Annotated in this window: 107 protein-coding genes (1 of these 107 cut by a window edge); 47 read left to right on the top strand and 60 right to left on the bottom strand. The window is 65.6% G+C overall.

The window, feature by feature from the left end; translation table 11 throughout:
- Together nudC and EYB42_RS03375 are read left to right on the top strand one after the other, a co-directional pair.
- A protein-coding gene (gene nudC / locus EYB42_RS03380; protein ID WP_135448206.1) for an NAD(+) diphosphatase crosses the window boundary here: on the top strand, positions 1–498 show its 3' portion. The gene continues 456 nt to the left of window position 1, outside the view; 498 of the gene's 954 nt are visible here — the last part of the coding sequence; its start codon lies beyond the left edge, outside the window; it ends in the stop codon at positions 496–498.
- Positions 499–543: 45 nt separating this feature from the next.
- Complete coding sequence (locus EYB42_RS03375; RefSeq protein ID WP_135448204.1) at positions 544–1029, top strand: SRPBCC family protein; 486 nt, start codon at positions 544–546, stop codon at positions 1027–1029.
- A gap of 6 nt (positions 1030–1035) precedes the next feature.
- Here the strand turns inward: EYB42_RS03375 and EYB42_RS03370 are convergent, their stop codons facing one another.
- Positions 1036–1869, bottom strand: a complete 834-nt coding sequence (locus EYB42_RS03370) for a prephenate dehydratase (protein WP_135448202.1) — start codon at positions 1867–1869, stop codon at positions 1036–1038.
- Positions 1870–1992: 123 nt separating this feature from the next.
- On the opposite strand from EYB42_RS03370, the gene EYB42_RS03365 reads away from it, so the two are divergent.
- The 6 genes from EYB42_RS03365 (at position 1993) to EYB42_RS03340 (ending at position 9726) form a co-directional block, all read left to right on the top strand.
- Positions 1993–2520 (top strand): c-type cytochrome, encoded by a 528-nt coding sequence (locus EYB42_RS03365; protein WP_135448200.1) that lies wholly within the window; start codon positions 1993–1995, stop codon positions 2518–2520.
- Positions 2521–2694: 174 nt separating this feature from the next.
- On the top strand, positions 2695–4602 hold the full coding sequence (locus EYB42_RS03360) for an extracellular solute-binding protein (protein WP_135448198.1): 1908 nt from the start codon (positions 2695–2697) through the stop codon (positions 4600–4602).
- 18 nt (positions 4603–4620) lie between these two features.
- Positions 4621–5766: a microcin C ABC transporter permease YejB gene (locus tag EYB42_RS03355; protein WP_135448196.1), complete on the top strand. Its 1146-nt coding sequence runs from the start codon at positions 4621–4623 to the stop codon at positions 5764–5766.
- The gene (locus EYB42_RS03350) at positions 5766–6875 is read left to right on the top strand and encodes an ABC transporter permease (protein WP_135448194.1); all 1110 of its coding nucleotides are present in this window, start codon (positions 5766–5768) and stop codon (positions 6873–6875) included. The genes EYB42_RS03355 and EYB42_RS03350 overlap by 1 nt, the downstream gene beginning before the upstream one ends.
- Positions 6872–8455, top strand: a complete 1584-nt coding sequence (locus EYB42_RS03345; protein ID WP_135448192.1) for an ABC transporter ATP-binding protein — start codon at positions 6872–6874, stop codon at positions 8453–8455. The genes EYB42_RS03350 and EYB42_RS03345 overlap by 4 nt, the downstream gene beginning before the upstream one ends.
- Positions 8456–8457: 2 nt before the next feature.
- Complete coding sequence (locus tag EYB42_RS03340; RefSeq protein WP_135448190.1) at positions 8458–9726, top strand: glycosyltransferase; 1269 nt, start codon at positions 8458–8460, stop codon at positions 9724–9726.
- Positions 9727–9824: 98 nt separating this feature from the next.
- On the opposite strand, the gene EYB42_RS03335 is transcribed toward EYB42_RS03340, so the two are convergent.
- The 6 genes from EYB42_RS03335 to EYB42_RS03310 all read right to left on the bottom strand — a co-directional run bounded on the left by EYB42_RS03335 (position 9825) and on the right by EYB42_RS03310 (position 16211).
- On the bottom strand, positions 9825–10817 hold the full coding sequence (locus EYB42_RS03335) for a YcjF family protein (protein ID WP_135448188.1): 993 nt from the start codon (positions 10815–10817) through the stop codon (positions 9825–9827).
- The gene (locus EYB42_RS03330; protein WP_135448186.1) at positions 10814–12229 is read right to left on the bottom strand and encodes a YcjX family GTP-binding protein; all 1416 of its coding nucleotides are present in this window, start codon (positions 12227–12229) and stop codon (positions 10814–10816) included. Before EYB42_RS03330 ends, EYB42_RS03335 begins: the two co-directional genes overlap by 4 nt.
- A 120-nt stretch (positions 12230–12349) precedes the next feature.
- Positions 12350–13396, bottom strand: a complete 1047-nt coding sequence (locus EYB42_RS03325) for a HesA/MoeB/ThiF family protein (RefSeq protein ID WP_394346481.1) — start codon at positions 13394–13396, stop codon at positions 12350–12352.
- Entirely contained in the window at positions 13396–13887 is a 492-nt protein-coding gene (gene dut, locus EYB42_RS03320; protein WP_135448182.1) for a dUTP diphosphatase, read from the bottom strand. The genes EYB42_RS03325 and dut overlap by 1 nt, the downstream gene beginning before the upstream one ends.
- 80 nt (positions 13888–13967) lie before the next feature.
- Positions 13968–15161 (bottom strand): bifunctional phosphopantothenoylcysteine decarboxylase/phosphopantothenate--cysteine ligase CoaBC, encoded by a 1194-nt coding sequence (gene coaBC / locus EYB42_RS03315; RefSeq protein WP_135448450.1) that lies wholly within the window; start codon positions 15159–15161, stop codon positions 13968–13970.
- 171 nt (positions 15162–15332) lie between these two features.
- Positions 15333–16211 carry an RNA polymerase factor sigma-32 gene (locus tag EYB42_RS03310; protein ID WP_135448180.1) on the bottom strand — a complete coding sequence of 293 codons (879 nt, stop codon included), beginning with the start codon at positions 16209–16211 and terminating at the stop codon, positions 15333–15335.
- A 109-nt stretch (positions 16212–16320) separates the two neighbouring features.
- Here EYB42_RS03310 and cobU point away from each other — a divergent pair, with 109 nt between their 5' ends.
- The 4 genes from cobU to EYB42_RS03290 all read left to right on the top strand — a co-directional run bounded on the left by cobU (position 16321) and on the right by EYB42_RS03290 (position 20219).
- Positions 16321–16842, top strand: coding sequence for a bifunctional adenosylcobinamide kinase/adenosylcobinamide-phosphate guanylyltransferase (gene cobU, locus EYB42_RS03305; RefSeq protein WP_135448447.1), 522 nt, complete (start codon positions 16321–16323; stop codon positions 16840–16842).
- 85 nt (positions 16843–16927) lie between these two features.
- Positions 16928–17491: a histidine phosphatase family protein gene (locus EYB42_RS03300; protein ID WP_135448178.1), complete on the top strand. Its 564-nt coding sequence runs from the start codon at positions 16928–16930 to the stop codon at positions 17489–17491.
- 73 nt (positions 17492–17564) lie between these two features.
- Positions 17565–18437, top strand: a complete 873-nt coding sequence (locus tag EYB42_RS03295) for a glutathione S-transferase (RefSeq protein WP_135448176.1) — start codon at positions 17565–17567, stop codon at positions 18435–18437.
- A 264-nt stretch (positions 18438–18701) separates the two neighbouring features.
- Positions 18702–20219, top strand: a complete 1518-nt coding sequence (locus EYB42_RS03290) for a YifB family Mg chelatase-like AAA ATPase (RefSeq protein ID WP_135448174.1) — start codon at positions 18702–18704, stop codon at positions 20217–20219.
- Between the two features lie 72 nt (positions 20220–20291).
- Here the strand turns inward: EYB42_RS03290 and EYB42_RS03285 are convergent.
- The 4 genes from EYB42_RS03285 to rsmI all read right to left on the bottom strand — a co-directional run bounded on the left by EYB42_RS03285 (position 20292) and on the right by rsmI (position 23420).
- Positions 20292–21061, bottom strand: a protein-coding gene (locus tag EYB42_RS03285) for an IS5 family transposase (RefSeq protein ID WP_240783943.1) whose coding sequence is annotated in 2 segments (ribosomal slippage) — positions 20292–20725 and positions 20725–21061 — 771 coding nt in all. Because the reading frame shifts where the segments join, the coding sequence is not laid out codon by codon here.
- Positions 21062–21122: 61 nt separating this feature from the next.
- On the bottom strand, positions 21123–22067 hold the full coding sequence (gene gshB, locus EYB42_RS03280; protein WP_135448172.1) for a glutathione synthase: 945 nt from the start codon (positions 22065–22067) through the stop codon (positions 21123–21125).
- 56 nt (positions 22068–22123) lie between these two features.
- Entirely contained in the window at positions 22124–22522 is a 399-nt protein-coding gene (locus EYB42_RS03275; RefSeq protein ID WP_135448170.1) for a YraN family protein, read from the bottom strand.
- Positions 22523–22529: 7 nt separating this feature from the next.
- Positions 22530–23420, bottom strand: coding sequence for a 16S rRNA (cytidine(1402)-2'-O)-methyltransferase (rsmI, locus tag EYB42_RS03270; protein WP_371685757.1), 891 nt, complete (start codon positions 23418–23420; stop codon positions 22530–22532).
- Positions 23421–23490: 70 nt separating this feature from the next.
- Here rsmI and EYB42_RS03265 point away from each other — a divergent pair, with 70 nt between their 5' ends.
- From EYB42_RS03265 to murJ, 3 genes are all read left to right on the top strand, one after another.
- Positions 23491–24666 carry a penicillin-binding protein activator gene (locus EYB42_RS03265; RefSeq protein WP_135448168.1) on the top strand — a complete coding sequence of 392 codons (1176 nt, stop codon included), beginning with the start codon at positions 23491–23493 and terminating at the stop codon, positions 24664–24666.
- A gap of 64 nt (positions 24667–24730) precedes the next feature.
- Positions 24731–27442 (top strand): [protein-PII] uridylyltransferase, encoded by a 2712-nt coding sequence (locus tag EYB42_RS03260; RefSeq protein WP_240783951.1) that lies wholly within the window; start codon positions 24731–24733, stop codon positions 27440–27442.
- Positions 27443–27485: 43 nt separating this feature from the next.
- Positions 27486–29030: a murein biosynthesis integral membrane protein MurJ gene (gene murJ / locus EYB42_RS03255; RefSeq protein WP_135448163.1), complete on the top strand. Its 1545-nt coding sequence runs from the start codon at positions 27486–27488 to the stop codon at positions 29028–29030.
- Here the strand turns inward: murJ and EYB42_RS03250 are convergent.
- Positions 29021–29710 carry a rhomboid family intramembrane serine protease gene (locus EYB42_RS03250; protein ID WP_135448161.1) on the bottom strand — a complete coding sequence of 230 codons (690 nt, stop codon included), beginning with the start codon at positions 29708–29710 and terminating at the stop codon, positions 29021–29023. The two genes, murJ and EYB42_RS03250, sit on opposite strands and share 10 nt — an antisense overlap.
- A 76-nt stretch (positions 29711–29786) precedes the next feature.
- On the opposite strand from EYB42_RS03250, the gene trpS reads away from it, so the two are divergent.
- The 6 genes from trpS to EYB42_RS03220 all read left to right on the top strand — a co-directional run bounded on the left by trpS (position 29787) and on the right by EYB42_RS03220 (position 34531).
- A complete protein-coding gene (gene trpS / locus EYB42_RS03245) occupies positions 29787–30836 on the top strand; it encodes a tryptophan--tRNA ligase (RefSeq protein ID WP_135448159.1) in 1050 nt (349 codons plus the stop codon).
- Between the two features lie 411 nt (positions 30837–31247).
- Positions 31248–31751, top strand: coding sequence for a type III secretion system chaperone family protein (locus EYB42_RS03240; RefSeq protein WP_167850909.1), 504 nt, complete (start codon positions 31248–31250; stop codon positions 31749–31751).
- Positions 31752–31777: 26 nt separating this feature from the next.
- Positions 31778–32590, top strand: a complete 813-nt coding sequence (gene proC / locus EYB42_RS03235; protein WP_135448154.1) for a pyrroline-5-carboxylate reductase — start codon at positions 31778–31780, stop codon at positions 32588–32590.
- Positions 32587–32922: a tRNA-binding protein gene (locus tag EYB42_RS03230; protein ID WP_135448152.1), complete on the top strand. Its 336-nt coding sequence runs from the start codon at positions 32587–32589 to the stop codon at positions 32920–32922. Before proC ends, EYB42_RS03230 begins: the two co-directional genes overlap by 4 nt.
- Positions 32919–33878 (top strand): 2-hydroxyacid dehydrogenase, encoded by a 960-nt coding sequence (locus tag EYB42_RS03225; RefSeq protein ID WP_135448150.1) that lies wholly within the window; start codon positions 32919–32921, stop codon positions 33876–33878. Before EYB42_RS03230 ends, EYB42_RS03225 begins: the two co-directional genes overlap by 4 nt.
- On the top strand, positions 33875–34531 hold the full coding sequence (locus EYB42_RS03220; RefSeq protein WP_135448147.1) for a sulfotransferase family protein: 657 nt from the start codon (positions 33875–33877) through the stop codon (positions 34529–34531). The genes EYB42_RS03225 and EYB42_RS03220 overlap by 4 nt, the downstream gene beginning before the upstream one ends.
- Before the next feature lie 175 nt (positions 34532–34706).
- Here EYB42_RS03220 and EYB42_RS03215 read toward each other — a convergent pair whose 3' ends face one another.
- From EYB42_RS03215 to ccoN, 20 genes are all read right to left on the bottom strand, one after another.
- On the bottom strand, positions 34707–36896 hold the full coding sequence (locus tag EYB42_RS03215; RefSeq protein WP_135448145.1) for a 3-hydroxyacyl-CoA dehydrogenase NAD-binding domain-containing protein: 2190 nt from the start codon (positions 36894–36896) through the stop codon (positions 34707–34709).
- The gene (locus EYB42_RS03210) at positions 36893–37345 is read right to left on the bottom strand and encodes a hypothetical protein (RefSeq protein ID WP_135448143.1); all 453 of its coding nucleotides are present in this window, start codon (positions 37343–37345) and stop codon (positions 36893–36895) included. Before EYB42_RS03210 ends, EYB42_RS03215 begins: the two co-directional genes overlap by 4 nt.
- Before the next feature lie 188 nt (positions 37346–37533).
- On the bottom strand, positions 37534–38013 hold the full coding sequence (locus EYB42_RS03205; protein WP_135448141.1) for a cupin domain-containing protein: 480 nt from the start codon (positions 38011–38013) through the stop codon (positions 37534–37536).
- Positions 38013–38483: a cupin domain-containing protein gene (locus EYB42_RS03200; RefSeq protein WP_135448140.1), complete on the bottom strand. Its 471-nt coding sequence runs from the start codon at positions 38481–38483 to the stop codon at positions 38013–38015. The genes EYB42_RS03205 and EYB42_RS03200 overlap by 1 nt, the downstream gene beginning before the upstream one ends.
- 49 nt (positions 38484–38532) lie before the next feature.
- On the bottom strand, positions 38533–39075 hold the full coding sequence (locus tag EYB42_RS03195; RefSeq protein ID WP_167850908.1) for a hypothetical protein: 543 nt from the start codon (positions 39073–39075) through the stop codon (positions 38533–38535).
- A gap of 47 nt (positions 39076–39122) precedes the next feature.
- On the bottom strand, positions 39123–40334 hold the full coding sequence (locus EYB42_RS03190) for an acetyl-CoA C-acetyltransferase (RefSeq protein WP_135448138.1): 1212 nt from the start codon (positions 40332–40334) through the stop codon (positions 39123–39125).
- Between the two features lie 10 nt (positions 40335–40344).
- A complete protein-coding gene (locus tag EYB42_RS03185; RefSeq protein WP_135448137.1) occupies positions 40345–40971 on the bottom strand; it encodes a glutathione S-transferase family protein in 627 nt (208 codons plus the stop codon).
- A gap of 19 nt (positions 40972–40990) precedes the next feature.
- Positions 40991–41203: a hypothetical protein gene (locus EYB42_RS03180; protein WP_135448136.1), complete on the bottom strand. Its 213-nt coding sequence runs from the start codon at positions 41201–41203 to the stop codon at positions 40991–40993.
- Positions 41204–41228: 25 nt separating this feature from the next.
- Positions 41229–43001, bottom strand: coding sequence for an acyl-CoA dehydrogenase C-terminal domain-containing protein (locus EYB42_RS03175; protein WP_135448135.1), 1773 nt, complete (start codon positions 42999–43001; stop codon positions 41229–41231).
- A 51-nt stretch (positions 43002–43052) separates the two neighbouring features.
- Positions 43053–43454 (bottom strand): MerR family transcriptional regulator, encoded by a 402-nt coding sequence (locus EYB42_RS03170; protein WP_135448134.1) that lies wholly within the window; start codon positions 43452–43454, stop codon positions 43053–43055.
- Between the two features lie 157 nt (positions 43455–43611).
- Positions 43612–45240 carry a DUF4139 domain-containing protein gene (locus EYB42_RS03165; protein WP_135448133.1) on the bottom strand — a complete coding sequence of 543 codons (1629 nt, stop codon included), beginning with the start codon at positions 45238–45240 and terminating at the stop codon, positions 43612–43614.
- 122 nt (positions 45241–45362) lie between these two features.
- Positions 45363–46418 carry a DUF4424 family protein gene (locus EYB42_RS03160; RefSeq protein WP_167850907.1) on the bottom strand — a complete coding sequence of 352 codons (1056 nt, stop codon included), beginning with the start codon at positions 46416–46418 and terminating at the stop codon, positions 45363–45365.
- Between the two features lie 74 nt (positions 46419–46492).
- A complete protein-coding gene (gene ccoS, locus EYB42_RS03155; protein WP_135448131.1) occupies positions 46493–46651 on the bottom strand; it encodes a cbb3-type cytochrome oxidase assembly protein CcoS in 159 nt (52 codons plus the stop codon).
- Positions 46651–48846, bottom strand: a complete 2196-nt coding sequence (locus tag EYB42_RS03150; RefSeq protein WP_135448130.1) for a heavy metal translocating P-type ATPase — start codon at positions 48844–48846, stop codon at positions 46651–46653. The genes ccoS and EYB42_RS03150 overlap by 1 nt, the downstream gene beginning before the upstream one ends.
- A gap of 125 nt (positions 48847–48971) precedes the next feature.
- Positions 48972–49424, bottom strand: coding sequence for a FixH family protein (locus EYB42_RS03145; RefSeq protein ID WP_135448129.1), 453 nt, complete (start codon positions 49422–49424; stop codon positions 48972–48974).
- A gap of 1 nt (position 49425) precedes the next feature.
- Positions 49426–50841, bottom strand: a complete 1416-nt coding sequence (gene ccoG, locus EYB42_RS03140; RefSeq protein WP_135448127.1) for a cytochrome c oxidase accessory protein CcoG — start codon at positions 50839–50841, stop codon at positions 49426–49428.
- Positions 50842–51076: 235 nt separating this feature from the next.
- Positions 51077–51955, bottom strand: a complete 879-nt coding sequence (gene ccoP / locus EYB42_RS03135) for a cytochrome-c oxidase, cbb3-type subunit III (protein ID WP_135448124.1) — start codon at positions 51953–51955, stop codon at positions 51077–51079.
- Positions 51956–51958: 3 nt separating this feature from the next.
- Positions 51959–52150: a cbb3-type cytochrome oxidase subunit 3 gene (locus tag EYB42_RS03130; RefSeq protein ID WP_135448122.1), complete on the bottom strand. Its 192-nt coding sequence runs from the start codon at positions 52148–52150 to the stop codon at positions 51959–51961.
- 13 nt (positions 52151–52163) lie between these two features.
- The gene (gene ccoO, locus EYB42_RS03125) at positions 52164–52907 is read right to left on the bottom strand and encodes a cytochrome-c oxidase, cbb3-type subunit II (RefSeq protein ID WP_135448120.1); all 744 of its coding nucleotides are present in this window, start codon (positions 52905–52907) and stop codon (positions 52164–52166) included.
- Positions 52908–52922: 15 nt separating this feature from the next.
- Positions 52923–54527, bottom strand: a complete 1605-nt coding sequence (gene ccoN / locus EYB42_RS03120) for a cytochrome-c oxidase, cbb3-type subunit I (protein WP_135448118.1) — start codon at positions 54525–54527, stop codon at positions 52923–52925.
- Between the two features lie 204 nt (positions 54528–54731).
- On the opposite strand from ccoN, the gene EYB42_RS03115 reads away from it, so the two are divergent.
- The 3 genes from EYB42_RS03115 (at position 54732) to EYB42_RS03105 (ending at position 56702) form a co-directional block, all read left to right on the top strand.
- The gene (locus EYB42_RS03115) at positions 54732–55577 is read left to right on the top strand and encodes a universal stress protein (protein WP_135448116.1); all 846 of its coding nucleotides are present in this window, start codon (positions 54732–54734) and stop codon (positions 55575–55577) included.
- A 65-nt stretch (positions 55578–55642) separates the two neighbouring features.
- Positions 55643–56281, top strand: a complete 639-nt coding sequence (locus tag EYB42_RS03110; protein ID WP_135448114.1) for a DUF5671 domain-containing protein — start codon at positions 55643–55645, stop codon at positions 56279–56281.
- On the top strand, positions 56271–56702 hold the full coding sequence (locus tag EYB42_RS03105; protein ID WP_135448112.1) for a hypothetical protein: 432 nt from the start codon (positions 56271–56273) through the stop codon (positions 56700–56702). Before EYB42_RS03110 ends, EYB42_RS03105 begins: the two co-directional genes overlap by 11 nt.
- Before the next feature lie 47 nt (positions 56703–56749).
- Here the strand turns inward: EYB42_RS03105 and EYB42_RS03100 are convergent, their stop codons facing one another.
- Positions 56750–57694 (bottom strand): PhzF family phenazine biosynthesis protein, encoded by a 945-nt coding sequence (locus tag EYB42_RS03100; RefSeq protein WP_240783942.1) that lies wholly within the window; start codon positions 57692–57694, stop codon positions 56750–56752.
- Between the two features lie 2 nt (positions 57695–57696).
- Positions 57697–58434 carry a transcriptional regulator FnrL gene (gene fnrL, locus EYB42_RS03095; protein ID WP_135448110.1) on the bottom strand — a complete coding sequence of 246 codons (738 nt, stop codon included), beginning with the start codon at positions 58432–58434 and terminating at the stop codon, positions 57697–57699.
- A 64-nt stretch (positions 58435–58498) separates the two neighbouring features.
- Here fnrL and hemN point away from each other — a divergent pair, with 64 nt between their 5' ends.
- The gene (gene hemN / locus EYB42_RS03090) at positions 58499–59854 is read left to right on the top strand and encodes an oxygen-independent coproporphyrinogen III oxidase (protein ID WP_135448108.1); all 1356 of its coding nucleotides are present in this window, start codon (positions 58499–58501) and stop codon (positions 59852–59854) included.
- Positions 59855–59891: 37 nt separating this feature from the next.
- On the opposite strand, the gene pth is transcribed toward hemN, so the two are convergent.
- Together pth and EYB42_RS03080 are read right to left on the bottom strand one after the other, a co-directional pair.
- The gene (gene pth, locus EYB42_RS03085; RefSeq protein ID WP_135448106.1) at positions 59892–60566 is read right to left on the bottom strand and encodes an aminoacyl-tRNA hydrolase; all 675 of its coding nucleotides are present in this window, start codon (positions 60564–60566) and stop codon (positions 59892–59894) included.
- A gap of 197 nt (positions 60567–60763) precedes the next feature.
- Complete coding sequence (locus tag EYB42_RS03080) at positions 60764–61369, bottom strand: 50S ribosomal protein L25/general stress protein Ctc (RefSeq protein ID WP_135448104.1); 606 nt, start codon at positions 61367–61369, stop codon at positions 60764–60766.
- A 190-nt stretch (positions 61370–61559) separates the two neighbouring features.
- Here EYB42_RS03080 and EYB42_RS03075 point away from each other — a divergent pair, with 190 nt between their 5' ends.
- Entirely contained in the window at positions 61560–62705 is a 1146-nt protein-coding gene (locus tag EYB42_RS03075; RefSeq protein ID WP_135448102.1) for an MFS transporter, read from the top strand.
- Here EYB42_RS03075 and EYB42_RS03070 read toward each other — a convergent pair.
- The 5 genes from EYB42_RS03070 to EYB42_RS03050 form a co-directional block, all read right to left on the bottom strand.
- Positions 62693–64276, bottom strand: coding sequence for a 5-guanidino-2-oxopentanoate decarboxylase (locus EYB42_RS03070; RefSeq protein WP_135448100.1), 1584 nt, complete (start codon positions 64274–64276; stop codon positions 62693–62695). The genes EYB42_RS03075 and EYB42_RS03070 overlap by 13 nt on opposite strands.
- Complete coding sequence (locus tag EYB42_RS03065; RefSeq protein WP_135448098.1) at positions 64273–65460, bottom strand: pyridoxal phosphate-dependent aminotransferase; 1188 nt, start codon at positions 65458–65460, stop codon at positions 64273–64275. Before EYB42_RS03065 ends, EYB42_RS03070 begins: the two co-directional genes overlap by 4 nt.
- Positions 65457–66116 carry a TetR/AcrR family transcriptional regulator gene (locus tag EYB42_RS03060; RefSeq protein ID WP_135448096.1) on the bottom strand — a complete coding sequence of 220 codons (660 nt, stop codon included), beginning with the start codon at positions 66114–66116 and terminating at the stop codon, positions 65457–65459. The genes EYB42_RS03065 and EYB42_RS03060 overlap by 4 nt, the downstream gene beginning before the upstream one ends.
- Before the next feature lie 90 nt (positions 66117–66206).
- Positions 66207–67103, bottom strand: a complete 897-nt coding sequence (locus tag EYB42_RS03055; RefSeq protein ID WP_135448094.1) for a cation diffusion facilitator family transporter — start codon at positions 67101–67103, stop codon at positions 66207–66209.
- Positions 67087–67659 (bottom strand): SH3 domain-containing protein, encoded by a 573-nt coding sequence (locus EYB42_RS03050; protein WP_135448092.1) that lies wholly within the window; start codon positions 67657–67659, stop codon positions 67087–67089. The genes EYB42_RS03055 and EYB42_RS03050 overlap by 17 nt, the downstream gene beginning before the upstream one ends.
- A gap of 139 nt (positions 67660–67798) precedes the next feature.
- On the opposite strand from EYB42_RS03050, the gene EYB42_RS03045 reads away from it, so the two are divergent.
- The 4 genes from EYB42_RS03045 to EYB42_RS03030 all read left to right on the top strand — a co-directional run bounded on the left by EYB42_RS03045 (position 67799) and on the right by EYB42_RS03030 (position 69952).
- Positions 67799–68785 (top strand): 2-hydroxyacid dehydrogenase, encoded by a 987-nt coding sequence (locus tag EYB42_RS03045; RefSeq protein ID WP_135448090.1) that lies wholly within the window; start codon positions 67799–67801, stop codon positions 68783–68785.
- A 142-nt stretch (positions 68786–68927) separates the two neighbouring features.
- On the top strand, positions 68928–69131 hold the full coding sequence (locus EYB42_RS03040) for a hypothetical protein (RefSeq protein WP_135448088.1): 204 nt from the start codon (positions 68928–68930) through the stop codon (positions 69129–69131).
- 308 nt (positions 69132–69439) lie between these two features.
- Positions 69440–69655, top strand: a complete 216-nt coding sequence (locus EYB42_RS03035; RefSeq protein WP_135448086.1) for a hypothetical protein — start codon at positions 69440–69442, stop codon at positions 69653–69655.
- A gap of 63 nt (positions 69656–69718) precedes the next feature.
- Entirely contained in the window at positions 69719–69952 is a 234-nt protein-coding gene (locus EYB42_RS03030) for a hypothetical protein (RefSeq protein WP_135448084.1), read from the top strand.
- A gap of 70 nt (positions 69953–70022) precedes the next feature.
- Here the strand turns inward: EYB42_RS03030 and EYB42_RS03025 are convergent, their stop codons facing one another.
- The 11 genes from EYB42_RS03025 to EYB42_RS02975 all read right to left on the bottom strand — a co-directional run bounded on the left by EYB42_RS03025 (position 70023) and on the right by EYB42_RS02975 (position 83205).
- Positions 70023–71261, bottom strand: coding sequence for an NAD(P)/FAD-dependent oxidoreductase (locus tag EYB42_RS03025; RefSeq protein WP_135448082.1), 1239 nt, complete (start codon positions 71259–71261; stop codon positions 70023–70025).
- Positions 71262–71309: 48 nt separating this feature from the next.
- Positions 71310–72470 carry an iron-containing alcohol dehydrogenase gene (locus EYB42_RS03020; RefSeq protein WP_135448080.1) on the bottom strand — a complete coding sequence of 387 codons (1161 nt, stop codon included), beginning with the start codon at positions 72468–72470 and terminating at the stop codon, positions 71310–71312.
- Positions 72471–72474: 4 nt separating this feature from the next.
- On the bottom strand, positions 72475–73851 hold the full coding sequence (locus EYB42_RS03015) for an aldehyde dehydrogenase family protein (RefSeq protein WP_135448078.1): 1377 nt from the start codon (positions 73849–73851) through the stop codon (positions 72475–72477).
- Positions 73852–73920: 69 nt separating this feature from the next.
- A complete protein-coding gene (locus EYB42_RS03010; protein ID WP_135448076.1) occupies positions 73921–75288 on the bottom strand; it encodes a glutamine synthetase family protein in 1368 nt (455 codons plus the stop codon).
- Positions 75289–75486: 198 nt separating this feature from the next.
- Positions 75487–76377, bottom strand: a complete 891-nt coding sequence (locus tag EYB42_RS03005; RefSeq protein WP_135448074.1) for a DMT family transporter — start codon at positions 76375–76377, stop codon at positions 75487–75489.
- A gap of 196 nt (positions 76378–76573) precedes the next feature.
- On the bottom strand, positions 76574–77488 hold the full coding sequence (locus tag EYB42_RS03000; protein ID WP_135448072.1) for a 2-hydroxyacid dehydrogenase: 915 nt from the start codon (positions 77486–77488) through the stop codon (positions 76574–76576).
- Between the two features lie 12 nt (positions 77489–77500).
- Positions 77501–78640 carry a rod shape-determining protein RodA gene (rodA, locus tag EYB42_RS02995; RefSeq protein WP_135448070.1) on the bottom strand — a complete coding sequence of 380 codons (1140 nt, stop codon included), beginning with the start codon at positions 78638–78640 and terminating at the stop codon, positions 77501–77503.
- Positions 78641–78650: 10 nt separating this feature from the next.
- A complete protein-coding gene (gene mrdA, locus EYB42_RS02990; RefSeq protein WP_135448068.1) occupies positions 78651–80597 on the bottom strand; it encodes a penicillin-binding protein 2 in 1947 nt (648 codons plus the stop codon).
- Entirely contained in the window at positions 80594–81133 is a 540-nt protein-coding gene (locus EYB42_RS02985; RefSeq protein WP_135448066.1) for a rod shape-determining protein MreD, read from the bottom strand. Before EYB42_RS02985 ends, mrdA begins: the two co-directional genes overlap by 4 nt.
- Positions 81126–82127 (bottom strand): rod shape-determining protein MreC, encoded by a 1002-nt coding sequence (gene mreC / locus EYB42_RS02980; RefSeq protein WP_135448064.1) that lies wholly within the window; start codon positions 82125–82127, stop codon positions 81126–81128. Before mreC ends, EYB42_RS02985 begins: the two co-directional genes overlap by 8 nt.
- A gap of 40 nt (positions 82128–82167) precedes the next feature.
- Positions 82168–83205: a rod shape-determining protein gene (locus tag EYB42_RS02975; protein WP_135448062.1), complete on the bottom strand. Its 1038-nt coding sequence runs from the start codon at positions 83203–83205 to the stop codon at positions 82168–82170.
- Between the two features lie 237 nt (positions 83206–83442).
- On the opposite strand from EYB42_RS02975, the gene EYB42_RS02970 reads away from it, so the two are divergent.
- Positions 83443–84201, top strand: a complete 759-nt coding sequence (locus EYB42_RS02970; protein WP_135448059.1) for an SDR family NAD(P)-dependent oxidoreductase — start codon at positions 83443–83445, stop codon at positions 84199–84201.
- Positions 84202–84345: 144 nt separating this feature from the next.
- On the top strand, positions 84346–84768 hold the full coding sequence (locus tag EYB42_RS02965) for a hypothetical protein (protein ID WP_135448057.1): 423 nt from the start codon (positions 84346–84348) through the stop codon (positions 84766–84768).
- Between the two features lie 186 nt (positions 84769–84954).
- On the opposite strand, the gene EYB42_RS02960 is transcribed toward EYB42_RS02965, so the two are convergent.
- Positions 84955–86529 (bottom strand): 2-isopropylmalate synthase, encoded by a 1575-nt coding sequence (locus EYB42_RS02960; protein ID WP_135448055.1) that lies wholly within the window; start codon positions 86527–86529, stop codon positions 84955–84957.
- Positions 86530–86920: 391 nt separating this feature from the next.
- Here EYB42_RS02960 and EYB42_RS02955 point away from each other — a divergent pair, with 391 nt between their 5' ends.
- The 13 genes from EYB42_RS02955 (at position 86921) to EYB42_RS02895 (ending at position 105002) form a co-directional block, all read left to right on the top strand.
- Positions 86921–87580, top strand: coding sequence for an SDR family NAD(P)-dependent oxidoreductase (locus EYB42_RS02955; protein ID WP_135448053.1), 660 nt, complete (start codon positions 86921–86923; stop codon positions 87578–87580).
- On the top strand, positions 87574–89097 hold the full coding sequence (locus EYB42_RS02950) for a cryptochrome/photolyase family protein (protein ID WP_135448051.1): 1524 nt from the start codon (positions 87574–87576) through the stop codon (positions 89095–89097). Before EYB42_RS02955 ends, EYB42_RS02950 begins: the two co-directional genes overlap by 7 nt.
- Positions 89098–89508: 411 nt before the next feature.
- Positions 89509–89694, top strand: coding sequence for a preprotein translocase subunit SecE (gene secE / locus EYB42_RS02945; protein WP_135448049.1), 186 nt, complete (start codon positions 89509–89511; stop codon positions 89692–89694).
- Between the two features lie 148 nt (positions 89695–89842).
- A complete protein-coding gene (gene nusG, locus EYB42_RS02940; RefSeq protein WP_135448046.1) occupies positions 89843–90376 on the top strand; it encodes a transcription termination/antitermination protein NusG in 534 nt (177 codons plus the stop codon).
- A 91-nt stretch (positions 90377–90467) separates the two neighbouring features.
- Complete coding sequence (gene rplK, locus EYB42_RS02935) at positions 90468–90920, top strand: 50S ribosomal protein L11 (RefSeq protein WP_135448044.1); 453 nt, start codon at positions 90468–90470, stop codon at positions 90918–90920.
- Positions 90921–90925: 5 nt separating this feature from the next.
- A complete protein-coding gene (gene rplA / locus EYB42_RS02930) occupies positions 90926–91624 on the top strand; it encodes a 50S ribosomal protein L1 (protein ID WP_135448042.1) in 699 nt (232 codons plus the stop codon).
- Positions 91625–91846: 222 nt separating this feature from the next.
- A complete protein-coding gene (rplJ, locus tag EYB42_RS02925) occupies positions 91847–92362 on the top strand; it encodes a 50S ribosomal protein L10 (protein ID WP_135448040.1) in 516 nt (171 codons plus the stop codon).
- 63 nt (positions 92363–92425) lie between these two features.
- On the top strand, positions 92426–92809 hold the full coding sequence (rplL, locus tag EYB42_RS02920) for a 50S ribosomal protein L7/L12 (RefSeq protein ID WP_135448038.1): 384 nt from the start codon (positions 92426–92428) through the stop codon (positions 92807–92809).
- Between the two features lie 234 nt (positions 92810–93043).
- Entirely contained in the window at positions 93044–97177 is a 4134-nt protein-coding gene (rpoB, locus tag EYB42_RS02915; protein WP_135448036.1) for a DNA-directed RNA polymerase subunit beta, read from the top strand.
- A gap of 81 nt (positions 97178–97258) precedes the next feature.
- Positions 97259–101509, top strand: coding sequence for a DNA-directed RNA polymerase subunit beta' (rpoC, locus tag EYB42_RS02910; protein WP_135448034.1), 4251 nt, complete (start codon positions 97259–97261; stop codon positions 101507–101509).
- Between the two features lie 342 nt (positions 101510–101851).
- On the top strand, positions 101852–102751 hold the full coding sequence (locus tag EYB42_RS02905) for a DMT family transporter (protein WP_135448032.1): 900 nt from the start codon (positions 101852–101854) through the stop codon (positions 102749–102751).
- A gap of 12 nt (positions 102752–102763) precedes the next feature.
- Positions 102764–103234, top strand: coding sequence for an OsmC family protein (locus tag EYB42_RS02900; protein WP_135448030.1), 471 nt, complete (start codon positions 102764–102766; stop codon positions 103232–103234).
- Positions 103235–103388: 154 nt separating this feature from the next.
- On the top strand, positions 103389–105002 hold the full coding sequence (locus tag EYB42_RS02895) for a GMC family oxidoreductase (protein WP_135448028.1): 1614 nt from the start codon (positions 103389–103391) through the stop codon (positions 105000–105002).
- 67 nt (positions 105003–105069) lie between these two features.
- On the opposite strand, the gene betC is transcribed toward EYB42_RS02895, so the two are convergent.
- From betC to EYB42_RS02860, 7 genes are all read right to left on the bottom strand, one after another.
- On the bottom strand, positions 105070–106575 hold the full coding sequence (betC, locus tag EYB42_RS02890; protein ID WP_135448026.1) for a choline-sulfatase: 1506 nt from the start codon (positions 106573–106575) through the stop codon (positions 105070–105072).
- 181 nt (positions 106576–106756) lie between these two features.
- Complete coding sequence (locus EYB42_RS02885) at positions 106757–107683, bottom strand: electron transfer flavoprotein subunit alpha/FixB family protein (RefSeq protein WP_135448024.1); 927 nt, start codon at positions 107681–107683, stop codon at positions 106757–106759.
- Position 107684: 1 nt separating this feature from the next.
- The gene (locus EYB42_RS02880; protein ID WP_135448022.1) at positions 107685–108446 is read right to left on the bottom strand and encodes an electron transfer flavoprotein subunit beta/FixA family protein; all 762 of its coding nucleotides are present in this window, start codon (positions 108444–108446) and stop codon (positions 107685–107687) included.
- A gap of 222 nt (positions 108447–108668) precedes the next feature.
- A complete protein-coding gene (locus EYB42_RS02875; RefSeq protein WP_135448020.1) occupies positions 108669–109241 on the bottom strand; it encodes a cob(I)yrinic acid a,c-diamide adenosyltransferase in 573 nt (190 codons plus the stop codon).
- Positions 109242–109243: 2 nt separating this feature from the next.
- Positions 109244–109447, bottom strand: coding sequence for a twin transmembrane helix small protein (locus EYB42_RS02870; RefSeq protein WP_135448018.1), 204 nt, complete (start codon positions 109445–109447; stop codon positions 109244–109246).
- A gap of 82 nt (positions 109448–109529) precedes the next feature.
- Entirely contained in the window at positions 109530–110360 is an 831-nt protein-coding gene (locus tag EYB42_RS02865; RefSeq protein WP_135448016.1) for an SDR family oxidoreductase, read from the bottom strand.
- Between the two features lie 4 nt (positions 110361–110364).
- Positions 110365–111003 (bottom strand): SH3 domain-containing protein, encoded by a 639-nt coding sequence (locus EYB42_RS02860; RefSeq protein ID WP_167850905.1) that lies wholly within the window; start codon positions 111001–111003, stop codon positions 110365–110367.
- A 144-nt stretch (positions 111004–111147) separates the two neighbouring features.
- Here EYB42_RS02860 and parC point away from each other — a divergent pair, with 144 nt between their 5' ends.
- Both parC and EYB42_RS02850 read left to right on the top strand, forming a co-directional pair.
- On the top strand, positions 111148–113460 hold the full coding sequence (parC, locus tag EYB42_RS02855; protein ID WP_205909951.1) for a DNA topoisomerase IV subunit A: 2313 nt from the start codon (positions 111148–111150) through the stop codon (positions 113458–113460).
- 192 nt (positions 113461–113652) lie between these two features.
- Positions 113653–113779, top strand: a 127-nt coding sequence (locus EYB42_RS02850) for a GTP-binding protein (RefSeq protein ID WP_231555447.1), incomplete at its 3' end; no start/stop codon positions are given.

Below are 113779 nucleotides of genomic sequence, written 5' to 3'. Positions count from 1 at the left end.
GCCTGCGGCGCGGCCTCCGACATGGCCGAGGGCGGCTGGCAACGCATCTGCCCCGCCTGCGGCGCGCGGCATTTCCCCCGAACCGATCCGGTGGTCATCATGCTGGTGACCCGGGGAAATTCGGTTCTGCTTGGCCGCAGCCCGGGTTGGCCGGAAGGCATGTATTCGCTGTTGGCAGGCTTTGTCGAGCCCGGCGAGACCATCGAGGCCGCCGTCCGCCGCGAAGTCCTTGAAGAGGCAGGGGTGCGCTGCGGCCCCGTGACCTATCTGGCCAGTCAGCCCTGGCCTTTCCCAGCCTCGCTGATGATCGGTGCGCGGACCGAGGCAATTGACAGTGCCCTGACGCCCGATCCCGAGGAACTCGAGGCCGCGCGATGGGTAACGCGCGAGGATCTGGTCGCGGCCTTCGCGGGCCGGCACCCGCAGATCCGGCCGCCGCGTCCCGGCGCGATTGCGGGCTTCCTCCTGCGCAACTGGCTTGCCGACCGGCTGGATTGACGTAATGGTGATGCCTCTCTGCAACAGGGACATCAGGGAAGCCGAATGAAGCTGACGGCCAGGACCGATATCGCGGCACCGATTGGCTTTGCTTACGCAAGCCTTGCGGACCATTCGGCCTGGGAGCGCGAGGCCGTCCGCCGCGGCGCCGATATCGAGCGTCCGGCCGACATGCCGCTGACCGGTGTTGGCGCAGGCTGGCGCGTGCGTTTCCGCTTTCGCGGCAGGCTGCGCAAGGTCGTGTTGCGCATCGATGAACTGGTCCCGGATGAAAGGATCGCGGTCTCATTCGAGGGGCAGGCGATGTCGGGGACATCGGTGATGGAACTGATGGCGCTGTCACCGGGCCGGACCCGCCTGCGCGTCATGCTTGACGTGAAGCCCAAGACCATCACGGCGCGGCTGTTCATCAACACGCTGCGCCTGGCGAAGGGGCGGGTGACGGCCCGGTTGGAGGCCCGGCTTGCCCAGCTCGCTACCCGGATCCAGGATCGCTATATCCGCAGCAGGGCCGCGTCCGCGCGCGACTGATCCCGCCTAACCGCGTTCCCGGTCGGCCGGATAGACACCCAGAATGCGCACCTCGGTGGTGAAATAGCGCAGTTCCTCCAGCGCAAGGGCAACGTTCGGATCCTCCGGGTGGCCCTCTATATCGGCGTAGAATTCCGTCGCGGTGAAGGTGCCCCCGACCATGTAGCTTTCCAGCTTGGTCATGTTCACGCCGTTGGTCGCAAAGCCCCCCAGCGCCTTGTACAGCGCGGCCGGAATGTTGCGCACGCGGAACGTGAAGGTGGTGATCATCTTGCCGTTGCCGCGGCGGCTGTGGTCGGGCGTGCGCGACATTACCAGGAAGCGGGTGGTGTTGTTCGCCTGATCCTCGATATGCCGCGCCAGCACATCCAGGCCGTAGATTTCGGCCGCCAGTTCGCTGGCCAGCGCCGCGCGGGTCCGGTCGCCAGCCTCTGCCACTTCGCGCGCAGCGCGGGCGTTGTCGCTGCTGACGCGGCCCCTGATGCCATGGGCCTTCAGGAAGCCCGCGCATTGCGGCAGGATCACGACATGACCGTAGGCCTCCTTCACGTCCTCCAGCCGCGCTCCCCTTACCCCCAGAAGATTGACATGCACGCGCACGAAGGCCTCGTCCACGATGTGCAGCCCCGCCTTGGGCAGCAGCGAATGCACGTCGGCCACCCGGCCATAGGTGGAATTCTCGACCGCGAGCATGCCAAGATCGACCTCGCCGCGGGCGACCTTTTCCACGACCTCCTCGAAGGTGGTCGAGGGAACGGGCTCCATGTCGGGGCGCGATTGCTGGCAGGCCTGGTGCGAATAGGCCCCGAGTTCGCCCTGAAATGCGATGCGTCCGGTCATCTGCTGGCGTCTCCGTTCCGAAAAACCCGCGGATAGGGGCGTTTCGTCGCGCGTCTACACCTTGAAACCTGCGGGAGGAAGCGGATAGATAGCGCGCAACTTCAGACCCAAGACAGGTGACCCATGTTCGACACGATGACGATGACCAAGGCGGTGGGCGCGGTCTGCGGCTCGCTTCTGGTGCTCATGCTGGCGGGCTGGGCGGGCGATGCGCTTTACACGGTGGGTCATGGTGGCGGCCATGGCGGCGAGGGGCTGACCCAGGCCTACACGATCGACACCGGTGATGCTGGCGGCTCGAATGCGGAGGCCGAGGCTGCGCCGGATCTGGCAACGCTGATGGCTTCGGCGGACCCGGCGGCAGGCGAAGCCGTCTTCCGCAAGTGCGCCGCCTGCCACAAGCTGGACGGCACCGACGGCGTCGGCCCGCATCTGAATGGTGTCGTCGGCCGCAATCATGCCGCCGTGGCAGGTTTTGCCTATTCGGAAGCGATGGCCGCGAAATCGGCCGAGCCCTGGTCGGAAGAAGCCCTGTTCGAGTTCCTGGCGAACCCCAAGGCTGCGATTCCCGGCACCAAGATGGCCTTTGCCGGCCTGCCGAAGCCCGAGGACCGGGCGAACCTGATCGCCTATCTGGCCGCCAATCCCTGAATCCCGCGCACTGCGCGCGCATCGAAGCCGCCCCTCGGGGCGGCTTTGTCGTTTCGGCCGCCCTGTCCCCGGATGCATTCACGCAAAAGCGTGTCGCGATCGCGGCATGTTGCCTCGACAAAGCAGGATTTTGCATAAATGAATTGACAGGGCGCTCAGTCAGGGAGGGTGCGGATGCGGAAGTCTTCGCAGGCGATGGCAAGTGTGGCGGTTCGGCGGATCCTGGGGCCGGTTGCGGCGGCCGGGGCGCTGATCCTGGCACTTGCGGCGCAGACCATTTCCGTCCGTGCAGAGGAGGTAATCGTCAGTCACGGCATCTCTACCTTTGGCGACCTGAAGCTGCCGGCGGATTTCACTCATCTTCCCTATGTCAACCCCGACGCCCCGAAGGGCGGCGAACTCAGCCAGTGGGCGGCCGGCACCTTCGATTCGCTCAATCCCTTTTCCGCCAAGGGCCTTGCCGCGGCGGGGTCTTCGATCATGCTGGAATCGATCCTCATTGGCACGGCTGACGAGATCGGCGCCAGCTACTGCCTGTTGTGTTCGACCCTGGAATACCCGCCCGACCGTTCGTGGGTGATCTTCAACCTGCGGCCCGAGGTGCGCTTCTCGGACGGAACGCCACTTACGGCCGAGGATGTGAAGTTTTCGTATGAAACCTTCGTCAGCAAGGGGCTGACGGATTATCGCACCGTCCTTGCGCAGCAGGTCGAAAGTGTCGAGGTGCTGAACCCCCACCGCGTCAAGTTCACCTTCAAGGACGGCTTCCCCAAGCGCGACCTGCCGCAGGAGGTGGGTGGCCTGCCGATCCTGTCAAAGGCCTACTACACGGCAAAGAACATGGATCTCGAGGAAAGCATGATCACGCCGCACCTCGGGTCTGGCCCCTACATGTTCGACAGAATGGATATCGGCCGATCCATCATCTACCGGCGCAATCCCGATTACTGGGGCAAGGATCTGCCGATCAACGTGGGGCAGAACAACTTTGACACCCTGCGCTACGAATATTTCGCCGACGGCAACGCGGCGTTCGAGGGGTTCAAGGCCGGGGTCTACCGATTCCGCATCGAGAATTCGTCGAAGACCTGGGCCGAGCTTTACAATTTCCCCGCCGTCCAGAACGGGCATGTGGTGAAGGAGACCTTGCCAAGCGGGGCAAAGGCCAATGGCCAGGCCTTCATCTTCAACCTGCGCCGCCCGCACCTGCAGGATCCCAGGGTTCGTCAGGCGATCGCGCTGATGTTCAACTTCGAATGGTCGAACCAGACGCTGTTCTATGGGCTGTACAGCCGGATCAACTCGATCTGGGAAAACACGGAGATGGCCGCCGAAGGGCTGCCGACCCCCGAAGAGGCTGCACTGCTCAAGCCTTTGGTCGACGAAGGGCTGCTGCCCGCCTCGATCCTGACCGAACCCGCGGTGATGGCACCGACCAGCGGCGAGCGCCAGCTTGACCGGGCCAACCTGCGCAAGGCCAGCGCCCTGCTGGACGAAGCCGGATGGATTGTCGGGGAGGATGGCAGGCGTCGCAACGACAAGGGCGAAGTGCTGAAGCTGGAATTCCTGAATGCCAACCCGCAATTCGACAGGGTGATCTCGCCCTATGTCGAGAACCTGATCGCCCTTGGCATCGACGCGAGGCTGGAGAACGTCGATCCGGCACAATACGAGGCCCGCACCCGCAACCCGCAGTACGATTTCGACATCATCACCGACGGGGCGAATTCCACCTACTTCTCGGGGCCGGAGCTGAAGCAGTTCTACGGTTCCGAGACGGCCGATGTGTCGGTGTTCAATACCATGGGCCTGAAGAGCCCGGCGGTGGATCGGTTGATCGATGTGGTCATTTCGGCCCACAGCCGCGAGGAACTGACCGTTGCCACGAAGGCGCTGGACCGCGTGCTGCGGGCGGAACGGTTCTGGGTGCCGCAGTGGTACAAGGCGGAACACTGGGTTGCCTATTTCGACATGTATGGCCACCCGGATGTCATTCCGCCCTACGCGCTTGGCCAGAACTCGCTGTGGTGGTATGACGCCGAAAAGGCCGAGGCGCTGAGGGCAGCAGGCGTCTTGAAATAAGAAGAACGGGCAGGGATCTTGGGCGCCTATATCCTTCGGCGATTGCTTCTGGTGCTTCCCACGCTGTTCGGCGTGATGCTGATCAACTTCGCGCTGACCCAGTTCGTCCCGGGTGGTCCTATCGACCAGATCCAGGCCCGGCTGCAAGGCGAAGGCGATGCGATCCAGGCCCTTGGCGGCACGGGAGACGCGACCTCGGGCCCGGGCGAAGAGCAGGGCTATGTCGGCGCCCGCGGCCTTCCGCCCGAGTTTCTGGCGAAGCTTGAAGTCCAGTTCGGGTTCGCCCGCATCGTCTGCGACGAGGGCTTCACCGGCACGCCCTCGATCAACGCGCCCGAATGCCGCAAGGAACAGATCCCCGCGACGGAACGCTTCCTGATCATGATGGGCAATTACCTGACCTTCGATTTCGGCGAAAGCTACTTCCGGTCAATTTCGGTCGTCGATCTGGTGCTGGAAAAGATGCCCGTCTCCATCACCCTTGGCCTGTGGTCAACCCTGATCGCCTATCTGATCTCTATCCCGCTGGGAATCCGCAAGGCCGTGCGCGACGGGTCAAGCTTCGATACCTGGACCAGCGGGATCATCATCGCGGCCTATGCCATTCCCGGCTTCCTGTTCGCGATCCTTCTGATGGTGGTCTTTGCGGGCGGGTCGTATCTGCAATGGTTTCCGTTGCGCGGGCTGACCAGCGAGGGCTGGGAAACCTTCCCCTGGTACCAGAAGGTGACCGATTACCTGTGGCACATCGTTCTGCCCGTGACGGCGCAACTGATCTCGGCCTTTGCGACGCTGACGCTATTGACCAAGAACAGCTTTCTGGACGAGATCAAGAAGCACTATGTCATGACCGCCCGGGCAAAGGGCCTGTCCGAGGCGCGAGTGCTTTACGGCCATGTCTTCCGCAATGCGATGCTGATCGTCATCGCCGGCTTTCCGGGGCTGTTCCTGGGCATCTTCTTCGGATCCAGCCTGATCATCGAGTTCATCTTCTCGCTGGATGGTCTGGGCCAGCTTGGCTACCGCTCTGCGGTGGAACGTGACTATCCGGTGATCTTCGGTACGCTTTTTGCGTTCGGGCTGATCGGTCTGATTGTCGGCATCCTTTCCGATCTGATGTACGTGCTGGTTGATCCGCGCATCGACTTCGAGAGGCGGGACTGATGCAGCTTTCGCCCCTGAACCAGCGGCGCTGGCGGAATTTCAAGGCGAACCGGCGGGCCTGGTGGTCGCTGTGGATCTTTCTTGTGCTCTACGGAATTTCGCTGTGCGCCGAGCTGATCGCCAACAATCGCCCGATCCTTGTCAGCTACAACGGCGATCTCTATTCCCCCGTGTTCAGGTTCTACCCCGAGACAGCCTTCGGCGGCGATCTTCGGACCGAGGCCAAGTATTCGACGGTGGAAGTGCAATGCCTCATCAAGGCCGGCGGATCCGAGGCCTGCTGGGATGACCCCGAGGGCATCATCACCGAGGTTGAGACGCGCGGCACGGCGGATGGGCAGCCGGTCACGAAGGGCTGGCTGCTCTGGCCGATCATCCCCTACAGCTACAATACCATCGTGGATACCGGTGGCGTGGCGCCCGGGCCGCCGTCGGCGCAGAACTGGCTTGGCACTGACGACACCAGCCGCGATGTGCTGGCCAGGGTGATCTACGGCTTCCGCCTGTCGGTCAGTTTTGCGCTGCTCGTCACGGCGCTGACCTCGATCATCGGCATCATCGCAGGGGCGGTACAGGGGTATTTCGGCGGACTGACCGACCTGATCTTTCAGCGCATCATCGAACTGTGGTCCTCGGTGCCGACGCTTTATGTGATCATCATCGTCACGGCGGTCTGGTCGAAAAGCTTCTGGCTGATGGTCGGGCTGATGGTCCTGTTCGGCTGGACCGGCCTTGTCGGTGTCGTCAGGGCCGAATTCCTGCGGGCCAGGAATTTCGAATATGTGCGCGCGGCCCGCGCACTGGGCGTACCCGATTGGCAGATCATGTTCAGGCATGTGCTGCCGAATGCGATGGTGGCCACTCTGACCTTCCTGCCCTTCATCATCACCGGCACGATCGGCGCACTGGCAACACTTGACTACCTTGGTTTCGGGCTGCCCTCATCCTCGCCCTCGCTGGGGCAGTTGTCGAGACAGGCGCAACAGAACCTTCAGGCGCCGCATCTGGCCTTCACGGCCTTCATCACCTTCGCGGTGATGCTCAGCCTGCTTGTATTCATCTTTGAAGGCGTCCGGGATGCCTTCGATCCGCGGAAGACCTTCAAATGAGCGTTCTGGAGGTCAGAGACCTGAAGGTGACATTCCGCCAGGACGGTCGGCTGATCGAGGCGGTGAAGGGTGTCAGCTTCACTGTCGGCAAGGGTGAAACGGTCGCCCTGGTCGGTGAAAGCGGATCGGGCAAGTCGGTCACGGCGCTGTCGACCGTGGGGCTGCTTGGCGATACCGCCGAGGTGCAGGGTTCGGTCACCTATGCAGGGCGGCAGATGGTCGGCGCATCGGAACACGAGTTGCGCCGGGTGCGGGGAAACGACATCAGCTTCATCTTCCAGGAGCCGATGACCAGCCTCAACCCGCTGCACACGATCGAAAAGCAGATGGCCGAAAGCCTGGCCCTGCACCAGGGTCTTTCGGGGAACGCTGCGCGGGCAAGGATCATCGAGCTGCTGGGCAAGGTCGGCATTCGCGACGCGGAAAGCCGCCTGGGCGCCTACCCGCACCAGCTGTCGGGCGGCCAGCGTCAGCGGGTGATGATCGCCATGGCATTGGCGAACGGGCCGGAACTTCTTGTCGCCGACGAACCGACCACGGCGCTGGACGTGACCATCCAGGCACAGATCCTTGACCTTCTGGCCGACCTGAAGCGGTCGGAAGGCCTCAGCCTTCTGTTCATCACCCATGACCTCGGTATTGTCCGCCGCATCGCCGACCGGGTCTGCGTGATGCAGGGCGGAGAGATCGTCGAACAGGGGGCGACCGCAGACATCTTTGCCGATCCGCGGCATCCCTACACGCGAAAGCTTCTTGCCGCCGAACAGAAGGGCGTTCCCGACCCGGTGCCCCTCGATGCGCCAGAGATCGTGCGGACTGAGGGCCTGCGCATCTGGTTTCCGATCCAGAAGGGTCTGCTGAAGCGCACCGTGGGCCATGTGAAGGCGGTGAACGATGCCAGCCTGACCGTCCGCGCCGGGGAAACCCTGGGGATCGTGGGCGAAAGCGGCTCGGGCAAGACGACTGTGGCGCTGGCGATTCTGCGGCTGATCCCCTCGACCGGGCGGGTGAGCTTTCTGGGGCGCGATCTGCGCGATTGCCGTGGCGCGGCGCTGCGCAGCCTGCGCCGCGAAATGCAGGTCGTGTTCCAGGATCCGTTCGGCAGCCTTTCCCCCCGGATGACGGTGGAACAGATCATCGCCGAAGGGCTGGGGGTTCACGGGGTTGCCCCGGGCCGCAACCGCACCGAGATGGTCGCCGAAATCATGCGCGAGGTCGGCCTTGACCCGGCCATGATGGCGCGGTACCCGCACGAATTCTCGGGCGGCCAGCGCCAGCGCATCGCCATTGCCCGCGCCATGATCTTGCGCCCCAGGCTGGTGGTGCTGGACGAGCCGACCAGTGCGCTGGACATGACGGTGCAGGTCCAGATCGTCGAACTGCTGCGCGCATTGCAGCGCAAATGGGGCCTGGCCTACATCTTCATCAGCCACGATCTGCGGGTGATCCGCGCCATGGCGCACAAGGTCATGGTGATGCGGGCGGGGGATGTGGTGGAAAGCGGCGACTGCCAGGCCGTGTTTACCGAACCGAAATCCGACTATACCAAGGCTCTGATGGCGGCAGCCTTCGGTTCCTGACCTTGAAGCTTCTTTTCGTTCACCAGAACTTTCCCGGCCAGTTCCTGCACCTTGCGCCCGAGATGCAGCGCCGTGGGCATGATGTCCGTGCGGTCTGCGATGCGGTGAACAACTGCCCCCCTCTGGTTCCGTTGTCGCGCTATTCCTTCAGGCCGCAACCGGTGGATCCTGCCGCCACACGGTTGGGGCGCACTTATACCATGACCAGTGACCGGGGCGTGGTCGTTGCGCGTCACTGCCGCAGTCTGCGCGAAAGGGGTTATGTGCCGGATGTGATCCTGGGCCATTCCGGTTGGGGCGAGACCCTGTTCCTGAAGGAAGTCTGGCCGGAAGCCAGGCTGCTTGTCTATTCCGAGTTCTATTACCAGGGCAGGGGGGCCGACGCCGGCTTTGACCCGGAATTCCAGAATGCGGGCTTCGATCAGGTGATGATCGCGCAGGGCAGGGCGGCGTATCAGGCGCAGGCCGTCGTCCATGCCGATTGCGGCCTGACCCCGACCCGCTGGCAGGCCAGCACGCATCCGCCGCTGTTGCGCCAGAACCTTGAGGTGATCTTCGACGGGGTCGACTGCAACCGCCTGACGCCGAACCCCGCCGCCAGCTTTTCCCTGCCGAACGGGCGGGTGCTGAAGGTCGGCGACGAGGTTCTGACCTTCGTCAACCGCAACCTCGAACCCTATCGCGGCTACCACATCTTCATGCGCGCCCTGCCTGCGGTCCTGGCGGCACGCCCTGAAGCGCAGGTGGTGATCGTCGGGGGCGACGAGACCAGCTATGGCCAGCCGCCGAAACAGGGGGGAAAGTGGAAGGACGTGATCCTGAACGAGGTACGGGACCGGCTGGACCTTACCCGTGTGCATTTCACCGGCAAGGTGCCCTACGATTGTCTGGTGAACCTGATCCATGTCAGCCGGGTTCACGCCTATCTTACCTATCCGTTCGTGCTTTCCTGGTCGATGGTCGAGGCAATGGCAGCGGGGGCGCTGGTCATCGGGTCGCGCACGCCACCCGTGCAGGAAATGATCGAGGATGGCGTCACCGGACGGCTTGTCGATTTCTTCGATGTCGATGGCTGGTCGGCGGCCCTGATCGACGCGCTGGCCAGACCCGAAGCCTATCTGTCGATGCGCAAGGCGGCGCGGGCCATGGTGCGCGCAAACTATGACCTGCGCAGCATCTGCCTGCCAAGACAGATCGACCTTCTGACCAGGCTGGAACGCGGCTGGCACACGGCATCGAGGCCTATGGCCCAGGGGGCGCCTGCCACATGAGGGGCAGGGCTGGCCCCCTTGCGGTCGCAAGCGCGGGCCCCGATCAGGCGATATCTCGGGCAAGGTAGACCGCGCGGTGCAGGCTCGGTCCCGGACGTTCAGCCCGTGGTGTCCTTTCCGAACACACCGGTCAGCGCGCGAGAGATCAGCGAAGACACGGCCGGACGTTCTAATGCCTCGAAGGGCATCGGCCGGCAAAGTTCGATCGCTGCCACGCCCACCCTTGCGGTCAGCGCGCCGTTCACCACCCCCTCGCCGAACCGGCGCGAGAGTTTCGACAGCATCCCGCCCCCCGCGACAGAGCCGATCATGTCATCGGTCAGTGCCAGCGCACCTGCCGCCAGCAGCGAGGCGAAGACCCGCCGCAGCAGCCTGAGACTGCCAAGGCTGCCGGAGCGCCCCCCATAGATTTCCGCGATCCGCCGGATCATCCGCAGGTTGGCCATGCCGGCAACCGCCACATCCGCCAGTGCCAGCGGGACCAGTGCCGTTACCATTGCCACCTGCCGTGCCGCGCTTTCGATGACCGCGCGCGCCTCGGCATCCAGTGTTGCCAGCAGCTCCCGTTCCGCCAGCGACAGCAGGGCATCGGCGTCCATCACCTCTTCCCTGCGCTCGGCCAGCCGGGCCCGGCCCCAAGCCGTATCGGCACGGCCGGCATAAAGGCCGTCAAGCGCCGAGACCACATGCCGCGCCTGCCTGAGATCCGCGCCGGTCCGCGCCGCCTCGGCGCGAAGCCTCAGACTGTCCAGCCGCCGCAGGCGCAGGAACGCTGCCCACTCGCGCAGGGCCAGTACCACGGCGGCAAACAGCGCCAGCATCACCAGCGTCAGGGCGATCCATCCCAGGACAGGGTTCCGCGCCATGAGGCCGGTCACGAAATCCCAGGCGGCGACCGAAAGGGTGAAGGTGAACAGCGCCCCGAAGGCCCAGATCGCGAGACGTGTCAGGGACGAGCTTCCGGGCTGCGACAGGGCTGCAAGCCCCTGGATCGCCCGACCCTGGGGCAGGTTGTCCGGCACGGGCGGCGCTTCGGAGGGATCAGGTGCTGCGTCGATCTCCTGGACGAAGGGCTTGGGCGGGCGGCTCACAACTGGTCTCCGATCAGGAACTGGATCGCCCGGTCAAGGCGAATGTGCGGCGGGCCCTCTCCAGGTTTCAGGTTCAGCCGGGCAGGGGCAAAGGTCATCAGCTCGTAATCGGCATCCAGCCATCTTTCTGCCCCTTCCCGCGCGGGCGACAGCAGCCGCGCGGGATCGCCGGGAAGGGCGCCCGGATACATGACCGCAGGCTTTCCGGTGGCCTGAAGCGTGCCCCGCACCGCCGGAAGTGCGACACCGTCCCGGATCACGGTTTCTTCGACTGTGGCACGCAACGCGGCCAGGGAAAGAGCTTCGGTCCGGGCGCCGGAAAAGTCGGCCCGCGACCTGGCATCGGACAGCAGCGCCGCAGTGATCGCGGTCAGCGCCGGGTGCTGTTCGTGGTGCAGATGGTCGGCCTTGGTGGCGGCGAACAGGATCCGTTCCACCCTGCGACTGCCGAACAGGCCGGAAAGCCAGGAATTGCGGCCCGGCCGGAAGGCGGAAAGGATCTCGGCCATGGTACGGCGAAGATCCTCTACCGCGCGTGGGCCCTGATGGATCGCCCCCAGAACATCGGCCAGCACCACCTGCCGGTCGATCCTTGCGAAATGGTCGCGGAAGAAGGGACGAACAACCTTGGCCTTGTAGGCCTCATAGCGCCGCATCATTTCGCGCCACAGGCAGTCACGCGGGGTCAGGGCAGGCCTCGGCAAGGGCGCGAATGTCAGAACCGGCGACCCGGCCAGATCTCCGGGCAGCAGGAAGCGGCCCGGGGTGACATCGATCCGGCCCAGCTCGCGTGCTGCCGCCAGATAGGCGGTAAAGGCGCGGGCCAGGGCATGCGCCCTGCCTTCATCCAGGCGAAGCGCCCCGTCCTCGGCCCGGGCCAGGGCCAGATAGTCGGCCGCTTCGCTGCGCTTTTCCATGCGGGCGAGCGTTGCGTCAGACCAGGCTTCGTAGCCCTGGTCGAGAAGCGAAAGGTCAAGCAACCATTCGCCCGGGTAGTCCACGATGTCGAGGTGCAACGTGCGGGGGCCACGCCATGATGACAGAAGGCCTTTCTGCTGCACACGGAAGGAAAGCCGCAGTTCCGAAATCGCACGGGTCGAGTCCGGCCAACGCGGCTGATCGCCGGTCAGCGCGGCAAGATGGGCCTCGTAATCGAAGCGGGGCAGTGTGACGTCGGGCTGCGGCTGCAGATAGACCGCCTGAATCCGCCCCTCGGCCTGCGCCACCAGCTGTGGCATCCGCCCGCGATTGAGCAGGTTTGCAACCAGTGCGGTGATGAATACGGTCTTGCCGGCGCGTGCCAGTCCCGTGACGCCCAGACGCAGCGTCGTGTCGAACAGGGTCTCGGAAAGCGTCGCCCCGGCCCCTTCGAGGCCACGCGATATCCCCTCCGTCAGTCCCGAAAGCGCCACGTCGATCCCTCGCCCATGCCCGCGCAGGATAGGCCGGCGCCAGACCGATTGGTAGAGGCCAGGGCCGCACAGACGATCCCGCCGGACCTGTCGGGCGTGGGCTGCGCCCCCTTCATCTCCTCAGCCATGCCAACCGGCCACATGGCTTCCGCAGACCGGGCAGTCTGCGCGGCGTTTCACGGTGATGACGCGGGTCTCGGCATGCAGCGCATCGTGGATCATCAGCCTGCCCGACAGCGTCGCGCCCGCCCCGGTGAGCCACTTGACCGCCTCCACCGCCATCATTGCCCCGATCACCCCGGGCAGCGGTGCGGCCACCCCGGCCTGGGCGCAGGTCGGCACCAACCCCGCAGCCGGCTTCACCGGGAAGACGCAGGCATAGCACGGCCCGCCCGACCGGGGGTGATACAGGCCCAGCTGGCCCTCCCACTGGGTGATGGCGCCGCTGATCAGCGGCACCCCAGTCGCGACGCAGGCCCGGTTCACGAGGTATCGGGTGTCGAAGTCATCCGTTCCGTCCAGCACCAGGTCGTAGTTGCCGATCAGGGCCTGCGCCGTCTCTTCGTCAAGCTTGCGGTTGTAGGGTCTGACCTCGATGAAGGGGTTCAGAGCCTTCATCGCCAGCTCGGCCGAAAAGACCTTTGGCATGCCGATGCGCTGGTCCGAATGGATCACCTGGCGCTGAAGGTTGGTGTTTTCCACCACGTCCGGGTCGATCACGCCGATAGTTCCCACACCCGAACCGGCAAGGTATAGCAGGACCGGCGACCCCAGCCCCCCGGCCCCCACGACCAGCACTCTGGCCGCCTTCAGCCGCTTCTGCCCGGCGCCGCCGATCTCGCGCAGAAGGATGTGCCGGGCGTAACGTTCCAGTTCTGCCTCGCGGAAGGTGCCGGGTGCGGTCTCGGGCTGCGGATCCGTCCGCTTCCGCCGGCGCAGTGCGCGCAAACCCTGGCGGTAGCCCAGCGCAAGGGCTGCCATCAGGCCAAAGACCAGCCAGGCCCGGAAATCGCCCCCCACAAGCCGGGCAACCGGGTTGCCAGCCACGGGGGGCAGGTTGATCGCCAGCAGAAACGCCCACCAGCCGGTCGCCGGCAGTAGCCACCGGTCGCCCCAGCCGCGCCAGCGCCCCAGCGCCCAGAGACCCGCGAACCCAAGCAGACCGATCAAGGTTGTCCTGCCCCGATACCGGTCGATCCGAACCCGCCGGTGCCCCGCGCCGTTTCGTCCAGCGCGTCCACCACCATGAATCCCGCCTGCATCACCGGCACGACCACGGCCTGCGCCACCCGGTCGCCGTGGCGAATGGTATAGGGCTCGGTCCCGAGGTTGATCAGCGAAACGCCCAGAGGGCCGCGATAATCGCTGTCGATGGTGCCCGGCGTGTTCGGCAAGGTGATTCCGTGTTTCGATGCAAGCCCCGAGCGGGGGCGCACCTGCATTTCATAGCCTTCCGGGATCGCCACCCGTATGCCGGTCGGGCAGATCGCCCGCTGCATCGGGGCAAGGGTAAGCCCGTCCCGCCGGGCCTCTGGCGGAAAGTTCGCGCAGAGATCCGCGCCCGCTGCGCCCTGTGTCTGGTAGGAGGGAAGGGGCAGGCTCCGGTCGGCCCAGTCCTCCCACAACACGCGCACCAGCAGACGAACCCGATCAGTCATCTTCTGACCCAAATCCCTTTCGACTGACATCCGCAAGACTGGCGAGACAGGATCGCCCGTTGCTGGTGCCAATGCCCCCCTCAGCGCAGCGCCTCGGCAATTCGCACCGCCAGCCTTCGCGCCACTTCGTCCTTGCCCATCCTGGGCCAGGTTTCGGTCCCTTCCTCGAAAATCAACACCACGGCATTCTCTGGCCCGCCCATGACCCCCGTTCCGGGCGAGACATCGTTGGCCACGATCCAGTCGCAGCCCTTGCGCAGCCGCTTTGTCGTGGCATTGGCGACCACATCGGTGGTTTCGGCCGCAAAACCAACCACAAGCCGCGGTCGCCGGGCACCCTGCGCGACCATCGCAAGAATGTCGGGATTTTCGGCGAATTCCAGCACCGGGGCCTTGCCCGATCCATCCTTCTTCAGTTTCTGGACAGAAGCATTCGCCACCCGCCAGTCGGCCACCGCCGCGGCCATCACCGCAGCGTCGGCCGGAAGCGCCGCCTTGACTGCGTCGGCCATCTCCAGCGCGGTTTCGACAGCAACCACGGAAACCCCGGCAGGTGGCGGCACCACGGCCGGCCCGGTCACGAAGGTCACCCGTGCCCCCAGGTCGCGCAGCGCCGCCGCAATCGCCGCGCCCTGCGCCCCGGACGACCGATTGGCGATATAGCGCACCGGATCTATGGGTTCATGCGTCGGCCCCGAGGTCACGATCACATGTCTGCCCAGAAGCGGCCCGGCACACAGCGCCGCCGAGATCGCCGCGACAATCGCCGAAGGTTCTGCCATCCGCCCTGGCCCGTATTCCCCGCAGGCCATCTCGCCCTTGTCCGGGCCGACCGTCAGCACCCCGTCGCCCCGCAGCGCCGCAAGGTTGCGCCGGGTCGCAGGGTGCTGCCACATCCGCACATTCATGGCCGGCGCCACCAGAACCCGCTTGTCTGTCGCCAGAAGCAGGGTCGAGGCCAGATCGTCCGCCAGCCCGCCCGCCATCCTGGCCAGCAGGTCTGCCGTTGCCGGGGCCACGACCACCAGATCGGCAGAGCGCGACAGTTCGATATGTCCCATCTCGGCTTCCGCGGTCAGGTCGAACAGCGCCTCGTGTACCTTGGCTTCGGCAAGGGCCCCGACCGACAGGGGTGTGACGAACTCTGCCCCCGCCCGGGTCAGCACAGGTGTGACAGAGCCCCCTTCCTTGCGGATCAGCCGGATCAGCTCGAGGCTCTTGTAGGCCGCGATACCGCCGCCGATGATCAGAAGAATGCGCTTGCCCGCCAGCATCGGCAGATCCCCCATGGCCTGCCTTCAGGTGTAAGGTTGCGGGCGGCCAAACTCAACACCTCGCGCCTGTCCCTGACCGTGGCAATGCCGTCGGGCAGGGGGCGCCCTGTGCCCCTGCGGCAGCAAGGGTGCGTTCAAACCCGTCGGGCCACGGCCTATCCTGACCCGGAATCAGGCCAGGAAATGCCGGACCTCGCGCGACTGCGCCTCGAGGCTGCGGCGCATCTTGGCGAATGCGGCGGCTTCCAGCTGACGCACGCGCTCTTTCGACAGGCCCAGCTCCTCGCCAAGCGATTCCAGCGTGCGCCCCTCATCCTTCAGCTTGCGCTCGGCCACGATGTAGCGCTCGCGCGCGTTCAGGCCCTGCATCGCCTTGACCAGCCAGCCGCGCAGCCGCGCCCCGTCGTGCGCACCTTCGACGACATCGGCCGCCTGCGTGCCTTCGTCCTCCAGGGCGTCGATCCATTCGCGGCCGTCCTCGTCCATCGACTGGGGGGCGTTCAGCGAATAGTCGCTGCCCGACAGCCGCCCCTCCATCATCTCGACATCCGCGACCGGTACTCCGACTTCGGCTGCCACCATCTGGCGCAACTGATGCTGATCCAGCACCTCGCCGCGCTGGCTGGCCTCGCGCTCCAGCTTGGCCTGCACCCGGCGCAGGTTGAAGAACAGCGCCTTCTGGCTGGAGGTAGAGCCGGTGCGCACCATCGACCAGTTGCGCATCACATAGTCCTGGATCGAGGCCTTGATCCACCAGACCGCATAAGTCGAAAAGCGGACGCCCCGGTCGGGGTCGAACTTGTCGGCCGCCTTCATGAGGCCGAGGGAGGCTTCCTGGATCAGGTCGTTCATCGGTGCGCCGTAGCGGCGAAACTTTGCGGCCATGCTGATTGCCAGGCGCATGTATGCGGTGATCAGCCGGTGCAGCGCGGCCTCGTCGCGCTGATTGCGCCAGGCGTAGGCAAGGCGCAGCTCCGTTTCGGCATCCAGCAATTCCGCCTTCATCGCTTGGCGCGACATCGTCTGGTCAGTATATCCGTCAAGTGCCATGATGACCTCCTGGATGGGCTGACTGCGGCGCTTCCGCCATCTTTTGACAGTTCTACGAGGCAACCCCTTGCCTGGATCACCCCCGCGCAACCTTCCTTCGCCAGCGGACCTGCCGCCGCTCACTCTGGTCGTCGGGGGCGCGCGGTCCGGGAAATCGGCTTTCGCCGAAAGATTGGTCGTGGCATCGGGCCGTCCCCGCCGTTACATCGCCACTGCCGAAGCCTGGGATGCCGAGATGCGCGACCGCATCGCCCGGCACCAGCGCGACCGCGGTAGTGACTGGACCACGGTCGAGGCCCCGCTTGACCTGCCTTCGGCATTGGCCTCGGCCCGGCCGGAAGAGGCCGTGCTGATCGATTGCGCCACGCTGTGGCTGACGAACCAGTTGCTGGCCGGTCACGACCTGCCAGCCCAGACCGAGGCGCTTGTGTCTTCGCTGGCGGCCTGTTGCGCGCCCGTGGTCATCGTGTCCAACGAAACCGGTTGGGGTATCGTTCCGGAAAACGCGCTCGCGCGCCGGTTCCGCGACGAACAGGGACGGCTGAACCAGCGGTTGGCCCATGTGGCGGATCTTGTCGTCACCGTGATTGCGGGCCTGCCCCTGGCCCTGAAGGGAACGATCCCGGCATGACCTGGGGCCCGACGCGTGCAAGCCTGCACCGCCGCTTCCCCCGCGTGGGAAGGGGACCGGTTTGGGCGACTGATGGAGCCGAAGGATGACCCGGTTCTGGCTGGTGCGCCACGGGCCCACCCATGCAAAGACCATGATCGGCTGGACCGACCTGCCCGCCGACCTGTCGGACAGCGCCGCGCTCACCCGGCTCAGGGCCCACCTTCCGGCCCAGGCCCCTGTCATCTCTTCCGACCTGGCCCGTGCTGTGGCCACCGCCGACGCGCTGCAGCCAGCCCTTCGCCTGCCGCACGACCCGGCCCTGCGCGAGATCCACTTCGGCCAATGGGAAGGCAGAAGCTTTGCCGAGGTCGAGGCAGAGGATCCCGCCCTGATCCGCGCCTTCTGGGACCAGCCGGGCCAGATCCGTCCCCCGGGCGGCGAAAGCTGGAACGAACTGACTGCCCGCACCTGGGCTGCGCTCGACCGACTGCACGGTACCGCGCCCGAGATTGTCGTCGTTGCCCACTTCGGCCCGATTCTCGCCGCCCTGCAACGTGCCACGGGCCGTAGCGCGCTGGAAACATTCGCGCACAGGATCGACACCCTCTCGGTTACCTGCCTGACGATCTCCCCCCCGCGGGTCCACGGCGTCAATCACAGGCCGTGATGCGGCGCGCCACGAATTGTCGTTTTCCTTCGGTCGGCGTTCCGGGTGAAATACCCGGGAAAGGATCCATGCCATGAGCTACACCCTCGTGATCGGCGACCGCGCCTATTCCAGCTGGTCCTTGCGCGGCTGGCTGCTGTTCGATGCTTTCGGCATCCCCGTCCGCACCGTGTCGGCCCGTCTTTACACCGACGAATTCGCCTCGGTTCTGAAGGACTTCTTCCCTGCCCGCACCGTCCCCACGATGCGCACACCGGATGGCTCCGTCGTCGCCGACACCCTCGCCATTGCCGAGGAACTGGCCGCCCGCCATCCCGAAGCCAGGATCTGGCCCGCCGACCCGCATGCCCGCGCCACCGCCCGCGCGCTCGCCGCCGAGATGCATGCCGGTTTTGCCAACCTGCGCAGTTATTGCCCGATGAACCTGCGCGTCAGCTACAGCGGGTGCGCGCCACCGCCCGGGGTGCTGGCCGACCTCGCGCGACTCGAAACGCTCTGGTCCTGGGCACGGCGTACAACCGGCTCCGCCACCCCCTGGCTCTGCGGTGCCTATTCGGCGGCGGACGCCTTCTTCGCCCCCGTCGCCAGCCGCATTGCCACCTATAACCTGCCGGTCAACGCCGAGGCGATGCTCTATGTCAACGCGCACCTTGCCCACCCGAGCTTCCGCCGCTGGCGCGCGATGGGGCTGGTGGACGGCCCGGATCAGGGCTTCTACCGCCGCGACTACCCGCGTCGCGACTGGCCCGGCCCCGTCCCCCTGCCAGCCAGAGCCGTTCCCGGCACCGATACCGCGAACCCGACCTGCCCCTATTCCGGCCAACCCGTCACCCATGCGCTGCAGCTTTACGGCCGCAGCTTCGGATTCTGCAGTGCCTTCTGTCGCGACAAGACCGCCGCCGACCCCGAGGCCTGGCCCGCCTTCATCGCACTTTACCAATCGTAAAACATTCAACCCTACCCGTTAACCAAGGTGAATCGGGCAGGGCGCAATGCAGGGACCGGCACAGTCAGACGGACTATCGGGTGCGCTCTCCCGCGCCATACCCGACCCCTGTCTTCCTCTCTGCCCAAATATCCCCGCCGGAGGCGAGGCGCCGAGCCGGTTGCGCGCCGACGGCGCGCAGAGGCGAGACAAAAGGCTTGCGGCGCAGCCGCCCAGTTTTACAGCCGGCACCACCCGCGATGCCGTGACGACATGGGGCGCTGCATGATCGCCCGCACCTATACCGTCGCCTTCGAAGGCATCGAGGCCCGCCTGGTCGAGGTGCAGTGCGCCGTCGCCCCCGGCGCGCCGGCCTTCACACTGGTCGGCCTGCCGGACAAGGCGGTGTCCGAGGCCCGCGAACGGGTCCGTGCCGCGCTTCAGGCCCTGTCCATTGCACTGCCCTCGAAACGGATCACCGTGAACCTCTCGCCAGCCGACCTGCCCAAGGAAGGCTCGCATTTCGATCTGCCGATTGCTGTGGCACTGCTCGCTGCGCTTGACCTCATCCCGCGCGAGGATGCCGAAGGTGTAGTCTCCCTCGGAGAGCTCTCGCTCGATGGCCGGCTCATCGCCGTGGCCGGGGCACTGCCAGCCGCGATGGCTGCAGCCTTGGAAGATCGCGCGCTTCTCTGCCCGGCGGCTTGCGGGTCAGAGGCCGCCTGGGTCGGGGCGACACAGGTCTATGCCGCTCCCGCGCTGGACGCGGTTCTTCACCACTTCACCGGTCGCACGCCCCTGAACCCGGCGCAGCCGGGCGAGGTGACGGGCAGCCAGAACCCCCGCGACTTCCGCGAGGTCAAGGGCCAGGAACGCGCCAAGCGCGCGCTGGAGATCGCCGCCGCGGGTCGCCACCATCTGTTCATGGTCGGAACACCCGGTTCGGGCAAGTCGATGCTTGCCGCCCGTTTGCCGGGCATCCTGCCGCCGCTTTCTGCGGCCGAGGCTCTGGAAACCTCGATGATCCATTCGCTGGCCGGTCTCTTGACCGAAGGTGGCATTTCGCGCGACCGGCCCTTCCGCGAGCCGCATCATACCGCCTCGATGGCCGCCATCGTCGGCGGTGGCAAGGGTGCGAAACCGGGCGAGATCAGCCTGGCACACAATGGTGTCCTTTTCCTCGACGAGTTTCCGGAATTTCCCCGCGCGGTGCTGGACACCCTCCGCCAGCCGATCGAAACCGGCAGCGTCATGGTTGCCCGGGCAAACGCCCATGTCCGCTATCCCTGCCGTTTCCTGCTGATCGCGGCCGCCAACCCCTGCAAGTGCGGCTATCTGTCCGATCCGGGCCGCGCCTGTGGCCGCGCGCCGCTATGCGGCGAGGACTATCTCGGCCGCATATCGGGGCCGCTGATGGACAGGTTCGACCTGCGTGTCGAAGTGCCACCCGTGGCTTTTGCCGACCTCGACCTTCCTGCTGCCGGAGATGGCTCCGCCACAATTGCCGCCCGCGTCGCCAGGGCACGGGAAAGGCAGGGCATCCGATACGCCTCTCACGATGGGCTGCGCGTCAACGCCGACCTCGAAGGCGCCGCCCTGGAGCACTTCGCCACCCCCGATGCCGAAGGCCGCGACCTGATCTCGCGCGTGGCCGAACGCATGGGACTGTCGGCGCGCGGATTCCACCGGATCCTGCGCGTGGCCCGCACCATTGCCGATCTGGATGCAAGCCAGGTCGTGCGCAGACCCCATGTCGCCGAGGCGATCAGCTTTCGCCTGTCCTCTGCCACCGGCGGGTTGTGACGGATTGCCGGACCCCGCGCGGGGAAAGGAAGGCGGGATCGCCCTATCCTAGGGTCAGGACTCGTTGTCGCGTCATAGCCAGAACATGACGGTTGCGGCGAGAGCTACGGCGGAGTGGAAGACCTTTGGGCACCTGTCGTATCGTGTGGCAACCCGTCGCCAGTCTTTCAGGCGCCCGAACATGATCTCGATCCTGTTGCGGCGTTTGTAGCGGCGCTTGTCGTGTTTGACGGGCTTGCCGCGCGACTTCCGACCCGGAATGCAGGGCTTTATCCCCTTGTCTTTCAACGCTTCTCGGAACCAGTCGGCATCATAGCCGCGGTCGGCCAGCAACCACTCAGCCTTTGGCAGGCCGCCCAGCAGGGCCGCCGCGCCGGTATAGTCGCTGACCTGGCCCGCGGTCATGAAGAACCGGATCGGACGACCTTCGGCGTCGGTGACGGCATGTAGCTTGGTGTTCATGCCACCCTTGGTTCGGCCAATCAGACGGCCCCTTTGGTCGCCTGGCCCCCCTTTTTCGACCGCAGGCTGGTCGCCGTGCGATGTACCTTCAAGTAGGTCGCGTCGATCATTACCGTCTTCGGAACGGCTGCCTCGGCGGCCAGACCATCCATCATTCGGGCGAAGACACCTTTGTCGCTCCACCGCTTCCATCGATTGTAGAGGGTCTTTGGCGGGCCGTATTCCTTCGGCGCGTCGCACCACCGCAAGCCATTGCGATTGATGAAGATTATTCCGCTCAAGACCCGCCGGTCATCAACGCGCGGCTTGCCATGGCTCTTGGGAAAGAACGGCTGGAGCCGCGCCATCTGCGCCTCGCTCAGCCAGAAAAGGTTGCTCATCGGTCAGTCTCCTCACGGAGGCTGAATCACGTCGCAGACACAAAATCAATGGGTCCTGACCCTAGGCGCCGCGCCTGGCCTCGATCACCTGCCATATCCGTTCCGCCGCATTGGTGCCGTCGAAGCGCTCCAGCTCCTGAATGCCGGTGGGAGAGGTCACGTTGATCTCTGTCAGCCAGTCTCCGATCACGTCGATGCCGACGAAGATCTGCCCCTTCTCGCGCAGGGTTGGACCGATGACCCGGCATATTTCCAGATCCCGTTCGGTCAGTGCCACCTTTTCCGGTCGGCCGCCGACATGCATGTTCGACCGGGTCTCGCCGGCCTGAGGCACGCGGTTGATCGCGCCTACCGGCTCGCCATCGACAAGGATCACCCGCTTGTCCCCCTTTTCGACGGCTGGCAGGAACTTCTGCACGATCACCGGCTCGCGGCTGAGGCCCATGAACATCTCGTGCAGACTGGACAGGTTCCGGTCGTTCGGATCCAGCCGGAAGACCCCGGCACCACCGTTACCGTAAAGCGGTTTCAGGATGATGTCGCCGTGACGGGCCTTGAAGGCCCGGATCGTCGCCAGATCACGGGCGATGGCAGTGGGTGGGGTCAGGTCCGGAAAACGCAGGACCAAGAGCTTTTCCGGGCTGTTGCGCACCCAGAACGGATCGTTCACCACCAGCGTCTTCGGATGGATCATCTCCAGCAGATGCGTTGTGGTGATGTAGCCCATGTCGAAGGGCGGATCCTGGCGCAGCCAGACGACATCGACCTCGCCAAGATCGACCTCGGTTTCCTCTCCGAAGCTGACGTGGTTGCCGACTTCGCGCCGGACCTCGATCCACCATCCCCGTGCCAGCACACGCCCTTCGACATAGGCCAGCCGATCGGGCGTATAATAGAACAGGCGATGTCCCCGCGCCTGCGCCTCGAGCGCGATGCGAAAGGTGGAATCGGCGTTTATGTTGACGGACCCGATCGGGTCCATCTGCAGGGCTACCTTCAGTTTCATCGTCCACTCCGCCTGGGTCGCAGGAATTGATGGCCCAAGCCCGGGAAAGATGCAATTCAGCCGGCGAAAGCGTTCTCGATGATCTCGACCCGCCCGCTGCCATCGACCAGGGCAAGATCGATTCGAACGTCGGTCAGAAGCCCCTTCGGTTCCCGCGCCACGAATTCATCGACGGTTGCGAAGATCCGCGCAACCTGTGCGGCCGTCACATGCGAGGCGGCAAGGTCGTGCGTGCGGCTGAACTTGACCTCGACGAACACGACCTCGTTTCCGTTCCGGCCGATCAGATCGATCTCGCCGCGGCTGCCTCGCCAGTTGCGGCCGCAGATCGGGATGCCACGGTCTTCATACACCCTTGCAACCGCAGCTTCGGCAGCATGGCCGGCCAGATGATTGGCAAGGCCCCTGGCAGATCGGCCGCGGCGCGCGGGTACTGAAGCAAAATCGAACGGCATGGCAACCCTATTCCTGACGAAGGTCGACGGCGATCTGGTAGGCAAGCTTGCGCGATACCCCCAGAGTCTGCGACACGAAAGTTGCAGCATCCTTAACGCGCATCGTCTGCAATGCCGTTTCCAGTGCCCTGCGGATATCCGCCTCGGTTGCGGCTTCGGGTGCGGCCCGGTCCACAAGAACGACGACCTCGCCCCTGACCTCGCGGCGGCTGAAGTCATCGGCAAGTTCGGCAAGGGTTCCGCGGACAACTTCCTCGAAACGCTTCGTCAGCTCGCGACAGACGGCGGCGCGGCGTGCCGCGCCAAGGGTTCCGGCCAGGTCGGCCAGCAACGCTGCCAGTCGCTTCGGGCTTTCATACAGGATCAGGGTGGCCTGAACCGCCGCAAGTCCGGCCAGAAAGTCCCGTCGGGCCCCCTGCGCCGTCGGTGCGAACCCCGCAAAGAGGAACCGGTCCGAGGGCAGTGCCGACAGCGTCAGCGCGCAGATCGCGGCGCAGGGGCCGGGGGCGGCTGTCATCGGCAGGCCGGCCGCCGCGACTGCCCGCGCCAGTTCGAAGCCGGGATCGGAAATCAGCGGCGTGCCTGCCTCCGAGGCATAGGCCACGCTTCTGCCTTCGCCAATCAGCGCGAGGATCCGGGAAAGCGCCCCTTCGCCGGAATGGTCGTGATAGGCGATCAGAGGGCGCCCGCGTAGCGGAACGCCGTGAATCTCCATCAGGTGCCGCAGGGTGCGCGTGTCTTCGGCCACCAGCACATCGGCGCCGGCCAGCACGTCCAGCGCCCGCAATGTGATGTCACGCGCCGCGCCGATGGGGGTGGAAACGAAATGCAACCCCGGCGGAATGGCGCGCAGGTCGGGTTTCGGGGTGTTCTGGTGCGGGTCGGACGGCTGGCTCACAAGTTTACTTCCCTTTCCGAACCCATTACCCTGCCCGGCAATCGCCGTAGCGCCGAAGTGAGGAAGTCCGATGTTGTCCGTTCTGAGCCGGGCCCGCAAGTCGCTGGGTCACCTGGTCACTGGTCTCTTTGCGGTGGTGCTGGCAGCCTGTGTTCCGGCGGATGGTCCGGCGACAGGCCCGGCGCAGGGATCGGGCGGTTCGGTCAAGGTGGCACTGCTGATCCCCTCGGGCTCGGGGCAGGCGCAGGACGAGCTTTTCGGCGCCAACCTTGAAAATGCCGCGCGTCTGGCGATGCGCGACCTGTCGGGGGTAGCCATCGACCTGCGCGTCTATCGCACCGGTGGCAGCCCGGCCAGGGCCAGCGCCCTGGCGAAGCAGGCGGTAGACGAAGGGGCCCAGGTGATCCTTGGGCCGTTCTATTCCGAAGAGGCGAATGCTGCAGGCGTCGCGGTGGCGAATTCCGGCGTGAATGTCCTGGCCTTTTCGAACAACGCCGCCATCGCGGGTGGAAATGTCTTCGTGCTTGGCCAGACCTTCGACAACACGGCGCGGCGGCTGGCCTCCTATGCCGTGCGCAACGGCAAGTCGAAGATCCTGATCGTTCATGACCGCAACGTCGCGGGTGAGGTCGGCAAGGCTGCCATCGAACGGGGGGTAGCGGCAGCCGGCGGGTCGGTCGTGGGCGTGACCTCCTACGAATTCTCGCAGAACGGCATCGTGCAGGCGGCCAGTGGAATTGTCGGAACCGCCAGGTCGTCGGGCGCGACCGCCCTGTTCCTGACGGCCGACACGGCCGGGGCGCTGCCGCTGCTCAGCCAGCTTCTGGTCGATAACGGTATCGACCGGGCCACGACGCAGCTGATCGGTCTGACCCGCTGGGACATTCCGCCCGCGACGCTGGCCCTGCCCGGTGTGCAAGGCGGCTGGTTTGCCCTGCCCGACCCGGGCCTGCAGGCGCAGTTCCAGTCGCGCTATCAGGCAGCCTTCGGCACGGCGCCCGTGGCCGTCGCGGGCCTTGCCTATGACGGGATCGCTGCGATCGGGGCCCTGGCCCGCGCATCGAAGGGCGCGCCAATCAGCCGTGAGGCACTGACCCAGTCGGCCGGGTTCGCAGGCGTCTCGGGCGTCTTCCGCTTCCTGCCGAACGGAACCAACCAGCGTGGCCTGGCCGTGGCGACGATCCGCAACAATCAGGTCGTGGTGATCGACCCGGCCCCGCGCAGCTTTGCCGGCGCCGGGTTCTGACACCGTGACACGCGCCGCCGAGGCCCCGGCCGCGCCTGCCGCTGCTGCGACTTCCGCTTATCCGATGCCCGATCTGGATGCCCTGACGGTAACGGTTCTGACGGGCATTGCCGACGCACCGGATGCCAGGGCCGCGCGCGCCGGCGTGGTTCGCCACCTGCTCGATGCACGGACGCAGGCCACGACTGCCTTCGAGGCAGCCTTCCGCGCTGCCCCGCGCCAGGCACGCGCGCTGATTTCGGCTCAGGCGGCGCTGACCGACGTGCTGGTGAAAGTTGCGCTTGCAGCCGCCCAGAAACTGCATCCCCTTGCCAACCCGACCGAGGCCGAACGGATCGCCGTCCTGGGCGTCGGTGGCTATGGCCGGGCCGAAATGGCGCCACAGTCGGATGTGGACCTGTTGTTTCTGACGCCTTGGAAGGTCACCCCATGGGCTGAAAGCGTCATCGAGACGATGCTGTACATCCTGTGGGATCTGAAGCTGAAGGTCGGTCACGCCAGCCGAACGGTGAAGGATTGCATCCGACTTGGCCGCGAGGATGTGACGATCCGCACCGCACTTCTGGAACACCGCTTCATCTGCGGGCACGAGCCACTGGCCACCGAGCTGGGCGACAGGCTGTGGGGCGATCTCTTCCGGAACTCCGGCCCCGAGTTCATCGAGGCGAAGCTTGCCGAACGCGCCGAACGGCACAAGCGGCAGGGCGGCCAGCGCTATGTGCTTGAGCCGAACGTGAAGGAAGGCAAGGGCGGCCTGCGCGATCTGCAGACGCTCTACTGGATCGGGAAATACCTGCACCGGGTGCCTTCGGCCGAAGGTCTGGTCGGCGCGGGGCTTCTGTCGCGCGAAGAGTTCGACAGTTTCGCCCGGGCCGAGGACTTCCTGTGGGCCGTGCGCTGCCATCTGCACTACATCACCGGGCGCGCGACCGATACGCTGACCTTCGATCTTCAGGTCGAGGTCGCGGCCCGCATGGGCTATCGCGACGCGGGCGGGCGGCGGGCGGTCGAGCATTTCATGCAGGATTACTTCCGCCACGCGACCCGCGTGGGCGAGCTGACCCGAATCTTCCTGACCGAGCTTGAAGCCCGCCATGCCAAGCGCGAGGCCAGCCTTTTCGGCATCTTCAAGCGCACAAAGCGGGTCAAGTCCGGCTACAAGCTGGTCCAGGGCCGCATCGACGTGACCGACCCCGCAGCCTTCCTGAAGGACAAGCTGAACCTTCTGCGCGTCTTCGAAGAGGCGCTGCGCACCGGCTATCTGCTGCATCCCAACATCATGCGCCTGGTGGCGGCGAACCTGCATCTGATCGACGACGAGATGCGCGAGAACCCCGAAGCGCAGCGGCTGTTCCTGGATCTGCTGCTGAAGCACGGCAACCCGGAACGGTCCTTGCGCCGGATGAACGAACTGGGGGTGCTTTCGGCCTTCATCCCCGAATTCGAACCCATCGTCGCGATGATGCAGTTCAACGTCTATCACCACTACACGGTGGACGAGCACATCATTCAGACGATCAGCTGCCTTGCCCAGATCGAGCGGGGGGAACTGGTCGAGGAACTGCCGATCGCCTCGGGTATCCTGAAGGCCGGCGTGAACCGCCGCGTGCTTTATGTGGCGCTGCTGCTGCACGACATCGGCAAGGGCCGGCCCGAGGATCATTCCATCCTCGGCGCCCAGATCGCCCGGCGGGTCTGCCCGCGCCTTGGCCTCGATCCCGAGGAATGCGAGACGGTGGAATGGCTGGTGCGCTATCACCTGCTGATGTCCGACATGGCGCAGAAGCGCGACATTGGCGATCCGCGCACGGTGCGCGACTTTGCCAAGGCGGTGAAGACGCGCAAGCGGCTGGACCTTCTGACGGTACTTACGGTCTGCGACATCCGCGGCGTGGGGCCGGGGACCTGGAACAACTGGAAGGCCATGCTGCTGCGCCAGCTTTACAAGCAGACCACCGAGGCGCTGGAGGGGGGGCTCGAAACGCTCAACCGCGAGAACCGCAAGGACGAGGCGAGACTTGCCCTGCGAAAGCGGCTTGTGGGCTGGGGCGCCGCCGAAATCGAGCATGAACTCGACCGCCATTACGACCCCTACTGGCAGGGTTTGACCACCGACACGCACGAGGTCTTTGCCCGGCTTCTGCAAGGCATCGGCGACGACGAAATCCGCATCGACTTGCACCCCGAGCCCGACCGCGACGCGACCCGGGCCTGCTTCGCGTTGGCAGACCATCCCGGCATCTTCAGCCGCCTGGCCGGGGCGCTGGCGCTGGTGGGCGCGAACGTGGTGGACGCACGCACCTATACATCGAAGGACGGCTATGCGACCGCCGTCTTCTGGGTGCAGGACATCGAAGGCCACCCCTACGAGGTCAGCCGCCTGCCGCGCCTGCGCCAGATGATCGACAAGACGCTGAAGGGCGAGGTCGTGGCGCGCGAGGCCTTGAAGGACCGCGACAAGCTGAAGAAGCGCGACCGCGAGTTCCGCTTTCCGACCCACATAACCTTCGACAACGAAGGGTCCGACATCTACACGATCATCGAGGTCGATACCCGCGACCGGCCGGGTCTGCTGTATGACCTGACGCGGACGCTGGCCAACAACAACATCTACATTGCGTCTGCCGTGATCGCGACCTATGGCGCGCAGGTGGTGGATACCTTCTACGTCAAGGACATGTTCGGGCTCAAATTGCACCAGAAGCACAGGCAGGAAGCCCTGGAACGCAAGCTGCGCAGCGCCATCGCCGAAGGCGCGGAACGGGCGCAGGCATGAGGCGACCCGGCTCGCGCCCCACTTCTCCGGAAAGAACCGCACCATGAAACCCGTCCGCATCGTCAAGGGCTTCCTGACCGTGGGCTTCTGGACCCTGGTCAGCCGGGTCTTCGGCCTGATCCGCGACATCTTCCTGGCGCGCTATCTGGGCGACGGCATCGTGGCGCAGGCCTTCGTCGTGGCGCAGTCGCTGCCGAACATGTTTCGCCGCTTCTTTGCGGAAGGCGCCTTCAACTTTGCCTTCGTGCCGATGTTCGCCAAGAAGGTCGAGGCAGAAGAGGATGCCGAAGGCTTTGCCCGCGATGCCTTCTGGGGCATGGCGGCCTTCCTGTCACTGTTCTCGGCCCTGGGCATCGTCTTCATGCCCGGACTGGTCGTGCTGATGGCCTCGGGTTTTGTCGGGGACGATCGCTTTGCCGTGGCGGTGACGCTGGGCAGGATCGCCTTTGCCTATATCCTTTTCATCTCGCTCACGGCGCTTCTGTCGGGCGTGCTGAACGCGCGTGGCCGGTTCGCGGTTACCTCGGTCGTGACGGTACTGCTGTCGGCCACGATGATCGCGGGGATGGTCCTGGCTGACCGGATGGGCTGGGACATGGGGCGGACGCTGGCCTGGTCGGTCACGATTTCCGGCCTGCTTCAGCTGCTGGTCACCTGGGCTGCGGTCCGGCGACTGGGCTACCGGATGCGTTTTCGCTGGCCGCATCTGACACCCGATCTCAAGCGTCTGGCCATCATCGCCGCGCCTGCCGTGCTGGCCGGGGGGGTGGTCCAGATCAACCTGATCGTGGGCCGTCAGGTCGCCAGTCTGACCGATGGCGCGGTGGTCTGGCTGTATAACGCCGACCGCATCTATCAACTGCCTCTCGGTGTCGTCGGCATTGCGATCGGGATCGTGCTGCTTCCCGACCTGTCGCGCCGCCTGCGGGCCGAGGACCACGAGGGTTCGCGCGCATCCTTCAACCGGGGGACGGAATTTGCGCTGCTGCTGACCCTGCCCGCAGCCGTGGCGCTGATGGTGATTGCCTGGCCGATCATCAGCGTGCTGTTCCAGCGTGGGGAATACGGGCCTGTGGCCACCGTGAACACGGCCTGGGCTCTGGCGGTCTATGGCGCTGGTCTGCCGGCCTTCGTGCTGCACAAGGTGCTGCAACCGTTGTTCTACGCGCGCGAGGACACGCGGTCGCCCTTCCGCTATGCGGTCTGGTCGATGGTGGTGAATGCGGCGCTGGCCGTGGGCCTTCTGCCGCTGATCGGTTGGCTGGCGGCCGCGATTGCCACCACGGTTTCGGCATGGGTCATGGTCTGGCAGCTTTGGCGCGGCAGCCGGGTGATGGGCGATGCGGCGCGGCTTGATGACCGGTTCCTGTATCGCCTGCCGCGCATGGCCCTGGCCTCGGCCCTGATGGGGCTGGTGCTCTGGGGCATGTCGGTCGCGCTGGCCGGGCCCCTGACCACGCCGGGTGTCCGCACCGCCGCGCTTGGGGCGATGGTGCTGGTGTCGATGGTGGTCTACTTCGGCACCGTCCTGGCGATCGGCGGGATGAGCTGGGTGGAACTGAAAGGCGCGTTCCGCCGTCAGCGCTGACGGATCTTGTCCATCACCCGCGCCCAGCCCCCGGGGCTGACGACGAAGGACAGCAGGAACCCCGCGGCAAAGCCGGCGATGTCGGCCACCCAGTCCCAGCCCGCGCCGAACAGAAGGCCAAAGACGAGCTGGAAGAACAGCAGAGCCCCGATCAGGGAAAAGGCGCGATACTTGTTGCCCCCGGTCCGCGCCAGGTTGACCCACAGAAGGAAGGTGAAGGCTCCGATCAACCCGTAGACCGCCGGATAGGCGCCGATCAGCTGCATCCGGTTCCCGGGTACCAGGAAGGTATATGCCACCGCCCCAAGAGCCGAGGCCCCCAGAACCACGACCAGCACTGCCCACCAGCGGAAGATCTCGCCCACCATCTTGCCCAGAGCAAGAAGCAGGACGATGGCGAACAGGGCATGGCTGAAACTGGCATGGACCAGCGGATAGCTGACCAGCCGCACCAGTTCCTCATAGGGCGCGCCGCCGGTCTGCCACTGGTAACGCAGAAGTTCGGGAAACATCCCGAAGCGTTCCACCGCCTGCAGGCGCCAGCCCACGCCCTGCGGGCCCCCCACGAAGCCGGCCGTCGCCAGCGACAGCACCAGCTCCATCGCGATCAGCGGCAGGGCCAAGACCCAGACGATCAGCGGCAAGGGATTCAGCGGTGCCTCGTTGTGGTCCTGTTTCATGCCCTGCCCCGGCGTTGACGGCTTGTTGCCCTTGGATTACGCGGGTTCGGCAGCTTTATCCAGACGGAGCGATCCCATGACCTCGCAGGCTTCGGCGGTCCAAACGCCGAAAACCTTCAAGCCCCGCATCTTCTCGGGCATCCAGCCTTCGGGCGGGCTGACCCTCGGCAACTATCTCGGCGCGCTGAAGCGGTTCGTCGAAAAGCAGGACGAGGGGATCGAGACGATCTATTGCCTGGTCGATCTGCACGCGATCACCGTCTGGCAGGAGCCCGAGGCCCTGCGCCGCCAGACCCGCGAAGGGGCGGCGGCATTCATCGCCGCGGGCATCGACCCGAAGCGCTCGATCCTGTTCAACCAGAGCCAGGTCAGCGCGCATGCCGAACTGGGCTGGATCTTCAACTGCATCGCCCGCATGGGCTGGATGAGCCGTATGACCCAGTGGAAGGACAAGGCCGGCAAGAATGCCGAGGCAGCCTCTCTGGGCCTGTTCGCCTACCCCTCGCTGATGGCCGCCGACATCCTGGCCTATCATGCGACCATGGTGCCGGTGGGCGAGGACCAGAAACAGCACCTGGAACTGACCCGCGACATCGCGATCAAGTTCAACAACGATTACGGGGTGGACTTCTTCCCTGTCGTCGAGCCCCTGATCGAGGGCGTGGCGACGCGGGTCATGAGCCTTCGGGACGGCACGAAGAAGATGTCGAAATCGGATCCTTCGGACCAGAGCCGGATCAACCTGACCGACGATGCGGACGCCATCGCGCAGAAGATCCGCAAGGCCAAGACCGACCCGCTGCCCTTGCCCGACAGCCCCGAGGGCCTGAAGGACCGGCCCGAGGCGCGCAATCTTGTGAACATCTACGCAGCCCTTGCCGGTCACAGCGTGGAACAGGTGATTCGCGACTTTGCCGGTGCCCAGTTCGGCACCTTCAAGCCGGCGCTGGCCGATCTTGCCGTGGCGAAACTGTCGCCGATCACCGCCGAGATGAACCGGCTGATGGCCGATCCGGCGGAAATCGACCGCATTCTTGCGGATGGGGCCGAACGCGCCGATGCCATCGCGCGGCCGATCCTTGACCAGACCAAGGACATCGTGGGCATGATCCGGTCGCGCAAGTAATCCACAGGAAGGTTCGGCGCGACACGGCCATGTCACAGACCTGATTCAGGCCGGCGCTAGACCGATCCTGTCCGGTGGCGCGATCTGTCCCCATCGCCCGAGGTTCGGCCCCTCTGTCCCCTGAGATGGCCGCGCCTTGCCGACATGCCCCCATGCGCCCCCGCATGGGGGCGATTTTTTTCCTGCTGCGCCCGCCCAGGCAGGGCAGATCGCCAAGTCCTTGACTCTGCGAAGGCTGACAAAGCGGAAATCGGGTTCTCCACAGCTTATTTCGGAAGAAAGCGCTTTACAGGCTTTCGCTCGTGTCCCACCATATCTAGTAAAGGCAGCGTCGGGCAAACGCTGACCCTTGCCAGACACCCAGCTTCTAGTGGGTCTTGGCCCGCCTGAAGCTTCATCATGAGGCCGGGCATGTCGCTTTCCGAAGACTACGCAGCGATGGAGGATCTGCACCCCATCGACATCGTCGAGACCCTGGCCGAACACCACGCGTGGGAATTCGATCGGGTGACCGACGACCAGATCGCCATGGCGGTGGAAGGCCAGTGGCGCACCTATTCGCTGACCATGGCCTGGTCGCCGCACGACGAAACCCTGCGGCTGATCTGCACCTTCGAGATGGACCCGCCGGCCCAGAAGCTGCCTGCGCTTTATGACCTGCTGAACCGCTGCAACGACATGGTCTGGTCGGGTGCCTTCACCTGGTGGGCGGAACAGAAGCTGATGGTCTGGCGCTATGGCCTGGTCCTGTCGGGGGGGCAGATGGCAGGGCCCGAGCAGATCGACCGGCTGATCGTCAGTGCCGTGATGGCGGCCGAGCGCTTCTATCCGGCATTCCAGATGGTGGCCTGGGGGGATCAGTCGCCGGCCGAGGCGATGAAAGTCGCCATTGCCGAGGCATACGGCCGCGCCTAACCTTGGCCCCCGAAAGGGGGAATTTCATGGCTCTGGAACGTGTGGCCCGCGACGGGCTGGTATTGCTTGGATGCGGCAAGATGGGGTCTGCCCTGCTGGCTGGATGGCTCAAGGCGGGGGTCAAACCGGATGCGGTCTGGGTATTGGAGCCCAATCCGACCGACTGGCTGATCGAGACCGGGGTTCATCTGAACGAAGGTCTTCCGCCGGCCCCGGCGGTGGCGCTTCTGGCGGTGAAGCCGCAGATGATGGGCAAGGCGCTGCCGTCGCTGCAGGCGCTGGGAAATGGGACGACGTTGTTCGTCTCGATTGCCGCCGGGACGACGATTGCCAGCTTCGAGGCTGTCTTGGGCGATAGCACGCCCATCGTGCGAACCATGCCGAACACGCCTGCCATGGTAGGCAGGGGGATAACCGCGCTGATCGGCAACCGACATGCAACGGCCGACGACATGGCGCTGGCGCGGGCCCTGATGGCGGCTGTCGGCCAGGTTGTGGAGCTGGAGCGTGAAGACCTGATCGACGCGGTGACTGCCGTTTCGGGTTCGGGGCCGGCCTACGTTTTTCACCTGATCGAGGCCATGGCCGCAGCGGGCGAGGCAGAGGGGCTGCCTTCCGATGTGGCGATGCAGCTTGCCCGCGCCACGGTCTGCGGCGCGGGGGAACTGGCCTATCAGAGCCCCGAAAGCGTTGCCCAGTTGCGGATCAACGTGACCTCGCCCGGTGGCACCACTGCTGCGGCGCTGGCGGTTCTCATGGATCCGGAAACCGGCTTTCCTGCGCTGCTGCGCCGCGCGGTCAAGGCGGCAGCCGACCGGGGCAGGGAGCTGGGCAAATGACCATCACCTACGCCGATTTCGAAAAGGTCGATATCCGCGTCGGCCGGATTACAAGGGCTGAACCCTTTCCCGAAGCGCGCAAGCCGGCAATCAGGCTATGGGTCGATTTCGGCCCCGGGATTGGCGAGAAACGGTCGTCTGCGCAGCTGACGCGCCATTACACTCCCGAAGGTCTGGTCGGGCGGCAGGTGCTGGCGGTGGTGAACTTTCCGCCCCGCCAGATCGGACCGGTGAAGTCCGAGGTGCTGGTGCTGGGCGTGCCGGATGCGGAGGGCGAGGTGGTGCTGATCGGGCCGGGGCAAGAGGTTCCTTTGGGGGGGAAACTGTTTTGAATCCGAAGCTTCTGATCACCCGCCGACTGCCTGACCGCGTGCTGGAAGCCGCCTGCGCCCGGTTCGACGTGACATTGCGCGACCGGACCGAGGTGCTGTCGCCAGAGGAGCTGCGCACCGCGCTGCGTGACTTCGACGCGGTGCTGCCGACCCTGGGCGACCGCTTCCAACCGGATGTCTTTGCAGATGTTTCCAGCCCCCGGGCGAAGATTCTGGCCAACTTCGGGGTGGGCTACAACCACATCGACATCGAGGCCGCGAAGGCCGCGGGCGTGATGGTCACCAACACCCCCGGCGCAGTGACGGATGCGACCGCGGATATTGCGGTAAGCCTGATCCTGATGACTGCCCGCCGCCTGGGCGAGGGCGAACGCATCCTGCGCGCAGGTCGGTGGGAAGGCTGGGGACCGGTGCAGATGCTGGGCACCCATGTTACCGGAAAGCGGCTTGGAATCATCGGGATGGGCCGCATCGGCAAGGCGATTGCGAAGCGCTGCCATTACGGGTTCGACATGGAGGTGGTGTTCTACAACCGCTCGGCCGTTCCCGATCCGGGCCTGCCTGCACGGCAGGTAGAGATGGCCGAGGCGATGGCTGCCGACTTCGTGGTGGTGGCCGTGCCGGGCGGGAAGGCCACGCATCACCTGATCGACGCCAAGGCATTGGGAATGATGCGGAAATCCGGGATCTTCGTGAACATCTCCCGCGGCGATGTGGTGGACGAGGCCGCCCTGATTGCGGCCTTGCAGGAGGGCCGGATCGCCGGTGCAGGGCTGGATGTCTACGAGTTCGAGCCGCAGGTTCCGGCCGCCCTGATCGCGATGGAGAATGTCACCCTGCTGCCCCATCTCGGCACCGCCTGCCTTGAGGTGCGCGAGGACATGGGGATGATGGCGGTGACGAACCTGATCGCCTGGGCCGAGGGGAAGGCGCCGCCCAACCTGCTGAATCCATGATCATTTCCCGCGCGCGCCGGTTCATCTTTGCCCATGCTCCGAAGACCGGCGGGACAGCATTTGCCCTGGCCTACGAGGCACGGGCCGCAAAGGACGACATCCTGATCGGCGACACGCCCAAGGCGCGCAAGCGGGCGGGGCGATGGAAGGGGATCAAGACCGCCGGGCGCGTGTGGAAGCATTCTAGCTTGGCGGACGTGATCGGGCTGGTGAGCACCGAGGAAGTGGAGTCATTTCTGACGGTCACGCTGGTGCGAAATCCCTGGGACCGGGTGGTAAGCTATTATCACTGGCTGCGCGCGCAAAGCTTTGCCAACCCTGCGGTGGGTCTGGCCAAGGCACGGGATTTCAGCGGGTTCCTGAACCACCCGCAGACGATAGCGTCGCTGCGGCTCTGGCCCTATGGCGCCTATATGCGAAGGCCGGATGGATCGGAAAAGCCCAGCCTTTTCCTGAGGCTGGAGAGGTTCGAGACGGATGCCGCGCCGCTGTTCGACAATCTCGGCTTTCGCCTGACACTGCCGAAGGCCAATGCCAGCGACAGGGCACGGGACTGGCGGGTCTATTACTCTGACGCGGATGCGGCGCTGGTGGCGGATCTGTGCGGCGAGGATGTTGCGCGGTTCGGATACAGCTTCGATCCAGGCGCCTGATGTCCCTTGGTTGACCTGTCGCGTCAAGAGAAGTTCCCTGATCATCCTTCCGCCCCGACGCGCGTGAGAACGGAAATCCTTCAAGCGGTGGATGTGAACCGCTCATCATCCCTTACGGGCTTCTTCGCTGTGCCGGGGCCAGCGAAGAAGCCGGTTACGGCTGATGAGCGGCGGTCTATGCGGCGGCCTTCTCGCCGCCGAACCGGCCGTAGAAGGTTTCGCCCTTGTCCGCCATCTCGCGAAGAAGGGCAGGCGCTTGGAAGCGCGGGCCGAACTGCGCGGTCAGGCCGCGGCAGATCTCTACCGCCCGCGCGGCGCCGATCATGTCGAGCCAGCTGAACGGCCCGCCCGACCAGGGTGCGAAACCCCAGCCGAGGATCGCGCCCACGTCGCCCTCGCGGATGTCGGTCAGGACACCCTCTTCCAGCGCCCGCACCGCCTCGAGCACCTGGGCAAAGAGCATCCGGTGCTGCACATCGGCCAGCGAGGGCTGCATCTTGTCCAGGGGATACTTGTGCGCGAGCCCCTCCCACAGGCCCAGACGCTCGCCCTTGTCATCATAGGCATAGAAGCCGGCCTTCGCCTTGCGGCCCAGACGCCCCTGATCGGCCATCCAGAACAGCACATGGTCCACTGCCTCGTCGGGGTAGTCCTTGCCCATGGCTTCCTTGGTGGCCTTGGCGATCTTGACGCCCAGGTCGATCGAGGTCTCGTCCACCAGTTGCAGCGGGCCCAGCGGCATGCCGACGAGCTTTGCCGCGTTCTCGATCAGCGCCGGTTCCACCCCTTCGGCGACCATGCGGATGCCTTCGTTGATGTAGGGGATGATGCAGCGGTTGGCATAGAAGAAGCGCGCGTCGTTGACGACGATCGGGGTCTTGCGGATCTGGCGCACGAAATCCAGCGCCTTGGCAACCGCGCGCTCTCCGGTCTTCCTGCCCCGGATGATCTCGACCAGGTTCATCTTGTCCACCGGGCTGAAGAAGTGGATGCCGATGAACTGATCGGGCCGCTGGCTGGCGGCGGCAAGCCCGGTGATCGGCAGGGTCGAGGTGTTGGTGGCGTAGATGCAGTCCGGCCCCACCGCCGCCTCGACCTTGGCCGTCACATCGTGCTTGACCTTCGGATCCTCGAAGACCGCCTCCACCACCAGATCGGCGCCGGCGAGCGCCGCGTATTCGGTGGTGGCGGTGATGCGGTCCAGAACCTCGGCCCGTCTCTCGGCGGTCACCTTGCCGCGCTTCATGCCCTTGTCCAGCAGGCCCTCGGAATGGGCCTTGCCGCGGTCGGCGGCCTCCTGACTGGCGTCGATCAGCACGACCTCGATCCCGGCATTCGCCGCCACAAAGGCGATGCCCGCGCCCATCATGCCCGCGCCGATCACGCCCAGCTTCTTCACCGCCTGATCCTCGACCCTGGGCCGGTTCGCGCCCTTCTCCAGCGCCTCCTTGTTGATGAACAGGCTGCGGATCATCGCGCTGGACGAGGGGTTCATCAGCACGCTGGTGAAATGCCGCGCCTCGATCCGCAGCGCCACGTCGAAGGGCACCAGCGCCCCTTCATAGACCGCCGCCAGAAGCGCCTTCGCCGCCGGATAGACGCCCATCGTCTTGGCTTGCACCATCGCGCTGGCGCCGACAAAGGTCATGAAGCCCGCCGGATGATAGGGCGCGCCGCCCGGCATCTTGTAGTCCTTGCGGTCCCAGGGCTTGACCAGGTCGGCATCGGTGGCCGACAGCACCCAGTCCTTCGCGCGTTTCAGCAGGTCTTCCGGGGCCACGACCTCGTCGATCAGCCCGGCCGCCTTCGCCTCCCTGGGCGAGGACAGCTTGCCCTCCAGCAGAAAGGGCGCGGCCATCATCGCGCCCAGCTTGCGCACCAGCCGCGTGGTGCCGCCAGCACCTGGGAAGATCCCGACCATGATCTCGGGCAGGCCGATCTTGGCCTTCGGGTTGTCGGCCGCGATGATCCGATGGCAGGCCAGCGGCAGTTCCAGCCCGATCCCCAACGCGGTGCCGGGCAGCGCGGCGACGATCGGCTTGCCGCCTTTCAGCGTCTTCGGGTCCATGCCTGCGCGTTCGATCTTGCGCAGGACCTGGTGCATCTGCATGACGCCATCGAAGATCGCCTGCGCCCCGCCCGCACGCATTCGCGCGATCACGTTCAGGTCCATCCCCCCGGCGAAATCCTTCTTGCCGCTGGTGAGGATGATGCCCCTCACCCCCGGATCAGCCAGAGCCCTGTCGATCAGGTCGGACAGCGCGGCGAAGGCCTCGGTGGACATCACGTTCATCGACCTGGACGTCACGTCCCAGGTGATGGTGGCAACGCCCTCGGCATCGGAGGTCATGGTGAAATCGGTCATTGCGTGAACTCCATCGGCAATTCTTGATTGGGCTCGACCCTGGTCAGCAGGATCGGCCAACGGGTCTCGCTGGTCGTGTTGTGAACCCTGGTGGCTTTCCACGCGCCATCGCGGCGTTCCAGCCAGATCCGGCTGTAGAAAGTCGGAATCAGCGGTATGCCGTCGCAGAGATAGTGCGATTCATAGTTACCTATGATCCGGTCCGAGCCGTCGAACCTAGCCTGGCGCCCGATCAGTCGCGCTTCGCTGGCCCCGCGGCAGCACAGCATGTCGCAAAGCTCGTCAAAGCCTTCGACCAGATCTTCCTCTGTCCCGACAATAAGGTTTGCTGTCGAGGTGATGATCGACAACGGAAGCTCTACGAAGTCGCGATAGGACTCGAAGTTGCCCTGCATCAAGGCGAGGGCAATGCCGTCGAGGAACTTCTGAAGCGTCTCTGTTGCGGTCATCGTCCCTCGCGTTGAGTCCGGTTTGGCCGTATGAGCCTGCAATAAACCGAAATCACCAGAGTTCCGCCGAAAGAGAACACGGAACAAGTAATTGTATACTACACCGCAATCAGAGGTTGAATTAACAAAATGTGAATGTCGCCATGTTCCAAGCGCATGAGACGACGCCCGCAGGACTGCCTGTCGTTTCATCTGATGACCTCGCGCGCACAGCCAGAACAGGGCGTGCCGTCGCGGCGCAGGTGGCGCCGGGCGGGGCCGTCCTTTTCGGTGATCAGGTCATGGTCGGTGTAATGGACGCGGTCGCGGGCGTTGCGGGTGCCGATGACCAGGTAGCGGGCGGGCACCTCGGTGCGGTTATCCAGCCGGTGGCCGATGGCCAGACCGGCGGGCCAGGCGGCCACGTCGCCCGGGCGCAGGACGGTTTCGACGTCCTCGACCAGCACAACCTCGCCCGCGAGCATCAGGATCATCTCGTCCTCTTCCTCGTGCCAGTGGCGGTGGCCTGAGCGGCTGTCGGGCGGCAGCTCCTCAAGGAAGGCACCGAACTGCGTAAGCCCGCCTGGATCGGACATCAGCAGATAGCGGTATGGCCCGTTGCCCGAACCCAGAACGGGGTGGACGGGATCGGGTTCCTCTGCCCAGGGGGGAAGCACGACCTTCGGCATCAGCGCGGCCCCGCCCAGTCGGTGCCGTCCTTGTAGGTGAACCGCGCCTTGCCGCCCTCGATCTCTACCCGCAGGTCCACGTCGGAATAGGTCGCCACCTCGCGCGGGGCCTTGGTGCCGACGACAAGGAAGCGCGCCACCCGGTCGGAGCGGTTGACGAAGTGATGCCCGTCGGTGCTGCCCGCCGGAAAGGCGGCGCAATCGCCCGGGCGCATCACCGTTTCGCCGGCGTCCTGCACCAGGGTGCATTCGCCTTCGGTCACCATCACGAATTCGTCCTCGTTCTGGTGCCAGTGACGAAGAGAGGACATGGCCCCGGGTTCCAGGGTCACCAGATTGACGCCGAACTGCGTCAGCCCGCCTGCATCCCCGAGGCGCAGCGACGACCGCCCCTTCATCATGCTGGCGTAGGGTTCCGGGTAGATCGATCCGGTCCTTGCCGGAATCTTCGTGGGGTCGATCACGGGCATCGGGGGGCTCCTGCTGCGGGCACCATGCCCTGTCGAGCAACCCCGAAGGTCAGGCGATCAGCGCATGTGCGGTCAATTGTGGTTTCAGTTCGGGCATGGAGACACGGCTGTAGGCCACCATTTCGGTCCGCAGGCCGAACGGCGTCATCCGGTTGTAGTACACACCCGATGACAGACGCGGCGTTTCCTCGGACGGGGACAGTTCCAGCCAGTCCAGCCAGACACGCAGTCGCCCCGCGCGCGGAATGTCCATCGCCCTGACCCGGGGCTGCACGTGTTCGACGCCACGTTCGACAAGGGCAGATCGCAGCACCGAAAGCATTGCTGCCCCCTCGGCCGCCGAACGCACGATCACCCGCTTCTGTCCAAGATGCAGAGGCAGCGGATAGGCATACTCGGCCGCAAGATCGTCCAGACGGTCGGCCATGAACAGCGCGCCCCGCCTCACGAATACGGACAGAACCTCCGAATGCTGCACCCCGCGACCCACCCCGTTGACTAGCTGGATTGTGGCCGAAAAAAGGCCGGAACCCTGGAGAATCACCCCCAACGCGACAGATTGGGTCTGGTTGCCAAAAAGCTGTGGCGACATGATGGCAAGCCTGCCCGCAGCGCGCATTATTGTTGCGGAAGGTCATGTCAGACCCGTTCGATGATCGTGGCCGCGCCCATTCCGCTGGCGATGCAGAGGGTGGCAAGCCCGGTTGCCTTGTCCCGACGCTCCAGCTCGTCCAGAAGCGTGCCGATGATGATGGCCCCGGTCGCGCCGAGCGGATGGCCCATGGCGATTGCGCCGCCGTTCACGTTCACCACCTCTGGATCGACGTCGAAGGCCTGCTGAAAGCGCAGGACCACGCTGGCGAAGGCCTCGTTGACCTCGAAAAGGTCGATGTCGGAAACCGCCATGCCCGCATCCCTTAGGATCTTCTGCGTGACCGGCACCGGCCCGGTCAGCATGATCGTCGGATCGGTGCCGATCTTCGCGGTGGCAAGGATGCGGGCCCGGGGCTTCAACCCATGCGCGCGACCGAACGCGGCAGTGCCGATCAGCACCGCTGCCGCCCCGTCCACGATGCCTGACGAGTTGCCGGCATGGTGGATGTGATTGATCCGCTCCAGATGCGGATACTTCATGATCGCCACCTTGTCGAAGCCGGGCATGACCTCGCCCATAGCCTTGAAGCTGGGTTCCAGCCGGGCCAGGGCCTGCATGTCGGTGTCCGGCCGCATGTGTTCGTCATGGTCCAGGATGGTCAGGCCGTTCTGATCCCTGACCGGCACGATTGATGCGGCAAATCGGCCTTCCTTCCACGCCCGCGCCGCGCGGCGCTGGGATTCGACGGCCAGTGCATCGGCCTGTTCACGGGTAAAGCCGAACCGGGTTGCGATGATGTCGGCGGCAATTCCCTGCGGCACGAAATGGGTCTTCATCGCCAGAGACGGATCCACCGCGATCGCCGCACCGTCCGACCCCATGGGGACGCGGCTCATCATCTCGACCCCACCGGCGATGTAGGCCTGACCTGCGCCGCCCTTCACCTGGTTCGCGGCCAGGTTCACCGCCTCCATCCCGCTGGCGCAGAAGCGGTTGATCGACAGGCCCGGGATGGCTTCGTCAAGGTCGGATGCCAGCACAGCCGACCGCGCAAGGCATCCGCCCTGTTCGCCGATCTGGGTGACGTTGCCCCAGATCACGTCCTCGACCGCATGGCCTGACAGCCCGTTCCTTTCCTTGATCGCGTTCAGCATCCGTGCCGACAGCGCGACGGCCGTGACCTCGTGCAGCGATCCATCGGGCCGCCCCTTGCCGCGGGGGCTGCGGACGGCGTCGTAGATGTAAGCATCGGTCATGGTCGTCTCCTCAGGTTGCGGGGAAGGCCCGCGTCATCAGGTCGTAGGGATGTTTCCAGCCGGGCAGGGCCGCGATCCGGTCCAGCCATCGGTCGATGTGCGGCCACTCGGAGCGGGCAAAGCCGTAGGGCTCGGGATAGTAAAGATAGCCGCAGCAACTTAGGTCAGCGATGGTGGGGGCGTCGCCAACCATCCAGTCGCGGCCGGCGAGGTGATCGTTCAGCACCGTGTAGGCGGCCTTCAAGCGCCCCTGCAGGAAGGGGACAACGCCTTCGGGGCGTTTCTCGGGCGGCAGGAAGTTCATCAGGAAGCGGCAGGTGCCGATGGTGGTCGAAAGCTTGTGGTTGTCCCAGAACAGCCAGCGCAGCACCTCGCGCCGTTCGGCGGCCGAGCGGCCCCCCAGCTTGCCGGTCCTTGATGAGATGTAGTCCAGGATCACCCCGGACTGCGTCAGCGTGGTGTCGTTGTCCACCAGAACGGGGACTTCGCCCATCTCGTTGATCTTCCTGAACTCCGGGCTGCGCGCCTCGCCCCGGAAGAAATCGACGTGGACCGGTTCCCATGCGATTCCGGCCATTTCCAGCGCCAGGGCGCATTTGTAGGCGTTGCCGCTTTCGCCGAAACAATAGAGCTGCATGCCGGCCCCTCCCACGGTGCTAGGTCTTGCGTTCATCCAGGTCAGCGCGAAAGGCCATCAGACGTTTCGCCAGTTCGTCTGCGTCCACCATGCCGTTCAGGTTCTCGAAGATGAAACTCAGCGCCTCGCCGGGTTCCAATCCGCTTTCCGCCTGAAAGCGGCGGAAGGCGCGGTGCGCTTCTTCGGTCATCGCGGCCGGGAACCGGCGGGTCAGTCGAAAGCGTCTGGGCATCTTTTCCCCCACTCTGGCCGGGGCTTCAGAATGCCTCGGCCGGCAGCGCCATCACCGGGTCGGAGCCGCTCTCGATCCGCGCCAGATGCATGGCGCAGGCGGGAAGCTGGCGGGCCATGTAGAACCGGCCGGTGGCGATCTTGGCTTTCAGGAAGTCGCGGTCGTCTGCGCCCCCGTCCAGCGCAGCATAGGCCGCCTTCGCCATCCGCGTCCACATCAGGCCCAGGCAGACATGGCCCATCATGTGCATGAAATCGTATGACCCGGCCAGCGCGGCGTCGGGGTTGGTCATGCCGTTCTGCATGAAGAACATTCCCGCCTGCTGCAACTGCCTGGATGCCGCCTTCAGAGGTTCGGTGAAGCCCTTCATCCGCTCGTCGCCGTCGTGGGCCCTGCATTCGGCCTTCACCATCTCGAAGAAGGCGATGACATGCCTGCCACCGTCTTGTGCAAGCTTGCGACCCACCAGATCCAGCGCCTGGATGCCGTTTGCGCCTTCGTAGATCATGGCGATCCGGGCGTCGCGTGCGAACTGCGACATGCCCCATTCCTCGATGTAGCCGTGGCCGCCAAAGACCTGCTGGGCCTGCACCGCCATCTCGAAGCCCTTGTCGGTCTGAAAGCCTTTCAGCACCGGGGTCAGAAGACCCACCAGCCCGTCTGCCGCCGCATCGCCGTTGTGGGCCCGGTCGATCAGCGTGGCCCCCCAGAAGGTCAGCGCCCGGGCGCCCTCGACGAAGCTTTTCTGCTCCATCAGGTTGCGGCGGATGTCGGGGTGGACGATCAGCGGGTCGGCCGGGCCGTCGGGGTTCGCGGCACCCGTGACGGCCCGGCCCTGCAGCCGGTCCTTCGCATAGGCCAGCGCGTTCTGGTAGGCGGCCTCGGCCACGGCATAGCCTTGCAGCGCGACGCCCAGCCGTGCCTCGTTCATCATGGTAAACATGGCGCGCATGCCCTTGTGCAACTCGCCCAGCAGCCAGCCGGTCGCGCCGTCGTAGTTCATCACGCAGGTCGCGTTGCCGTGGATGCCCATCTTGTGCTCGATCTTGCCGACCGAGACGGCATTGCGCGCACCCAGGCTGCCGTCCTCCTTCACAAGGAACTTCGGCACGATGAAGAGGCTGATCCCCTTCGTCCCCTCGCCGCCACCCGGGGCCTTGGCCAGCACCAGGTGGACGATGTTTTCCGCCATGTCATGGTCGCCGGCCGAGATGAAGATCTTCTGCCCGGTGATCCGGTAGGACCCGTCCGGCTGCGGCTCGGCCTTCGTGCGCAGAAGCCCCAGGTCGGTGCCGCAATGCGGCTCGGTCAGGTTCATCGTGCCGGTCCATTCGCAGGTCACGAGCTTGGGCAGCCACTTCCGCTTCTGCTCTTCGGTCCCGTGCGCCAGGATTGCGGAATAGGCGCCGTGGGTCAGGCCCTGATACATGTTGAAGGCCATGTTGGCCGAAACGAAGGTCTCGTTCACCGCCGTGTGCATCAGGTAGGGCAGGCCCTGCCCGCCGTATTCCGGGGCGGCGTCCAGCGACATCCAGCCACCCTGACGCAGGGTGTCGAAGGCCGCCCTGAAACCGGAAGGCGTGCGCACCACGCCGGCTTCCAGCTTGCAGCCTTCGGCATCGCCCACGGCGTTCAGGGGGGCCAGAACCTGTTCCGCCACCCTGGCGGCCTCGCTCAGCACCGCCTGAGTAAAGCCCGTGTCAAGGTCGGCATAGCCGGGGATGTCGGCCTGCGAAATCTTCAGAACGTCATGCAGAAGGAACTGCATGTCCTTCACGGGGGCGGTATAGGTCGGCATTCTCGGTCCTCTTCCCTGTACTTGCCGCCAGCTTCCGGGCGGGTCTTTCCATCAGGCCGCGCGCTGGGGGGCCTGGCCTTCATCGGCGGCATGGGCCAGCGCCTCTTTCAGCTCGGCGATGGCCTGGTCCAGTTCGGCACGCTGCGCCTCCATCTCGGCCAGGCGCTTGCGGGCCAGTTCACAGGCCCGGTCGCGCTGGGCGGCGTCCGAGCCGTCGCGGTCATAAAGGTCCAGTGTCTCGCGGATGTCGTCGAGGCTGAAGCCGAAGCGCTTGCCCCGCAGGATCAGCGTCAGCCGCGCACGGTCGCGCCGGGTGAACAGCCGCCTTGTCCCGATCCTGATCGGGGCAAGCAGCGCCTTGGCTTCGTAGAACCGCAAGGTGCGCGGGGTCACGTCATAGGCCTCGCACATTTCGCGGATTGTCATCACATCACCGGATGCTTCGGGTTTCATGGCAAACTCGTGACTTTGGTCTCATCATCCTGCGTCAGATGCGGACCCGCGTCCGAGATTACCAGAGCCGTTGACGTTCACGTCAGTGTAACGTCACGTCATGAAATCGGCTGACGTGCCGTCAGCGGCCCGGGCCTTGTGGCGGCCACCCCCGGGGTCAGCGCAGGACCATGCCCCGTGGCCAGCTGAGTCTGTGTTCCAGCGTGACGGTCTGCTTTCGGCCCGGGGCGAGGTCGAAGGTCCATGCCAGGATGCCGCGCTGGCCATCCACGTCTGTCTCGTCGGGGCTGGGGTCGGCCTTGACGGTCAGTTGCAGGTCGGTCTGTTCGCTGTAGGGCACCTGATCCAGAAGGCGCACGGTCCAGGCCTCGGTTCCCGTGTTCTCGACGGAAATCACTGCGCTTTCGGTCCGTTCGTTGGCGGTGGTGAACACGCCAGTCTGTACTTCGCTGGCCATTGGCATCCTGCGTGACAGGCGCAGGGTTTCGATGGCACCGAAGGGCAGGTCGGTTTCCGCCCCCGGCGCGATCATGTCGAGCCAGGTGGATCCGACCAGCACCCCTTCGCGGAACAGCATCGCCTCGCCCGGCAGCAGGGGTTCGCCCGAGGGGTTGGTGACGCTTGCCACGACAAAGGCGGTGCTGTCGTGGCGCGGCACGGCGACGGCCCTGACCACGGGGGCAAAAGTCAGCCGGTCAAGCGGCAGGCGCAGGTTTTCGGCACCCGAGGCAACGGTGACGGGTTGGGGATAGACGTGGACCACAGTGTCACCTTCCATCGCGGCGCCCGCGGTGATCGGCGCAGGCGCAGCTTCGGCCACGGCTTCAGGCATGATCGCATCCGCGGCTTGGCCGGATTTGCGGGCCAGATCCTGATCCGCCGGTTCGGGCACGATCCGGCGGAGTTCGGGCCACAGCGTCGAGGGCGCGGCCTGTTCGGATGGTCGCGCGGAAGACAGGGTCAGGGCGACGCCCGTCCAGTCCTCGCCGGTGCGTTGGCTGACAAGAACGGCGCGGTCGATGGTCAGCCTGTCGCCACCCCTGCGGCTGAGGTTCAGCTCGTAGAAGGGGCGCCAGCTGGCATCCGAGACATATTGCGTGACGGTAATGGTGTGTTCGCCGGCCTCGGCGGCGGTCAAAGCCACCAAGAGTGCGGTATAGTCGCGGTCGGCCGAGGGCAACGCATCAAAGGCGGCCCGGGCCCTGGCCAGGGCCTCGTCAGCCTTTTCCAGCGCCTTCTCGGCGGGGAAGAGGTCGGCGCTGGCGGCAAGCGCCGCCTGGCGGGCGGCCAGCGTTTCGGCCCCGATCATCGCCGCCATGGCGCGGATGGTTTCTGGCGTGGCATCATCTGGCAGGGCACCGGTGAAAGAGGACAGAAAGCGCGCCTGCGCTTCGGCGGCATCCACACGGGCCCGCACGGCGTCAAGCGCCAGCGCGGCCTTGACCCGTTCCGCTTCCAGGCGTTCGACCTCGGCCCTGGCGGCCTGCTGGTCGGGCGTCAGCGGCTCGTCCCGGGGTGGCAGGCGATCGGCGCGCAGGGTAAAGGCCCCCAGCCCCAGACCCGTGCCGTGGGCAAGCTGCATCATGCCCGGCTGGCTGGAGGCGGGCAGGTCGGTGACCAGAAGTTCGTGCGATCCGCCGGTCGGGGCGGTAAAGCCGATCTGGCGCGTAAGCCGCGCGCCATCGGGATAGACGGTGACGGCGGTGATCCGGCTGGTGGCCACGATGGTTTCTGCCAGGGCCGGCAGGGCGGTCGTGGCAAGCAGGATGGCAAGAAGCGCGCGCATGGAAATGGCCTTTCGCGGGGAACGATGCCGCAAGCCTAGGCCCCTTCCGGGCGCAGCGACAAGGCGGGAAACCCGCCCCGGCCGCAGCCCAAGGCAAGGCCGCCGGCCCGCGTCGAAGGGGGTCAGTTTTCCAGCGGTGTGGCGATCAGGATGTGCAGGTCACGGTCGGGCACATAGTCGGCCTTTTCCATGACAAAGGTGGTGGGCCCCGTCTTCCTGATACCCTGCGCGCAGAGCGAGACGATGTTGCCCGGCGCGCCCTTGTCCAGGGTCAGCCGGAACCGCTTGATCGGACCGGCCCAGCTGTTGGCCGTCCTCAGGATGTATGAGATGTTCCATGACAGGCCCACCGCTTGCGCCTTGCCGTCTGTCTGCGGCTGCGCCAGTGCCCGCATCAGCCCCTTCGATGTGCCCTCGTCGATGCAGTAGAGATCCGCAATCTCCTGCATGTAGTCCTCGGGCGGGTGGGCCCAGACGAAAATTCCGCCAGGCGAACGGTTCTCGTAGGCGTGGCTGATCCTGACTGTCTGGCCTGCGGGGAAGGTCTGGGTCCAGTGATAGCGGATCAGGACCGACCAGCGCGGGAAGGCATAGCCGTATTGGGTGCCGACGTCGTGGAATTCGGCAAGGCCAAGTTCGCTCGCCTCGTCCCGTTGCCGGGGCGTCAGCGCGGCCAGCGCAGCCATGATCTTCTCTGCGCTCAGCGTAAGTGGCAGGCCGAGCCGGGCCAGATCCGCGGTCACGTCGCGGCCCGGAGTGTCGTATTGCGTGGAGGAGGGCACCCAGACCCCGGTCGGTTCGGGTGCGACCACCGCGATGCGGTCGATGCGCAAGGCGACAGGCTTGCCGTCGGCCGTGGCGGTGAAGTTCACCAGGTTCTCGCGATTGGGGTCTTCGGGAAGGTTCCACTGGCTTTCCACCAGCTGCCAGACCGGGATCGGTGGCAGCGGAAAGATCACCTCGCCGGTCATGTCGCTGCCGGTCCGGTTGCGGAAGACGTAGTCGACGGCGATGCGGTCGATGCCGATGAAGAGATCTTCTTCCTCCATCGCCACGGCCTCGGTCTGGCCGAAGGTCAGGCCGGTTGCTGACAGGCCGCCGAAGCCGTCATTGGCAAGGCTGGGTGCGGCAATGACGGCGGCAAGAAACAGGGACAGAAAGGAATGCGCCGGTTTCATCCAGACCTCCGGGAGACGGGTCCGGGCCATCTGATGCCGCGCGAGAGATTCCCGCAAGCCCCGCACCCGGGGGCTCAGGGCTTTGGCCGGTCGTCCCAGTCCCTTGTCAGAATGCGGTTCGCGTCGCCTTCGGGATCATCGAACTGTTCCGTTTTCATCGCCCAGAAGAAGGCGATCAGGCCAATCCCGCCCAGAAACAGCGAGACCGGGATCAGGATGGTCAGGATTTCCATTACTTGAGCCGCATCGCGTTCAGGGTGACGGTGATCGAGGACAGCGACATCGCCAGCGCGGCCGCCAGCGGCGTGGCCATGCCGACAAGCGCGATGGGCACCGCAATCACGTTGTAGCCACCCGAAATGGCAAAGTTCTCGACGATCCGGCGCGCCGATTGCCGCGCGATGCGCACTGCGTCCGCGATGGGAGAAAGATCCTGGCCCAGCAGCACGATGTCCGAGGCGACGCGCGCCGCATCCAGCGCTGAGGCGGGCGAGATCGACACATGCGCCGCCGCCAGCGCCGCCGTGTCGTTCAGCCCGTCGCCGACCATCAGAACCTTGCGGCCCCGCGCCGCCAGCGCCGCAACATGCGCGGCCTTGTCTTCCGGCAGTACGCCCGCCCGCCAGTCGGCGATACCCAACCGGGTGGCAAGGTCGCGCACCGGCGCATCCGCATCGCCCGACAGCAGTTCGACCTGCATGCCGGCGGCTTGCAGCGCCCGCACGGCCTGTTCGGCGCCGGGGCGTAGGCGGTCGGTGAAGGTGAAGGCGTGTGCTTCGCCGGCAAGGCTGAGGTAGGTCGCGGTTTCGGGAAGGGCTTCTGCGCCGCACCACTCGGCCCGGCCAAGGCGGACGCGGCCACCCTGCCATTCGCCTTCGATCCCGTGGCCCGGGACTTCGCGGATCGCGGTCACCCCGGCCGGGGCGATGCCCGCTGTACGCGCCCCTTCGGCCAGCGCGCGCGCCAGCGGGTGCGAAGACCCCGCCGCCAGCGCTGCGGCCACAGCCACCGCCTGCTGCGGATGGTCTGCAAGGCCCACCGGTTTCGGCACGCCCAGGGTCAGGGTTCCCGTCTTGTCGAAGACGACCGTATCGACCTCGGCCAGGCGTTCCAGCGCGGTGCCATGCTTGATCAGCAGCCCCTTGCGGAACAGCCGGCCCGAGGCCGAGGTCACCACCGCCGGAACCGCCAGGCCCAAGGCGCAGGGGCAGGTGATGATCAGGACGGCAGCCGAGATGTTGATTGCGTGCCGCAGGTCGCCACCTGTTGCCCACATCCAGTAGCCGAAGGCGGTGAAGGACAGCAGATGCACCAGCGGCGAATAGGCCTTTGATGCCCGGTCGGCCAGGCTGGTGTAACGGGTCTTCGCCCCTTCGGCGACGGCCACGAGATCAGCCATGCGGTGCAGGCTGGTATCCTTGCCCGCAGCCGTCACCCGCACGGTCAGGGGGCCGGTCAGATTGACCTCCCCCGCGCTGACCTGGCAGCCTTCGCCCGCCGGCACCGGCAGGCTTTCCCCGGTCAGCAGGCTGCGGTCGACCTCCGATGCGCCCGCGACCACCACACCATCCACCGGCATCCGCGCACCGGGGCGGATCAGAACCAGATCGCCCGGAACCACGGCCGAGGTCACGGTTTCCACCTCTTCCCCATCCACCAGGACGATGGCACGGGGCACCTCCAGCGCGGCCAGTTCCTCGGCCGCCGAACGGGCGATGGCGCGGGTGCGGTGGTCAAGGTAGCGGCCCAGCAGCAGGAAGAAGGCCAGCATCACCGCAGCGTCGAAATAGGCGTGATGCCCGGACATCGCCGTTTCATAGACCGAGATCGAAGACGCGAGGATCAGCGCCAGGCTGATCGGCACATCCATGCCCAGCTTGCCCTGGCGCAAGGATGCCCACGCCGACTTGAAGAAGGGCTGGCCGGCGAAGATGACAGTCGGCAGCGCGATGGCGCCGGAAATCCAGTGGAACAGATCGCGCGTCGCGTCCTCGGCCCCGGACCAGACGGCAACCGACAGCAGCATCACGTTCATCATGCTGAAGAAGGCCACCCCCAGGCGCATCAGCAGGTCGCGGCCTTGGCGGTCGGTCTCGGTGGCGCTGAGAAGGCCGGGGTCAAGTTCATGCGCCTCGTGCCCCGCCTCGGCCAGAAGCGCCACAAGGCCCTTTGCCGTGACCCCGGCGCCGGCCTCGATGCTGACGCGCTTGAGGGTCAGGTTGACCCGGGCCGAACGGACGCCGGGCACATCCTGCAACAGCCGCTCCACCGCGGAAATCGTCTGTGCCCCTTCGGCCTTTGGCAGCGACAGGACGATCCGGCCTTCGCGATCGGCGCGCATCGCGGCGATGCGTTCTGCGGCCGGAACCACCGCGCAGGCCGGGCAGGCCGACGCGGGTGCACGCCCGAAATCCTCGACCGTGGTCATCGCGTTCCCCCTGTGGCAGACAGGTCGCTAGACAGCCCCGGCAGGTTCCCCCCCCACACCATTCCTTCCCCGCAGCGGTGGAAGGGACGCGCCCGGCAGATCAGGGATGCATCGCCGGTCATGAATCAGCCCTGCACGAAAAGTTCGGACCGCTGTTCGAATAGCGTGCCGTCGGGTGCCCGGGCGGTGACCTTCACCATCCACTTTCCGCGCGCCAGATCGACGCGGGCGAAATACACATCCCCCGCCAGCACGAATTCGGGCCAGACATCGTTCGCGGCCTCGGTCGTCCGTCCGATCAGCACCTGCAGGTCGTCAACCCGCACAGGCAGACCGTCACGGTCGGTGAAGGCCAGTTCTACCCGCCCGTCGGAATACTTCGGCGCCAGTGTCCAGCCCAGTGCCTCTTGCGCGGCCTTGCGCGCATTGAAGCCCTGGCCTGCAACGTAGGAATTCTTCACCTCGAGACCCGGAAAGGTGCTCACCGCCTTGAAGGCCAGCGTCAGGTTGACCGCGATGATCACGACGAAAGAGCCCACCGTGATTGCCAGCACATGCTTTCCCTTCAGCTCGGCCATCCTACTCTCCAGTCCCGTTGAAGATCGTATCATGATAGACGCGGTTCGTCGTCCCCTGTTCCTCGACCCACAGACGCACGTCGGTCCTTTCGCTGGTCGCGGCACGGCTGCCGGGGGGCGCTGTCAGGTACACGCGCTGCGACTTGGTTTCGTTCGCCGGAACGGTGACGGTCAGCCCGTCGACACCTTCCAGCGACAGGGTCACAAAGGCATCCGAGGTGACGGCGATGGTGAAGCGCGCGTCGGTGCCCTGCTTGTTGCGCAGACGCAGTTCATAGGCGTTGCGTATGCTGCCATCGGAGAGCAGCACATAGGTCGGGTTGCGTTCCGGCGTCACATTCACATCGATGGGCGAGCGCATGAACAGCGCCACGATCAGCCCCACGCCGACCCCTGCCCAGAGAAGCGTGTAAAGCACGGTCCTGACGCGGAACACATGGCTCCAGACGTTCTTCGGCGGCTGACCGGCCCGTTCGCGCGTCTCGTCGGTCAATGCCAGATAGCCGATCAGGTTGCGGGGCTTGCCGATCTTGTCCATCACGTCGTTGCAGGCGTCGATGCACAGCCCGCAGGTGATGCAGGCCAGTTGCTGGCCGTTGCGGATGTCGATGCCCATGGGGCAGACATTGACGCAGGCCATGCAGTCGATGCAGTCGCCCGCGCCGGGTGTGCCGAGCTTGCCGCGCGGCTCGCCCCGCCATTCGCGGTAGCCGATGGTCAACGTGTCCTCGTCCATCATCGCTGCCTGGATGCGCGGCCAGGGGCAGGCGTAGATGCAGATCTGTTCCCTCGCGAAACCGCCGAAAGCGAAGGTGGTCAGCGTCAGGATCAGCATGGTGATGTAGGCAACAGGGTGCGCCTGTCCGGTCAACAGATCGCGCAGAAGTGTCGGTGCGTCGGTGAAATAGAAGATCCACGCCCCACCGGTGGCCAGCCCGATCAGGAACCAGACCGTCCATTTGATCGCACGCTTGCGGATCTTTTCCGCATCCCATTTCTGCCGGAACAGCCGGATGCGGGCGTTGCGGTCGCCCTCGATCCATCGCTCGACCAGGATGAACAGGTCGGTCCACACCGTCTGCGGGCAGGCATAGCCGCACCAGACCCGCCCCGCGGCGGAGGTGAACAGGAACAGCCCCAGCCCCGCCATGATCAGAAGCCCCGCGACAAAGTAGAATTCGTGCGGCCAGATCTCGATCATGAAGAAGAAGAAGCGGCGGTTGGCCAGATCGACCAGTACCGCCTGATCGGGCAGCGAGGGCCCGCGGTCCCAGCGGATCCAGGGCGTGATGTAGTAGATGCCAAGGGTGACCGCCATGATCCACCACTTCAGGGTGCGGAAGGTGCCCTTCACCCGGCGCGGGAACACCGGCTCTCGGGCGGCGTAGAGGCTGGGGGGGGATTCGGGATTGGACACGACGAAAACTCCTGGCGCAGGCGCGCAACTCATGTTTGCCATCGGGCATTGTGGGCCGCCCGGCATTGACCTGCATCAATAAGCGTGCCGAACCCGGCAGTTCGAATGCGACATGGTGCCACAAACGGATGCGTCGGGCGCTGCAAGCCCGGGTCAGCCCGCGCTGCGCCATGCAGGAAAGGGGCCCGAAGGCCCCTTTCCATGTCTTCACTCGTTACGCACAACTCGTTACGGACTATTCGCCGCCGCCCTTGCCGTGGACGTAGAAGGCCACGGCGCGGATCTGGTCTTCGCTGAGGCGGGTGTTCCAGTTCGGCATCACGCCGAAGCGGGCGTTGACGACCGTCTCGGTGATGGCCTCGCGCGTCCCGCCATACAGCCAGATCGCGTCGTTCAACCTGGGTGCACCCTGGGTCCTGTCGCCCGACCCGTCTTCCATGTGGCACGCGGCGCAGTTCTCGGCAAAGACCGTGGCCCCCGCCGCTGCAAGCGTCGCATCATGTTCCTGCCCCGAGATCGCAAGGACATGTTCGACCACCTGGGCGATCTGGTCGGGCTCGAGCAACCCGTCCTTCCCGAAGGCCGGCATCATCGAATAGCGCGCGTCCGGGTCGGTGGTGTTGCGGATGCCGTGGGAGATGGTCAGGTAGATATCCTCCATCGTGCCGCCCCAGAGCCAGTCGTTGTCGATCAGGCTTGGATAGCCCTTGCCTGCGAAGCCGTTCGCCCCCGCCCCGTGACACTGGACGCAATTGGTGCGGAAGACTGCAGCGCCTGCATTCTGGGCGTAGTTGGCAAGCTCCGGGTCCGCACCGATGGCATTCAGGTCGGCGGCGATCAGCCGCTCTTTGATTGCGGCGTTGGCGGCATCGACGCGGGCGATCTCGGCCGCAACATCGGCACGCGTCGAGGCTCCCAGAAGGCCCGGCGTCGCCTCCTTCAGCAGCGGCCAGGCGGGATAGGCGATGGTGTAGCCGATCCCCCAGATGATCGTGGCATAGAACACCCAGACCCACCAGCGCGGCAGCGGGTTGTTCCATTCCTGAATGCCATCCCATTCGTGGCCGGTCGTTTCCACCTGCCGCGGCTCTTTCCTGATTGGCTTGGCGCACATGGGCTAGGCCTCCTTCTTGGCAGGGTTGGCTTCCGCCGGACGGTCGTCATGGCGGAAGATCGAGTTCGCGACATCCCGGTGCATCGCCCGGCTGCCGGGCCGGAAGGCCCAGACACAGACACCGAGGAAGACCAGCGTCATGGCCAGCAGAAACCAGCTGTCGGCCAGTTGGCGCAGGAAGGTGTAGGTTTCCATGCCTGCCCTCCCCTTACCGGTTCGCCACGGGCGTATAGGTCGAGAAATCGACCATCGTGCCCAGCACCTGGATGTAGGCGATCAGCGCGTCCGCCTCGGTCAGCTGGGGCTGGCCGTCGAAGTTGCGCACATTCACCGGTGTGCCGAAGGCATCGGCGCCATAGCGCGCCTCAAGCCCCGAACTGTCGCCCATCGGATCTGCCTGCGCCGCGAAGTCGGCCTGGGCATTTGCGATCATCTCTTCGGTATAGGGCACGCCGACCAGGGCATGGGTCTCCAGCGAATCGCGGATGTAGCGCCCGTCGATCACCCGGTTGAACAGGAAGCCATAGGGCGGCATCACCGATTCCGGCACGACCGACTTCGCATTGCGGAAGTGGTCCTGGTGCCATTCGTCGGAATAGCGCCCGCCGACCCGCGCCAGATCCGGCCCGGTGCGCTTCGACCCCCACTGGAACGGATGGTCATACATCGACTCGGCCGCCAGGCTGTAGTGGCCGTAGCGTTCGACCTCGTCCCGCATCGGGCGGATCATCTGGCTGTGGCAGACATAGCAGCCTTCGCGGATGTAGACGTCGCGCCCGGCCAGTTCGAGCGGCGTGTAGGGGCGCACCCCTTCCACCTTTTCGATCGTGTTCTCCAGATAGAACAGCGGCACGATCTGCACGATGCCCCCGACGGTCACGACCAGGAAGGCCAGGACCAGAAGCAGCGTGGCGTGGGTCTCGATTGCCTTGTGCTTGTCAAGGAAAGCCATTTGCGATCCCTTTCCCTATTCGGCCGGAACGGCGTTGTTGGCGTTCACCGGGGCTTTTGCCGGCTGGGCCTTCACCGTCATCCAGAGGTTCCAGGCCATGATGATCGCCCCGGTCAGGTAGAGCGTTCCGCCCAGCGCGCGCACCACATACATCGGGAACTTCGCAGCCACGGTGTCGGCGAAGGCGTTCACGAGGAAGCCGTTCGCATCGACCTCGCGCCACATCAGGCCTTCCATGATGCCGGTGACCCACATGGACGAGGCGTAAAGCACGATGCCGATGGTGGCGAGCCAGAAGTGCCAGCTGACCAGCGACAGGCTGTAGAGCCGCTCGCGGTTCCACAGGCGCGGCACGAGGAAATAGAGCGCGCCGAAGGTGATCATGCCGTTCCAGCCGAGCGCGCCGGAATGGACGTGGCCGATGGTCCAGTCGGTGTAGTGCGACAGCGAGTTCACCGCCTTGATCGACATCATCGGGCCCTCGAAGGTGGACATGCCGTAGAAGCCGATGGAGACGACCATCATGCGGATGATCGGGTCGGTGCGCAGCTTGTCCCAGGCGCCGGACAGGGTCATCAGGCCGTTGATCATGCCGCCCCAGGACGGCATCCAGAGGATGACCGAGAACACCATGCCCAGGGTCGAGGCCCAGTCGGGCAGAGCAGTGTAGTGCAGGTGGTGGGGACCCGCCCAGATATACAGGAAGATCAGCGCCCAGAAGTGGATGATCGACAGCTTGTAGCTGTAAACGGGACGCTCGGCCTGTTTCGGCACGAAGTAGTACATCATGCCCAGGAAGCCCGCCGTCAGGAAGAAGCCCACGGCGTTGTGGCCATACCACCACTGGATCATGGCGTCCTGCACCCCGGCCGTGACCTGCACTGAGGTCGATCCGAAGATGGACACGGGGATCGCCATGTTGTTCACCACATGCAGCATGGCAATGGTGACGATGAAGGACAGAAGGAACCAGTTGGCGACGTAGATGTGCGGCTCTTTCCGTTTGAACAGCGTGCCCATGAAGATCGCAAGGAAGGCCACCCAGACCACGGTGATCAGCCAGTCCACATACCAGACCGGCTCGGCATATTCCTTGGACTGCGTGCCGCCCAGAATGTAGCCGGTTGCCGCCAGGACGATGATCAGCTGCCAGCCCCAGAACACGAACCACGCGGTGCTGCCGCCCCACAGACGCGTCGCGCAGGTGCGCTGGACGATGTAGAACGACGACATGATCAGCGCGTTGCCGCCGAAGGCGAAGATGACGGCGCTGGTGTGCAGCGGGCGCAGCCGGCCGAAGTTGCCGTAGCCCTGAAGCCAGTCGAAGTTCAGTTGCGGATAGGCCAGCTGGAAGGCGATGACCACTCCGACCAGAAACCCGATCACCCCCCAGAAGGTGGTGGCGATGGCGCCGGCGCGCACGACCCCGTCCATGTATTCATGGCTGAGGTCCGGCTTCGGATCTCCTGCCGTCCGCAGCACCCAGAGAAAGGCGATGCCCGCTGCCAGCATCACCGTGATCGCGTTGACCTGATAGGCCAGGTCGCGGGCATAGTTGGCGGCTATCGCGGCGAGGACCGCGACAAGGCCAAGCCCGGCCAGTTTGAGGTAATCCCACATTTTGTGTCCCTTCGTCCTGTCTGCCTGGCCAGATGCGATACGAGTCGGACCCGTGCCAGACACTCCGACAGTGTGACTTCTGCGGTGCGGCGGCGATAGTCGCCTTGATCTGCGTCAATCCCTTCGCCGAAGGGGGTTGACCTTGGTCAAGGTGCGGGCGCAGCCTCGGTGTGATGATCGGGCATTCCAAACGGGAGTTTACCCATGGCCTACAAATCCCTTCTGACTGTCGCGACCTCTTCCGAGGGGCTCTTGCCGGTAGTATCCGCAGCAGCGCAGATCGCCGTTCGGACAGACGCGCATCTGGATGCGCTGGTCCTTGGCGTCGACCGGACACAGATCGGCTATTCCTATGTCGGGTCGGGTGCCGTGATGATCGCCGCCGCGATGGAGCGTGCCGAGGAAGAAGCGCGCGTGACCGAAAAGGCGATGAATGACGCGATGAATGCCCAGTCGCCGGACCTGCGCTATGCGGTCGATACGGCCGTGACCCAGCTTGGCGCCCTGACCGAGGTCGTGGCCGCCCGGGCGCGCTATGCCGATCTGGTGGTCCTGCCGCTGCCCTATGGCGAAGGCCGCGGGGTCGAGGACGAGGCGGTGATCGAGGCTGCGCTCTTCGAAGGCATGGCCCCGGTGCTGGTCGTGCCGCCGAAGGGCATGGCTACGGCCGATCCGCGCCGCATCGTCGTTGCCTGGAACCAGAGCCGCGAGGCACTTGTCGCTGCCCGTCGCTCTCTTCCGTTCCTGCGCAGGGCCGACAATGTGCAGATCGTGGTGATCGATCCGCCGACCCACGGGCCGGAGCGTTCGGACCCGGGCGGGCTACTCTGCCAGATGCTGGTGCGCCACGGTGTCAGGGCCGAAGTGACGGTTCTGGCCAAGACCCTGCCGCGTGTGTCGGACGTTCTGGTGCGCCACTTGCGCGATACGAATGCCGACCTGTTGGTGATGGGCGCCTACGGCCATTCGCGCTTCCGCGAGGCCATTCTGGGCGGCGCCACGCGCGACATGCTGGAAAAGGCCGAGGTGCCGGTTTTCCTGGCGCATTGATCAAGGGGCCGGCGGGACGCCTCGGCCGCCGGTTTCATCGGTTCCGCAAAGGGAACAGACACGCCATGTCTGTTGACGACCGTCTGCTGCAGTTCGTACACGATGCGCTTTCTGCCGGTCGCTCGCGCGAGGAGATCCGCGCCACCCTGGCCGAGGCGGGCTGGTCGAAACCGGAAATCACCGAATCCCTGGACGCCTTCGCGGCGACCGACTTCGCCCCGCCCGTGCCGCGACCGCGGCAGCACCTGACCGCACGAGACACGTTCCTACATCTGCTGCTGTTTGCCAGCCTGTGCTTCGTTGCCTTCAATCTTGTCAGTCTCGTCCACGGGATCCTGGACCTGGCCCTACCCGACCCGACCGCCGACCGCGAGGAGCGGTATGTGACGGACAGCATCCGCTGGTCGATTGCCGCACTTCTGGTCTTCACGCCCGTATATGCCTGGATGACCCACTACATCCGCCGTCAGATCCGGCGCGACGTCGGACAGCGGTGGTCGCCAGCGCGCAAGTGGCTGACCTACCTGGCGCTCTTTGGCGCGGCCCTGGTGTTCTTCGGTGATGCTGTCTATGTGATTTACAGCTTTCTGACCGGCGAGGCGACGCTGCGCTTCGTGCTGAAGGCCCTGACCGTCGCCCTCGTCAGCGGCGCGATCTTCGCCTTCTATCTGCGCGACATCGAGGAACGCGCCGATGAGCGGTAGGCTGCTTCTGGCCCTGGCGATTGCAGCCATAGGTGCTGCCGTGGTCGGGGGATTCCTGATCGTCGGAGGGCCGGTTCAGGGCCAGCGCGACAAGTTCGACAGGCAACGCTACCTGGAGCTGGGCAGGCTTGCCCGCGCTCTTCTGTGCGAGCAGGGCTTCCGCACTCCGGGCAGCGCATTGCCGGCCGAGCTGACCGTCGAAGCGCTGCGGGTCCATTGCAGCAGCGCCGGGATTTCGGCTGAAGACCTGATCGATGATGAAACCGGAAAGCCCTACACCTATGCCCGGAAAGATGATCACGACTTTTCGGTCTGCGCCACCTTCCATGATGCAGCGCGCACGCATCGCCTCAACGATGACGGATGGTTCGGCGCGTTGTTCGATCCGGAAACCGGCTGCGCTTACGGCTGGTTCCGCTGAGCCCGCAAGGCCGGTTCCGGTGCACTGGCGGGCCTATCTTCCGGTGCTCACGATCGGCCCTTGCCCTGGACCATGGGCACCCTGATCCGTCCCTCGCTGACCGGCACTGCGCTGCCGGCGACCCGGACCTCTTTCAGTACGCCGCCGCTGACGACGGTCGTCAGGCCGATCCGGCTTGGTCGTCCCATCTCTACCCCCTGGTGCAGGGCCAGCCGGGCTTCGCCCTCAGGCAGCGCTCCGCTGGAAAGAAGCTGTGCGGCGAGGATCGCGCTGGCCGAACCGGTGGCCGGATCCTCCGGGATACCCGCAGCGGGCGAGAACATCCGCGCGCGGTAGTCGGATCCGCTTCCGGGCGTGTACAGATACATGCTGTCCACCCCCGCCGCCTGCATCTGTCTTGACCAGAATGGCTCGATCGGTCGCGCACGGGACAGGGCGTCAAGACCTGCAACCGGGACGTAAAGGAACCTCGGCCCGCCCTGCCAGAGGCCAGGTCGCTGCGCGCCGAAGCCGATCTCTGCCTCCTCCAGCCCAAGCGCGGCCGCCAGACGCCCAGCTTCCAGCGCCGTCGCTTGATCGGGTGCGTCGGTTACCCCGTGCGGTAAGACGGGGGCCACGAACTCTGCCCCCGTCGTGCCGCCCTGGCGCCAGACCCGTACCGGGACCGGCCCTGCCTCTTCCTCCAGGATCAGGTTCCGTTCGAAATCGCCCGCCTCTGTCGCGCAGGCCAGATGGATCGCGCAGCCGATGGTCGGGTGGCCCGCAAAGGGAATTTCCGCCGTGGGAAAGAAGATGCGGACACGCGCGGTATTTGCCGGGTTTCGGGGCGGCTGGACGAAGATCGTCTCGGATAGGTTGAATTCGCGGGCGATGGTCTGCATCTGCGGCGGCGTCAGGTCATTGGCGCCAAGCACGATGGCAAGAGGGTTGCCAGCAAAGGGACGGTCAGTGAAGACGTCCCAGGTATGGAACGCCAGCATCGGTGCCGGCATGGCTAGACCAGCATGCCGCCGTCGCTGTCGTCGCCCGCCTCTTCCAGCAGCCGGTCGATGTCGGGGATCTGGACATGGCGGTTGCCTTCCAGGGCGATCACCCCGTCCTTCTTCAGCGCGCTGATCTGGCGGCTGACGGTTTCCAGCGTCAGGCCCAGGTAGTCGGCCATTTCCTCGCGCGTAAGGGGCAGGTCAACCGACAGCATCCCCTTTGGCTTGCGCAGATGCAGCGCAGCCTCGCGCCGGGCGATGATCGAGATCAGCGAGGCGATCTTTTCCCGCGCGGTCTTGCGCCCGAGCAGAAGCATCCATTCCCGCGCAGCGTCCAGTTCGTCCAGCGTCATCTCCAGCAGGCGCTGGGCGATGTGCGGGGTGGCGGCCATCATGTCTTCGAAGGGCTTCTTGCGGAAGCAGCACATCACCAGATCGGTGGTCGCCGTCACGTCATAGGCCGCGACCGACCTGCCCGGCCGCCCCACGAAATCCGACGGCAGCAACAGCCCAACCATCTGCCGCCGGCCGTCCTCCATCGTCTGGGTCAGGGTTGCGATACCGGTGACGACGGAACCCACGAAATCCATGCGGTCGCCGGACCAGATGATGGTCTGGCCCGCCTGGAAGCTGCGGTAATACTTGATCTGCTCCAGTCTGGACAGTTCGTCCGATTCGCACTTGGCACAGACCGCACGGTGACGGATCGGGCATTCCGAGCATTGCACATGGGTCGAATGATCCTGCATGTCCCGCTCCTGTCACTTGATCTGCGTCAAAGAGTATCACCTCTTAATTCAATAGCCTAATCAGATGACCCACGATCCGCAACTCGCTCGTCTCGGGCTATTTGACGCGCGTGTGCCGCGTTACACCTCCTATCCCACTGCGCCGCACTTCGGATCCGGCGTAGGACCTGGGGAGTTTGCCAGCTGGATCGCCGCAATTCCCGCGGGCAGCGAGATATCGCTGTACCTGCATGTGCCTTTCTGTCGCAGGTTGTGCTGGTTCTGTGCCTGCCGCACGCAGGGGACCACCTCGGACGAGCCGGTGAATGCCTATGTCGAGACGCTGATCGCCGAACTGGCGATGCTGCGCGAACATCTGCCGCAGCGCGTGACGTTGAGCCGGCTGCACTGGGGCGGCGGGACGCCGACGCTGTTGTCGGCCGACCGGATCGAGATGCTGGCCGAGGCGGTGTTCGAGGTGGCACCCATGGCGCCGGGGGGCGAGTTCTCGGTCGAGATCGACCCCAACGAGATCGATGATCCGCGTCTGGACGCGCTTGCACGGGCCGGGATGAACCGGGCCTCGATCGGGGTGCAGGATTTCGACCCCCTGATTCAGAAGATGATCGGACGGGAACAGAGCTATGCCCTGACCCGCGATGTCGCCGAACGCATCAGGGCGCGCGGTGTGGCCAGCCTGAATGCCGACATCCTTTATGGCCTGCCCAGCCAGACCGGCCCGCGGATCGCGGATTCGGTGCAGAAGCTCTTGACGCTCGCGCCGGACCGGGTGGCGCTTTACGGCTATGCCCATGTGCCCTGGATGAGCCGCCGTCAGCAGATGATCCCGTCCGACGCGATGCCCACGCCCGAGGAGCGGCTGTCGCTGTTCGAGACCGCCCGGCAGCTGTTCCTCTGGGACGGGTATCAGGAAATCGGCATCGACCATTTCGCCAAACCCGAGGACGGCCTGGCACGGGCGCAACGGGCGGGCAGGCTGCGGCGCAACTTCCAGGGCTATACTGATGATCCGGCGTCGGTGCTGATCGGGCTGGGGGCATCGGCGATCAGCCGGTTCCCGCAGGGTTTTGCCCAGAATGCCAGCGCCACTGCCGCCCATGCCAAGGCGATCCGCGAGGGTCAGTTCTCGACCCACCGCGGCCATGCCTTCGCGGGTGAGGACACGCTGCGCGCCCGGATCATCGAGGCATTGATGTGCGACTTTGCCGTGTCGAAGGCGGAATTGCTGCGCGACTTCGACGTGACGCCGGCCCGGCTGGACGCGATGTTCCAGAAGGCAGTCGGCCAGTTCGGCGACATGGTCCGCCTTACCGACGAAACCTTCGCGATCCCGGAGCGTGCGAAGCCCCTGACCCGAATGATCGCGCGGGCCTTCGACGCCTATGATTCGGCCCAGGCAAGGCATTCCTCGGCGGTTTAGTGCGCTTGGCCGACTGTGCGGTGCAATGCCCCTGCGGTCAGCGGAACCGGTCCAGCAGCCGCTGCATCGGGCTGCGGGTATCTTCAGCCGGTTGCGCCGGCGGGGCGGGGGGATCGGTCCTTTCCCTTGTGGTCGATGACCGGGGCGGAGAGGTGCGCAGCGAAACCGCGTTCATGAATTTCTGCCCGTCGCCCATGGCCAGCGCCTCGGCCCCTTCCGAAATGCCGCAGAGCAGGTTTTCAAGCCAGTCCTGATCCGTCTTCGCGAAATCGTGCAGCACATAGGCAGCCACGGCATCCTTGTGGCCGGGGCGCCCGATCCCCAGCCGCACACGCCCATAGCCGTCGCCCAGATGGGCGCTGATCGAGCGCAGGCCGTTGTGCCCGGCATGGCCGCCGCCCTGCTTCAGCCGCAGCTTGCCGGGGGCAAGGTCCAGTTCGTCGTGAAATACGATGACATCGCTCAGCGGCAGCTTCCAGAAGGCTACGGCAGCCTGAACCGACTGGCCCGAGAGGTTCATGAAGGTTTCGGGCTTCAGCAGCGCAACCTTTTCCGTGCCCAGCCGGCCTTCGCTGACCAGCCCCTGAAACGCCTTGCGCCACGGGGTGAAGTCATGGTCGGCAGCGATCCGGTCAACGGCCATGAAGCCGATGTTGTGCCGGTTGCCGGCATATTTCGGCCCCGGATTGCCGAGCCCCACGAACAGCTTCACCTGACCGCCCCCGCCTGTTGCCCAGCCGGATATAGACCGGGGGCGGGCAGGGCTCAACCTTGAGGGGGGCGGAACCTGGCCGTGCGGGCGGTAGGTCGCGTGGCATCCTGCCCCTGCGGCGGCATGATCGGCCCATGGTTTCTGAAAGCGGACGGGGGGCCCGAAGGCCCCCCGCAACATCTGTGGGATCGCAATACTCAGGCGCCGGCTTCGGCGGCTTCCTCGGCCACAAGGCCCGAAGGCGCAGCAATGTTCGCGATCACGAAGTTCCGCGCGATGGTCGGCTTCGCGCCCTTCGGCAGCACCACATCGTTGATGTGGATCACGTCGCCGATGACCTTGCCGGTCAGATCGACCGTGATGTGGTCGGGAATGTCGCCGGCGGTGACTTCCAGTTCGACTTCCGGGCGAACCACAGTCAGCACGCCACCGCGCTTCAGGCCGGGGCTCGCGTCCTGGTTCACGAATTCGACGTGGATGAACAGGTTGATGCGGCTGTCGTCATGGATGCGCATGAAATCGACATGCGTCGGCAGATCCTTGACCACGTCGCGCTGCACGCCGCGGCAAATGACATGCACGTCCGGCTGGCCTTCGACCTTGAGGTTGAAGAGCGTCTGCAGGAAGCGGCCCTGCTTCAGCTTGGTCAGCAGGTAGTTGTATTTCACCTTGATCGGCGTGGGTTCCTGCCCATCGCCGTAGATGATGCCGGGTACGTAGCCCTCACGACGGGCTTGACGGGCGGCCCCCTTGCCTGTCCCCGTCCGTACCTCGGCGACGAGATCGATGATCTGGCGTGCCATTGGTTTTCTCCAGTGTTAGGTCCGCCATCCTCCAAGGGTGCATGGCGCGACCGGGGGCCTATAGCGGGGAATCGGCGGGAAGGAAAGCGGGAAGTTCCGGTGTCGCATTCGGCGGGCCGGATGGTCGCGGGTGGAGTGGATGCACCTGCGACCCCGGGCTAGCTGTCGGCTTCGCGCGAAGGAGCCCCGCATGTCCGCCCTGTCGACCCTGGCCTATTCCCGTCCCGCCGTGGCGGCCTTTGGTGCGATGGGTGTGCTCTGGGGCAGTTTTGCCGCCGTGCTGCCCGACCTCAAGGCTCAGCTGGGGGTCGATGAGACGCAGCTGGGCCTTCTTCTGTTCTTCACGCCGCTTGCCGCGATCAGTGCCATGCTGGCGGCACCCATCCTCGGGTCGCTGATGGGGCGGGTCGCATTGCCCCTGACGGTTGCCCTGATGGCACTGGGCTTTGCGTTGCCGGGGCAGGTGCATGTGATCTGGCTCTTTCCGCTGGCGATGGCCTGCGCGGGGGCAGCGACGGGGTTGACCGATGTCCTGATGAACGCCCGTGTCGCGGCGATGGAGAATGCGCGGGGCCTGCATCTGATGAACCTGGCCCACGCGGTCTATTCCTTCGGCTATGCAGGCGGCGCGATCCTGACCGGCATCCTGCGCGGCGCGGGCTGGGGGCCGGGCTGGGTGATGGCCACGATGGCGGGACTGGGGTTGCTCTGCGCGCTCTTGTCGGTCGAGGCGGACGGGCGGATCGAAGGGTTGCGCAAGCCGAAGGATGGCAGCGCCCTGCCCCTGGGCCTGGTGCCCGTGATCGGCGGAGGGATCGTGCTGATTGCATTCATGACCGAGAATGCGGCCGAGAACTGGTCGGCGCTGCATATCGAAAAGACACTGGGCGGCAGCCCCGAGGAAGGGGCCCTGGGTCCAGCCATGCTGGCCCTGACCATGGGCTTCGCGCGGCTGGGCGGGCAATGGCTGACCGGGCGGGTAGATCCCTATACGCTGCTGCGTGCCGGCGCGCTGGTGGCAGGCATCGGCGCCTTCATCGCCAGCCAGGCCGGCAGCCCGGCCGGGGCCTATCTGGGATTCTTCGTCATGGGCATCGGGGCTTCGGTCCTCGCGCCCACGGCCTTTTCGCTGGTAGGCCAGCTGAGTGACCCGAAGGCCAGGGCGCGCGCTGTCGCGCGCGCCACGCTGCTGGGCTATCTCGGCTATTTCTTCGGCCCGCCGGTTCTGGGGTTGATCGCGGGCACATTCGGCCTGCGCATGGCCTTTGTCTGGGCCGCCGTGCTGGTCTGCGTCGTCTTCCTGCTGGCGCCGCTTCTGGCGCGTCAGCGGACCTGAACTTCCAGGAAGCGCGGGCCGTCCTGCGGCGTGGCGAGGATCTCGACCAGGGCTTCGGGGTCGGGCGGAACCCTCGCAAACAGCATGTCGCATGCCATGGCAAAATGTTCCATGTCCAAGGGCGAGGGGTCGCAGCCGATGATAGGATCGACCTTGGCCTGCGCCAGCGACTCGGCGATCTCGCGGAAGCCGGCGTTGTTCCAGACGACATAGGTGATGGGCAGCTTTTCATCCACCGCCGTGCGCAATTCGCCGGGGCTGAATTGTAGCCCGCCATCGCCGATCAGGCAGACGACCGGTGTGCCGGGGGCCGCGATGGCGGCCCCGACGGCGGCCCCGGGGGCGTAGCCCAGCGCGCCGTATCCGGTGGCCGCGTTGAACCAGCCGCGCGGGCGGTCGTGATCGTAATAGAGGTTTGCGGCATAGACCGGCTGGGTGCTGTCACCGACGATGATCGCGCCGGGAATGGCCGTGCGGATCGACTCGACGATGGCCAGCTGATCCAGTAGCACCGGATTCAGGCTTTCCATCTCGGCAAGCGCCGCGGCGCGGGTGGTCTCGGCCCGGTGGGCGCCCTCGCGGTTCGCCGGAAGCAGCATCGGCAGAAGGGCCGCCATCATCGGTCCGGCATCGGCCTTGATCGCCATGCGGGCTGGATGGCGGGCCAGCTGATCGGCGCAGATGTCGATGCGGATCATGCCCGACAGATCCGGCACGCCGCCCTTGGCATAGACATCATAATCCGTGGGGCCAAGTTCGGTGCCGATGGCCAGCACCTGATCCGCCGCCGCGATCAGTTTGCGGACGGCATTCAGGCTGGGCGAGGCGGGGACGGCCAGCCGGTGGCCGTGCATCGCGCCACGGGCGTTCGCGGTCAGGACCACCGGGGCATCCAGCATCTCGGCCAGCTTGCGCAGCTCGTCCTCTGCGCCGCGTGTGCCGCCGCCGGCCAGGATCACGACCCGTTCGGCATTGTTCAGCGCGGTGGCGATGCTGCGCATCCGGCCCATGGGCAGAGGCACGGCCGCCGCGGCCACCACGGGCGGCGGCAGGGCCGGACAGGGCTGGCCCATCATGTTGGTGGAAATCTGGATATGGGCCGGTCCAGGCCGGCCGGCTGTCATCGCGGCGAAGGCGCGGTCCAGCACCTCGCCCAGCTTCTTCGGGTCGGTCACGGTTTCGGTGTGGCAAAGCGTGGCCACCATCGCCCCCTGGTCGGGCAGCTCGTGCAGCCGACCCCAGCCCTTGCCCAGCGTATCGCTGCGCCCAAGCCCGGAGACGACCAGCATCGGCACCGAATCGGCCCGCGCCTGCGCCATAGCGGTCAGGCAATTGGTCAGCCCGGGTCCGGTGATGACGAAGGCCGCGGCCGGCTTGCCCGAAATTCGGGCATAGCCATCCGCCATGAAGCCCGCGCCCTGTTCGTGCCGGGGGGTGACGTGGCGGATCTTGTCGCCGGCCTTGGCGAGACCGCGATAAAGTTCGATCGTGTGGACGCCGGGAATGCCGAAGACGACTTCGATGCCCCGGTCGATCAGCCCCTCGACCAGACGGATGCCAACGGTGGTCATGCTGCGTTCTCCAGCGCCCCGGCCGCATGGGCGGCGATACGGGTGCAAGCCTCGGTGATCAGCTCGTCGGGTTGGGTCAGGCTGAGCCGCAGCCACCCGTTCAGCCCCGCGCCGAAGCTTTCGCCGGGCATGACGGCCACCTTTTCCCGGTCAAGCAGGCCAAGGGCGAAAGCCTCGCCCGAAAGCCCGGTCGCGCGCACATCGACCAGGGCGAACATTCCCGCCTCTGGCCGGTGGACGCGCAGGCCTGCGGTCCCGTCCAGCGCCCCTGCGATCAGCCCGGCCCGGCGGGCAAAGCGTTCGGTCATTCCGGCGGCCACGGGCGAAGGTTGGGAAACCGCAAGCGCCGTCATGTCGGCGATGAAGGGTTGCGAGCCGAAGAGCATGGTTTCCGAAAGCGGCAACAGGCGTTCGCAGAACTCTGCCGGCCCCACGCACCAGCCCGAGCGGAACCCCGGTGCGGCGTGCGACTTGGAAATCGAGGAAGCCACTACCACCCGGTCGGCCAGATCGGCAAAGTCAAGCGGCGAGGTGAAGGAAACCCCGGGGAAGACCAGATCCTCGTAGACCTCGTCCGAAACGATCCAGAGATCATGTTCTCGGGCCAGCTCGCCCAGCGCACGGATGTCCTCGGGGCGCAGGACGGCGCCGGTCGGGTTGTGCGGCGTGTTCAGGAACAGCACACGCGACCGGGGCGTGATGCGTGCAGCCACATCCGCCGCCTGCATGCGGAAGCCGTGTTCGGGGCGCAGCGGCACCGGCACCATGCGCGCGCCGGTCTGGGCGATCAGCCCTTCGTAGGTCGCATACATCGGGTCGCCCAGCAGCACCTCGTCCCCCGCCTCCACCAGGGTGCGCAGGATACCGTAAAGCACGGTCTGGGTGCCGGGCAGGCACATCACCTGATCAGCCCCGATTTCGCGCCCGCGGCGGGCGGTGTAGCGCGCGGCCAGTGCAACGACGAGCCCCGGTTCGCCCCGACCGTTGGAATAGCCGGTACGCCCGGACTGCATCGCGCGCGCCGCCGCCCCGAGGAGCGGTTGCGGTGTGGGAACGTCGGGTTCGCCGATCGTCAGTTCGATGATCTCTTCGCCGGCCGCCTTCAGCGCGCGGGCACGGGCATGTACCGCCCATTTCGCGCCGCCAAGGCCAGCCAGACGGTCGGTAACGGATGCGTATCTCATGCCAGCGTCTTTCCCGGATCAGGCAACATGGTGGAATGGGCGATCAGATCGACCCCGAGGATCGCGCCCACGGATTTCAGGCCAAGCGTCACGATCTCGCCCGGGGCGAAGGTGTGGGACAGGATCGAGCCCTCGATCCACAGCCCGTCGATCACCGCATTGCAGGCGATGGCCTCGCCGCGCAGCTGGGCCTCGGTCGCCTCGCGCGGAAGCCTTGCGATCAGCGATTGCAGAACGTCCCGATAGGTCGTGTAGGCGGCTTCGTGCACGGCCAGAAGTTCGGGATCGTTGCGGACCTTGTGCATGTATCCCGCCCACAGCACCACCGAACCCACATCCAGCACGGGCGGACGCAGCGAGGCGGCCACGAAGGCGGCAAGCCGCTCCTCGGGCGAGGCACCGACCCCTTCCAGCGCGTCCGATCCCTTGGCCGTCATTCCGTCCATCAGCGCACGATAGGCCGCACGGGTCAGTTCATCCTTCGACTGGAAATAGTGCCGGATCAGCCCGGCCGTCACGCCGGCCCTGGCCGCAATGGCGCGCACGGTCGCGGCTTCGGGCCCGCCCTCGGCAACAAGCTCCTGCGTGGCGGCGATCAGCGCGGCGCGGCGGGTTTCCTCGCTTTCGCGGCGATAGACGCGGCGGGCGGGTTCCATGGCCTGTCCTCAATTATACGCGCGGGCAATTTGCGCCTTGCAGGGGCAAAGTCAAGCAAGGATGCGCCAGGGATGCGCGACTGCGCCCCCTCAGTCGCCATGTACGTCCTTGTGGATGATGACATCCGCCTGCGGATAGGCCTCGATGATCGCGCGGCGCAGGCCGGCCCCGATCTCGTGCGCCTCGCGCAGGGTCTGGTCACCGTCAAGCTCGATATGCAGGTGCACGAACACCCGGCTGCCGGCGGTTCGGGTCTTCAGGTCGTGGAACCCGCGGACGCCCGGCCAGTCGCGGGCGATGGCGGCGATTCCGGCCTGGATCGCGGGGTCGGCGGCGCGGTCCATCAGCGCGTCCCAGGCGGCCTTGCCGATGCGCAGTGCCCCCAACACCATCACCCCGGCCGCCGCCAGCGCCACCACGGCATCAATCGAGCCGATGCCGAACTGACCGGAAGCCCACAGGGCGACCAGCGCGCCCAGGCTTGGCAGAAGATCGCCCAGATAGTGCAGCCGGTCTGCGGCAACCACCTTGCTGCCCGTCATCCTGGCCACGCGGCCCTGCCACCAGACAAGCCCCAGAGTCAGGGCGATCGAGATCACCATGACCACCATGCCGCGCCCTTCCGACGCCAGAACCGGTGGCTCGGCCGCCAGAAGCCGCGAGGCCGAGGCCCAGCCGATCACCCCGGCCGAAGCCAGGATGAAGGTCGCCTGCGCCAGTGCGGCCAGATCCTCGGCCGAGGTATGGCCGAAGGCATGGTCTTCGTCGGCGGGGCGGGCCGCATAGACGATGGCCGCCGCAGCCCCCAGCGACATCATCAGGTCAAGCGCCGAGTCGGCCAGCGAGGCGGCGATCGACAGCGCGCCCGTCTCGGCCAGCGCCCAGAGCTTCAGCGCCACCAGCACCGATGCCACCAGCACCGATGCCAGTCCGGCCGAGATGGCCAGCCCCTCGCGGCCGGTCTGCTTTCTATTCGAAGACTTCATCGGCCTTCACGCCCCAGATGGCCGACTTGCGCACCCAGCCGCGTTCACCTTCCAGGCTTACGCGGCACCAATCTGGCTGGCAGGCCAGAAGCCGCCCGATCACCCCCATTTCGGCCTGGGCGATCACCGGCGCATCGTCCGATGGCCGTGCCCGGAATTCGGCCATGTCGAGGGTGACCAGCACTGTCCTGACACCGGACAGAAGCGAATAATGCACCCAGCCGCCCGCGCCCTCGAAATCCTCGACCCGGCGCCAGTTTTCGTATTCGGCGGTGATGCGCAGGGGCATTCCCGCGCGGGTGAACACCCAGTCGATCCGGTGCGTCAGCCCCGGCCCGCGCCTGGCGTTCCCTTCGCTGCCCTTGAGCGAGACAAAGCGGGGCAGGGGCAGGTTGGTCACGCAGCCGACATCGGGTTGGCACTGCTTGTCGGCAGGCTTCGCTGCGGCGCCTTCCTGCGACGCTTCGGGCGATGGGGGCGGCCCTTCGGCGTCCTGTGCGGCCAGAGGCAGGGCCAGAAACACCCCAATCACCATACCCGCGATCAACCGCTGCATCCGCGACCGTCCTGCCTGACCGGCCCGCCAGCCCGACAGGCAGAGCGGCCGATTGCCCCAACCCGGGGCTTGTGCATCGCCCCGCTTGGCTTAACCTTGCCCGAAGGATGCCGGATTTGGAAGTGTCGGGGAGAATGCCATGCCTGCCGCCCGCCTGACTGTGGTTGTGACGCGACGGTTGCCCGAGCCCGTGGAAACGCGGATGAAGGAACTTTTCGACGTGGAACTGCGCGACCCCGACGTTGCCATGACGCGCGAGGAACTGGCCGCCGCGATGCGCCGTGCCGATGTTCTGGTGCCGACGATCACCGATACGATCGACGCGGCCCTGCTGGCCCAGGCGGGCGACAAGCTGAAGCTGATCGCCAACTACGGCTCGGGCGTGGACCATATCGACGTGGCGACGGCCCGGCAGCGCGGGATCCTGGTGTCGAACACCCCGGGTGTGGTGACCGAGGACACCGCCGACATGGTCATGGCGCTGATCCTTGCCGTGACGCGCCGGATTCCCGAAGGCCTGGCGCTGATGCAGTCGGGCAAGTGGGAAGGCTGGTCGCCGATGGGGAATCTGGGCGGCCGGCTGGGGGGGCGGCGGCTGGGCATTCTGGGCATGGGCCGGATCGGCCAGGCCGTGGCGCGGCGGGCGCGGGCCTTCGGGCTTCAGGTCCACTACCACAACCGCAAGCGGTTGCACCCCGACATCGAGGCCGAGCACGAGGCGACCTATTGGGAAAGCTTCGACCAGATGCTGGCGCGGATGGACATCCTGTCGATCAACTGTCCGCACACACCTTCGACCTTCCATCTGCTCAATGCGCGGCGGTTGAAGCTGATGAAGCCCTCTGCCGTGGTCGTGAACACCTCGCGCGGCGAGGTGGTGGACGAAAACGCCCTGACGCGCGCGCTGCGCGCGGGCGAACTGGCCGGGGCGGGCCTGGACGTCTATGAACGCGGCACCGACATCAACCCGCGCCTGCGCGAGCTGCCGAACGTGGTTCTTCTGCCCCACATGGGTTCGGCCACGATCGAGGGGCGGATCGAGATGGGCGAAAAGGTGATCATCAACATCAAGACCTTCGCCGATGGGCATCGCCCCCCGGATCAGGTGGTTCCGGGCATGTTCTGAGCCCTGCCCTCCCGGCACGCGTGGCATTCGTGCAACGCCCCATCTTGGCGAAGGCTTGCCCCGTTGCAGTCGCCCTGCGCCGGGTCCAGGGTGCCGCGCGTCTGCCATTCCGGCAGGAAGATCCAGGAACCCGGAGAACATCATGAAGAAGATCATCGCATCGGTCATGGCCCTGACGCTTGCGGCCTCGGCTGCCACTGCCGGCGGCCCGGTCGTCGTTGCCGAAGAGCCCGAGGTCGTGGCCGAAAAGCCCGCCTCCTCGGTCGGCATCCTGCCGCTGCTGCTGGTCGGCGTCGTTCTGTGCGTCGCGCTGTGCGGCGGTGACGACGACGAAGATCAGCGCTGATCATCTGCCGCCGGCCAGCCGGCCGGCGCGGCTGTTGCAGCGGGGCGCGCCCCAAGACCTTTTGCGGGCGCCCCTTCGCCTTCCTTTCCGGAGGCAGTCCTGCCCGGTATCCGGCCAGTGCCTCCAGACGCGCGATTCTGCGTTACAGGGCAGCGGGCGCATCCCGACATGTCGTGCTATTTTGCAACAGGCGTGGGGCCTTGGCGCTGCATGCCCGCGAATCTGTTTGAGAAGCGATCACCAAGACGTTAGCGTCCGTGACGTCAGGTGGGCCATTTGCGTGCTGGCCCCGGTTATTGGAGTGACACATGAAGAAGTTCCTCACCTCTGTCGCTGCCGCGTCGCTCGCCATCTCGGCTTCGACCGCCTATGCCGGCGGTCCGGTCGTCGTGGCGGAAGAGCCGGAAGTCGTGGCCGAAAAGCCCGCATCCTCGGCCGGCATCCTGCCGCTGCTGCTGGTCGGCGTCGTTCTGTGCGTCGCGCTGTGCGGCGGCGATGACGACGAAGAACAGCGGCCTCAATAACACACCGTTTCGGCGGTCGATCGGGGCCGCTGGGAATCTGGACTGAACCGGAAAGGACCAAACATGAAGAAGTTTCTTGCTACTGCACTTGCCGCCACCGTCGGCCTGTCGGCCGCGACCGCCCATGCCGGCGGCCCGGTCGTCGTTGTTGAGGAACCCGAAGTCGTGGCCGAAAAGCCCGCATCCTCGGCCGGCATCCTGCCGCTGCTGCTGGTCGGCATCGTCCTCTGCGTCGCGCTGTGCGGCGGTGACGACGATGAAGATCAGTCGGAAGAGCCCATTGGTAACGAAGGTTGATGGCTGAATCGGCCTCTGGATAGAGGACCAGTTACCGGGCCGGAAGCGTGCAGCCACGCTTCCGGCCCTTTCAATATCTTTCGGGCCGAATGGCCCGCGTATCGGCCGGGGGCGTGCTCCCCTGGATCATGGACAAGACGATGCTGGCCGTGACCGGCGCCAGCGTTACCCCCAGATGCCCGTGACCAAAGGCCAGAATCACATCATCCCCGCCGCGTGACGGCCCGATGACCGGCAGGCTGTCGGGCAGCGACGGGCGAAAGCCCATCCATTCGCGGTCGGGTTCGCCGAGGTCGGGAAAGAAGGCGCGCGCGCCTTCGACCAGATTGCGCACCCGGTGTGGCGACGGGGGCAGTGTCAGCCCGCCCAGTTCGACCGTTCCTGCCACCCGCAGACGCCCGGCCATCGGACAGAAATAGAACCCGCGCGCGGTGGGGCAGCAGGGGCGATTGAGCAGGGGTTCGGCCATGTCCCATTCGACGTGGTAGCCGCGTTCGGTATCCAGCGGAATGCGGTCGCCCGCCTGCCGTGCCAGCGCGCGCGAATGGGCGCCGGCCGCGATGACAACGCGTTTCGCGTGCAGGTGCAGGCCCGGCCCTTCGACCACCACCCCGTCCGGCCCCCGCGTCAGACGATCGGCACGCCGTGGCAGCAGGCGCGCCCGTCCCAGCACTGAACCCGCGATCAGCCGCATCATCCGGCCCGGATCATCAAGGAAGGTCGCCCCGGGGAAGAAGGCCGCCCCGGCCAGATGCCCCGGCAGGCCGGGTTCCAGCTCGGCCAGCCGGTCGGGGCCGATCAGCTCCACCTCGACGCCCAGTGCACGGCGGCGGGTCATCTCTGCCTCGGCGGCGCGCAGGGCCTCGGGGGTCTTTAAAAGGTAAAGGCAGCCGCGCCGTTGCAGGATGCCTGCGCCCGAGACGCGCAAGGCAAGGTCGTCCCAACGTTCGCCCGCATCGGCTAGAAGGACGGCCAGCGCCTGCGCGTTGCGCGCCGTCGCACCGGGAAGGGACTGGCGCAGGAAGCGCAGCAGCCAGGGCAACAGGCTGGGCAAGGCGCGATGCCGGATGGCCAGCGGAGAGGTGCGGCTGAACAGAAGCGAGGGCAGCGACCGCAGCACATCCGGCGTGCCGACGGGGCTGACCGCATAGCCGGCGATGGTGCCGGCGTTGCCGTAGCTTGCGCCTGTGCCGGGCGGGTTCGGATCGACCAGCACCACGTCTCGGCCCCGGTCCACCAGTTCAAGCGCGATGGTCAGGCCGATCACGCCCGCGCCGATCACGGCAATGTCGGTCCGTTCACGGTTCACTCTGCACCATCGGTTGGCCCGCCGGGCAGAACCCGGCGGGCGGTGCGCTTACAGGCAGGCCTCATACAGCGCCCGGGTATTCTTCCTGGTCATCTTGACCGGATTTCCACCGCAGGAGGGATCTTCCAGCGCCATCGCGGTCAGCATGTCGAGATCGGGGTTCTTCACCTCAAGCCTGGTCAGGTTTTCGGGAATGTGCAGTTCGGCCCTCAGGTCCATGATCCGCTGGCGGAAGCCCTTGAATCCGCCCTTGATCCCGCAATAGGCGGCGGCGGCGGCAAGCTTGTCTTTCACCGCCTTGCGGTTGAAGTCCAGCACCATCGGCATGACCACGGCGTTCGTGGTGCCGTGGTGGGTGTTGTAGATCGCACCGATCGGGTGGCTGAGGGCATGGATCGCCCCAAGCCCCTTCTGGAAGGCGACCGCACCCATTGCGGCCGCGCTCATCATGTGGGCGCGGGCCTCAAGGTCGTCGGGGTGCTTGTAGGCGCGGGGCAGGTTTTCGAACACCAGACGCATCCCTTCCAGCGCGATGCCCTGGCTCATCGGGTGGTAGAAGGGCGAGCAGTAGGCCTCCAGGCAATGGGCCAGTGCATCCATCCCGGTGCCGGCGGTGATGAACTTTGGCATCCCGACGGTCAGCGCCGGGTCGCAGATGGTGACCGCGGGCATCAGCTTGGGGTGGAAGATGATCTTCTTCTTGTGGGTTTCGGAATTGGTCAGAACGCCCGCGCGGCCCACTTCCGAGCCGGTCCCCGCAGTGGTCGGCACCGCGATGATCGGCGCGATCTTGCTGGCATCGGCGCGCGTCCACCAGTCGTCGATATCCTCCAGATCCCAGACCTTCAGCTTCTTCGGCTGATCGGCCATCAGGGCAATCATCTTGCCCAGATCCAGCGCCGAGCCGCCCCCGAAGCAGATTACCCCGTCATGGCCGCCTGCCTTGTAGGCTGCGATGCCGGCTTCCATGTTCTTGTCGGTCGGGTTCGGGTCCACCTCGGAAAACATGGCGCGGCCAAGGCCGCCGGCTTCCAGCACCTCCAGCGCCTGAGCCGTGATCGGCAGGCTGGCCAGGGCCTTGTCGGTGACGAACAGGGGCTTCTTCAGCCCGATGCTTTTTGCATGCTCGGCCAGTTCGGCGATGCGGCCGACGCCGAACTTGATTGCGGTCGGATAGGACCAGTTCCGGTTGGGAACGCTGTGGGACATCGCTTCAGACTTTCTTCAGATGATAGGATTTCGGCCGGGTGACAGAGTGATAGCCCAGATAGGACAGCGAGGTGCCGCGCCCGGTGTCCTTGACCCCGGTCCAGGTCAGCGCGGGGTCGAGGTAGTCGGCCCGGTTCATGAACACGGTACCGGTTTCGATCTGTGCCCCGATCCGGGCGGCGGTGTCGTAGTCCTCGGTCCAGATACTGGCGGTCAGGCCATACGGACTGTCGTTCATCAGCCGGATGGCTTCCTCGTCGTTCTTCACCGGCATGATGCCGACCACCGGGCCGAAGGATTCCTCCTTCATCACCCGCATGGAATGATCGACGTTGACCAGGATCTGCGGGGCCAGATAGGCGCCGCCGTCATCGGCGAATTTCTTCGGGTCGAGGAGAGGCTTCGCTCCCTTGGCGATGGCCTCGGCCGTCTGGTCGCGAACGACCTGCGCGAACCGCTTGTGCGCCATGGGGCCAAGGGTGGTCGAGGCGTCGAAGGGATTGCCCAGTTTCAGCTGGCCGACCCAGGCGACCGACTTTTCCACGAAGCTGTCGAACAGTTTCTCGTGCACATAGATCCGCTCGATCCCGCAGCAGCACTGGCCGGCATTGTACATCGCGGCGTCCATCAGCACGTCCACCGCCACGTCGAGGTTCGCATCCTCGCGCACATAGCCGGGATCCTTGCCGCCAAGCTCCAGCCCCAGGGGGGTAAAGGTGCCGGCCGCCGCGCGCTCGATCGCCTGGCCACCGCCGACCGAGCCGGTGAAGTTCACGAAGCCGAAGCTGCGGTTCGCGATCAGCCGTTCGGTGGTGGGATGGTCGAGCACGACGTTCTGGAACACATCCTCGGGCACGCCGGCCGCGTGGAAGGCCTCGGCGAGACGCTCGCCGACCAGCAGGGTCTGGCTGGCGTGCTTCAGCACCACCGTGTTCCCGGCGATCAGCGCGGGGACGAGGGTATTGATCGTGGTCAGGTAGGGGTAGTTCCAGGGCGCGATGATGAAGACGACGCCGACGGGTTCGCGGGCCAGATAGCGGCGGAACTGGTCGCTGTCTTCCACCATCTCGGGCGCAAGCGTCTTGGCCGCGATCGAGGCCATGTAGTCGGTGCGCGCGTTTACCCCGCCGAACTCGCCGCCATAGCGGGTGGGCCGGCCCATCTGCCAGGCCAGCTCTTCCACCACCACATCGGACATGGCGTTCAGCTTCGCCACCCCGGCCTTGACCAGGGCGATGCGGTCGTCCAGCGGGCGGGCGGCCCAGGCTTTCTGTGCGGCCCTGGCGCGGGCGACGACCGCATCGGCGGCCTCGGGCGAAAGCGGCATCCGTTCGGCATAGACCCGGCCGTCAACGGGGGAAATCAGTTGGATCGGTTTCATCTTCGTCCTCGTAGGGTGGGCAATCTGCCGACCATTGCTCGGGAAGGTGGGCAGATTGCCCACCCTGCATCACGCGCGTTCCAGGAGCCGCTCGCGTTCGAAATCCGTGACGACGCGGTCGGTCTCGGAAATCTCCCATTGGGCGGCGTGGTGGTAGTGGTCGATCACGTCGTCGCCGAACGCCTGCCGCAGCATGGTCGAGCCATGCATCAGCTCGGCCGCCTCGCGCAGGGTCTTGGGGATCTCGCGGATGCCTTTTGCGGAATACATGTCGCCCTTGAGTTCCGGCTCCAGCGCCATCTTCTTCTCGATCCCGTCCAGACCAGCAGCCAGAAGCGCGGCGCAGGCAAGATAGGGGTTCACGTCGCTGCCCGGAATGCGGCATTCCACCCGCACGGCCTTGGTGTGAGCGCCGCAGACGCGGAAGCCCGCGGTGCGGTTGTCCGCGCTCCAGACCGCCTTGGTGGGGGCGAACATGCCGACGCAGAAGCGCTTGTAGCTGTTGACGTAAGGCGCAAGGAAGGCGGTGATGTCGCGGGCGTGGTGCAACTGGCCCGCAAGGTAGTGCTTCATCAGCTCCGACATGCCGTGGCTGTCGGCCTTGTCGGCGAAGGCGGGCTTGCCGTCCTTCGTCCACAGGCTCTGGTGGATATGGCTCGACGACCCCGCGCGGCGGTGGTCGTATTTCGCCATGAAGGTCACCGACTTGCCCCTGGACCAGGCGATCTCCTTGATGCCGTTCTTGATGATCACGTGGTTGTCGGCCGTATCCAGCGCGTCGGAGTATTTGTAGTTGATCTCCTCCTGCCCGGCCTCAGCTTCGCCCTTGGAGTTCTCGACGGGGATCCCCGCGCCATAAAGCCCGTTGCGGACAGCGCGCATCACGTCTTCTTCCTTGGTGGTCTGGAAGATGTGGTAATCCTCGTTGTAGCCGCTGATCGGGCGCAAATCGCGCAGGCCGCCGTCGCGCAGGTTCTCGTAAGAATTCTCGAAGATGTAAAACTCCAGCTCCGTCGCCATCATGGGTTCAAACCCCATGGCGCGGGCGCGGGCGACCTGACGCTTCAGGATCGAGCGCGGGGCATGCGGCACATCCTCATGCGTGGCATGGTCCTGCGTGTCGCCCAGGACCAGCGCGGTGCCCGGCAGCCAGGGGATGCGGCGCAGGGTGCGCAGGTCGGGCTTCAGCACATAGTCGCCATAGCCGGTTTCCCAGGACGAGGACTTGTAGCCCTGCACCGTGTTCATCTCCATGTCCACGGTCAGCAGGTAGTTGCAGCAATGGGTTTCCTCGTAGCCGCCGTTCACGAAGAACTCGGCATGGAACCGTTTGCCCATCAGCCGGCCCTGCATGTCGATGCCGGCGGCAATCACCGTGTCGATTTCGCCGGCCTTCACGGCCTTCTTCAATTCCTCAAGCGTCAGATTTCCGGGCATGGTGCCTCTCTGTTGTGATCGGATGTCGGGTCAGGGGCGATGCACCCCGGTGGCGGGACGGGCCGGGCCTCCGCCGCCGAACTCGGGCTTGCGCGGCCAGCAGGGGCCGCTTTCCGTATCCTGCGGTTCCGACCGCATCCGATGGTCTCCCTGTCACGGGATCTGCGCGCCCCGTGAATTTGATCATTCATTCACAGGTCAGGGCGCTTTCGCAAGCCCCCCTGTCCGTTGTGCGCGCGTGCCCATCACGGCGTTCAACGCCACCGCGGCCAGCAGAACTCCGCCACCGAAAAATGTTGCGGGACTTGCCGTCTCGCCAAGAAACAGGAAGACCCACAGGGGTGCCAGCAGCACCTCGATCAACGACAGAAGCGTGAGTTCCGCCGCGGGGATCACACGGCTGCCAAGCGTGTACATGACCATCCCGAGCGCCAGGATCAGCGCGCCGATCCCCAGGGACATGCCGATGTCCCAGCCGGACGGGACCAGGGACGAGCCCTGAAAGGCCAGGAACGCCGCTGCCACCATGGCCGAGAACAGGCCCCCCAGCATCGACACGGGCAGCATCTGCTTTACCTTGCCCCAGCGCAGCGCGACCGAAAAGGCGCCGAAGCCTGCCGCCGACAGCAGCGCCGCGATGTTGCCGGCAAGCGCGCCCATCGCCAGCCCCTCGCGCACCATCAGATACATGCCAACGACCGCAAGCGCGATGGCGGCCCAGGTCCAGCCCCTGACGCGTTCGCCCAGCAGAACCCAGCCCAGGATCGCGGCCACGAAGGGCGAAGCGGTGAAGAGGAACACCGCATTGGCGATGGTGGTGGTCTGGATCGCGTAGATCGCCCCGGCAAAGGCAAACACAAGACCAAGGCCGCCTGCCACCCCGGCAAGCCCGACCTTGCGCACCTGTCGCAGCGGGTGCCCGCCCGAAGTCCACCAGACAAAGGCCAGAAGCACCGGAAGTGACCCGACCGAGCGCCAGAAAAGGATCTGCCAGACGTTTGCGGCCTCGATCTGCCGCAGCCCGAGGCCCATCAGCGACCACAGCGATCCTGCCGCCAGCACCAGGGCCACGCCTTGGCCGTATCGCATGCCTGTCTCCTGCCCGGTTGCGCTTGATCCGCCTGGCAGGCGGTCCTGCCCTGGCTGCTCTCTGCGCATCGGTCGCATCGCTGACACGGAGCGACGCAGGGTTCTGTCCTGTTCGCGACAGGCCAGGGTTCGCTTGCACGCCTCGCGGCGAACAGCGACCGCAGGAAGCGATGATCGGCCTCCGCCAAGCCCTGGGTCAGTAGCCGCGCACGCGGTCGACGAGGTGAAGGAAGGGCTCGCCCGCCTCACCGCGGCGGATGTTCTCGGCGATCACCCGCGCGGCGCTGTGGGCACGGGTGTCGGCGGCGATATGCGGGGTGACGGTGACGCGCGGATGGCTCCAGTAGGGATGATCCGAAGGCAGGGGTTCCACGCGGAACACGTCCAGCGTGGCATGGCCGACATGACCGGATTCGAGAGCGGCCAGCAGCGCCGCATCGTCGATCAGCGCGCCGCGGCCGGGGTTCAGGACCACCGCGCCATGGGGCAGAAGGGCAAGCGTTTCGGCATTCAGGATGTTTTCGGTCTGGGGCGTTTTCGGCAGCAGCAGCACCAGAATCTGCGCTGTCGCCAGGGCCTGACGCAACCCGGCTTCCCCGTGCAGGCAGCCGGGCTTCGGCGTGCGGCTCCAGCCCGTCACGGGAAAGTTCAGCCCCCGCAGCGCCGCAGCACAGGCCGAGCCCAGTGCCCCCATGCCCAGCACGGTCACCGGGCGTTCGCGGGCCAGGGGCGGGCAGGTCGGATCCCAGATATGGCCGGGGTTCACGATGTGCCGGTCCATCCCCAGATGGTGGCGCAGCGTATGGCCGACGACCCATTCCACCATTCCTTCCGTCAGGCCGGGATCGACCATCCGGCACAGGGGCTGCGTCAGCGTCGGGTTGTTCACGATCCGCTCCACCCCTGCCCACAGGCTTAGGACCGCCTTTGTCCGCACATAGGGCGCAAAGTCCTGCAGCGGAGAGGACGGGGCATAGACGATGTAATCGACCTCGGCAGGATCGGCCATGGTCACGACGTGGGCGGCAACGCCCGCCTCGGCCAGCGCCTTGGGCAGTTCGGTTTCGTATTCGGCCCAAAGCGCGGGCGCGGCGAAAAGGACGGTGGTCATCAGGGCCTCGGTTTATCGGGGTCGGTGGACATGGGCACTTTGTACCAGCCCGAAGCCCACCAGAAGCACCATCATCGCCGACCCGCCGTAGCTGAGAAGCGGCAGCGGAACGCCTACGACGGGGGCCATGCCCATGACCATCGACAGGTTCACGGCGATGTAGAAGAAGAAGTTGGCCGCCACCCCCACGATCAGCAGGGCCGAGAACCGGTCGCGGTTCTGGAAGGCGGCAAACAGGCAGAAACCGATGATCAGCGCATAGAGTGTCAGCAGCGAGAAGGCTCCGACAAAGCCGAATTCCTCGGCCAGGGTCGTGAAGATGAAGTCGGTGTGCTTTTCCGGCAGGAAGTTCAGGCGCGACTGCGTGCCCTGCATGAAGCCCTTGCCCGACCAGCCACCCGAACCCAGCGCGATCTTGGCCTGGATGATGTTGTAGCCCGCACCGAGCGGGTCGGCGGACGGATCGAGGAAGGTGTCGATCCGCCGGTACTGGTAGTCGTGCAGGAACTGCCAGGGTGTGCCGCGCAGGGTGAACACCCCCACCACGGCTGCGATCCCCATTGCCAGCACGGCGCCGAAATACCACAGACTGACGCCCGCCGCGAACATCACCGTCCCGCCGGCAAGGATCAGCATCAGCGCGGTGCCGAGGTTAGGCTGCATCAGGACCAGGACCGTCGGGGCCACGGTCAGCAGCACTGGTATCAGCACATAGAGCGGGCGCGAAACCTTGCGGTGATCCAGCCAGTCGTAATAGGCGGCCAGCATCATAACCAGGGTGAACTTCATCATCTCCGAAGGTTGCAGGCGGATGAAGCCAAGGTCGATCCAGCGCTGGGCGCCCATGCCGACCGTGCCGAAGAATTCCACGATCAAGAGCAGCACGAAGGCGATCAGATAGGCCACGCCGGCCATGTTGCGCCAGAACCAGATCGGCACCATGGCGACTATGAACATCAGCACCATGCCGGCGGCAAAGCGTTCCATCTGCGGTCGCGCCCAGGTGTCGAGGTTCCCGCCCGCGATGGAATAGAGCATCAGGAACCCGACCGAGGCCACGGCGGTCACCAGCACCACCAGCGGCCAGTTCAGGTAAAGCACCTTGCGCAGGCCCGTGGGCACCTGCTTGACCCGGTATTCCAGGAAGCTCATCGTGCGGTCCTCATGCCCTGGTCCGGACCGTTGTCGCGCCGGTTGCCGGATCGCGCAGCGGCAGTTCGTTCAGCATCGATTCGATCCTGCCACGCTGAGGCGCGGGATAGGCCTCCAGCGGCGGCAGGCCGTCAGACATGGCGCGCAGGATGATGTCGCGGGCGATCGGCGCCGCGGCGGTGGAGCCGCCGCCGCCATGTTCCACCACCACCGCAATCGCATAGCGCGGGTTGTCATAGGGCGCGTAACCCACGAACAGCGCGTGGTCTCGCCGGTTCCAAGGCAGCTGGTCGTTCGAGATCACCCCGGCCTCGCGTTCGGCTGCGGTGATGTTGCGCACCTGGCTGGTCCCTGTCTTGCCGGCCATCACCATGGTGGGCGCCACGATGCGGCTGGACTTTGCAGTGCCGCGGTCGTCGTTCACCACCTCGTACATGCCGCGGCGGATCGCCGCCAGATGCTCGGCAGGGATGCCCAGGGGCGGCGCCTCGTCCATCGGCAGTTCACGGTCATTGATCATGCGCACAAGACGCGGGACGACCGCCCGGCCGCTGGCCAGACGTGCCGTCATCACCGCCAGTTGCAGGGGCGAGGTCAGGACATAGCCCTGCCCGATCGAGGCGTTGATCGTGTCGCCGATCCGCCAGTCCTGCTTGTGGCGTTCCAGCTTCCATTGCTTGTTCGGCATGATGCCTTCGGTGATCGCGCTCATCGGCAGGTCGAAGCGCTGGCCAAGGCCCAGCTTTCGGCCCATCTCGGCGATCTTGTCGATGCCCACCTTCTGCGCGATGTCGTAATAGTAGACATCGCAGCTTTCGCTCAGCGAGCGGACCAGATTGACCGTGCCATGACCGCCGCGCTTCCAGCAGTGGAAGCGTCGGCCGCCGAATTCGATGTAGCCCGGGCAGCGCACGCGGGTGTCGGGCGTGGCGACGCCGGCCTCAAGCGCGGCCAGGGCCGTGACCATCTTGAAGGTCGAACCCGGCGGATAGGCGCCCGAGACCGTCTTGTTCGCCAGGGGACGGTGGTCGTTTTTCATCAGCGCGTTGTAGTCGCTGTGGCTGATCCCGCGCACGAAGAGGTTCGGGTCGAACGAAGGCGAGGAAGCGATGCAGATGATCTCGCCGTTGGTCACGTCCATCACCACCGCTGCGGCGCTTTCTTCGCCCAGCCGCGCCTGGGCGAAGTTCTGCACGCACGCGTCGATGGTCAGGCGGATGTCGGTGCCCGGTTCGCCTTCCTTGCGTTCCAGCTCGCGCATGACGCGCCCGGCCGAGTTGACCTCGATCCGCTTGGTGCCGGCCTTGCCGCGCAGCGTGTCCTCCATCCAGCGTTCGACGCCGATCTTGCCGATCTGGAACTTGGGAATGCGCAGCAGGGGGTCGGGCTGTTCCAGCCCTTCAAGATCCTTCTCGCTGACCGGGCCGACATAGCCCACGACATGAGCGAAATCCTCGGCCAGGGGATAGCGCCGTGATAGGCCCACCTCGGGCACCACGCCGGGAAGGGCGGGGGCATTCAGTGCGACCTTCGAGAAATCCTCCCAGCTCAACCGCTCGGCAACCGTTACCGGCACGAAGGCGCGGAGGGATTTCACTTCGGCGATGGCGCGCTCCAGCTCTTCCGGGGTCATCGGGATGATGCCGGCCAGGCGGCGCAGGACCAGATCGACGTCGCCCGCCGCTTCACGGGTGATGACCACACGGTAGTTCTGTTCGTTGCCGGCGATCACCCTTCCGTTGCGGTCGAGGATAAGCCCGCGTTCCGGCGGGATAAGGCGGATGTTGATCCGGTTCTCCTCGGCCAGAAGCTTGAATTCGTCAGCCTGGTCCACCTGAAGATAGCGCATGCGCGCACCCAGTATGGCGACCATGGCCGCCATCGCGCCACCCATCATCAGCGTGCGGCGGTGCAGCGTGCGGGTGGTTTCCTCGGTGTCGCGCGCCGTGCGTCTCATACGCGCCTCCCGAAATCGTCCACCTCACCCATGGCGGGCTTGCGCAGATCGAGCACAAGGCGTGACAGGCCGACGACCAGTGGATACAGCCCGACCGACCAAAGCACCTGCACCACGGCAAAACCGAAGGCGGGCTGCGGCACGAAGGCAAGGCCCAGGACCAGTCGGTAGACAAGCATCATCGCAAGCATCATGCCCGAGATCAGCATCCATTCCACAAGGAAGTTCAGCTCGCGCGTCAAGGCCACCCGGCTGCGCAGGAATTCGGTGCCCAGCACCACGATCGCAGTCCACAGGCCCGGCGGGCGCATCAGGATGAGGTCCTCGACCAGAATCACCGCAAGGATCAGCGGCATCGGCAGGAAATCGGGCCGCCGCACGATCCAGGCAAGGATCAGGCACAGCAGCAGGTCCGGCCCCGGCAGCGCCCCGGGGGCATGACCCAGGGGAAGCAGGCGCAGGAACAGCAGAAGCAGTGCCAGTGCCAGAAACAGCCCCCGGAAGATCCAGTGCGTCTGCCGCCAGACCTCAACCATCCACGGCCTCCTCGGCGGGGCCTTCTCCGTCGCCGGAACCTGCCGCCTCGACATTGCCGCCTTCGGTGCGCGCCGGCGGCGCCTTGGCTGCACGTTCCGCGCTTTCGGCCGAGGTGTCGGGCAGCGGCGGCAGGAGCGGCGGCGCAATAAGGCTGCCGGGGTCGGTGATCGGCTCAAGTTCGTGGCTGCGCAGAACCCGCAGGAACTCGAGCCGCTGGTAATCCGCCGCCAGAACGACGCGCAGCCGCTTGTCGGTGCCAAGGGCCACCTGCCCGACCAGAAGCCCCGCGGGGAAAACCCCGCCATCGCCCGAGGTCACCACCCGGTCGCCGGGGCGCACTTCGTCGGTGTTTTCGATGAACTCCAGTGGCGGCAGGGGCGAATTGTCGCCCGACAGGATCGCCTTCTGTCCCGACGGCTGGATCGTCACCGGAATCCGGCTGTTGGTGTCGGTGACCAGGATCACCCGGCTGGTGCGCTGGCCCACCCCCGAGATCCGGCCGACCAGTCCGATCCCGTCCATCGTGGCCCAGCCGTCGCGGATGCCGTCGCGCGCCCCCACGTTCAGCAGGACCGATTGGCGGAAGGGGCTGCCACTGTCGGCCATCACCACGCCGGTCACATAGGTTAGCTTGGGGTCTAGCCGCACCTTGTTCAGGTCCAGCAGGCGGGCATTCTTCTGTTCCAGTTGCAGCGCGGCCTCCTTCCAGGCCTTCATCTGCTGCAACTCGCGCTTGAGTTCCTGGTTCTGTTCGTAGATCCGGGTGTACGACTGGAAGTCGTCGATCATCCCGGCAAAGGCCGTCACAGGCCGCAGCGCCCAGTCCAGGTTGGGCACCACCGCATCGATCAGCGCCGCACGAAAGCGTTCGACGCGGGGGCTGTCGATTCGCCACAGGAGGAACAGGCCAAGCAGCAGCAGCACCGCCAGCCCCACGAGAAGGCGGCGAAGCGGGCGAGAGAACTCTTCCGGTCCGATGCGGGTTCTGGCCACGTGTCAGCCTTTCCAACCGGCGCGCGTGTCAGCGCCGGCCTCAGGTGTCGTAGTCGATCACATGCCGAAGCTGCTTTTCGTATTCCAGCGCTTTCCCGGTGCCCAGGGCAACACAATTCAGTGACTCGTTGGCCACGCTGATCGACAGGCCCGTCTGTTCGCGCAAGGAAAGGTCCAGTTCGCCCAGAAGCGCGCCGCCCCCGGTCAGCATCACGCCGCGGTCGACGATGTCGGCGGCAAGGTCCGGCGGCGTGGCTTCCAGCGCCTGCATTACCGCGTCGCAGATCTGCTGCACGGGTTCGGCCAGCGCCTCGGCCACCTGGGCCTGGTTGATCTCGGTTTCCTTCGGCACCCCGTTCAACAGGTCGCGCCCGCGGATCGTCATGCTGGCCCCGCGCCCGTCATCGGGCATCCGCGCCGTGCCGATACTGGTCTTGATCCGCTCGGCGGTCGATTCCCCGATCAGCAGGTTCTGGTGCCGCCGCAGATAGCTGACGATGGCCTCGTCCATCCTGTCGCCGCCGACGCGGACGGACCGTGCATAGACGATGTCGCCAAGCGACAGTACCGCGACCTCGGTCGTGCCGCCGCCGATGTCCACCACCATGTTGCCGGTGGGCTCGGTGATCGGCATGCCGGCCCCGATGGCCGCCGCGATGGGTTCCGCGATCAGCCCGGCGCGCTTGGCCCCCGCCGACAGCACCGACTGCCGGATTGCCCGCTTTTCCACCGGCGTCGCGCCGTGGGGCACGCAGACGATGATCTTGGGTTTGGAGATCGTGGACCGCTTGTGCACCTTGCGGATGAAATGCTTGATCATCTCTTCCGCCGCCTCGAAGTCGGCGATCACCCCATCGCGCATCGGGCGTATCGCCTCGATGGTGCCGGGGGTGCGGCCAAGCATCAGCTTGGCATCCTCGCCCACGGCCAGCACGACCTTCTTGCCGTCCTTGTTGTGGTAGGCCACCACCGAAGGTTCGTTCAGCACGATCCCCTTGCCCCGGATATAGACCAGCGTGTTCGCGGTCCCGAGGTCGATGGCCATGTCGGAAGAAAAGAGGCCGGGGAAAAGCGACATGAGCGGTCCTTCAGAGATGGCAACACCAAGACGCCCGACTCGGGACGTTTCCCGACGGGGCGCCTTCTTATAGGAGGGCGGTGCGGGAAGCGAAAGCCCCGCTCCCGGCCGTGCGCTCACTTCCGCGTGGCTTCGGAAGACCGGCGCTTCGGCCGCCTGAACGGCGCTGATATCCGCCTTTGCCGCCGGCGGCGCATGTGCCATGGTTGCGCCGCATTTGGCTGAAGGAGGACGGCGATGGCGGGTGTGTCTGGCAAGGTTGCCCTGGTGACCGGCGCTGGGGCCCCGGGTGGGATCGGGTTCGCGATCGCGCGTGCGCTTGTGGATGCCGGGGCGCGGGTCGCGATCACCGCGACGACGCCACGTATCCACGAGCGCGCGGCAGAGATCAGCGCCTTTTCTCATGTCGCCGACCTGACCGATCCGGCGCAGGTCCGAGGTCTTTTCGATGCGGTCGCGGCAACCCTGGGCCCCGTGGCGATCCTGGTGAACAACGCTGGCATGGTGCAGAGTGGCAAGGAGGTGGGCCGCGCCCGGCTGGCGGGGTGGAGCGATGCCGCCTGGGCCCACCACATGGCGCTGAACATCAACACCACCTTTCATTGCTGCCGTTCCGCCCTGCCTGGCATGGCGGAACGGGGCTATGGCCGGATCGTCAATATCGCCTCGGTCACCGGCCCGGTGGTGACCATCGACGGCAGCAGCGCCTATGCCACTGCCAAGGCCGCCGTAACCGGCATGACCCGCTCGATCGCGCTGGAATACGGGCCGAATGGCGTGACCTGCAACGCGATCTTGCCGGGGTGGATCGAAACCGAAAGCTCGTCCGATGACGAAATCCGCGCAGGGCGCGCCACCCCGGTTGGCCGGCCGGGCCGCCCGGATGAAGTCGCCGCCTGCGCGCTGTTCCTGGCCTCGGAAGAGGCGTCCTATGTCACCGGGGCGATGCTGGTGGTGGACGGCGGGAACACCCTGCAAGAGATGAAGGTGGGCTGATCCGGCCCCCGCCCAAGGGCCGCCCCGCCTGACCAGACAAGGAAGACCGGCTGCCCGGGATCGTGCTGATAGGTCGTTCCCCCGACCCGGGAAAGCCGGCCAGTCCGGCGGCACCAGATATGCCGCCAGTTGAAGGCCAGCTTCATGCTGGCGCTGCATCGCTTTCCCGGCGCGGCCTCCTGCCTGCAGACACGGGCCGGTTCGGCCATCGCCGAAGGCCTTGCCCGCATGGACCGGACCGGGGCCACCGCGCAGGCCAAGGCCGAGGTCTGCCTGTTCCGCCTGTTCGGCGGTCTTCCCGAAGGCATGGCGGGCTTCACCGCCTTCGCCGAGGCGCAGGGGTTCCCGGTTCTTCCGGGCGGCGGAAGCCCGCCCCCCCTTGTCGAACCGGGCGGCAGTCTGAACGTGACAGCGAACTGGCCGATCCGCAGGCAGGGGCCGAACTGCCCGACCCATGGCCTGACCCGCGGGTTTCGCGCCATGCCCTGCGAGATGTTGCTGCACGCGACCCATGGCCCCGATGATGGGTGCCTTCTGCATCGGCAGGCCGGTTCCCGAACCCTCTGACCCTCGCGCGGGGCTGGCCCGAGGGTGCAGGGACAAGAGACAGGCGCCGTCATCCGTGTGCCATCGCGGATCACCTGCACGAAACCGGGGCGATCAGGGGCTGCGGAACCCTGAACGCCCACAGGCAAGTCATGGATTTTCCGGGATCGGCCCCGGCTGTCCTGCGTGGATGGCCGGGGCTTCTGCCTATTCGGCGTGGTAGGAGACGGTCTTCACATCCTCGCCCGGCGCGGTCTTCTGCCGCCGCACGATCAGCCGGTTCAGCGCGTTGATATAGGCGCGGGTCGAGGCGACGATCGTGTCGGTATCGGCGGCCGAGCCGGTGACGATCCGCCCCTCTTCCTCCAGCCGGACCGAGACGGTGGCCTGGGCGTCGGTGCCCTCGGTCACCGCATGGACCTGATAGACCTGAAGCCGCGCCTTGTGCGGGAAAAGCATCTTCACGCAATTGAAGGCCGCATCCACCGGCCCGTCGCCAGTGGCGTCGATGTGGTGGTCCTTGCCGTCGATGGTCAGGATCATGTCGGCCTCCTGCGGCCCCTCGGTCCCGCAGACCACGCGCAGCTTCTTGAGCTGCAGGTATTCGTAGGCATCACTGGTCTGCTCATCGCTGACGAGCGCGATCAGGTCGTCGTCGTAGACTTCCTTCTTGCGGTCGGCCAGCGCCTTGAAGCGGACGAAGACGTCGTTCAGCTGGTTGTCGGCAAGGTCGAAGCCCAGCTCCTTCAGCTTGGCCCGCAGCGCCGCCCGGCCGGAGTGCTTGCCCATCGCGATGTTCTTCTGGGTCAGCCCGATATCCTCGGGCCGCATGATCTCGAAGGTCTGGACGTTCTTCAGAACCCCGTCCTGGTGGATGCCGGATTCGTGCAGGAAGGCGTTCTTGCCGACGATGGCCTTGTTGAACTGGACCGGGAAGCCCGAGACCTGGCTGACGCGGCGCGACAGGTTCATGATCTTGGTCGTGTCGATGCCGGTGCGATAGGGCAGGATGTCGTTCCTGACCCGCATCGCCATCACCACCTCTTCCAGGGCAGTATTGCCCGCACGCTCTCCCAGCCCGTTGATCGTGCATTCGATCTGGCGGGCGCCGGCCTCTACGGCGGCAAGGGCATTGGCAGTCGCCATGCCCAGATCGTTGTGGCAGTGGGTCGCGAAGATGATCTGGTCGGCGCCCGGAACCCGTTCCAGGAGCATGCGGATGATCTTCGCCGACTCCATCGGGTAGGTGTAGCCCACCGTATCGGGAATGTTGATCGTGGTCGCCCCCGCCTTGATCGCGATTTCCACCACGCGGCAGAGATAGTCGGGTTCCGTCCGCGTCGCGTCCATCGGCGACCACTGCACGTTGTCGCAGAGGTTGCGGGCATGCGTCACCGTGTCATGGATCCGCTCGGCCATCTGGTCCATGTCCAGGTTAGGGATCGCGCGGTGCAGGGGCGAGGTGCCGATGAAGGTATGGATGCGCGGCGACTTCGCGTGGCGCACGGCCTCCCAGCAGCGGTCGATGTCCTTGTAGTTCGCCCGGGCAAGGCCGCAGACCGTGGCGTTCTTCGTCCGCTTCGCGATTTCGGTCACGGCCGCGAAGTCACCTTCGCTGGCGATGGGGAACCCTGCCTCGATGATGTCCACCCCCATTTCGTCAAGCAGGCCGGCAATTTCCAGCTTTTCCTCGTGGGTCATGGTCGCGCCGGGGCTTTGTTCGCCATCGCGCAGGGTGGTGTCGAAGATCAGGACGCGGGGTTGCGTATCGTTCTGGGCCATCGGGGGGTATCCTTGTCTCTCAGCCTTGGTGCCTTCGGGCGCTGGTCACCTCTGAGCGGTCGCGCCCTGGGGCACGCTCAGAGGCGGCTAAGAAGAAGAAGGCCAAGGGGCAGCGCGGGGCGGATGGCCCGGATGGCGGCGAGAATGTGAGATCCCTTGGTCATGGGCCGCGACTATACGGGGGAAATCTCGGAAGGGAAGGGGGTTTCGCAAAGGGCGTGCCGCCTCGAGGGCGTCGAGCCCCCGCTCGGCGGCGCTGCCGCCGTTTGGTTGCCCCGCATTGTGCCCTGGGGATTGCGGGCGGCGCCATTGGCGGGAGCATCTGGCAAGGAGCAAGACTGGTCGCGCTGGATCGCGGGCCTATCTGGCGCGCATGGACGGTGGAGGGAAGATGCGGTCCTTGGTGGTGGGTGCTTCCGGCGGGATCGGCGCGGCGCTGATGCGCGCGCTGAACGCAAGGGGAGAAGTAGTAGGGCTCTCGCGGCGCGATGACGGGCTGGAAGTGACGGACGAGGCCTCTGTCGCGGCGGCTCTGGGCGCGCTGGAGGGGGTGTTCGACCTGATCGTGGTTGCGACCGGGGCGCTGGTGCTGGATAGGCGGGGGCCGGAGAAGACCCTCAAAGCGGTGACGGCAGAGGGGTTGGCGGCGCAGTTCGCGGTGAATGCCATCGGGCCTGCGCTTGTCGCGAAGCATGCGCTGCGGCTGCTGCCGCGCGACCGGGTTGCGAAGCTGGCGGTGCTGTCGGCGCGGGTGGGGTCGATCGGAGACAATGCCCTGGGCGGCTGGTATGGCTATCGGGCGGCGAAGGCGGCGCTGAACCAGCTGGTGCGCTGTGCCGCCATCGAGGCGACGCGCACGCACCCGCAATCGGTCCTGGTGGCCCTGCATCCCGGCACGGTGGAAACCGGGCTGGCGCCGGCCTTGCGGGTGGGGCATCCCGCGGTCGCGCCCGAGGTGGCGGCGACCAACCTGCTGGCCGTGCTGGACAGTCTGGGGCCAGCCGACACTGGCGGATTCTTCGACTGGCAGGGCAGGGTTGTTCCGTGGTGAGGCTGGTTCTGGTCCTGGGCGATCAGCTGTCGCCCGCAATGTCGGCCTTGCGCGCGGCGGATCGCGGTCGGGATGTGGTGGTCATGGCCGAGGTCATGGGCGAGGGGACCAGCGTCCCCCACCATCCGCAGAAGATCGCGCTGATCCTGGCGGCGATGCGGAAGTTCGCGGTGGTGCTGCGGGCAGACGGCTGGCAGGTCGCCTATTGCCGGCTGGACGATCCGGCAAATTCCCAGACGATCCAGGGAGAATTGCTGCGCCGGGCGGCAGAGCACGGCGCCAGTGAAGTGCTGACAACCATGCCTGGAGAATGGCGGCTGGTGCGGGCGCTGGAGGATCTGCCGCTGCCGGTCAGGCTTGTGGAGGACGACCGTTTCCTGTGCTCGCAGGCCGAATTCGCAGCGTGGGCCAAGGGACGCAGGCAGCTGCGGATGGAGTGGTTCTACCGCGAGATGCGGCGCAGGACAGGCCTGCTGATGGTGGGCGACCGGCCCGCCGGCGGTAAGTGGAACTATGACCATGACAACCGAAAGCCCGCAGAAGCCGACCTGCTGCGCCCCCGCCCCCGCGACTTTGCGCCTGATCCGGTTGTCGCAGAGGTGCTGGATCTGGTCGAGAAACGCTTTTCCCATTTCGGCCGTCTGCGCCCTTTTCGCTGGGCGACCGACCGGCCGGGCGCCCTGCAGGCGCTGGCCGAATTCGTGACAGGGCGACTGCCCCGTTTCGGTGAGGAACAGGATGCGATGCTGGAGGGGGAACCGTTTCTCAGCCACTCGCTTCTTTCCCCCTATCTGAACCTCGGCCTGCTGACACCGATGGAGGTCTGCCGGGCTGTGGAGGACGAATGGAAGGCGGGGCGCGTGCCTATCGCCGCAGCTGAAGGGTTCATCCGGCAGATCATTGGCTGGCGGGAATATGTGCGTGGGATCTGGGGGCTGCAGGGGCCTGCCTATCTGCAGGGGAATGCGCTGGGCCATGATCGCCCCCTGCCCGCCGTCTATTGGGGGGGCGAGACGCGCATGTCCTGCATGGCTGCCGCCATAGGCCAGACGCGGGATCTGGCCTATGCCCACCACATCCAGCGTCTGATGGTCACCGGCAACTTCGCGCTTCTGGCCGGGGTGGACCCTGCTGCCGTGCATGAATGGTATCTGTCGGTATACATCGACGCCTTCGAATGGGTCGAGGCGCCGAACACCCTGGGCATGAGCCAGTTTGCCGACGGCGGGCTTCTGGGATCTAAGCCCTATGTCTCGTCAGGGGCCTATATCGACCGGATGTCGGACCATTGCCGGGCATGCCACTACCGGGTGAAGGACAAGACCGGGGAAAGGGCCTGCCCGTTCAACCCCCTATACTGGCATTTCCTGACCCGCCACCGGGACCGGTTCCGCTCCAATCCCCGCATGGCGCAGATGTATCGGGTCTGGGACGGGATGGAGGCAGGGCACCGGCAGAAGGTGCTGGAAGACGCCGAAAGCCTGCTGCGGCGTCTCGACGCAGGAGAAGCGGTCTAGGCCGATGGCGCGTTCTTTGGGCAGCGCTGTGGCAGGCCAGGGCCTTCCGGGCGTGGACCGATGCCTTCTTGTGTCTCCTTTCGCGTTTGCCTTGTGCGCCTGCGCCGCGGGGGCGACTGACCACGCATGGCGAACCGGGGCCGGGGGCATGCCGGTGCGCCCCATGCTTCGGCAAGGCATGCACGACATGCCCTCGACCGGGGCCATGCTTCGGTTGTCATGGCGATCACGCGGGACGGGGTGGGCTGCGTGGCGCAGATCATGACCCTGGACGCCACCTTGAGGCGCGCAGTGCAGGATGACGGGGCATGCCGGCTGAGAATGCCGGACCTGTGAGGCGCGACCGGCGCTTGAAATTCCGGGCTGAAGGCCGTATGTCCCGCCGATACCCGAGACCGGAGCCCCCAGGCCATGATGAACCCCTTTCAGTTCCTGCAGCAGACCCGCAACGAGGTGGCCAAGGTCGTCTGGCCGACCCGGCGCGAGGTGCTGCTGACCACACTGATGGTGTTCATCCTGTCGGCCCTGGCTGCGACCTTCTTCAGTCTCGTGGACCTCGGGATCCGCACGGCGCTGCAGTACATCATCGGTGCATGAGGCGGGTTCCCTCTTGAAATGACGGCGGGCAGGGGGTAAGCCCGCCCGCAACCAAAGGGACACCGGCGCGCATCGATTCGGGGTGCGCGCTGTTTTTTGTTCCGGGGAAGATGAGTGGCCGCAGGGCCCGAGTTGAGGAAAGAGGCAGATGGCCAAGCGCTGGTATTCGGTGAGCGTTCTCTCGAACTTCGAGAAGAAGGTGGCCGAGCAGATCAAGACCGCCGTCGCCGAAGCCGGTCTTCAGGACGAGATCGACGAGGTTCTGGTGCCGACCGAAGAGGTTATCGAGGTCCGGCGCGGCAAGAAGGTCACGTCCGAACGCCGCTTCATGCCGGGCTATGTGCTGGTGCACATGGAAATGTCGAACCGCGGCTACCACCTGATTTCCTCGATCAATCGCGTCACCGGCTTCCTTGGCCCCCAGGGCAAGCCGATGCCCATGCGTGATTCGGAAGTCAACGCGATCCTGAACCGGGTCGAGGAGGGTCAGGAGGCGCCGCGCAACCTGATCCGTTTCGACATCGGCGAAACGGTGCAGGTCACCGACGGCCCGTTCGAGGGTTTCTCTGGCATGGTCGAGGACGTGGACGAGGCGCACAACCGCCTGAAGGTCACGGTTTCGATCTTCGGCCGGGCAACCCCGGTGGAACTGGAATTCACCCAGGTCTCGAAAGGGGCCTGAGTGCATCGCGTGGGAGGCGAGCGCCCCAAGGGGTGACGGACCGGACCACTAAACCGCGTCTTTCCGACGCTGTGACAAAGGAGACGGCCAGATGGCCAAGAAGATCATCGGCAGCCTCAAGCTGCAAGTCAAAGCCCAGCAGGCGAACCCCTCGCCCCCGGTCGGCCCGGCCCTCGGCCAGCGCGGCCTGAACATCATGGCCTTCGTGAAGGAATTCAACGCGAAGACCGCCGACATCCCGCCCGGCACGCCAACGCCGGTCATCATCACCTACTATCAGGACAAGTCCTTCAGCCTGGAGCTGAAGACGCCTCCGGCCTCGTTCCTGATCAAGCAGGCTGCCGGCCTGCCGCCCGTGGGCAAGCGCAACCGCTCTAAGGGTTCGTCGAAGCCCGGCCGCGAGGTTGCCGGAACGATCACCGCGGCCCAGCTGCGCAAGATCGCCGAGACCAAGATGAAGGATCTCAACGCGAACTCGATCGAGGCGGCGATGCAGATCGTGCTTGGCTCGGCCAAGTCCTGCGGCATCGAAGTGAAGGGCTGAGAACCATGGCAAAAGTTGCAAAGCGCATCGCCAAGGCGAAAGAGCTTTTCGCGGGCAAGTCGAACGTCACGGTCGAAGAGGCGGTGAAGCTGGTCAAGCAGGCGGCCTCGGCCAAGTTCGACGAGACTGTCGAGATCGCGATGAACCTGGGTGTGGACCCGCGCCATGCCGACCAGATGGTGCGCGGCGTGTGCCAGCTGCCGAATGGCACCGGCAAGACCGTGCGCGTGGCCGTTTTCGCCCGTGGTGCCAAGGCTGACGAAGCCAAGGCCGCAGGCGCGGACATCGTGGGCGCGGAAGACCTGATGGAGACGATCCAGTCCGGCAAGATCGAGTTCGACCGCTGCATCGCCACCCCGGACCTGATGCCACTGGTCGGACGTCTGGGCAAGATCCTGGGCCCGCGCAACCTGATGCCGAACCCGAAGGTCGGCACCGTGACGATGGACGTCAAGGCGGCGGTCGAGGCGGCGAAGGGCGGCGAGGTCCAGTTCAAGGTCGAGAAGGCCGGTGTCATTCACGCCGGCATCGGCAAGGTTTCGTTCGACGAGGGCAAGCTGGCCGAGAACGTCCGGGCCTTCGTGGATGCCGTGTCGAAGGCCAAGCCCACGGGTGCCAAGGGCACTTATCTGAAGAAGGTGTCGCTGTCGTCCACCATGGGCCCCGGCGTGTCGGTGGACATCGCCTCGGCGACCCAGGCGTAAGAGATCCCGCGCCGCGAGGCGTGGGTTGGCCGGGCGGTCACGCCCGGCACTGTCCGAGACGGCGGGTGGTGCGCAAACACCATAAATCCTGCCTGAGATGGGGAACGAGATTTGGGGCGCCTTCGGGTGGTCTTGGGCTCGGGAACCAAAACGGACCCGAACGCCGCCCGCAAGGGTGGCAAACATGAGCCGGGGGGAAACCCCCAACCTTGGAGTGAAACTGTGGATAGAGCCCAGAAAGAGAAAGTGGTCGAGGAACTCGGCCAGATCTTCGAAAGCTCTGGCGTTGTGGTGGTTGCCCACTACACCGGGATGACGGTTGCACAGATGCAGGACCTGCGCGCGAAGATGCGTGAAGTGGGCGGGTCCGTTCGCGTTGCCAAGAACACGCTCGCCAAGATCGCCCTTGAAGGGAAACCCTGCGCAAAGATGGGTGACCTGCTCACGGGCATGACCGTGCTGTCCTACTCGGAAGACCCCGTGGCTGCGGCCAAGGTCTGCGAGGCCTACGCCAAGACGAACGACAAGTTCGTGATCATCGGCGGGGCCATGGGCGAAACGGTTCTGGACCAGGCCGGTGTCAAGGCCGTGGCCGCCATGCCGTCGCGCGAAGAGCTTATCGCTCAGATCGTGTCGTGCATTGGTGCGCCCGCGTCGAACATCGCCGGGGCCATTGGCGCGCCTGCGTCGAACATCGCAAGCATCCTGTCGACCATCGAGGAGAAGGCCGCGGCCTGACCCCTTGCCCGGTGTGGCTGACCCCGCATCGTTGGAACCCATCTTAACAAACGGAACTGAAAAATGGCTGATCTGAACAAACTCGCCGAAGAGATCGTCGGTCTGACCCTCCTGCAGGCGCAGGAACTGAAGACCATCTTGAAGGACAAGTATGGCATCGAGCCGGCCGCCGGTGGCGCCGTCATGATGGCTGCTGCTCCGGGCGCTGGCGGTGCTGCCGCTGCCGCCGAAGAAGAAAAGACCGAATTCGACGTCGTCCTGACCGACGCCGGCGCGAACAAGATCAACGTGATCAAGGTCGTGCGCGAAATCACCGGTCTGGGCCTGAAGGAAGCCAAGGACCTGACCGAAGCCGGTGGCAAGGTCAAGGAAGGTGTGTCGAAGGCCGACGCCGAGGCGATGAAGAAGAAGTTCGAAGAGGCTGGCGCCAAGGTCGAACTGAAGTAATCCGTCACGGGGGACAACCCCACGGATTTGCAGGCTGGGCCCGAGGCATTCGGGCCCAGCCGTGCGCATCTTGGAAGGGATCTTCGCGAAGGTCTCTCCCTAGGTGCGAGACGGGTTCGGGAGCCTCCCTTCGGGACGGGTGGCACGAATGGAACCCATCGGCCTCTTCGCAAGCGGCGCGCGCCCGTGGCCCGACGGGTGGTGTGCCAGCGAAAATGAAAGGTGACCAGGAAGATGGCGCAAGCTTATGTCGGCCAGAAACGCATCCGCCGCTATTACGGGAAAATCCGTGAAGTGCTGGAGATGCCGAACCTGATCGAGGTTCAGAAATCCTCCTACGATCTTTTCCTGCGCTCTGGCGACGGCGACAAGCCGATGGACGGCGAGGGGCTGCAAGGCACCTTCCAGTCGGTCTTTCCGATCAAGGACTTCAACGAGACCGCGGTCCTCGAGTTCGTGAAGTACGAGCTGGAAAAGCCGAAATATGACGTGGAGGAATGCCAGCAGCGCGACATGACCTATGCCGCGCCCCTGAAGGTGACGCTGCGCCTGATCGTGTTCGATGTCGATGAAACCACCGGGGCCCGGTCGGTCAAGGACATCAAGGAACAGGATGTCTACATGGGCGACATGCCCCTGATGACGCCGAACGGAACGTTCATCGTGAACGGGACGGAACGCGTGATCGTCAGCCAGATGCATCGTTCACCCGGCGTGTTCTTCGACCACGACAAGGGCAAGACCCATTCCTCGGGCAAACTCTTGTTCGCCTGCCGCATCATCCCGTATCGCGGCAGCTGGCTCGATTTCGAGTTCGACGCCAAGGACATCGTCTATGCCCGCATCGACCGCCGCCGCAAGCTGCCGGTCACGACGCTGCTTTACGCCCTGGGCATGGACCAGGAAGGCATCATGAATGCCTATTACGAGACGATCAACTTCCGCTACGTCAAGAACAAGGGCTGGGTCACCAAGTTCTTCCCCAGCCGGGTTCAGGGCACCCGGCCGACCTATGACCTGGTCGATGCCGCGACGGGCGAGGTGATCCTGAAGGCCGGTGACAAGGCCACGCCGCGCATGGTGAAGAAGTGGAAGGACGAGGGCACGGTCACCGAGCTTCTGGTGCCCTTCGACCACATCCTCGGCCGGTATGTCGCCAAGGACATCATCAACGAGGAAACCGGCGAGATCTGGGTCGAGGCCGGCGACGAGCTGACCTGGGAACTGGATCGCGACGGCGAGGTGAAGGGCGGCACGGTCAAGCTTCTGCTCGACCAGGGCATCACGGACATTCCGGTCCTCGACATCGACAATGTCAACGTCGGACCCTACATCCGCAATACCATGGCGATCGACAAGAACATGAGCCGCGACACAGCGCTCATGGACATCTATCGCGTCATGCGTCCGGGCGAACCGCCGACGGTGGAGGCCGCCGCCGCGCTGTTCGACACGCTGTTCTTCGACAAGGAACGCTATGACCTGTCGGCCGTGGGCCGGGTCAAGATGAACATGCGGCTGGACCTGAACAAGCCCGACACGCAGCGCACGCTTGACCGCGAGGACATCATCGCCTGCATCAAGGCGCTGACCGAACTGCGCGACGGCAAGGGCGAGATCGACGACATCGACCACCTCGGCAACCGCCGGGTGCGCTCGGTCGGCGAGCTGATGGAGAACCAGTACCGCGTCGGCCTCCTGCGGATGGAGCGCGCGATCAAGGAGCGGATGTCCAGTGTCGAGATCGACACGATCATGCCGCAGGACCTGATCAACGCGAAACCGGCGGCGGCGGCGGTGCGGGAATTCTTCGGCTCCAGCCAGCTGTCGCAGTTCATGGACCAGACCAACCCGCTGTCGGAAGTCACCCACAAGCGCCGTCTGTCGGCCCTCGGCCCGGGCGGTCTGACCCGAGAGCGTGCGGGCTTCGAGGTCCGCGACGTGCACCCGACCCACTATGGCCGGATGTGCCCGATCGAGACGCCGGAAGGCCAGAACATCGGCCTGATCAACAGCCTGGCGACCTTCGCGCGGGTGAACAAGTACGGCTTCATCGAGACCCCCTACCGGAAGGTGATCGACGGCAAGGTGACCGACGAGGTCGTCTACATGTCGGCGACCGAGGAGATGCGCCACACCGTCGCCCAGGCGAACGCGGCGCAGGATGCCGAAGGGCGCTTCACCGACGACCTGATTTCCAGCCGCAAGGCTGGGGAATTCATGCTGAACCCGCCCGAGGCGATCGACCTGATCGACGTCTCGCCCAAGCAGCTGGTGTCGGTCGCGGCCTCGCTGATCCCGTTCCTGGAAAACGATGACGCCAACCGCGCGCTGATGGGCTCGAACATGCAGCGCCAGGCGGTGCCCCTGCTGCAATCCGATGCCCCCTTCGTCGGCACCGGCATCGAAGCCGTGGTCGCCCGTGACTCGGGCGCGGCCATCATGGCCCGCCGCGCCGGCGTGATCGACCAGGTGGACGCCACCCGTATCGTCGTGCGCGCCACCGAGATGCTGGAACCGGGCGAGCCGGGCGTGGACATCTACCGTCTGCGCAAGTTCAAGCGGTCGAACCAGTCGTCCTGCATCAACCAGCGTCCGCTGGTGAAGGTGGGCGACACCGTGAAGCGGGGCGAGGTCATCGCTGACGGTCCCTGCACCGACATGGGCGAACTGGCCCTGGGTCGGAACGTGATCGTCGCGTTCATGCCCTGGAACGGCTACAACTACGAGGACTCGATCCTGATCTCGGAACGCATCCTGCGCGATGACGTGTTCACCTCGATCCACATCGAGGAATACGAAGTTGCTGCCCGGGATACCAAGCTGGGCCCGGAAGAGATCACCCGCGACATCCCGAACGTGGGCGAAGAGGCGCTGCGCAACCTCGACGAAGCGGGCATCGTCTACATCGGCGCCGAGGTGCAGCCGGGCGATATCCTCGTAGGCAAGATCACGCCCAAGGGCGAAAGCCCGATGACACCGGAGGAGAAGCTTCTTCGCGCGATCTTCGGCGAAAAGGCGTCGGACGTGCGAGACACTTCGCTGCGCCTGCCGCCGGGGGCCTATGGCACGGTGGTGGAAGTGCGGGTGTTCAACCGGCACGGCGTGGACAAGGACGAACGCGCGCTGCAGATCGAGCGTGAGGAAGTCGAACGCCTTGCCCGCGACCGGGACGACGAGCTGGCGATCCTGGAACGCAACATCTATGCGCGTCTGAAGTCGCTGATCCTGGGCAAGACCGCCGTGAAGGGGCCGAAGGGCATCAAGGCGGGCTCGACCATCGATGAGGAGTTGCTCTCCACCCTCAGCCGCGGTCAGTGGTGGCAGCTGGCGCTGGGCGAGGAGGCTGACGCCAACGAGGTCGAGGCACTGCACGACCAGTTCGAGGCGCAGAAGCGCGCGCTGGAGCACCGCTTCGAGGACAAGGTGGAAAAGGTCCGCCGCGGCGACGACCTGCCTCCGGGCGTGATGAAGATGGTCAAGGTCTTCGTTGCGGTGAAGCGCAAGCTGCAGCCGGGCGACAAGATGGCCGGCCGTCACGGCAACAAGGGCGTCATCTCCAAGGTCGTACCTATGGAGGACATGCCCTTCCTGGCCGATGGCACCCCGGTGGACCTGGTTCTCAACCCGCTCGGCGTGCCGTCGCGGATGAACGTGGGCCAGATCCTCGAAACCCACATGGGCTGGGCCGCGCGCGGCCTGGGCCTGAAGATCGACGAGGCGCTGGCCGAATTCCGCCGTTCGGGCGACCTGACCCCGGTGCGCGAGGCGATGCGGCTGGCCTATGGCGACGAGACCTACGATGAAGCCTTCGCCGGCATGGAGCCCGAGGATCTGGTCGAGAAGGCCAGCCTCGTCACCCGCGGCGTGCCGATCGCGACCCCGGTCTTCGACGGCGCCAAGGAGGCCGATGTCAACGATGCCTTGCGCCGCGCCGGCTTTGACGAATCCGGCCAGAGCGAAGTCTTCGACGGCCGCACCGGCGAGAAGTTCAGCCGCAAGGTCACGGTGGGGGTGAAGTATATGCTGAAGCTGCACCACCTCGTCGATGACAAGCTGCACGCGCGGTCGACAGGCCCCTACAGCCTGGTCACCCAGCAGCCGCTGGGCGGCAAGGCGCAGTTCGGCGGCCAGCGTCTCGGCGAGATGGAGGTCTGGGCTCTGGAAGCCTACGGCGCCGCCTACACCCTGCAGGAAATGCTGACGGTGAAGTCGGACGACGTGGCGGGCCGGACCAAGGTCTACGAGGCCATCGTCAAGGGCGAGGACAACTTCGAGGCCGGCGTGCCGGAATCGTTCAACGTCCTTGTCAAGGAAGTGCGGGGCCTCGGCCTCAACATGGAACTCCTGGATGCGGAGGAGGAGTGACCGGAATTTTCGAAAATTCCGGGCCGGTTTCTTCGAGGAAGCCGGCTCCTCTGACCGCAACCCTCTGATTGGGAAGATGAAATGAACCAGGAACTCTCGACCAACCCGTTCAACCCGGTTGCTCCGGCCAAGACCTTCGACGAGATCAGGATATCTCTGGCCTCCCCGGAGCGAATCCGGTCTTGGTCCTATGGCGAGATCAAGAAGCCGGAAACCATCAACTACCGGACCTTCAAGCCGGAACGCGACGGCCTGTTCTGCGCCCGCATCTTCGGGCCGATCAAGGACTACGAATGCCTCTGCGGCAAGTACAAGCGCATGAAGTATCGCGGCGTCGTCTGCGAGAAATGCGGCGTTGAAGTCACGCTCCAGAAGGTGCGGCGCGAACGCATGGGCCATATCGAACTGGCCGCCCCCGTCGCCCACATCTGGTTCCTGAAATCGTTGCCCAGCCGGATCGGGCTCATGCTCGACATGACGCTGCGCGATCTGGAACGCATTCTCTATTTCGAGAACTACGTCGTCATCGAGCCGGGCCTCACCGACCTGAACTATGGCCAGCTGCTGACCGAAGAGGAATATCTCGACGCGCAGGACCGGTATGGCGCCGACGCCTTCACCGCCAACATCGGCGCCGAGGCGATCCGTGAAATGCTGGCTGCGATCGACCTGCAGGCCGTGGCCGACCAGCTGAGAGAAGAGCTGAAGGAAGCCACCGGCGAATTGAAGCCGAAGAAGATCATCAAGCGGCTGAAGATCGTCGAGTCGTTCCTTGAATCCGGCAACCGCCCGGAATGGATGATCCTGACCGTTCTGCCGGTGATTCCGCCGGAACTGCGCCCGCTGGTTCCGCTGGACGGCGGCCGTTTCGCCACATCCGACCTGAACGACCTGTATCGCCGGGTCATCAACCGCAACAACCGCCTGAAGCGCCTGATCGAGTTGCGCGCGCCGGACATCATCGTGCGCAACGAAAAGCGGATGCTGCAAGAAGCGGTGGATGCGCTGTTCGACAACGGCCGTCGCGGCCGCGTCATCACCGGCACCAACAAGCGCCCGCTGAAATCGCTGTCCGACATGCTGAAGGGCAAGCAGGGCCGCTTCCGCCAGAACCTGCTGGGCAAGCGCGTGGATTTCTCGGGCCGCTCGGTCATCGTGACCGGGCCGGAACTCAAGCTGCACCAGTGCGGTCTGCCGAAGAAGATGGCGCTCGAACTCTTCAAGCCCTTCATCTACTCGCGGCTCGAGGCCAAGGGCCTGTCCTCGACCGTGAAGCAGGCCAAGAAGCTGGTCGAGAAGGAACGGCCCGAGGTCTGGGACATCCTGGACGAGGTCATCCGCGAACACCCGGTGCTCCTCAACCGTGCGCCGACGCTGCACCGCCTGGGCATCCAGGCCTTCGAGCCGATTCTGATCGAGGGCAAGGCGATCCAGCTGCACCCGCTGGTCTGCTCGGCCTTCAACGCCGACTTCGACGGCGACCAGATGGCCGTGCACGTTCCGCTTTCTCTGGAAGCCCAGCTGGAAGCGCGCGTGCTGATGATGTCCACGAACAACGTGCTGTCGCCCGCCAACGGCAGCCCGATCATCGTGCCATCGCAGGACATGGTTCTGGGGCTTTACTACACGACCATGGAGCGCAAGGGCATGAAGGGCGAGGGCATGGCCTTCGCCGACATCGACGAGGTCGAACATGCCCTTGCCGCCGGCGAGTTGCATCTGCACGCCAGGATCAAGGCGCGCATCCGTCAGGTGGACGAACACGGCAACATCGTCTGGAAGCGGTATGACACCACACCGGGCCGCCTGCGGCTGGGTAACCTGCTGCCGCTGAACGCCAAGGCGCCCTTCGATCTGGTCAACCGCCTTCTGCGCAAGAAGGACGTGCAGACCGTCATCGACACCGTCTACCGCTACTGCGGCCAGAAGGAATCGGTGATCTTCTGCGACCAGATCATGTCGCTGGGCTTCAAGGAGGCCTTCCGCGCCGGCATCTCCTTCGGCAAGGACGATATGGTGATCCCCGAGTCGAAGTGGGAGATCGTGAACGAGGTGAAAGAGCAGGTCGCCGGCTTCGAGCAGCAGTATCTGGACGGCCTGATCACCCAGGGCGAGAAATACAACAAGGTCGTGGACGCCTGGTCGAAGTGCAACGACAAGGTGACCGAGGCAATGATGGCGGCCATCTCGGCCCCCAAGTTCGACGAGAACGGCGCCGAGATGGAGCCGAACTCGGTCTACATGATGGCGCACTCGGGTGCACGGGGTTCGGTGACCCAGATGAAGCAGCTTGGGGGTATGCGCGGCCTGATGGCCAAGCCTTCGGGCGAAATCATCGAGACGCCGATCATCTCCAACTTCAAGGAAGGTCTGACCGTTCTTGAATACTTCAACTCGACCCACGGCGCGCGGAAGGGTCTGTCGGACACCGCGCTGAAGACGGCGAACTCGGGCTACCTGACCCGCCGTCTGGTGGATGTGGCGCAGGACTGCATCGTGCGGGTCCATGACTGCGGCACCGAAAATGCGATCACTGCCTCGGCAGCCGTCAACGATGGCGAAGTCATCGTGCCGATGGGCGAGCGCGTTCTGGGTCGTGTCGCGGCCGAGGACGTGATCGCGCCGGGCACCGACGAGGTGATCGTCGCCAGGGGCGAGCTGATCGACGAGCGCAAGGCGGATCTGATCGCCGCGTCGTCCATCGCTTCGATCCGCATCCGCAGCCCGCTGACCTGCGAGGCCGAAGAGGGCGTTTGCGCGCTGTGCTATGGCCGCGACCTGGCGCGCGGCACGCTGGTGAACATCGGCGAGGCGGTCGGCATCATCGCCGCCCAGTCGATCGGCGAACCTGGCACGCAGCTGACCATGCGCACCTTCCACATCGGCGGCGTGGCCCAGGGCGGCCAGCAGTCGTTCCTGGAAGCGTCGCAGGAAGGCCGGATCGAGTTCCGCAACGCCAACATCCTGAAGAACGCCGCAGGCGAGCAGATCGTCATCGGCCGCAACATGCAGGTCGCGATCATCGACGAGGCAGGAACCGAGCGTGCGGTCCACAAGCTGACCTATGGCTCGAAACTCCACGTCAAGGAGGGCGAGACGGTCAAGCGCGGCACCAAGCTGTTCGAATGGGATCCCTTCACCCTGCCGATCATCGCCGAAAAGGCGGGGGTCGCGCGGTTCAAGGATCTGGTCGCGGGGATCTCGGTCCGCGAGGAAACCGACGATGCCACCGGCATGACCCAGAAGATCGTCGCCGACTGGCGCTCGGTTCCAAAGGGCGGCGATCTGAAGCCGGAAATCATCGTGATGGATCCGGCGACGGGCGATCCGGTGCGCGGCGACAGCGGCAATCCGATCACCTACCCGATGTCGGTGGACGCGATCCTTTCCGTCGAGGACGGCCAGGAACTGCGGCCGGGCGACGTGGTGGCGCGGATCCCGCGCGAAGGCGCCAAGACCAAGGACATCACCGGGGGTCTGCCCCGGGTGGCGGAACTGTTCGAGGCACGCCGTCCGAAGGATCACGCGATCATCGCGGAAGCCGATGGCTATGTCCGCTTCGGCAAGGACTACAAGAACAAGCGCCGCATCACCGTGGAACCGGTGGATGAGACGCTGCCGCCCATGGAATACATGATCCCGAAAGGGAAGCACATTCCGGTGCAGGAAGGCGACTTCGTGCAGAAGGGCGACTACATCATGGACGGCAACCCCGCTCCGCACGACATCCTGCGGATCATGGGGATCGAGGCGCTTGCCAACTACATGATCGACGAGGTGCAGGACGTTTATCGCCTGCAGGGCGTGAAGATCAACGACAAGCACATCGAGGTGATCGTGCGCCAGATGCTGCAGAAGCTGGAAATCCTCGATAGCGGGGATACCACGCTCTTGAAGGGCGAGCATGTGGACAAGCAGGAGCTGGAGGAAGAGAACGCCAAGGCCCGCGCCCGCGGCCTGCGCGAGGCGACGGCCGAGCCGATCCTGCTGGGCATCACCAAGGCCTCTCTGCAGACCCGGTCGTTCATCTCGGCCGCATCCTTCCAGGAAACCACTCGCGTCCTGACCGAGGCCTCGGTCCAGGGCAAGCGCGACAAGCTGGTGGGCCTGAAAGAAAACGTCATCGTCGGCCGGCTGATCCCGGCAGGTACCGGCGGGGCGACTGCGCGGGTGAAGCGCATCGCTGCCGAGCGTGACCACCTGGTGATCGAGGCACGCCGGAGCGAGGCCGAGAAGGCCGCGGCCCTTGCCGCGCCGATGGATGCGGCAGAAACGGGCGTTCAGGGCCAGGCCGACAGCGGTCTGGTCGATACGATCGAAAGCCGCGACTGAGCCTCGCGGCCGCCGTTCGAAACACCTGCCCCTGCCAGTCGCAAGGCTGGCAGGGGTTTTCGTTTCGCACTTGCCGGGACGGCGTGCCGTTCAAGGGGTATCGAACCCCCATGACCGGCGCTGCTGCGGGCAGAGAACGGATCCTGCCAGTGACGGCACCTTTTCGCAAAAGGGGGCATGAACCGTCCGTGGGCCCTGCCCGGTGCGCGGCATCGCCCCGTGGCAGGGCACATGGTCGGTGGCGAAAGCGTCGCCGCATCGGCCGACGGGTATCGGCCAGAGGGATCTTCCGCTTGGCGTGGCGGGCTGCTACTCAGGCAGCGATCAGGAAGGATCCTGCCCTTGCCCCTTTCCGAAAACCTGCGCGGCATCCTGTTGATGTGCGCCTCGATGGCCGCCTTTACCATCAACGACACCTTCATGAAGTCGGTGACGCAGACCTTGCCGCTTTACCAGACCATCGGACTGCGGGGCCTGATTGCCGTTGTGGGCCTCGGTCTGCTGGTGCTGGCCACCGGGGCATTCCGGTTCCGCCCCAACGGTCGCGACGGATGGCTGATCCTCTTGCGCTCGCTGGCCGATGTCGCGGCGACGATCCTGTTCCTCGAGGCGCTGCTGCGAATGCCGCTGGCGAACCTGTCGGCCATTTTGCAGGCGCTGCCGCTGGCGATCACGCTGGGCGCGGCGCTTGTCTTCGGCGACCGGATCGGCTGGCGGCGGATGACGGCGATCCTGGCCGGGCTGGTGGGTGTGTTGATCATCATCCGGCCGGGAACGGAAGGATTCGACCGCTGGGCGCTTCTGGGCGTGGCCTCGGTCGTCTGTGTGGTGGTCCGCGATCTGTCGGTGCGGCCCATGCAGGGGCAGGTGCCGTCGGCCCTGGTGGCCCTCGGGGCGGCGGTTGCGGTGACGGTGATGGGCTGGGTCGGCGCGTCCTTCCAGGGGTGGGCCCCGATGAGCGCGCCCGAGGCTGGCAAGGTGCTGGGGGCGGGGTTGTTCCTGATCGTGGGCTATCTGACCTCGGTCATGGCGATGCGGCATGGCGACATCGGCATCGTTGCGCCTTTCCGCTATACCTCGCTGCTATGGGCCATCGTGCTTGGTCTTCTGGTCTTTGGCGATCTGCCCGACCTGTGGACGCTGGTTGGCGCGGCGATCGTCGTCGGCGCAGGGCTGTTTACCCTGTGGCGCGAGCGGAGGCTTCGACTGCACCGTGCATCGCAACCCGGTTTGCAAGGCTGACAGGAGGGGCAAATGCCGACCCATGACTACACCACACGAATCCAGTGGACTGGCAACCGGGGTGACGGAACTGCGCACTACCACGCCTATGACCGGACATGGGACATCGCAGTGCCGGGAAAGGCCCTTATCCATTGTTCGAACGATCCGCTCCTGGGCGGCGATCCGGCGAAGATGAACCCGGAGGATCTGCTGTTGTCGGCGCTCTCGGCCTGCCACATGCTGTGGTATCTGCATTATGCCAGCGATGCGGGGATCGTGGTCACGGGCTATAGTGACAGCCCGGTGGCCGTGGGCGAGGTCGGGCGCGGCGGGGCTGGGCGGTTCGTAAAGGCGACGCTGCGGCCGCATGTCTTGGTGAAGCCGGGGACGGACCTTGCTGCCGCCGAGGCGATCCACCACCGGATCCACGATGTCTGCTTCATCGCCCGGTCGGTGAACTTTCCGGTGGACTATGCGCCGACCTTCGAGGTCCAGGCGTAACGCTCGTCGCAGGCTGCGCCGCTCCTCGCAGGGCGGCCCGCGACGACAAGCCGAAGGCGCAGGGGGGCGACACGGGCGCGACATCCAGTGTCGCAAACCGGACGGTCTCCGCCCTTGGGCCCCGCTAGGGTCGCGCCTGGGTCTGGGGGCGCGAATGGACGAGACCGATTACATCATCGTGGGCGCGGGCTCCGCCGGCTGCGTCCTGGCCGACCGGCTGACGGCCAGCGGGCGCCACAGGGTCACGGTGCTGGAGGCGGGCGGGACGGACCGGCGGTTCTATGTCCAGCTGCCACTGGGCTATGGCAAGCTGTTCTATGACCCGGCGGTGAACTGGCTTTACAAGACCGAACCCGACCCCGGGCTGAATGGCGCGCAGGACCACTGGCCGCGCGGCAAGATCCTGGGCGGGTCCTCCAGCATCAACGCGATGGTCTGGATCCGGGGGCACCGGGCGGATTACGAAGACTGGGGCCGCGCGGCGCCGGGCTGGGGCTGGGACGAGTGCCTCGCCGCCTATCGGGCGCTGGAGGACAACGAGGCCGGCGCGGACGAATTTCGCGGGACGGGTGGGCCTCTGTTCATATCGGCAAACCGGACGGGTCTGCATCCGCTGGTGGCAAGCTATGTCGCGGCCTGCGGCCAGGCGGGTCTGGCGGAAAACCCCGATTTCAACGGTGCGCAGCAGGAAGGCGCGGGCATCTACCAGATGACGATCAAGGCGGCCCGGCGCAATTCGGCGGCGCGGGCCTTCCTGCGGCCGGCGATGAAGCGGCCGAACCTGCGCGTGCTGACCCGGGCGCTGGCGACGCGGGTGCTGATCGAGGGCGGCCGGGCGGTCGGGGTCGAGTATCGCCACGGCGGCACGACGCGGGTGCTGCGGGCGCGCGCCGAGGTGATCCTGGCCGGGGGCGCGATCAACTCGCCGCAGCTTCTGCAACTGTCCGGCATCGGGCCGGGGGCGCTGTTGCAGGCGCTGGGCATCCCGGTCGTCAGCGACAATCCGAATGTCGGCGACCACCTGAGCGACCATCAGGGGCTGAACTACACCTGGTCGATGAAGGTGCCGACCTACAACGACGAGCTGCGCCCCTGGTGGGGCAAGCTGCGCGCCGGGTTGCAGTATGTCCTGGGCGGGGGGGGGCCGCTGGCGAAGTCGATCAACCACGGAGGCGGCTTCTTCCGCACGCGGCCCGACCTGGACCGGCCGAACATGCAGCTGTATTTCCAGGCGTTCTCGACGCTGATCCCGCGCGGGGGCGAGCGGCCGATCCTGACGCCGGACCCCTGGTCGGGCATGTCGATCGGCCTGTCGAACTGCCGGCCGACCAGTCGGGGCCATATCCGGCTGCGCTCGGCCCGGCCCGAGGATCATCCGGTGATCACCGCCAACGCCTTTTCGACCGACAACGACGTTGCGGAGATGCTGGCCGCGGTGAAGTTCGTCCGCCGCATCGCCGCGCAGCCGGCACTGGCGCCGCTAATCAAGGAGGAGTTGCGACCCGGGCCCGAGGTTGTGACGGACGACGACCTGATCGCCGATTTCCGCGCCCGGTCGGGGACAGTCTATCACCCCAGCTGCACCTGCCGGATGGGGCAGGATCCGGCGACTTCGGTCGTGGATCCCGGGCTGAGGGCGCACGGCGTCGGCGGGCTGCGGGTGATCGACGCTTCGGCCTTCCCCAACATCATCGCGGGCAACACCAATGCGCCTTCCATCCTGATGGGCTGGATGGGGGCCGAACGGGTGCTGGCCGACGCGCGTTAGGGTCGGCGGGCCTCCGGCGGGAGCATTTGAAGAAAGAGCAAGGGGGCGTCGGATGCGTGCCCCCTGTCTATTCGCCGCGAGGGAAGCGCTTCTGCTCTTCCAGGACGTTCAGGTCCATGTGGTTGCGCATGTAGCGTTCGCTGGCGGCGCGGAGCGGCTGGTAATCCCAGGGGAAATAGGCGCCGTTGCGCAGCGCCTCGTAGACGACCCAGCGCCGGGCCTGGCTTTCGCGGACTTGGGCGTCGAAGGCGGCGAGATCCCAGCGGGCATCGGCAAGCTTGCGAAAATGAGCGAGGATTTCGGCGGCGCGGGGATCGGCGGCGAGGTTCGTGGTCTCGCCCGGGTCGTTGGCCACGTCGAAGAGCTGCTCGGGGTCGGCCGCGCAGCGGATGTATTTCCAGGCGCCCTCGCGCAGGGCGACGAGCGGCGTGATCGAGCCTTCGGCGGCATATTCCATTGCCACCGGGCCGCGCGGGGCGCCGTTCGCCACCGGGATCAGGTTGACGCCTTCGGTCCAGGGCATCACCTCGTCCATCGAGATGCCGGCCACTGCGGCCAGGGTAGGCGCCAGGTCGATGGTGGAGACCGGTGTATCGACCCGGCCCGCTGGCAGCTCTGGCGCGGCGATCATCAGCGGCACGCGGGCCGAGCCTTCGAAGAAGTTCATCTTGAACCACAGGCCGCGCTCTCCCAGCATCTCGCCGTGGTCGGAGAGGAAGAGGATGTGGGCCTCTTGCCGGGTCGCCTCGAGCACCGAGAGGATCTCGCCGATCTTGTCGTCGATGTAGGATATGTTGGCAAAATAGCCCCGGCGCGCGCGGCGGATGTGGTCGGGTGTGATGTCGAAATTCCGCCAGTCGCAGGCATCCATCAGGCGCCGGGAATGGGGATCCATCGCCTCGTAGGGGATGGCAGCGGGCGGTTCCAGTTCCGGTGCGCCTTCGTAGAGATCCCAGTATTTGCGCCGTGCGACAAAGGGGTCGTGCGGGTGGGTGAAGCTGACCGTCAGGCACCAGGGCCGCGGATCGGCCCCGCGCGACAGGTCATAAAGCTTCTGCACGGCCTGGAAGGCCACGTCGTCGTCGTATTCGTACTGGTTGGTGATCTCGGCCACGCCCGCCCCGGTGACCGAGCCGAGATTGTGATACCACCAGTCGATCCTCTCTCCCGGCTTGCGGTAGTCGGGGGTCCAGCCGAAATCGGCGGGGTAGATGTCGGTGGTCAGCCGCTCTTCGAAGCCGTGCAGCTGGTCGGGGCCGACGAAATGCATCTTGCCAGACAGCACGGTGTGATAGCCCGCACGGCGCAGGTGATGGGCATAGGTCGGGATGTCGCTGGCGAATTCGGCCGCGTTGTCATAGACCCGGGTGCGCGAGGGCAGCTGGCCCGACATGAAGCTTGCCCGCGCCGGGGCGCACAGCGGCGAGGCCGTGTAGCAGTTGGCAAAGCGGGTGGAACGTGCGGCCAGCCGCTTCAGGTTCGGGGTATGCAGAAAATCGGCCGGGCCGTCGGGAAACAGCGTCCCGTTCAGCTGATCGACCATGAAGATCAGAAGGTTGGGCTTTCCGGTCATGTGAGGATCCGCGAGTGGGTGGGGCATCGCGCCCTGAATGACGGCTTGACCGGGAAGGGTCTGGCCCCCAACCGACAGAAGCCGGTCGTATCCGCCATTTCAGCGGTGGCCAAAGAAAAGGGTCTCCCTTGCGGAAGACCCAATGTCACCTGATGCAAGATGCGCTTCAGAGCGCCGAACCTCAGAGCTTCTCGATCATCTCCGGCACGGCGGTGAACAGGTCGGCGACAAGGCCATAGTCTGCGACCTGGAAGATCGGCGCCTCTTCGTCCTTGTTGATCGCGACGATCACCTTGGAATCCTTCATCCCTGCAAGGTGCTGGATCGCGCCCGAGATGCCGACGGCAACATAGAGGTCCGGCGCCACCACCTTTCCGGTCTGGCCCACCTGCCAGTCGTTCGGCGCATAGCCCGAATCGACCGCAGCGCGGCTGGCGCCGACGGCGGCGCCCAGCTTGTCGGCCAGCTTCTCGATCAGGTCGAAGCTTTCCTTCGAGCCGACGCCCCGCCCGCCGGAGACGACGATCCCCGCGCTGGTCAGTTCCGGTCGGTCGCTTGATGCCACCTTGTCCTCAACCCAGGTCGACAGGCTGCCATCGACCACGGCCGAGATCTTTTCCACTGGGGCGTTGCCGCCCTTGCCGGCCGCATCAAAGGTTGCGGTGCGAATGGTCAGCACCTTCTTGGCGTCAGAGGTCTTCACCGTCTGGATCGCGTTGCCGGCATAGATCGGCCGGTCGAACGTCGCTCCGTCATGGACCGCCAGCACTTCCGAGATGACCATCACGTCCAGAAGGGCCGCCACGCGCGGCAGGACCGATTTCGAAAGCGCGCCACTTGCGGCGGCGATGTGCTCGTAGTCGCCCGCCAGCGACACGATCAGCGCGGCGGTGGGTTCGGCCATCCCGTGGCAATAGGCGTGGTCGTCGGCGAACAGCACCTTTGACACGCCGTCCAGCGTCGCGGCCTCGGCCGCGGCGGCATCACCGCCCGCTCCGGCGACCAGCACCGTCACCGGACCCAGCGATTTCACCGCAGTCAGCGCCTTGGCGACCTGATCGGTCGCAAGCTTCCCGTCAACCACATCGGCAAGAAGAAGAACGGCCATCTCAGATCACCCCCGCTTCGTCTTTCAGTTTCGCGATCAGCTCGTCCACCGAGCCGACCTTCACGCCCGCCTTGCGGCCCGCCGGTTCCACCGTCTTGACCACCGACAGGCGCGGCGAGACATCCACGCCATAATCGGCGGGCGTCTTGGTCGCCAGCGGCTTGGCCTTGGCCTTCATGATGTTCGGCAGGCTGGCATAGCGCGGCTCGTTCAGCCGCAGATCGACGGTGATGATCGAGGGAAGCTTGACCGAGATCGTCTGCAAGCCGCCGTCCACCTCGCGCGTGACCTTGGCGTGGTCCCCCTCGATGGCGACTTCGCTGGCGAAGGTGGCCTGGCTCCAGCCGAGAAGGGCAGCCAGCATCTGGCCGGTGGCGTTCATGTCGTTGTCGATCGCCTGCTTGCCGCACAGGACAAGACCCGGCGCTTCTTCCCTGACCACGGCGGCCAGCAGCTTGGCCACGGCCAGGGGCTCGATGTCGGTATGCACATCCGTCGCGGCCTCGATCAGGATCGCCCGGTCCGCGCCCATGGCCAGCGCGTTGCGCAGGGTTTCCTGCGACTGCTTCACGCCGATCGACACGACGACGACCTCGGTGGCGATGCCTTTTTCCTTCAGCCGGATCGCCTCTTCGACAGCGATCTCGTCGAAGGGGTTCATCGACATCTTGACGTTCGCAAGGTCAACCCCAGACCCGTCCGCCTTGACGCGTACCTTCACGTTGTAGTCGATCACCCGCTTGACCGGGACCAGCACCTTCATCGCCGAAACTCCTCATCCGTCGCGACACGAGGCCGCACAAGCTCTCCGCCGCCTGTTACCGCAGCGAAAGCCCCCGGAACAGAGCAAATGCGACACCTTCCGGCGACACGACGCCGCGTTTTGATCGTTGGGGGCGATCAGGGCCTGCTCACCAAGCCCTTCGTGCACTCGTCCTTGGCGCTCACGAACCGCGAACGACATGCTCGACGCGCAGGCTGTCCGTCAGCGCGTCAGTCCGGGAACCCAGAGCACGTCGTCCTTGCCATCGTTGTTGGCGATCCGTCCGGCGACGAAGAACCAGTCGGACAGGCGGTTCAGGTAGCGCACCGCCTCGGGGTTCACGTCCTCCATCGTCGCCAGTTCGACGACCAGCCGCTCGGCCCGGCGGCAGACGGTGCGGCAAAGGTGCAGTTGCGCCGCCAGCACTGACCCGCCCGGCAGGATGAAGCTGCGCAGGGGTGTCAGCCGGTCGTTCATCGCGTCGATCTCGCGTTCCAGCCGCGTCACCTGCCCCTCGATCATGCGCAGCGGGGTGTAGGACAGCGTGGCGTCCAGATGCCGGTCAGGGGTGCAAAGGTCGGCGCCCAGATCGAACAGGTCGTTGGAAATGCGCTTCAGCGCCTCGTCCATCTCGTCGGTCGCGTGCAGGCGGGCCAGGCCGACGGTGGCGTTGGTCTCGTCTACCGTGCCGTAGGCGCTGACGCGAAGTGAATGCTTTGCCACCCGCGCGCCGTTGCCGAGCGCTGTTTCCCCGGCATCGCCGGTCTTGGTGTAGATCTTCGACAGGACAACCATGCTCAGGCCTTTGCTCTGGCCCAGGCGAAGATCACGATGGTGACCACCGCCACGAACTGCACGCCGATCCGCCAGCGCATGATCCTGTTGGCGTTGCGCTTGTTGAACTCGCCTCCCTTGGCAAAGCTGCCGATGCCGAAGAGCAGGATGACCAGCACCAGCAGGCAGAGGAAGGCACCGAAGATGAAGATTGGATCGGAAAGCATGGGCAGACTCCCTTTCTGACTGATCTAGGCGCACGGCCGAGAAAAGCGAAGCCAAATTTCGCGGCAAGGCCGGCGGTGGCCCTCAGCCCCTCGCGATCAGCCAGTCAAGCGCCCGGGTCGGCAGCAGACGGCGCGCAAAGCCCATCAGATAGGTGGGCGTCGTGACGAAATAGCGTGCCTTGGGATGCCGTGCCTCGATGGCATGAATCAGTTTCGCCGTCACTGCCGAAGGTTCCAGTTCGAAGGCATCCTTCTTCGTCTTGCGGTCATAGAGCCGCCCGCGCAGGGCGACATACTGGTCGCGGCGGGCGGAATTTTCCCAGTCGATCCACTTTTCGAAATGCGCGATGGCATTTTCGCGGATCTTCGTGGCTATGGGGCCGGGCTCGATCAGGATCACGTCGATCCCGGTGCCCCGCATTTCGATACGCAGGACATCGGTCAGCCCTTCCAGCGCGAACTTGGTCGACACATAGGCTCCGCGCCAGGTCAGCGCGACAAGACCCAGGACGGACGAGCAGTTGACGATTCGCCCGTGCCCCTGCGCCCGCATCAGCGGGATCACCCGGCGGGTCAGGTCGTGCCAGCCGAAAAGATTGGTTTCGAAGATTTCGCGCAGGGCGTCGCGCGGCAGATCCTCGACCGCGCCGGGGCTGGCGAAGGCGCCGTTGTTGAACAGCGCATCCAGCGTGCCGCCGGTGCGTTCCACGACCTCGGCCACCGCCGCGGCGATACTGGCCTCGTCGGCATAGTCCAGCCGGAAGCTTTCCAGTCCCTCGCCACGCAGGCGGTCGCAGTCTGCCTGCTGCCGGCAGGTGGCGAACACACGCCAGCCGCGGGCATGCAGGCTGCGCGCCGCGTCAAGGCCGATGCCGGATGAACATCCGGTGATGAGAATGGAACGCGGGGGCATGATTTCAGGGGGCTTCGGCGCTCAGGAATCGCAGGGCAACGTAACCCTCCATGCCGTCACCCTGAACCACGATGCGCCCCCATTCGTCATCGACCGCCGCAACCAGCAGAGCGGCCTCTCCATTGCCCAGCCTTCCGAGGATATCTGCCGCTGTCGAGGGGCCGGAACGCACGTTGACCGAACTGGCGGTAACATACCGGATCGCGCCTTCGGCAATCGTCTCCGGGACGGGGGCCTCTGTTGCGACCGGGCGGCCGTCGGCACCGGGGACGGGCTCGTTGCCCAGGGCGGACAGTGTGAACACCGGTTCCGCCACGGCGGCGATCACCTCGCGCCCGGGTTCGACATCGACCACCGGGGTGATCGCAGGGCTGGCGCTGGCCAGCATGGGTTCGGGTTCAGGCGGCAGTTCGGGCAAAGGGGCCGCTGCGGGTGCCGTTTCGGCCACGACCGGCACCGGGACGGTTTCTGCCGCAGCAGGCAGCGTGCGCGCCGCCTTCGCCCGCGCCTCGGCCCACAATTGTTCAAGCCGACCTTCGGCCTTGGCCTTGGCAAGACCGGGACGCAACTGACCCCTGTCCTCGCCCAGCGTGTAAAGCGCGGCGAGCATGCCAAGGCAAAGCAGTAACGTCAGGCGCAGCATGGGTAATTCCGGTTGGGCGGCCGTCCTTTCATAGCACATCTCCCCGCGCGGCGTTGAGTCCAAAACGCATCGCGCCTCTACAGGTTACTTCTGTTGCTGCGATGCCATCTGGACCGGCGGCCCGGATTTCCCTACACAACATCCATGACTTCGGACGATGACGAGCCCAAGATCGGCGAAGGCGGCATGACGCTTTCCGAACCGCTGTCGCGCGCGATCGGCGAGCGTTACCTGACCTATGCCCTGTCCACGATCATGCATCGGGCATTGCCCGATGCCCGCGACGGGCTGAAACCGGTGCACCGGCGAATCCTCTGGGCAATGCGGCGGCTGCGGCTGACGCCGACGGGAGGGTTCCTGAAATCGGCCAAGATCAGTGGCGACACGATGGGGGATTTCCACCCCCACGGCGACCAGGCGATCTATGACGCGATGGCGCGGCTCGCGCAGGATTTCAACATGCGCTACCCGCTGGTGGACGGGCAGGGCAACTTCGGCAACATCGACGGCGACAACCCGGCGGCCAGCCGCTACACCGAGGCCCGCGTGACGCAGGCGGCCGAACTGCTGATGGAGGGGATTGACGAAACCGCCGTCGATTTCCGCCCCAACTACGATGGCCGGCTGGAAGAACCGGTGGTGCTGCCGGCGGCCTTCCCGAACCTTCTGGCCAACGGCGCCTCTGGCATTGCGGTGGGCATGGCCACGAACATCCCGCCGCACAACCTGGACGAGCTGATCGACGGCTGCCAGGCCCTGCTGGAGAACCCGGGCCTGTCGGACGAGGCGCTGGTCCAGCTGATCCCCGGGCCCGATTTCCCGACCGGCGGGGTGATCGTGGAGCCGCGCGAGTCGATCCTCGAGGCATATCGCACCGGCCGCGGCGCCTTCCGCACACGCGCCAAGTGGCAGGTCGAGGATCTGGGGCGTGGCACCTGGCAGATCGTCGTGACCGAGATCCCCTTCCAGGTGCAGAAGTCCAAGCTGATCGAGAAGCTGGCCGAGCTGATCCAGCTGAAGAAGGTGCCGCTTCTGGCCGATGTGCGCGACGAATCCGCCGAAGACATCCGCCTCATCCTGGAACCCCGGTCCCGCACGGTGGACCCCGAGGTGCTGATGGGCAGCCTGTTCCGCAACTCGGACCTGGAAGTGCGCTTCAGCCTGAACATGAACGTGCTGATCGACGGCAAGGTGCCGAAGGTCTGTTCGCTGAAGGAGGTGCTGCGCGCCTTCCTGGACCATCGCCGCGACGTGCTATGCCGGCGCAGCCAGCACCGGATCGAGAAGATCGATGCCAGGCTGGAGGTTCTGGAAGGGCTGTTGATCGCCTTCCTGAACCTCGACCGGGTGATCGACATCATCCGATATGACGAGGACCCCAAGGCCGCGCTGATGGCCGAGGACTGGTCGAAACCACATGTTCGCGCCACGTCCGAAAAGGATTACAGGCCCCCGGTGAAGGGTGCTGCGGGCCAGCTGACGGAGGTTCAGGCCGAGGCGATCCTGAACATGCGTCTGCGGTCCTTGCGGCGGCTGGAAGAGATGGAACTGAACGCCGAACGCGACGCCCTTACGAAGGAACGCGCCGATCTGGCGGATCTGCTGGCCAACGAACCCCGCCAGTGGAAGCGGATCGGGTCGGACCTGGAGGAGCTGCGCAAGACTTACGGCAAGGGCACGGCCCTGGGTGCGCGGCGCACGCAGTTTGCCGACGCCGCCGAGATCGAGGAGATCCCCTACGAGGCGATGATCGACCGCGAACCGATCACCGTCATCTGTTCAAGGATGGGCTGGATCCGCGCGATGAAGGGTCATGTGGATCTGGCCGCCGAGCAGAAGTTCAAGGATGGTGACGGACCGCGCTTTGCCTTTCACGCCGAAACGACCGACAAGATCCTTCTGGTGGCGGAAAACGGCCGGGTCTACACGCTTCTGGGCGCCAATCTGCCCGGTGGTCGTGGCATGGGAGAGCCAGTTCGCCTGATGGTCGATCTTCCCAACGATACCGGAATAACGGATCTTCTGGTCTGGCGTCCGGGGCAGAAGTATCTGGTCGCCTCGACCGCAGGCGACGGTTTCATCGTGCCTTCCGAGGAGCTGGTCGCCCAGACCCGCGCGGGCAAGGCGGTTCTGACGGTGCGCGAGGGGGTAAAGGCCGCAGTCTGCCGACCGGTCGCGGGCGACATGGTCGCGGTCGTGGGCGACAACCGCAAGATGCTGGTCTTCCCGCTGTCAGAGCTGCCCGAGATGGCCAGGGGCAAGGGTGTCCGGTTGCAGAAATACAAGGACGGCGGCCTGTCGGATGCGATCACCTTCGCGAAGGCCGACGGCTTGTCCTGGAAGGATCCTGCAGGCCGGACGCGCACCGAAACCGACCTTGCCGAATGGATGGGCGCCCGCGCCGGTGCCGGCAAGATGGCCCCGCGCGGCTTCCCGCGGGACAACCGCTTCACCTGAGGGTGCCGCCTCGGGCCTTTGCGATGGCTGCGGCATTGCCGAGGGGCTGTCCAGTCGAACGCCAAGGCGAGTTCGACGTGGCCCGATCAGGCTTGAATTTCCCGCCCGCGCGGGCTAAGTCGCCGCGCGTGTAATCACGGGCCCCTTCCGGCCCGACCATGCAAGCGATCAGCACAAGGGCGGACATCGAGAATGGCGAAGGCAAAGTTTGAACGGACGAAACCGCACGTGAACATCGGGACCATTGGTCACGTTGACCATGGGAAGACGACGCTGACGGCGGCGATCACGAAGTATTTCGGTGAATTCAAGGCCTACG

This window comes from Tabrizicola caldifontis, assembly GCF_004762095.1.
Lineage (GTDB): Bacteria > Pseudomonadota > Alphaproteobacteria > Rhodobacterales > Rhodobacteraceae > Tabrizicola > Tabrizicola caldifontis.
Note: the sequence above shows the minus strand (reverse complement) of the source record. Positions and strands in the feature narration are given on the sequence as shown.

Coding starts and splice junctions, on each gene's coding strand:
- EYB42_RS03375 (WP_135448204.1), top strand. CDS start 544: ATGAAGCTGACGGCCAGGACCGATATCGCGGCACCGATTGGCTTTGCT.
- EYB42_RS03370 (WP_135448202.1), bottom strand. CDS start 1,869: ATGACCGGACGCATCGCATTTCAGGGCGAACTCGGGGCCTATTCGCAC.
- EYB42_RS03365 (WP_135448200.1), top strand. CDS start 1,993: ATGTTCGACACGATGACGATGACCAAGGCGGTGGGCGCGGTCTGCGGC.
- EYB42_RS03360 (WP_135448198.1), top strand. CDS start 2,695: ATGCGGAAGTCTTCGCAGGCGATGGCAAGTGTGGCGGTTCGGCGGATC.
- EYB42_RS03350 (WP_135448194.1), top strand. CDS start 5,766: ATGCAGCTTTCGCCCCTGAACCAGCGGCGCTGGCGGAATTTCAAGGCG.
- EYB42_RS03345 (WP_135448192.1), top strand. CDS start 6,872: ATGAGCGTTCTGGAGGTCAGAGACCTGAAGGTGACATTCCGCCAGGAC.
- dut (WP_135448182.1), bottom strand. CDS start 13,887: ATGACTGATCGGGTTCGTCTGCTGGTGCGCGTGTTGTGGGAGGACTGG.
- coaBC (WP_135448450.1), bottom strand. CDS start 15,161: ATGCTGGCGGGCAAGCGCATTCTTCTGATCATCGGCGGCGGTATCGCG.
- EYB42_RS03310 (WP_135448180.1), bottom strand. CDS start 16,211: ATGGCACTTGACGGATATACTGACCAGACGATGTCGCGCCAAGCGATG.
- EYB42_RS03300 (WP_135448178.1), top strand. CDS start 16,928: ATGACCCGGTTCTGGCTGGTGCGCCACGGGCCCACCCATGCAAAGACC.
- EYB42_RS03295 (WP_135448176.1), top strand. CDS start 17,565: ATGAGCTACACCCTCGTGATCGGCGACCGCGCCTATTCCAGCTGGTCC.
- EYB42_RS03290 (WP_135448174.1), top strand. CDS start 18,702: ATGATCGCCCGCACCTATACCGTCGCCTTCGAAGGCATCGAGGCCCGC.
- gshB (WP_135448172.1), bottom strand. CDS start 22,067: ATGAAACTGAAGGTAGCCCTGCAGATGGACCCGATCGGGTCCGTCAAC.
- EYB42_RS03275 (WP_135448170.1), bottom strand. CDS start 22,522: ATGCCGTTCGATTTTGCTTCAGTACCCGCGCGCCGCGGCCGATCTGCC.
- EYB42_RS03265 (WP_135448168.1), top strand. CDS start 23,491: ATGTTGTCCGTTCTGAGCCGGGCCCGCAAGTCGCTGGGTCACCTGGTC.
- EYB42_RS03260 (WP_240783951.1), top strand. CDS start 24,731: ATGCCCGATCTGGATGCCCTGACGGTAACGGTTCTGACGGGCATTGCC.
- murJ (WP_135448163.1), top strand. CDS start 27,486: ATGAAACCCGTCCGCATCGTCAAGGGCTTCCTGACCGTGGGCTTCTGG.
- EYB42_RS03250 (WP_135448161.1), bottom strand. CDS start 29,710: ATGAAACAGGACCACAACGAGGCACCGCTGAATCCCTTGCCGCTGATC.
- trpS (WP_135448159.1), top strand. CDS start 29,787: ATGACCTCGCAGGCTTCGGCGGTCCAAACGCCGAAAACCTTCAAGCCC.
- EYB42_RS03240 (WP_167850909.1), top strand. CDS start 31,248: ATGTCGCTTTCCGAAGACTACGCAGCGATGGAGGATCTGCACCCCATC.
- proC (WP_135448154.1), top strand. CDS start 31,778: ATGGCTCTGGAACGTGTGGCCCGCGACGGGCTGGTATTGCTTGGATGC.
- EYB42_RS03230 (WP_135448152.1), top strand. CDS start 32,587: ATGACCATCACCTACGCCGATTTCGAAAAGGTCGATATCCGCGTCGGC.
- EYB42_RS03220 (WP_135448147.1), top strand. CDS start 33,875: ATGATCATTTCCCGCGCGCGCCGGTTCATCTTTGCCCATGCTCCGAAG.
- EYB42_RS03215 (WP_135448145.1), bottom strand. CDS start 36,896: ATGACCGATTTCACCATGACCTCCGATGCCGAGGGCGTTGCCACCATC.
- EYB42_RS03210 (WP_135448143.1), bottom strand. CDS start 37,345: ATGACCGCAACAGAGACGCTTCAGAAGTTCCTCGACGGCATTGCCCTC.
- EYB42_RS03205 (WP_135448141.1), bottom strand. CDS start 38,013: ATGCCGAAGGTCGTGCTTCCCCCCTGGGCAGAGGAACCCGATCCCGTC.
- EYB42_RS03200 (WP_135448140.1), bottom strand. CDS start 38,483: ATGCCCGTGATCGACCCCACGAAGATTCCGGCAAGGACCGGATCGATC.
- EYB42_RS03195 (WP_167850908.1), bottom strand. CDS start 39,075: ATGTCGCCACAGCTTTTTGGCAACCAGACCCAATCTGTCGCGTTGGGG.
- EYB42_RS03190 (WP_135448138.1), bottom strand. CDS start 40,334: ATGACCGATGCTTACATCTACGACGCCGTCCGCAGCCCCCGCGGCAAG.
- EYB42_RS03185 (WP_135448137.1), bottom strand. CDS start 40,971: ATGCAGCTCTATTGTTTCGGCGAAAGCGGCAACGCCTACAAATGCGCC.
- EYB42_RS03180 (WP_135448136.1), bottom strand. CDS start 41,203: ATGCCCAGACGCTTTCGACTGACCCGCCGGTTCCCGGCCGCGATGACC.
- EYB42_RS03175 (WP_135448135.1), bottom strand. CDS start 43,001: ATGCCGACCTATACCGCCCCCGTGAAGGACATGCAGTTCCTTCTGCAT.
- EYB42_RS03170 (WP_135448134.1), bottom strand. CDS start 43,454: ATGAAACCCGAAGCATCCGGTGATGTGATGACAATCCGCGAAATGTGC.
- EYB42_RS03165 (WP_135448133.1), bottom strand. CDS start 45,240: ATGCGCGCGCTTCTTGCCATCCTGCTTGCCACGACCGCCCTGCCGGCC.
- EYB42_RS03160 (WP_167850907.1), bottom strand. CDS start 46,418: ATGAAACCGGCGCATTCCTTTCTGTCCCTGTTTCTTGCCGCCGTCATT.
- ccoS (WP_135448131.1), bottom strand. CDS start 46,651: ATGGAAATCCTGACCATCCTGATCCCGGTCTCGCTGTTTCTGGGCGGG.
- EYB42_RS03150 (WP_135448130.1), bottom strand. CDS start 48,846: ATGACCACGGTCGAGGATTTCGGGCGTGCACCCGCGTCGGCCTGCCCG.
- EYB42_RS03145 (WP_135448129.1), bottom strand. CDS start 49,424: ATGGCCGAGCTGAAGGGAAAGCATGTGCTGGCAATCACGGTGGGCTCT.
- ccoP (WP_135448124.1), bottom strand. CDS start 51,955: ATGTGCGCCAAGCCAATCAGGAAAGAGCCGCGGCAGGTGGAAACGACC.
- EYB42_RS03130 (WP_135448122.1), bottom strand. CDS start 52,150: ATGGAAACCTACACCTTCCTGCGCCAACTGGCCGACAGCTGGTTTCTG.
- ccoO (WP_135448120.1), bottom strand. CDS start 52,907: ATGGCTTTCCTTGACAAGCACAAGGCAATCGAGACCCACGCCACGCTG.
- ccoN (WP_135448118.1), bottom strand. CDS start 54,527: ATGTGGGATTACCTCAAACTGGCCGGGCTTGGCCTTGTCGCGGTCCTC.
- EYB42_RS03115 (WP_135448116.1), top strand. CDS start 54,732: ATGGCCTACAAATCCCTTCTGACTGTCGCGACCTCTTCCGAGGGGCTC.
- EYB42_RS03110 (WP_135448114.1), top strand. CDS start 55,643: ATGTCTGTTGACGACCGTCTGCTGCAGTTCGTACACGATGCGCTTTCT.
- EYB42_RS03105 (WP_135448112.1), top strand. CDS start 56,271: ATGAGCGGTAGGCTGCTTCTGGCCCTGGCGATTGCAGCCATAGGTGCT.
- EYB42_RS03100 (WP_240783942.1), bottom strand. CDS start 57,694: ATGCCGGCACCGATGCTGGCGTTCCATACCTGGGACGTCTTCACTGAC.
- fnrL (WP_135448110.1), bottom strand. CDS start 58,434: ATGCAGGATCATTCGACCCATGTGCAATGCTCGGAATGCCCGATCCGT.
- hemN (WP_135448108.1), top strand. CDS start 58,499: ATGACCCACGATCCGCAACTCGCTCGTCTCGGGCTATTTGACGCGCGT.
- EYB42_RS03080 (WP_135448104.1), bottom strand. CDS start 61,369: ATGGCACGCCAGATCATCGATCTCGTCGCCGAGGTACGGACGGGGACA.
- EYB42_RS03075 (WP_135448102.1), top strand. CDS start 61,560: ATGTCCGCCCTGTCGACCCTGGCCTATTCCCGTCCCGCCGTGGCGGCC.
- EYB42_RS03070 (WP_135448100.1), bottom strand. CDS start 64,276: ATGACCACCGTTGGCATCCGTCTGGTCGAGGGGCTGATCGACCGGGGC.
- EYB42_RS03065 (WP_135448098.1), bottom strand. CDS start 65,460: ATGAGATACGCATCCGTTACCGACCGTCTGGCTGGCCTTGGCGGCGCG.
- EYB42_RS03060 (WP_135448096.1), bottom strand. CDS start 66,116: ATGGAACCCGCCCGCCGCGTCTATCGCCGCGAAAGCGAGGAAACCCGC.
- EYB42_RS03055 (WP_135448094.1), bottom strand. CDS start 67,103: ATGAAGTCTTCGAATAGAAAGCAGACCGGCCGCGAGGGGCTGGCCATC.
- EYB42_RS03050 (WP_135448092.1), bottom strand. CDS start 67,659: ATGCAGCGGTTGATCGCGGGTATGGTGATTGGGGTGTTTCTGGCCCTG.
- EYB42_RS03045 (WP_135448090.1), top strand. CDS start 67,799: ATGCCTGCCGCCCGCCTGACTGTGGTTGTGACGCGACGGTTGCCCGAG.
- EYB42_RS03040 (WP_135448088.1), top strand. CDS start 68,928: ATGAAGAAGATCATCGCATCGGTCATGGCCCTGACGCTTGCGGCCTCG.
- EYB42_RS03035 (WP_135448086.1), top strand. CDS start 69,440: ATGAAGAAGTTCCTCACCTCTGTCGCTGCCGCGTCGCTCGCCATCTCG.
- EYB42_RS03030 (WP_135448084.1), top strand. CDS start 69,719: ATGAAGAAGTTTCTTGCTACTGCACTTGCCGCCACCGTCGGCCTGTCG.
- EYB42_RS03020 (WP_135448080.1), bottom strand. CDS start 72,470: ATGTCCCACAGCGTTCCCAACCGGAACTGGTCCTATCCGACCGCAATC.
- EYB42_RS03015 (WP_135448078.1), bottom strand. CDS start 73,851: ATGAAACCGATCCAACTGATTTCCCCCGTTGACGGCCGGGTCTATGCC.
- EYB42_RS03010 (WP_135448076.1), bottom strand. CDS start 75,288: ATGCCCGGAAATCTGACGCTTGAGGAATTGAAGAAGGCCGTGAAGGCC.
- EYB42_RS03005 (WP_135448074.1), bottom strand. CDS start 76,377: ATGCGATACGGCCAAGGCGTGGCCCTGGTGCTGGCGGCAGGATCGCTG.
- EYB42_RS03000 (WP_135448072.1), bottom strand. CDS start 77,488: ATGACCACCGTCCTTTTCGCCGCGCCCGCGCTTTGGGCCGAATACGAA.
- rodA (WP_135448070.1), bottom strand. CDS start 78,640: ATGAGCTTCCTGGAATACCGGGTCAAGCAGGTGCCCACGGGCCTGCGC.
- mrdA (WP_135448068.1), bottom strand. CDS start 80,597: ATGAGACGCACGGCGCGCGACACCGAGGAAACCACCCGCACGCTGCAC.
- EYB42_RS02985 (WP_135448066.1), bottom strand. CDS start 81,133: ATGGTTGAGGTCTGGCGGCAGACGCACTGGATCTTCCGGGGGCTGTTT.
- EYB42_RS02975 (WP_135448062.1), bottom strand. CDS start 83,205: ATGTCGCTTTTCCCCGGCCTCTTTTCTTCCGACATGGCCATCGACCTC.
- EYB42_RS02970 (WP_135448059.1), top strand. CDS start 83,443: ATGGCGGGTGTGTCTGGCAAGGTTGCCCTGGTGACCGGCGCTGGGGCC.
- EYB42_RS02965 (WP_135448057.1), top strand. CDS start 84,346: ATGCTGGCGCTGCATCGCTTTCCCGGCGCGGCCTCCTGCCTGCAGACA.
- EYB42_RS02960 (WP_135448055.1), bottom strand. CDS start 86,529: ATGGCCCAGAACGATACGCAACCCCGCGTCCTGATCTTCGACACCACC.
- EYB42_RS02955 (WP_135448053.1), top strand. CDS start 86,921: ATGCGGTCCTTGGTGGTGGGTGCTTCCGGCGGGATCGGCGCGGCGCTG.
- secE (WP_135448049.1), top strand. CDS start 89,509: ATGATGAACCCCTTTCAGTTCCTGCAGCAGACCCGCAACGAGGTGGCC.
- nusG (WP_135448046.1), top strand. CDS start 89,843: ATGGCCAAGCGCTGGTATTCGGTGAGCGTTCTCTCGAACTTCGAGAAG.
- rplK (WP_135448044.1), top strand. CDS start 90,468: ATGGCCAAGAAGATCATCGGCAGCCTCAAGCTGCAAGTCAAAGCCCAG.
- rplA (WP_135448042.1), top strand. CDS start 90,926: ATGGCAAAAGTTGCAAAGCGCATCGCCAAGGCGAAAGAGCTTTTCGCG.
- rplL (WP_135448038.1), top strand. CDS start 92,426: ATGGCTGATCTGAACAAACTCGCCGAAGAGATCGTCGGTCTGACCCTC.
- rpoB (WP_135448036.1), top strand. CDS start 93,044: ATGGCGCAAGCTTATGTCGGCCAGAAACGCATCCGCCGCTATTACGGG.
- rpoC (WP_135448034.1), top strand. CDS start 97,259: ATGAACCAGGAACTCTCGACCAACCCGTTCAACCCGGTTGCTCCGGCC.
- EYB42_RS02900 (WP_135448030.1), top strand. CDS start 102,764: ATGCCGACCCATGACTACACCACACGAATCCAGTGGACTGGCAACCGG.
- EYB42_RS02895 (WP_135448028.1), top strand. CDS start 103,389: ATGGACGAGACCGATTACATCATCGTGGGCGCGGGCTCCGCCGGCTGC.
- betC (WP_135448026.1), bottom strand. CDS start 106,575: ATGACCGGAAAGCCCAACCTTCTGATCTTCATGGTCGATCAGCTGAAC.
- EYB42_RS02885 (WP_135448024.1), bottom strand. CDS start 107,683: ATGGCCGTTCTTCTTCTTGCCGATGTGGTTGACGGGAAGCTTGCGACC.
- EYB42_RS02880 (WP_135448022.1), bottom strand. CDS start 108,446: ATGAAGGTGCTGGTCCCGGTCAAGCGGGTGATCGACTACAACGTGAAG.
- EYB42_RS02875 (WP_135448020.1), bottom strand. CDS start 109,241: ATGGTTGTCCTGTCGAAGATCTACACCAAGACCGGCGATGCCGGGGAA.
- EYB42_RS02870 (WP_135448018.1), bottom strand. CDS start 109,447: ATGCTTTCCGATCCAATCTTCATCTTCGGTGCCTTCCTCTGCCTGCTG.
- EYB42_RS02865 (WP_135448016.1), bottom strand. CDS start 110,360: ATGCCCCCGCGTTCCATTCTCATCACCGGATGTTCATCCGGCATCGGC.
- EYB42_RS02860 (WP_167850905.1), bottom strand. CDS start 111,003: ATGCTGCGCCTGACGTTACTGCTTTGCCTTGGCATGCTCGCCGCGCTT.
- parC (WP_205909951.1), top strand. CDS start 111,148: ATGACTTCGGACGATGACGAGCCCAAGATCGGCGAAGGCGGCATGACG.